Source organism: Pseudomonas kermanshahensis, assembly GCF_014269205.2.
GTDB classification, from domain to species: domain Bacteria; phylum Pseudomonadota; class Gammaproteobacteria; order Pseudomonadales; family Pseudomonadaceae; genus Aquipseudomonas; species Aquipseudomonas kermanshahensis.
The window spans coordinates 1-112,918 of sequence record NZ_JABWRY020000003.1; the positions used below are offsets into that span (position 1 = coordinate 1).

Genomic DNA, 112,918 nt, shown 5'->3' on the forward strand with positions numbered 1-112,918 from the left:
TGCTCAAGGCGAAGACGTGTACGTCGATGCCGGCTCACTGACCGTCAGCATCACCGGCACCAGCGTGCCGGACGGCCGCCAGTTCGAAAACCTGGTCGTCAGCAAGCCTTCGGCCTCGGTGGACATCAAGGACACCTCGAACGAAGTCATCGCCAAGCTGACCGCCACGCCTTCGGTCACCGAAGGCGGTGTGATCACCTACACCGTTACTCTGACCAGCAAAGATGGCCTGCCGATCAACAACCACGGCGCCCTGACCTTCACCTTGAGCGACGGCAAAACCGTCATCAACGTGCCGGCCAACAGTGCAACAGGCTTCGTCAACGTGGCTGCGCCGGATGATGTGTATATCGGCCAGACCTCTGTCGGCCTGGCGCTGCAGTCGGTAGGCGGCGCGGGTGCCAGCAAGTTCGAGCAGCTGACGCTGGACAAAACCACAGCCACCACCGTGGTCAACGACGAGCCAGGTGTCGGCACCCCAGGCACTGGCAACCAGGGCGATGTGACCACCATCGGTATCACCGGCACCACCTCGTTGACCGAAGGTGAAACCGGCAAATACACCCTGACCCTGAGCAGCCCGGCTAAAACGGAAGTCACCGTTACCCTGACCTACAGCGGCACCGCTAACGGCCAGGACTACACCGCGGTCACCACCGTGAAGATCCCGGCCAACAGCAGCAGCGTCACGTTCGATATCAAGACCATCGACGACAAGCTGGTTGAAGGTACCGAGAACTTCACCGTGACCATCGGCGCTGCCACCGGTGGCAACTTCGAAAACCTGCAGGTCGATAGCACCAAGGCGAGTGTCACCACCAACATCCTCGACAACGACCACCTGCCGGTTTCGACTGGCGGCGCGGTCAATGGCGTGGAAGACACCGACTACCTGTTCACCTGGAACGACTTCAAGGTCACCGATGCCGATGGCAACACCGGCCTGTTCGTGACCATCACCTCGCTGCCGGTCGACGGTAGCCTGAAGTTCTACAACGGCACCGCATGGGTCGATGTGAAAGCGGGCCAGGTCGTCAGCCAGGCCGACATCACCAGCAACTACCTGAAGTTCGTGCCGAAGGCGAACGAGTCGGGCACCGACGGCTATGGCGGCTCGGGCGTCGGCAACAAACAGGCTGACTACGCGCAGTTCAAGTACAAGCCGAACGACGGCACCAACTTGGGCAGCGAAGTGACCATGAAGGTCGACATCAGTCCGGTGGCCGACAAACCGACCCTGACGATTGGCAGTACCGATGTCGTGTCCAAAGGCCTGACCAAGGAAGTCTGGACCACCCTCAAAGGGCTGGGTACCGACGGCAACGGCATCACTGGCGACGCGCTGAAAACGGTCTTCGCCAACTCCGGCAGTGCTACCTCCAGTGCGACCACCACCAACGTGCAGTCCGATGGCAGCGTCACCGCTGGCACCGGTTCGAAAACGTCGGGCCTGCTCTTCCTGGAAGCCGGCAAGACCTACACCTTCAGCGGCATCGCCGATGACAGCCTGGTGGTCACCATTGGTGGCAAGACCGTGGTAACTGCGACCTGGGGCGCGGGTGGCCAGATTTCTGGCACCTTCACCCCAACGTCCAGCGGCTACTACCCGATCGAGGTTTACCACGCCAACCAATCAGGCCCTGGTAGCTATGACCTGAACATTCAGGCGGGCTCCGGTGCCGTCACCGACCTGAGCAGCAGTAACATCCCGATGTACCAGAACGTGACCGAGATGGCCAACGCTGGCCTGGGCGTGTCCGATCTGCACACCGTCAATGGCCAGAGCTACTACGACGGCTACAAGCTCAACGAAGGGCCGGAAGGTGGCTCGGTCAAGCTGGTCAGCATCAGCACCGGCCTGACCGACACCGATGGTTCCGAGACCTTGAGCGTGACCCTCAGCGGCATTCCGAAAGGGACTGTGCTGAGCGATGGCGCGGGCCACACCGTGACTGTCGGCGGTACGCCGGTGGACGTGACAGGCTGGAAACTCAGCGGCCTGACCCTGACCCCGCCGGCGTACTACAAAGGCACGTTCGACATCACAGTCACCTCCACGGCCACCGAAAGCCTCGGCGGTTCAGACAGCATCACCGGCAAGATCCCGGTCACTGTCTACGGCGCCACCTACAAGGCGACGGTGGGTACCTCGGGCGATGACACCATCAATGGCAGCGAAGGCAACGACATCATCGTCGCCGACGTGGCTGGCCTGAACGTGGTGGCGGGCAAGAACTACAACATCGCCTTCATGGTCGACAGCTCGGGCAGTATGAGCAACCAGTCCGTCGCCGCGGCCAAGGCGCAGTTGGCATCGGTGTTCCAGACGCTGAAAGCCAGCCTGGGCGCTGATACCTCGGGGACGGTGAATATCTTCATCGCCGACTTCGATACCCAGGTAAACAAGAACGTGGCGGTCAACCTTGCCGATACCGACGCACTGGCCAAGCTTCAGGCGGTGTTGGACTCGATGGTGGGTGGTTCAAGCTACGGCGGTGGTACCAACTATGAGGATGTGTTCAAAACCACGGCCAACTTCTTCAAGAGCACCATGGCTACCGGTAACAGCGGTGCAGAGAACCTGACCTACTTCATCACCGACGGTAAGCCGACTTATTACCAGACCAATGAAACGACCAATTACCGCCTGTGGAGCGGCGGCAAGTACCTGGATGACGTAGTCAACGTCAACAACTACAAGGTGGGTGACACCTTCAGTGTCTGGGCCGACGCAACGCACAAAGTTGAAATCAATAGCGAAGGCAGCCTCAAAGTGCTGACCTACACAGAAAACCGTTGGGGCAACCTGGTGCTTGATTCCACCCGCACGATCGGGACGATTCATGCTCAAGGGGATGGCACCTACGAGTTCTCCGGCCTGGGCGGTACCGGTTATGCCGATTCCTATAACTACTGGGATTCGGCGAACAACACGTCTGCCAGCTTCGCCCTCTTGGGTGGGACTAACGGTGTAAGCAAGGTGCAGGCAATTGGTTTGAACAGCGATGTCAGCCTGACTGACCTGAAGCCATACGACAGCGCCGGCAAGCCGCAGGCCAATATCGACCCATCCAACCTGGCCAGCGCGATCCTCGGGCATTCCGAGGCGACCCTGCCAGGCGCCGACAAGGTCGATGGCGGCAACGGCAACGACATCATCTTCGGTGACCTGATCACCCTCAACGGTGTCGTCAGCGAGGGCTACCAAGCCCTGCAGGCGTACGTTGCGCAGAAGAGCGGTGTCGAGGCCAGTGCCATCACCACCAACAATGTCCACCAGTACATCACCGAGCACTACACCGAGTTCGATATCTCCGGTGCCAACGACGGCAAGGATTTCCTGTCGGGCGGCAATGGCAACGACATCCTCTTCGGCCAAGGTGGCGATGACACGCTCGATGGTGGCAAAGGTAACGACATCCTGTTGGGCGGTACCGGCAAGGACATCCTGATCGGTGGCCAAGGCGATGACATCCTGATCGGCGGTAGCGGTGCGGACACCTTCGTGTGGAAGTCGGGCGATGTCGGCAACGACGTGATCAAGGACTTCAAGGTGGCCGAGGGTGACCGTATCGATCTGAAGGATCTGCTTCAGTTCGAGAAGGGCAGCACCATCGACAACTACCTGAAGATCACCACGGTGGACGGCACCTCGACGCTGCAGGTCAGCAGCGAGGGCAAGCTCAACGCCACTGGTGGCCTGGCCAACGCCGATGTGACGATCAAGCTGGAAGGGGTCAACTGGTCCAATACCTCGATCAACTCGTTGATCAGCGGTGGCGACCCGACCATCCGTATCGATAACAAAGACAGCTGATGCTCAGCCCACCCGGGCGGTCGAAACGACCGCCCGGGTGGGTGCCGGCTCTTTCCTGCCTTCCCCTGACAGCGCATACTCGTGCGCCGGGCCTGCGTGCCCGGGAATCTTTGCCTATGCTGCTGTCTACCTACAAGGAACCAACGTGACGAGGGACACCGCCATGTTCTACGTGCAACGCAACGCTAGCGGCCAGTTGCTGCGGGTAGAAGCAGCCTCTTTTGACGAATTCACCGAAATACTCCCTGCTGACCATGCCGACGTTCAGGAATGGTTTGCCGACGACGAAGTGGAAAACAGCCTCAAAGAGCTCAAGCAAAGTGACCTGGACATGATCCGCGTGCTTGAAGACTTGATCGATGTGCTGACCGCCAAGGGTGTGTTCAGCATCACCGACCTGCCGGCTGGGGCGCAGGCCAAGCTGCTTAACCGTTCCAAGGCGCGCAAGGCGCTGGGCAGCCTGAACAACCTGATCGATGAAGAAGAGCAGGGCGGGTTGATCTGACCGCGGATCAGCCCCGATCTACAGTGATATGGTTATTCATTAAAGATATTTAAAATATCTTTCTTATGACTTTATAGTTGCTCCCACTGCGTACCCGTCGACCAATCGATGCGCCGCACGACTTGAACCCACACGGGAAATCCCCGTGCGTTTCTGATCGTTGCGCGCCTTTGACGTCGCGCACTGCGTGGGAGTGAACCATGTCCGCCGCCTCGAACGCCTTGTCGTCCATCGACAGCGCCCAGCCGCAAAGCTTTGAAATCCGCCCGTTCTCCGGTGCCGTCGGTGCCGAGATCATCGGCCTGGACCTGACCCGACCGGTCAACGCCGAGGATTTCACCCAAATTCATCGCGCCCACCTCGATCACCATGTACTGGTGTTCCGCGACCAGCGCATCACCCCAGAGCAACAGATCAGCTTCAGCCGCCGTTTCGGCGAGCTGCAGATTCATGTGCTCAAGCAGTTCCTGCTGACCGGGCACCCCGAAATCCTGATCGTTTCCAACATCGTCGAAGACGGTCGCAACGTCGGCCTGGGCGATGCTGGCAAGTTCTGGCATTCGGACCTGTCGTATAAAGAGCTCCCCAGCCTGGGTTCGATGCTGCATGCCCAGGAGTTGCCCAGCGAGGGCGGCGATACGCTGTTCGCCGATATGCACAAAGCCTGGGACGCCGTGCCCGAAGCCCTGCGCAAGGTAATCGCCGGCCGCGACGCGGCTCATTCCTACACGGCCCGGTATGCCGAGACCAAGTTCGAAGGCAACTGGCGCCCGGCCCTCAGCGCCGAGCAATTGGCCCAAGTACAGGAAGTGATCCACCCGGTGGTACGCACCCACCCGGAAAACGGCCGCAAGGCGCTGTTCGTCAGCGAAGGCTTCACCACCCGCATCGTCGGCCTGCCAGACGACGAAAGCCGCGACGTGCTGCAGCAGCTGTATGCCCTGAGCGTGCTTGAGCAGAACATCTACCGCCATCAGTGGCAGCCCCACGACTTGGTGTTCTGGGACAACCGTTCGCTGATCCACCTCGCCACTGGCTGCCCGGCGCACCTGCGGCGCAAGCTCTATCGCACCACCATCCAGGGCGATGCCCCGTTCTGACGACTGAGGAAACACACCATGCGTAAATCCATCAGCCGCCTGGCGGCAAGCATTGGCCTGGGCGCGAGCCTGGTCGTCGGCAGCCTGGCGGCCCCCGCCGTGGCCCAGGCCGAAGGCAAAATCCGCATCGCGGAACAATTCGGCATCGTCTACTTGTTGTTGAACGTGGTGCGTGACCAGCACCTGATCGAAAAACACGGTAAAGAACAGGGCGTCGACATTGAAGTCGACTGGGCCCAGCTCTCGGGCGGCGCGGCCATCAACGATGCGCTGTTGTCCGGCTCGGTGGATATCGCCGGTGCTGGCGTTGGCCCGCTGCTGACCGTCTGGGACCGCACCAAAGGCCGGCAGAACGTGAAGGCGGTCGCCTCGCTTGGCAACTTCCCGTATTACCTGGTCAGCAGCAACCCGAATGTGAAGACCATCGCTGACATCTCCGAGAAAGACCGCATCGCCGTGCCAGCCGTGGGCGTCTCCGTGCAGTCGCGCTTCCTGCAGTACGCCGCCGCCCAGCAGTGGGGCGACAAGGAATACAACCGCCTCGACAAGTACACCCTGGCCGTACCGCACCCCGATGCCACGGCCGCGCTGATCGCCGGTGGCACCGAACTGAACGGGCACTTCTCCAACCCGCCGTTCCAGGACCAGGCGTTGGCCAACAAGGATGTGCACGTTGTGCTCAACAGCTACGACCTGCTTGGCCCCAACTCGCCGACCCTGTTGTTCGCCACTGAAAAATTCCGTAAGGACAACCCCAAGACCTACAAAGCCTTCGTCGACGCGCTGGCCGAGGCCGCAGACTTTGCCCAGAAGGACAAGGCCGCCGCTGCTGACACGTACATCCGCGTGACCAAGGCCAAGATCGACCGCGATGTGCTGATCAAGCTGATCGACAACCCGCAGTACGAGTTCACGGTAACGCCGAAGAACACCTACAAACTGGCGGATTTCCTGTATCGGGTTGGCGCCATCAAGCACAAGCCGGAGTCGTGGAAGGATTACTTCTTCCAGGATGAACGCCCGCTACAAGGGAGCTGATCGATCATGACCGCCCCATTGCCAGGCCACGCGGCCAGCAACCTGAGCCGTGTCGCCACGCCACCGCTGCTCTCGGTGGATAACCTCAGCCTCGAATACCGCACCGCGCAACGCGTGGTGCGGGCCACCCACCAGGTCAGCTTCGAAGTCGACCGCGCCGACCGTTTCGTCTTGCTGGGGCCTTCGGGCTGCGGCAAGTCCACCTTGCTCAAGGCCGTGGCCGGGTTCATCGAGCCCCAGGAAGGGCAGATTCTGCTGCAGGGTCAGCCCGTCAAAGGCCCCGGCCCTGACCGCATCGTGGTGTTTCAAGAGTTCGACCAGTTGCCACCCTGGAAGACGGTAAAGCAGAACGTCATGTTCCCTTTGCTGGTATCGGGCCAGCTCAAGCGTGCCGAGGCCGAGGACCGGGCGCTGCACTACCTGGACAAAGTCGGCCTGGCCGCCTTTGCCGATGCCTACCCACACACCCTTTCTGGCGGCATGAAGGCGCGCGTGGCGATTGCCCGGGCCTTGGCCACCCAGCCGAAGATCCTGCTGATGGACGAGCCGTTCGCCGCGCTGGACGCGCTGACCCGGCGCAAGATGCAGGAAGAGCTGCTGCTGCTGTGGGAAGAGGTGCGCTTTACCCTGCTGTTCGTGACCCACTCCATCGAAGAAGCGCTGGTGGTCGGCAACCGCATCTTGCTGCTGTCGCCGCACCCAGGCCGGGTACGGGCCGAGGTACACAGCCATCAATACGACCTTGGCAGCCTGGGCGCCGCCGATTTCCAGGCCAGTGCCCGGCGTATCCATCGCCTGTTGTTCGATGAAGCGGACACGCCCGAGCAGGCCGACGACCTTGGCTTCAACGATATCCGTATCGCCTACTGACAGGAGCTTCAGCCATGACCACTACACCTGTACGTCAGGAATACGAGGTGCAGCTGGAGCCGCTGCTCAGTGTGCCTCTGGAACGCCAACTGCCCTTAGCCCAGCGCTTGTGGCAGCAAGGCTGGCTGCGCAAGGCTGTCATCCTGGTGGTGATCGCCGCGCTGTGGGAGGCCGTGGCCCGCTATCAAGGCAACGACCTGCTGCTGCCAAGCTTTCTGCAAACCTCTGCTGCGCTGTGGGACGGCCTGCTCAGTGGCGAGTTGCCCGCCAAGGTCGGCGTGTCGCTGGTGATCCTGCTCAAGGGCTATGTGCTGGGTATTGTGCTGGCGTTCGGCTTGACCAGCCTGGCGGTGTCGACCCAGCTTGGCCGTGACCTGCTGGGCACCTTGACCTCCATGTTCAACCCCTTGCCGGCAATCGCCTTGCTGCCGCTGGCGCTGTTGTGGTTCGGCCTGGGCGACAACAGCTTGATCTTCGTGCTGGTGCACTCGGTGCTATGGGCGCTGGCGCTGAATACGTATGCGGGCTTTCTCGGGGTGTCCGAGACGTTGCGCATGGCCGGTCGCAACTATGGCCTCAAGGGCCTGCGCTTGGTGCTGCACATCCTGGTGCCGGCGGCCTTGCCGTCGATTCTGTCGGGCTTGAAGATCGGCTGGGCGTTTGCCTGGCGCACCTTGATTGCCGCCGAACTGGTGTTTGGCGCCAGCAGCGGCAAGGGCGGGCTGGGTTGGTACATCTTCCAGAACCGCAACGAGCTGTACACCGACAAGGTGTTTGCCGGGTTGGCGGTGGTGATCTTGATTGGTTTGCTGGTCGAGGGGTTGGTGTTCAACACCCTGGAGCGGCTGACCGTGCGGCGGTGGGGGATGCAGCGCTAGCCAGTAAGCCTGTATCGGCCTCTTCGCGGGCTTGCCCGCGAAGAGGCCGATACAGGCTATGGATTCTGGTACTGAGCCGCCGCATTGCTCAGCATCTTGCCGATCTCTTCGCGCAACCCCTCTGGTTGCTCAACCACCACCCCATCCCCCTGGCTCAGCAGCCACCAACGCAGCGGCCAGCCATCGCTTACCGTGGCCCGCAACCGATGCCCATGCTCCAGCGCCGTCAGCTGCATGTCGCTGCTCAACGGCGCCTCGCGCAACTGCCGCGCCAAGGCATCACTGACCCGCGCCACCAGCTCTACCCCCTCGCCTTGGGCCGGCTGCAGCGCATCACCGCGCAAGTACGTCAGCAAGTCGAAATTGCCGCGCAGCTCGCCCACGGCACTCGACGACCAGTGCCAGCCGAACGGTATGCTCTTGTCATTGCGCTCCAGCGGAAAAATCAGCGACAACTCGTTGAGGTCGCGCTCAACCGTGCGTTTGCTGACATTGAACCCCACATCACGCAGGCGCCACACCAGCTCGGCGCTGGTGATGCCTGGGGAGCGGCTGGGCAGTTGGCGCAGCAACGCCCACTGACGACTGAGGGTGGCGCGAGTGGTGGCGAACGGCAAAAGATAACGTCCTTGTCTAGGCTTGCCGCAATAGGATGGCGGCACGAGCGGGGCATGGCAATTGGCCACAGCCTGCTCAGATCAAGGAAGTCGCATTTGGTTGCCTCGTGCCGAATCGTTCGCGACAGGTTTTGTCGTGACGTCACGCAGAATCACGCCTCATCACAGCCGAGGTCGAGGTTGTGTGTCGTTCAATGAGGATGAACATGTCTGCTGCCAGCAATATCCATTCGCTGCTTGCCCGTCTTCTGCCAGAGCGGGTCATCGCCCCGCCAGCCCCTGCCGGGAGGCGTCATCGGCTGTTTGCCGGGGTCGGGCTGCCCAGCCAGCGGTCGTTGCTGGTCAGCCGCCTGGACGAGGCCAGCGATTTGCAGGGTGTGTACGCCGACCTGCGCCGCCAAGCGCTGCAAGGCAGCGTGGCCGCACTGAATGACCTCGGCTGGATCTGGCTCAATGGCAAGTACTGGCGTGCCGACACCGTGCTGGCCGGCCACCTGTTGCGCATGGCGGCCTTGCAGGGTAACGCCGCGGCCTGGTTCAACCTGGGCCAGCAGCATTACTTCGGCAAAGGCATCGACACGTCTTACGTGCAGGCGGCCGAGTGTTATCGGCAGGCGTTTGACCGCGGCATGTTGCATGCTGCCGCCGCACTCGGTGACTTGTATGAAGAAGAAGTGTGCGATGGCGACCTGGACTGGCAGGTCGACCTGGTGCAGGCCTACCAATGGTTTTTGCGCGGTGCCCAGCGGGGCGAAGCGCGGTGCCGGTTCGAGGTGGGGTACCGGCTGATGCATGGCCTGTATGTGGAGGCTGATATCAAAGGCGCGCTGTATTGGCTTGAGCTGGCGGCTGCGGCCGGGGTGATGCAGGCGGCCGAGGAGCTGGCGGTGCACTTCAGCAGCCGCGACCGCGCGCGGTACCTGGACTGGCGCGACCGGGCCGTGCAGATGGGTAGTACGCTGGCGCTGACGATGAAGCTGGAAGACCAGGTCCAGCCCTGATTGTTAAAGCAAATTCGGCCCGCAACGCACTCCCATGTAGGAGCGGCCTTGCGTCGCGAAAGGGCTGCGAAGCAGCCCCAGATTCTATCGTCTATGCAGATATTGCTGGGGCTGCTTCGCAGCCCTTTCGCGACGCAAGGCCGCTCCTACACACAGAGCGCGCACGGGCTAAAGACCACGCATGAACAGAATTTCACCCACGCTACCCGTCGCCCACTGTTGACGGCAGGGGGAGGGCCAGGCGTATATTGATAGTTAGCAAACTATGAATATCCTTGGTTCCTTTCATGACCCTTGATCTCCTGCGCCTGCAAGTCAGCAGCGGCATGGTGGTTGCCGCTCGCCATTGGCGGCGCATCTGCCACGCGGCTCTGACGGCCTACGGCATTTCTGAAGCCTGCGCCGCGCCGCTGTTGATGATCGTGCGCCTGGGCGACGGCGTGCACCAGGTGGCGGTGGCTCAGGCCGCTGGCCTCGAAAGCCCGTCGCTGGTACGCCTGCTCGACCAGCTGTGCAAAGCCGGGCTGGTGTGCCGCAGCGAGGACCCTCTCGACCGCCGCGCCAAGGCCCTGAGCCTGACCGCCGAAGGCCGCGCCTTGGCCGAATCCATCGAAGCCGAGTTGGTGCGCTTGCGCCGTGAGGTGCTGCAGGGCATCGACCAGGCTGACCTCGAGGCCGCCTTGCGCGTGCTGCGCGCGTTCGAAGCCGCTGGCCTCGGCACACCCGGCGGGGCAGCATGAACGGATTCTTCAGCTCAGTACCCCCAGCCCGCGATTGGTTCTACGGCGTGCGCACCTTCGCCGCGTCGATGATCGCCCTGTACATTGCCCTGCTCATGCAGCTGCCGCGCCCGTACTGGGCGATGGCGACCGTCTACATCGTCTCCAGCCCGTTCGTCGGCCCGACCAGTTCCAAGGCCCTGTACCGCGCCCTGGGCACCTTGCTCGGGGCCGGCGGGGCGATATTCCTGGTGCCACCCTTGGTGCAGTCGCCGCTGTTGCTGAGCGTCGCCATCGCCTTGTGGACCGGCACCTTGCTGTTCCTCTCGCTGAACCTGCGCACCGCCAACAACTACGTGCTGATGCTGGCGGGCTACACGCTACCGATGATTGCCCTGGCCGTGGTCGACAACCCCACCGCGGTGTTCGATGTGGCCTCGTCGCGGGCTCAGGAAATTTGCCTGGGCATCGTCTGCGCGGCCGTGGTCGGTGCAATCTTCTGGCCGCGCCGCCTGGCCCCGGTGGTGGTCGGCTCGACCGGCAACTGGTTTGCCGAGGCGATCCGCTACAGTGATACCTACCTGGCCCGTGACGTCGCCGCCGACAAGGTGGGCGGCATGCGTGCTTCGATGGTGGCCACGTTCAACACCCTGGAAATGATGATCGGCCAGCTCGGCCACGAGGGTGCCGGCCCCCACACCCTGAAGAACGCCAGCGAGCTGCGTGGGCGGATGATCCACCTGCTGCCGGTGATCGACGCCCTGGACGACGCCCTGGTCGCCCTCGAAGGCCGTGCGCCTTTGCAGTTCGCCCAGTTGCAACCGTTGCTGGCCGAGGCCCGCGAGTGGCTCAAAGGCACTGCCGACGATGCCTCCCTGGCGCCCTGGGCCGCCTTGCACGAGCAGATCACCCGCCTGCAACCCAGCGCCGCCGCACTGGACCAGCGCGCCGGCCTGTTGCTGTCCAACGCCTTGTATCGCCTGACCGAGTGGGTCGACCTCTGGCAAGACTGCTGCACCCTCCAGCACGCCCTGCGCAAGGACGACGCCACGCCCTGGCGCGCTGCTTACCGCCACTGGCGCTTGAGCCGCCTGACGCCCTTCTTCGACCGGGGCCTGATGCTGTACTCGGTGTTCTCCACCGTCACCGCGATCATCGTCGCCAGCGGCTTGTGGATTCTGCTCGGCTGGAACGACGGCGGCAGTGCGGTCATCCTCGCGGCCGTGGCCTGCAGCTTCTTTGCCGCGATGGACGACCCGGCGCCGCAGATCTACCGGTTCTTCTTCTGGACGCTGATGTCGGTGATCTTCTCCAGCGTCTACCTGTTCCTGGTGCTGCCCAACCTGCACGACTTCCCGATGCTGGTGCTGGCATTCGCCGTGCCGTTCATCTGCGTCGGCACGCTGACCGTGCAGCCGCGCTTCTACCTCGGCACCTTGCTGACCATCGTCAACACCGCCACCTTCATCAGCATCCAGGGCGCGTACGACGCAGACTTCCTGACCTTTATCAACGCCAACCTGGCCGGCCCGGTGGGGCTGCTGTTCGCGTTCATCTGGACCTTGCTGCTGCGCCCGTTCGGCGTCGAGTTGGCAGCCAAGCGCATGACCCGCTTCGCCTGGCGCGACATCGTCGAGATGACCCAGCCCGCCACCCTGGCCGAACACCGCCAGGTCGGGGTACAGATGCTCGACCGCCTGATGCAGCACCTGCCGCGCTTGTCGCAGACCGGCCAGGACAGCGGCGTGGCACTGCGTGACCTGCGCGTGGGCCTGAACCTGCTCGACTTGCTGGCCTACATGCCCCGCGCCAACCCGCAGGCCCGTGAGCGCCTGGCCACGGTCATCGAGGAAGTCGGCGCCCACTACGCCGCCTGCCTGCGCGCCAACCAACGCCTGCACGCCCCGGCCACGTTGCTGCGCAACATGGAGCGCGCGCGGCAAGGGTTGGCGCTGGATGACCACAACGACCGCGGCGATGCCCGCGTGCACCTGCTGCATGCCCTGAGTGGCCTGCGCTTGGCCTTGCTGCCTGGGGTCGAGGTGATGCTCGAGCCGACCGAACAACCGCAACTGCCCCCCGGCATCGATGGAGCCCCACTGTGATCGGTGATCTGGATATCAGCGGGGTGTTTCTGCCCACGCTGCTGGTGATGATGGTGTTCACCTACCTGCTGTTTCTGGGCGTGCACGCTTTGCTTGTGCGCCTGCATTTCTACCGCCTGGTCTGGCACCGGGCTTTGTTCAACGTTGCCCTCTACGCCGTGATGCTGGGCGCGGTCGACCACTTTTGCCGAAACCTGATGCTGCCATGAAAAAACCTTTGCTGACCCTGGGCCGTGTGGTCCTGACCTTGCTGGTCGTGAGTTTCGCCGCCGTGCTCGTGTGGCAGATGGTGGGCTACTACCTGTTCGCCCCCTGGACCCGCGACGGCCACATCCGCGCCGACGTGATCCAGATCGCCCCGGATGTGTCCGGGCTAATCCAGAAGGTCGAGGTGCGTGACAACCAGGTGGTCAAGCGCGGCGACGTGCTGTTCACCATCGACCAGGACCGCTTCAGCCTGGCCCTGCGCCAGGCCAAGGCGACCCTCGCCGAGCGCGAGGAAACCCTGGCCCAAGCTGCTCGCGAGACGCGCCGTAACCGCAAGCTGGGCAACCTGGTCGCGGCCGAGCAACTGGAAGAGAGCCAGTCCCGCGAAGCCCGCGCCCGCTCGGCGGTCAACGAGGCACAGGTGGCTGTCGATACTGCACAGCTCAACCTCGATCGCTCGGTGGTACGCAGCCCGGTGGACGGCTACCTCAACGACCGCGCCCCGCGTAACCACGAATTCGTCACCGCCGGCCGCCCTGTACTGTCGGTGGTCGACAGCGCCTCGTACCACGTCGATGGCTACTTCGAAGAAACCAAGCTCGGTGGCATCCACATCGGCGATGCCGTGGACATCCGCGTGATGGGCGACAACACCCGCCTGCGCGGCCACGTACAAAGCTTTGCCGCCGGCATCGAAGACCGCGACCGCAGCAGCGGCGCCAACCTGCTGCCCAACGTCAACCCGGCGTTCAGCTGGGTGCGCCTGGCCCAGCGGATCCCGGTGCGTATCGCCTTCGACGAAGTGCCGGAAGACTTCCGCATGATCGCCGGGCGCACGGCCACGGTGTCGATCATCGAGGACAAGCGCCCATGAAACACCTGATGCTGGTGGGCATGGCCCTGTCCCTCGGTGCCTGTGCCCTGGTTGGCCCGGATTACGAAGTGCCGAAAGACGCGGCCGTGCAGCGCAGCGACCTCAACGGCCCGCTACGCCAGGACGCCGACAGTGTGGTGTCGGCGCCGGTGCCCGAAGACTGGTGGCAGCTGTACCAGGATCAGCGCCTCAACCAACTGGTGCGCCAGGCATTGAGCGCCAATACCGAGCTGCGGGTGGCTGCGGCCAACATCGCCAAGGCCCGCGCCCAGGTCGAAGTGGCCGAATCGCAGGGCGGTTTCAGTGGTGGCATAAAGGCTGGCGCCCAGCGCTTGCAGGAGTCTGGCGAGGCCTTTTTGCTGCCCGAGAAGGTACCCGTGGCCAATATCGGTGAAGCCATCATCAGCGCCTCCTACCAGTTCGACCTGTGGGGCACGTTCAAGCGCGGCACCGAGGCGGCCAAGGCCAACGCCGACGCGGTGCAGGCCGCAGCGGACACCGCGCGCATCACCCTGGTGGCGGATGTGGTCAAGGCCTACACCCAGGTGTGCTCGGCCAACGAGGAATACCACATTGCCCGCGAGTCGCTGGACCTGCAGGAGCAAGGCGTAAAGCTGAACCAGCGCCTGCGCGATGCCGGCCGTGGCGACGAAACCCAGGTCACCCGCTCGCAGACCCAATTCAAATCCCTGCGCGCCGAACTGCCACGCTTCAAGGCCGAGCGCGAGACGGGCTTGTATACCCTCGCTGCACTGCTGGCCAAACCGGTCGAGCAGTTGCCCGCCGGCACCGCCGATTGCGCCGAACTGCCGCACCTGGCCCAACTGATCCCGGTAGGCGACGGTGCCGCGCTGCTCAAGCGCCGCCCCGACGTGCGCCAGGCCGAGCGCCAACTGGCGGCCGCCACCGCTTACATCGGCGTGGCCACGGGCGCGCTGTACCCGGATATCAGCATCGGCGCCCAGGTGGGCACCATCGGTATCCTCGAGAACCTTGGCGAGCCCTCCACCAACCGCTGGGGCTTTGGCCCACAGATCAGCTGGACCATCCCCACCAACGGCACCCGTGCCCGTATCCGCATGGCCGAAGCCTCGACCCAAGCGGCGCTGGCGCATTTCGACGGCGTGGTGCTGAACGCCATCCGCGAGACCCAGACCCGGCTGGCGCAGTACAGCGCCTTGCTCGACCGGCGTGATGCATTGGCCGAGGCAGAGAAGTCGGCCAAGGAAGCGGCGGACCAGACGCACCGGTATTACCAGGCTGGCCGTGAGTCGTTCCTGGCGGATTTGCAGGCGACGCGGACGTATACCGATATGCGCGCGCAGTTGGCGGCGGCGAATAGCCAGGTGGCGGTGGGGCAGATTGGGGTGTTTTTGGCGCTGGGTGGGGGATGGAAGGGGGCTGCTGGCAAGCCTTGATCATTGTGTGGTGGCGAGAAGGTGTTTGGCGACAGGATTGCGGCGCCTATGAGATCGAGCGCCGCCCGCGCGGCGCTTCGCGGGGCAAGTCGGACCGCCGCACCGCCGCTCCCACATTTGTTTCGGGCCAGTTTCGCCTGTGATGGCGGCGCGCGACCGCCTTGTTTGTATGACGCGATATTGAGGCGGGCGCCAAGGGGGCGCGTGCCAATGCCTCAGGAAAATTGGCCCGAAACAAATGTGGGAGCGGCGGTGCGGCGGTCCGACTTGCCCCGCGAAGCGCCGCGCGGGCGGCGCTCGGTCTTGAGGGCGCCGAACCTCTAACGTCGAACACCCCGAATATGTCAGACATTTCCGAATCTGAAACCAAATGCTTCAGCTCTCGCTATCAGGCGAACTATCCTACGCGCCTGTCGGAAGGTGCTGTCTAGGCGGGGAGATGCCCCAGGAATAATGTCCTCGGGTCGCCTCGCAAGGCGATCGGGCGTGAGACACCCGGTTCTATAGCACATCGCTTAATGGCGGTCGTACGCGGGCAGGCTTCGGTCTGGCCGGGTATGCCTATGGACCCGGGTCTCACCCCGCGTATGACTGCCACCCAGCTCCGTGAGACGAAAAGGAAGGCAGTTACCTATCCGCATGCCATAGGTGCCCCACCATGAAAAAAATCGTCCCCGACCCACCGCCCGCAACCCTCCTTCTGCTCGACCCACCCCTCATCACGCTCCAAGACCCTCCCTGCGCCGAAACGTGCGACCTGCTGATCCGCGCCCTGACCCTGACGGTGGAGCAGACCACCTCCGCCCTGCTAGACAGCAGCCCTGGTCTGATGCGTGATGCGATGGGCATGAACATCCGCCTGTTGTGCCGGATGATCAACGCCTTGTGCGACCACACCCGCGCCAGCGCCTGAGCCGAGCACGCCTTCTACAAGAGTCAACACGCCTCCTGGGTTGAAGCTTATTTGTCACAAGATTTTTCATGAAATCCGCCCGCTACCCTTGAGAGAAATAGAGTGGAAGTGAACAATGTTCTCTTTCGCATTCCCTCCGAGACTGGCCATGAAAACCCGTTCCCGTCTGCTTGCCTGGCTGCCTGCTTTCCTGCTTGGCCCAGTGCTGGCGCTGTGCAGCACCGCGGTGCTGGCCGAAGCCCCCGCCGAGGCCGCCAAGGCCTTGCACCTGCTCGACTACATCGGTGCCGACTACCCGCCGACCGTGCGCGACGGCAAGGTGATCGACGAGGGTGAATACCGCGAGCAACAGGAATTCACTGCGTTACTGGCCGAGCTGGTCAAAGGTTTGCCGGCGCATGCTGAGCAAACGGCATTGGAGCAGGGCGTAGAGGGTTTGCGCCAGGCCATTGAGCAGCGTCATGAAGGCGCCGCCGTTGCCCGTCAGGCCCGCCAGTTAGGCGCGCGCCTGGCGGTGGCCTACGAGGTTAGCCAGGCCCCGGTGATTACCCCGGACCCGGCCCGCGGGGCCTCGCTGTATGCGCAGAACTGCTCGATCTGCCATGGCGATACCGGCACCGGCGATGGCCCGGCCGGTGTCGGCCTGGAGCCGCCGCCCGCTAACCTGCGCAGCGTCGAGCGGCTTGACCAGTTGAGCCTGTTCGACCTGTACAACACCCTTGGCCTGGGCATCGAAGGCACCGAGATGCCATCGTTCGCCGATCAGCTCGATGAGCGTCAGCGCTGGGACGTCGCCGCCTATGTGGCAAGCTTCACTGCCCAGCCTGAAGCCGCAAAAGGTGACAAGGTCTGGAACCTGGCCGACCTTGCCCGCCAAACCCCGGCTGAAGTCGCGGCCAACGAAGGCGCCAGTGCGCTGGACGCTTTCCGTGCCCAACGTGCCCAGCCGCCGCAAGTCAAACGCGGCCCGGCGCAGTTGCTCGAGTACACCGCCAGCACCCTGGATAAAAGCCTGGCCGCCTACCGCGAAGGCGATCACGACCAGGCGTATGACTTGTCTGTGGCCGCGTACCTGGAAGGGTTCGAGCTGGTGGAAAGCTCGCTGGACAACATCGATACCCAAGCGCGCAAAGACACTGAAAAATCCCTTATGGCTTACCGCCAGTCACTGCAGGACGGTTTGCCAGTGGCCCAGGCTGAGCAGCGCTTAACTGAAGCCAAGGCCAAGCTCGGCCAGGCCGCCAAGCTGCTGGGCAGCGACGGCCTGAGCTGGTCGCTGAGCTTCATTTCCGGGCTGTTGATTCTGCTGCGCGAAGGCCTTGAAGCGATTCTGGTGCTGGCGGCGATCCTGGCCTTCCTGCGCAACACCGGCCAGCAGTCGGCTGTGCGCAGCGTGAATATCGGCTGGGGGCTGGCGCTGGTAGCCGGCTTTGCCACCTGGGCCCTGGCGGCTTATGTGATCAACGTGGGCGGTGCCCAGCGCGAGCTGCTGGAAGGCTGCACGGCGCTGTTTGCTGCGGTCATGGTGCTGTGGCTGGGGGTATGGATGCACGACCGCCGCCACGCTGCGGCCTGGCAGGACTACATCAAGAGCAGCCTGGTCAGTGGCGGCGGGCGCTTCGGCTTTGCCATGCTGGCGTTCTTCTCGGTGTACCGCGAGCTGTTCGAGGTGATCCTGTTCTACGAAACCCTGTGGCTGCAGGCGGGGCCTGCCGGGCATCAGGCGGTGCTGGCAGGGGGCGCGACGGCGCTGGTGCTGCTGGTGGGGTTGGCGTGGGTGATTTTGCGCGGCTCGGCCAAGCTGCCGCTGTCGCTGTTCTTCAGCATCAACGCGGCGCTGTTGTGCGCGCTGTCGGTGGTGTTTGCCGGGCACGGCGTCAAGGCACTGCAAGAGGCCGGGGTGCTGGGCACGCGGCCGGTGGCGTTCTTCGAGTTCGACTGGCTGGGCATTCATGCCGATGCCTACTCGCTGGCTGCCCAGGCGGTGGCATTGCTGGCCATCGTGTTCCTGTACGGGCGCTCGCGGTTGGCCGAGAAGCGCAGGGCGGCGGCCAGCTAAGGCCGCCCTCCTGGTATACCTGTTCGATCAGGCCGGTTGTGGCGCCTTGAGAATGTTCTGCAGCAGTTGAACACTGTCGACGGCGTCATGACCCAGGCTGGTCAGGTAGCCACCATCGGGTTGATCGGTCAGCCCTTTCTCGAACAGGCGCTGAGCGGCCGCGATCAGGGCAGGGGAGGCGTGGCTGTTTATCTTGATGCCTTCCTGGCTGCTGTCGTGTTTGAACAGCGCGAGGACTTCCAGTTCGGCGATCAGATCGGGGGTAAAGGACATGGCGACTCCTGACTTCCAGACGAGGATGGCGGCACCGTCATCGGTGCCTGACCTTCGAGTGTAGTCGGGTTATTCGTCGTCGCCTTGATCCATCTCAGGTGGCAGCTCGGGCAGGGCGCGCAGGGCATTTTCATACCACTCGCTATTGAAGGCGCGGTCTTCCACCAGCATGTTGTCGATCTCGAAGGCCAACACATGGGCCATCAGGTTGAGGATGTCCTCGCGCGCGTAGCCGACCAGGGTGAGCTTGTTGAAGGTGGCTTTGGCGGCCGGCGGCTCGCCGCTTTCGATCTGGTTCTCGATGGCCTGGGTCAGCGTTGCTTCGGCGAAGGCTTCGTCGTCATTGTCGATGTCGGTGGGCTCGCTCATGGCGGTACTCCTGTGATGGGGCATACAGTTTGCCACGCCTGTGCTGGCAATGTCCGGTCATCGACCGGGTGCATGACGCTGGTCAGGCGCTGGCGCAGGGGCTATAAAAGCCGGGCCATCCCCATACGGCCTGGAGGCTGTTACCCCATGCTCAAGCTTCACGGATTCTCGGTCAGCAATTACTACAACATGGTCAAGCTGGCGCTGCTGGAAAAAGGCCTGCCTTTCGAGGAGGTCACCTTCTACGGCGGCCAGGCGCCCAAGGCACTGGAAGTCAGCCCGCGGGGCAAGGTACCGGTATTGGAAACCGAGCACGGCTTTATCAGCGAAACCAGTGTGATCCTCGACTACATCGAGCAGACCCAAGGCGGCAAGGCACTACTGCCAACCGAGCCGTTCGAGCAGGCCAAGGTGCGTGAGCTGCTGAAGGAAATCGAGTTGTACATCGAGCTGCCGGCGCGTACCTGCTATGCCGAGTCCTTCTTTGGCATGGCGGTGGAGCCGTTGATCAAGGAACGCGCCCGTGCCGACCTGCTGGCGGGCTTTGCCACGCTCAAGCGCAATGGGCGCTTCGCACCCTATGTGGCGGGTGAGCAGCTGACCATTGCCGACCTGATGTTCTGCTTCTCGGTCGACTTGGCCTACGCGGTGGGCAAGAAGGTGCTGAACCTCGACTTCCTCGCGGACTTCCCCGAGGCCAAGGCATTGCTGGAGAAAATGCGCGAGCACCCGCACATGGCGCGGATCCTGGCAGACAAGGAGGCGGCGATGCCGGCCTTCATGGAGATGATTCGTAGCGGCAAGCGCTAACTGTAGCTAGCGCTGAACCTGTAGGAGCAGCCTTGTGCTGCGAAGAGGCCGGTGCAAACACCTTAGATCCAGGGTGTTTGCACCGGCCTCTTCGCAGCACAAGGCTGCTCCTACAACAAGCAGTTAGCGCGAAGCCAGCAAGGCTTGGCCACGCACCACGGCCGCACGCACCTGCGCCGGTGCGGTACCACCAATGTGGTCACGGGCATTGACCGACCCTTCCAGGGTCAGCACAGCGAACACATCCTGCTCGATCTGATCGCTGAACTGGCGCAGTTCGTCCAGGCTCATCTCGGCCAGGTCCTTGCCAGTGTCCACGCCATACTTCACCGCGTGGCCGACGATTTCGTGGCAATCACGGAACGGCAGGCCACGGCGTACCAGGTAGTCAGCCAGGTCAGTGGCGGTGGAGAACCCGCGCAGTGCCGCTTCACGCATGATCGCGTGCTTGGGCTTGATGGCCGGGATCATGTCGGCAAAGGCACGCAGCGAGTCGCGCAGAGTATCGGCGGCGTCGAACAGCGGTTCCTTGTCTTCCTGGTTGTCCTTGTTGTAGGCCAGCGGTTGGCCTTTCATCAGGGTCAGCAGGCCCATCAGGGCGCCGAACACGCGGCCGCTCTTGCCACGTACCAGCTCCGGCACGTCTGGGTTCTTTTTCTGCGGCATGATCGAGCTGCCGGTGCAGAAGCGATCAGGCAGGTCGATGAACTGGAACTGGGCGCTGGTCCACAGCACCAGCTCTTCGGAGAAGCGCGACAGGTGCATCATCGCCAGGCTCGCGGCAGCGCAGAACTCGATGGCGAAGTCACGGTCCGAGACGCCGTCCAGCGAGTTGCCCGATACGTCCTCGAAGCCCAGCAGCTTGCAGGTGAGCTCGCGGTCGATCGGGTAGGTGGTGCCGGCCAGCGCGGCGCTGCCCAGGGGCATGCGGTTGGTGCGCTTGCGGCAGTCGACCAGGCGCTCGTAGTCGCGGCTGAGCATTTCGAACCAGGCCAGCAAGTGGTGGCCGAAAGTGACCGGCTGGGCGGTTTGCAGGTGGGTGAAGCCGGGCATGATGGTCTCGGCTTCACGCTCTGCCTGCTCCAGCAGGCCCTGTTGCAGGCGGGTGATTTCGGCCAGGATCAGGTCGATCTCGTCGCGCAGCCACAGGCGGATGTCGGTGGCGACCTGGTCGTTGCGGCTGCGGCCGGTGTGCAGCTTTTTACCGGTGATGCCGATGCGATCGGTCAGGCGTGCCTCGATGTTCATGTGCACGTCTTCAAGGTCGACGCGCCAGTCGAAGTTGCCGGCCTCGATCTCGCCCTGGATGGTCTTCAGGCCATCGATGATGGTGTCGCGCTCGGCATCGCTGAGCACGCCGACCTGCGCCAACATGGTGGCGTGGGCGATCGAACCCATGATGTCGTGGCGGTACAGGCGCTTGTCGAAATCGACCGAAGCGGTGAAACGGGCGACGAAGGCGTCGACGGGCTCACTGAAGCGGCCGCCCCAGGACTGATTGGTCTTGTCGGTGCTCATGGATTCACTCATTGCAGGCGTGAACGAAAAAGTGGCGCCGATAATAGCAGGGTTGGGCTGGCTGCCGCAGGACGCCGGTCGAGAGAAATGACGGCAAATGGGCAGGCAAACGAGCAAGCAAGGATTTGCAGGATTGAACGGCAGTGTTCCACGGACCGTCTACAGTTGGACAGAGGACTGGCAGTGAATCTGCCGGCCGAGTGAATCTTTGGCCATTGCACCGGTCTAGAGCGTGACACGCAGTGTCGCTCGAACCACACTTGTCTACGCTACACCTGTGCGAGACTCATTCAGGAATCCAGCGCAATTATGAATGTCCTGATCGTTGATGACGAACCCCAAGGCCGTGAACGCCTCAGTAGGCTACTCGGCGAACTAGAGGGTTATACCGTGCTGGAGCCAAGCGCCACCAACGGCGAGGAGGCCCTGGCGCTGATCGAAAGCCTAAAGCCCGATGTGGTCTTGCTGGACATCGGCATGCCTGGCCTGGATGGCCTTCAGGTCGCTGCTCGCCTGTGCGAGCGCGAAGCGCCGCCCTCGGTGGTGTTTTGCACCGGCGACGATGAATACGGCACAGAGGCTTTCAAGGACAGCACCCTCAGCCATGTGACCAAACCCTTCCAGCCTCAGGCGTTGCGCGATGCGCTGCGCAAGGCCGAGAAGCCCAACCGCGCCCAGTTGGCGGCGCTCACCCGGCCGGCCAATGAAGGCGGCGGCCCGCGCAGCCATATCAGTGCGCGAACGCGAAAGGGCATCGAGCTGATTCCCTTGCCCCAGGTTATCTATTTCATCGCTGACCACAAATACGTGACCTTGCGCCACGAGGGCGGTGAGGTGTTGCTCGATGAGCCCCTCAAGGCCCTGGAAGACGAATTTGGCGAACGCTTCGTGCGTATCCACCGCAACGCGCTGGTGGCCCGCGAGCGTATCGAACGCCTGCAGCGCACCCCGCTTGGGCATTTTCAGCTGTTTCTCAAAGGCCTGGACGGCGATGCCCTGACCGTCAGCCGGCGCCATGTGGCTGGCGTGCGCAAGATGATGCAGACGCTCTGACCACGTCTTTGCGCGGCCGCTGCCCACGGCCGCGCACGGGACGTACATAGCCATTGACCCGCATCTGCTGGTGATGCCGCCGGAGCTGTTATCATCGGCAGCATTTCTCTGCATCGGGGCGTTCCATGTCCACTCGCGAAATCCGCATTGCCACCCGTAAAAGTGCCTTGGCCCTGTGGCAGGCCGAATACGTCAAAGCCCGCCTCGAGCAGGCGCACCCTGGGCTGATCGTGACCCTGGTGCCCATGGTCAGCCGCGGTGACAAGCTGTTGGATGCGCCGCTGGCGAAAATCGGCGGCAAGGGCCTGTTCGTCAAGGAACTGGAAACCGCCCTGCTGGACAACGAAGCCGACATCGCCGTGCACTCGATGAAAGACGTGCCCATGGACTTCCCTGAAGGCCTGGGCCTGTACTGCATCTGCGAGCGGGAAGACCCGCGCGACGCCTTCGTTTCCAACCGTTTTGAAAGCCTCGAAGCCTTGCCCGCCGGCAGCATCGTCGGCACCTCCAGCCTGCGCCGCCAGGCCCAGTTGCTGGCGCGTCGGCCAGACCTCGAAATCCGCTTCCTCCGTGGCAACGTCAATACCCGCCTGGCCAAGCTCGACGCTGGCGAGTATGACGCGATCATCCTCGCCGCCGCCGGTTTGATCCGCCTCGGTTTCGAAGACCGCATCACCGCCAGCATCAGCGTCGATGACAGCCTGCCGGCGGGCGGCCAAGGTGCGGTGGGTATCGAATGCCGCAGTGCCGACAGCGAAATCCATGCACTGCTGGCCCCGCTGCACCATCTCGACACCGCCGACCGGGTGGTGGCCGAACGGGCCCTGAACAAGCGCCTTAATGGCGGCTGCCAGGTGCCGATTGCCTGCTACGCAGTGCTTGAAGGCGACCAATTGTGGCTGCGCGGCCTGGTTGGCCAGCCGAGCGGTGGCACCTTGCTGGTGGCCGATGCCCGCGCGCCGCGCGCGTCGGCTGAAGCCTTGGGCGTGCAGGTTGCCGAAGACCTGCTCAGCCAAGGCGCCGAGGCCATCCTCAAGGAAGTCTATGGCGAGGCCGGGCACCCGTGAGCCCTTGGCGCCTGTTGCTGACCCGGCCTGAAGAGGACTGCGCGGCGCTGGCGCAGAGCCTGGCAGCCGCCGGCGTGGCCAGCAACTGCCTGCCTTTGTTGGCGATCGAGCCTGTGCGATTGGGCGACGTGGCGCGTCAGCGGCTTGCCGGGCTGGGGCACTACCAGGCCATGATCGTGGTCAGCAAACCGGCCGCCAAGTTGCTGCTTGAGCAACTTGCGCACGCCGGCCTGCAGCCTCCGGCAACCGGCTGGTTTACCGTCGGTGAAGCAACGGCTGCAGTGCTGCAATCCGCCGGTCTTCAGGTGACTTTCCCTACGCAAGGTGACGACAGCGAGGCCTTGCTCGCACTGCCGGTCCTGCGCGACGCTATCGCGCTTCCTACACCACGCGTCCTTATCGTCCGTGGCGTGGGAGGTCGCGAACTGCTGGCAGAGCGTCTTGCAGAGCAAGGTGCTAGTGTCGATTATCTGGAACTGTATCGTCGCTGCCTGCCGGAATACCCGGCGGGCACGCTGATGCGTCGCATCGAAGCGGAACGCCTCAATGGCCTGGTGGTCAGCAGTGGGCAGGGTTTTGAACATTTGCAGCAGATGGCCGGCGCCGATTGGCCGCAGGTGGCGCGTCTGCCGCTGTTCGTGCCGAGCCCGCGGGTTGCCGAGCAGGCCAGGGCCGCCGGGGCCCAACAGGTTGTGGATTGCCGTGGCGCCAGTGCCACGGCCTTGCTGGCAGCTGTGCAGCGCAGCGCTGCACCTGCCTCTTAAGGCGCTAAGCTGAACGCCTAGCGCCCCCATGCAAAGGATGGATACGTGAGCGAAACTGTCTTGTCCAATAACGATCAGCCGTCGGCCCAGACGCCGGCGGATCCCGTCACCGCCACACCCGCCAAGCGCTCCGGCACCGGTCTGGCAGCGCTGGCGCTGCTGCTGGGTGCGGCCGGGGTCGCAATAGGTGGCTGGGGTGTCTGGCAGGTGCGGCAACTGCAAGGCAGCGAATTCAACCAAGGGCAGCACCTTGAAGCCCTGAACCAGCGCGCCGAAGCGCTGCAGCAGCGTGAACAGCAGATCAGCGCGCAGCTGGCCAGCCTGCCGGCTGCCAGCGAGCTGGAAGACCGCCGTCGCCTGGTTTCGCAGCTGCAAGGCGATCAGCAACGCCTCAGCCAGCGTCTGGAAACCGTGCTGGGCGAGAGCCGCAAGGAATGGCGCCTGGCAGAGGCCGAACACTTGCTGCGCCTGGCTACCCTGCGCCTCTCGGCGCTGCAGGACATCACCAGCGCCAAGGCCCTGGTCGAAGGCGCCGACGAAATCCTTCGCGAGCAGAGCGACCCCGGTGCCTTCGCCGCTCGCGAGCAGTTGGCGCGCAGCCTAGCAACCCTCAACAGCACGCAGCAGCCAGACCGCACGGGCCTGTTCCTCAAACTGGCTGCACAGCGCGAACTGGTGCAACAACTCAGCGCCCAGTCGCCTGAGTTCGAGAGCAATGCCGATGCGCTCGGTGCGCTGACATCCGACGGCGATGGCGCCAGTCGCTGGTCGCAGTGGTGGGCGGAAATCTCGAAGTATTTCCAGATCGACTTCAACGCCGATGACAACGTGCGGCCGCTGCTGGCCGGGCAGTCGCTGAACCAGCTGCGCCTGGCCTTGAGCCTGACCATCGAGCAAGCCCAGTGGGCCGCGCTCAATGGCGAGGCCAAGGTCTACACCCAGGCACTGGATGATGCGCGCAGCGTACTGCTGGCCAACTTCAATGCCGACAACCCACAAAGCAAGGCCATGCTCGACAGCCTCAACGCCTTGGCCGAGCAACCGGTGTCTGTGGTCACCCCTGACCTGAGCGAGAGCCTGGCCTCGGTGCAAGCCTACATCCAGCGCCGCCACCTGCCGGCCGAGGGTGAAGGGGGCAAGCCATGAAGCGGGTCTACCTGCTGGCCGTACTGGCGATCGTGATCGCCGCGGCGCTGGGCATTGCGGTGGCCAAGCACAGTGGCTACGTCTTGATCGCCTATGGCAGCTTCCGCTACCAGTCGGGGCTTTGGGCGGCGCTGGCGGGGCTTGTGGCCGTGATCGCCCTGCTTGGGTTGTTGCGCTACCTGGTTGGCCTGGTGCTGACCTCCAGCGGCGTGGTCAACCCGTGGTCGCGTCGTAACCGCAGCCGCCGCATCCGTCTTTCCATCGAGCAAGGCCAGTTGGACCTCGCCGAGGGCCGCTGGGCCAGTGCCCAGCGCCATCTGCACCGCGCCGCCGAAGCTGAGCGCCAGCCCTTGCTGTACTACCTCGGCGCCGCCCGCGCCGCCAACGAGCAAGGCCGCAAGGAAGACAGCGACAACCTGCTGGAGCGCGCCCTGGAGCGTCAGCCGCAGGCGGAACTGGCCATTGCCCTGACCCATGCCCAGTTGCAGATGGACCGTGGCGACACGGATGGTGCGCTGGAAACCCTGTTGGCGATGCAGGCGCGGCACCCGCATAACACCCAGGTGCTGCGCCTGCTGCAGCGCTTGTACCTGGAACGTGGCGATTGGTCGGCGCTGATTCGCCTGCTGCCTGACCTGCGCAAGGGCAAGGTGCTGCCAGCGGCTGAGCTTGCCGAGCTTGAAAAGCGTGCGTGGGGCCAGAACCTGAGCCTGGCGACAACCCGCGGCGAGGATGCGCAAAGTGCGCGTCAGGCCCTGGAACGTGCCTGGCAGCAACTGACTGCCGCCCAGCGTCAGGAGCCGCAGCTGGTGCTGGCCTACGCCGAGCAGCTGCGCCAGGTCGGCGCCCAGGGCGAAGCCGAGCAAGTGCTGCGCACGGCCCTCAAGCGTGAGTACGAAAGCCACCTGGCTCGCTTGTATGGCCTGGTACGCGGTGATGACCCGGCGCGCCAGTTGCAAACAGCCGAAGGCTGGCTGAAGGCGCATCCACAGGACCCAAGCCTGCTGCTGACCCTCGGCCGCCTGAGCTTGCAGAACCGCCTGTGGGGCAAGGCGCGGGACTATCTGGAAAGCAGCTTGCAGATGGAGCGCAACCCGGAAACCTGTGCCGAACTGGCCCGCTTGCTCGCCGGCCTTGGCGAGACCGAGCGCAGCAACCAGCTGTTCCAGGAAGGCCTCGGCCTGCTGGATGAGCGCTTGCTGGCGCTGCCGTTGCCAGAAGCAGTGCGCGCTTGAGTTACCCCTAAGCGTTTTACCTGGGTTACCCCTTAGTTCGCGCCAGCGTGCGGGCTAAGGGAGCGGGTAACTTGTCCGGCGATATAAGTTAGTTCTGCAGTCCATTTCTTAAGACGTTTCCTACTGCTTGGCAGGAAACTTCCTTTGCTATTCAGCGACTTGTCGTCCCTGTAGCGCCTTGAAACACAGCGGTTATTTCCTCTACCGTTTCAAGCCACTTCATTCCCCGGGACCTCCATCGCCCATGCTGCCGGCCCGTTTACGCACTTTTTTCTTTCCTGCCTGCCTTGCCGCGTTGGCTGTGCTGGCCGGTTCATTTCACCTGGAAAGTGCCCTGGGGCTGGTGCCGTGCCCGTTGTGCTTCAGCCAACGTTTGTTACTGGGCCTGTATGGGCTGCTTTGCCTGGTCGCAGTGCTGCAGGCACCGGGCAGGTCGGGTATTCGTCGTTACGCGCAAGCACTGTTGGCCTGCTCGGCGGCGGGGGCGTTGCTGGCGGCACGGCATGTCTGGCTGCAAGGGGCGGGTGGGGCAGTTCACGTGTGCCCGGCTCCGATCTGGGATGTGTTCGAGCAATCCTGGCGTGAAGCTGCGCGGCAATTGTTGCTGGGTGGCCCGGATTGCAACGCGCTGACCTGGAGCTTTGTTGACCTGACACTGCCTGAATGGAGCCTGCTGGCATTCCTGTTGCTGGGCGCGCTGCCCTTGAGCCGCCTGCTGGCGTATCGTTTCCGCACCCTGGCGGGCGATTGACCTGGCGCAAGCCTGGGACGCTATCGCGACCAATGGTGTTGTAACGGGGTATTAAACACTTGTATGAACTTTGTCTGCTGCGTACCTTGATGGTCAGCACGCGCGGGAATAATCTCCCAGCACGCATACCGAAAATACAACTGCTCGATGCCGTCCTGCTGATGTCACCTTTCTGCTGCGCGGTCGTGGTGCGAGGTGCAGCGGCATCTACCCAGAAGGGAAGAGATCGCCATGCTCGATAGTTGTCAGAACGCCCAGGAACGCTGGGGTGGGGTTCACAAGCTGATCGACCGTTGGCTGGAGGAGCGCCATGAACTGGTGCAGGCTTTCCGCGCGTTGCGCGACGCCAAGCCAGCCTTCGCCGACAAGGACAAGAACCGCGATTTTTGCGCGGTGCTGGTCGACTATGTCTCGGCTTGGCATTTCGAAGTCAGCGAACAGCTGGTCAGTGAAGCCAAGGCCTTCGGCGACACTCGCGGCCTAGAACTGGCCACGCAGATCAACCCGCGCATCGATGACAGCACCCAGATCGCGCTGGCATTCAATGACCATTGCGAGAAGGGCGAGTGCACAGACCCCGAGCGCTTCGCCGAAAAACTGGCCAAGCTGGGCGGCCTGCTGCACGAGCGCTTCGAGCTGGAGGATTGCCTGATCGAGGTGCTGCACAACGCGCACAAGGAAGAGGGCACGGTCGAAGCCTGAGGCGTGGCGTCAGTCGCCAACCGCCAGCAGTTCGATCTCGAATACCAAGGGGGTATAGGGCGCGATCAGGTCACCCGCGCCCTCGGCACCGTAGGCTTGCGCCGACGGAATCACCAGGCGCCATTTCGCGCCTGCATGCATTCGAGGCAACGCCACCCGCCACCCTTCGATCACCGAATCCAGGCTGAACCACTGCGGCTGCTGGTTTTGGTCGAACACCGAGCCATCCGGCAACCTGCCCACGTAGCGTACCTGTATCTTGCCACCCGCTTTCGGCTGCGCGCCGGCGCCGCTTTGCAGTTCGCTGTAAAGCACGCCTTCGGGCAGTTCATGCACACCGGCACGCGCCCGCTCGTTGGCTATGAAGCGTGTTTCCACTGCTTTGAGTTTTTCTGCCTGAGCCTGCTCGGCGGTGTTGTCGGCCTGCGCTTCATGCTGCTGCAACACAGCCTGCATACGTGCCTTGTCGAGCTTCAGTGGTTGCCCTTGATAGGACTGGCGCAGGCCTTCGACCAGGGCGTCCAGTTGCAGCCCCGGCATCTCTTCGCGCAGCCGCTCGCCCAGGCTGGCACCCAGGCTGTAGGCCAGGTCGTGGTCGTCTGCATTGGCCAGGGCAAAAGGCGCCACCAGGCACAAACCTAAAACAAGAAAACGCGGCATGGACAGTTCCTGCGCAATGAGCGGGCCGGGGCAGCCAACATCGGGGTTGGCCTGTATCTGCCAAATATGAGCAACGCTTAATTCAGCAACTACACTTTCACGGAGCTGCAAGATAACAACTTTGCCCAGGCATGCAACGCGGCGTAAATATTACTGTCAACATGCCCTAGCGGCGGTAGCAGCAGAAGCATAGTATGAGCCGCAATCTCGTCAGCCAGGAGGTAAACCATGTCGGCCAAAAAGAAGCCAGTAAGTACGCCGTTGCACCTGCTCCAGCAACTTTCGGGCAGCCTGCTCGAACATTTGGAAGATGCCTGCTCGCAAGCGCTGGCTGATGCGGAAAAACTGCTGGCCAAGTTGGAAAAGCAACGTGGCAAGGCACAAGAGAAACTGCACAACGGTCGCCTGAAACTGCAGGACGCGGCCAAGGCAGGTAAAGCCAAGGCGCAGACCAAGGCACAAAAAGCGATCGGTGAACTTGAAGGGTTGCTCGACTCGCTCAAGGACCGCCAGACCCAGACCCGTACCTACATCCAACAGCTCAAGCGTGATGCCCAGGACAGCCTGAAGCTGGCCCAAGGTGTGGGCAAGGTGCGTGAAGCCGCCAGCAAGGCACTGGACCAGCGCGCCGTCGCTGCCAAGGCTGCAAAACCAGCTGCTGCTAAAGCACCGGCCAAGGCTGCCAGCAAGCCGGCAGCACGCGCCACGGCCGCCAAACCTGCCGCCAAAGCACCTGCAGCCAAGGCGCCGGCCAGAGCTGCTGCCGCCAAGCCAGCCGCCAAAGCCGCTGCCACCAAAGCGCCAGCAAAAGCCGCTGCCGCCAAGGCACCCGCCAAAACCGCCGCCGCCAAACCTGCGGCCAAGCCAGCCGCTAAAGCCGTCGCTGCCAAAGCACCGGCCAAGGCTGCAGCTGCAAAACCCGCAGCCAAGCCAGCTGCTGCCAAGGCGCCAGCCAAGGCCGCCGCTGCTAAACCGGCAGCCAAACCTGCAGCGGCCAAAGCCCCGGCCAAACCTGCAGCTGCAAAACCTGCGGCCAAGCCTGCTGCCAAGCCCGCGGCTGCCGCTAAAGCACCCGCGCGTGCTGCCGCCAAACCGGCTGCAAAACCGGCTGCTGCCAAACCAGCCGCGAGCAAGCCAGCCGAAACCAAGCCCGCCACGGCTGCCACCAGCGCGCCTGCCGCCGCGACCAACTCGGCCAGCCCGGCCGCAGCACCGTCGGCACCCGCCAGCACCCCGGCTCAGGCGCCGTCTTCGGCATCCTGAAGCGCTGCCGCCGCGACGCGCAATTGATGCAGCGCGCGGTGATCTTGGGCCTGGTCCGGCGCTAGCCGGGCCAGCCAGTCGTCCGTGGGCTCGTGCGAGTCCGCGGGCCACTGTTGCGAGCACGCCTGCAGGCGTTCCAGCAAGGCCTTCTCGGCCTGCAATTCCAACCCCTTTACTTGCTCACGCAACGCTGCCAACTGCGCATCGTTGTGCGCTGCCGTGCGCCATTGCTGGCGCAGGTTACGCAATGGCGTCACCACCTCACGCTGCCAAGGTTCGGCAATGTCGCGCAGGGCTTGTGCGCGCTCACCTGTCGCGGCCACGCCGCGTGCTTGCAGCCAGGTGCCGCAGAGCAACAGGCAAACGTCACCGCCCAACGCTTGCACGTCAAGGCAGGCCTCTTCCACGCCGGCCCTGGCATACAAGGCCAGGGCGTGATTCCACAGGTCGGTGTACATGATTCCACTCACGCTACGGGCCGAGGAAGCTGGTAGACTCCGCGACCATCATGATCAGACTATCCAACCTCACTTTACAGCGTGGTCCGCAGCGCTTGCTAGAAGGCGCCGAGATGACCTTGCACGCCGGCCACAAGGCCGGTTTGATCGGTGCCAACGGCGCCGGAAAATCCAGCCTGTTCGCCTTGCTGCGCGGTGAGCTTTCGCCCGATTCCGGCGATTGCCAGCTGCCCGGCGACTGGCGCATCGCCCACATGCGCCAGGAGGTCGACACCCTCGATCGCCTCGCGGTGGACTATGTGCTCGATGGCGACGTGCGCCTGCGCAAGGTGCAGGCCGAGCTTGCCATCGCCGAAACGGCGCACGACGGCACGGCCCTGGCGCGCCTGCACAGCGAGCTGGAAAGTGCCGATGGCTATACCGCCGATGCCCGAGCACGCAAATTGCTGGCCGGCCTTGGCTTCACCAACGAACAGATGGACCGCCGCGTCGGTGACTTCTCCGGTGGCTGGCGGATGCGCCTGAACCTGGCACAGGCACTGATGTGCCCGTCCGACCTGCTGCTGCTCGACGAGCCCACCAACCACCTGGACCTGGATGCCATCCTTTGGCTGGAAGACTGGCTCAAGGGCTACCCCGGCACCCTGTTGCTGATTTCCCACGACCGCGATTTCCTCGATGCCGTGGTCGACCACGTGGTGCACGTCGAGCAGCGCAAGCTGAACCTGTACAAGGGCGGCTACACCGCGTTCGAGCGCACCCGTGCCGAGCGCCTGGCGCAACAGCAGCAAGCCTACGAGAAGCAGCAGGCCCAGCGTGCGCACATGGAAAAGTACATCGCCCGCTTCAAGGCACAGGCCACCAAGGCCCGCCAGGCCCAGAGCCGGATCAAGGCCCTGGAGCGCATGGAAGAGTTGTCGGCGGCGCATGTCGATTCGCCGTTCGACTTCGTCTTCCGTGAGTCGCAGAAAATCTCCAGCCCACTGCTGGACATGTCCGAAGGCCGCCTGGGTTATGGCGACAAGGGCATCCTGGAGAAGGTCAAGCTGCAGCTGGTGCCGGGTGCGCGTATCGGCCTGCTCGGCCCCAACGGCGCGGGCAAGTCGACCCTGATCAAGAACCTTGCCGGCGAGCTGGAGCCGCTGTCCGGGCGCCTGGTACGTGGCGAGAACCTGGCGGTGGGCTACTTCGCCCAGCACCAGCTCGACTCCCTCGACGACAAGGCCAGCCCGCTGTTGCACCTGCAGCGGATTGCCCCGACCGAGCGTGAGCAGACGCTGCGCGACTTCCTCGGCGGCTTCGATTTCCACGGTGACCGAGTCGACGAGCCGGTGGTGAATTTCTCCGGTGGTGAAAAGGCCCGCCTTGCCCTGGCGCTGATCGCCTGGGAACGGCCGAACCTGTTGCTGCTCGACGAACCGACCAACCACCTGGACCTGGAAATGCGCCTGGCGCTGACCATGGCCTTGCAGGAGTTCGCCGGTGCCGTGGTGGTGGTTTCCCACGACCGTCACCTGCTCAAAAGCACCACCGACGATTTCCTGCTGGTGGCTGACGGCAAGGTCGATACGTTCGATGGCGACCTGGAAGACTACAGCCGCTGGCTGGTCGAGTACCGTCAGCGCAACGCGCCGGTCAGCAACACCCCGGCCAACCCGGACAAGACCGACAAGAAAGCTCAGCGCCAAGCTGCAGCGGCCTTGCGTCAGCAACTGGCACCGCACAAGAAGGCGGCCGACAAGCTGGAAGCCGAGCTTAACCAGGTGCATGCGCAACTGGCTGAGATCGAAACAGCGTTGGGCGACAGTGGCCTGTACGAGGCCGCGCGCAAGGATGAACTGCGCGATGTACTGGCCCGCCAGAGCAAGTTCAAGCAGCGCGAAGGCGAGCTTGAAGAAGCCTGGATGGAAGCGCTGGAAACGTTGGAAAGCATGCAGGCCGAGCTTGAGGCGCTGTCCTGAGGCTGAGGTCTTTGGGGCGTAGGGCGGGAGCCTTTTAACGCTTGTGAGATCGAGCGCCGCCCATGCGGCGCTTCGCAGCACAAGGCTGCTCCTACATCTGTTCGTGTCAGGCGCAAAGGGGGCTCGCGCCCATGCCACAGGAATAACTGGCCCGTGTAGGAGCAGCCTTGTGCTGCGAAGCGCCGCGCGGGCGGCGCTCAATCTCAACAGCACCCAACAACCCAAACCCTAAACAAATCTGCAAAATTCGCTGGTTATTTTTTCGCCAACATCTTAGCTTAACGTTTTGCAACATATGTTTGAGCGAGGTGTGTGATGTCGATGGAAGTGTGGTTGGGCTTCTTTGCCGCGTGTTGGGTGATCAGCCTTTCACCGGGGGCCGGGGCGATTGCCTCGATGTCCAGCGGCCTGCAGTACGGTTTCTGGCGCGGTTACTGGAACGCGCTAGGCCTGCAGATTGGCCTGATCGTACAGATCGCCATCATCGCCGCCGGCGTCGGCGCCATCCTCGCCGCTTCCGCCACCGCCTTTACGGTGATCAAGTGGTTTGGCGTTGCCTACCTGGTCTACCTGGCCTACAAGCAATGGCGCGCGCTGCCGATGGACATGAGCGAAGAGTCTGCCGTACGCCCGATCGGCAAACCGCTGAGCCTGGTGTTCCGTGGTTTTCTGGTCAACGTCAGCAACCCTAAGGCACTGGTTTTCATGCTGGCGGTGCTGCCGCAGTTCATCAACCCACATGAGGCCCTGCTGCCGCAGTACGTGGCCATTACCGTCACCATGATCACCGTCGACATGCTGGTGATGGCGGGCTATACCGGCCTGGCTTCGCGGGTGCTGCGCCTGCTGCGTACACCCAAACAGCAGAAGCGGCTGAACCGCACCTTTGCCGGGTTGTTCATCGGCGCGGCAACCTTCCTCGCGACCCTGCGTCGCGCGCCTGTCTGACAGGCCATCGGGGGTGCACAAGCACCCCCGGTTATTTCGGCTTTTCCACAAAGCCCTTGAGCAAATCCAGCGGCAGTGGAAAGACGATGGTCGAGCTTTTGTCCCCGGCAATCGCCCCCAGCGTCTGCATGTAGCGCAACTGCATCGCCCCTGGCTCCTTGCTGAGCATCTGCGCCGCCTGCATCAGTTTTTCGGACGCCTGCAACTCCCCTTCGGCATGGATCACCTTGGCCCGTCGCTCACGTTCGGCCTCGGCCTGGCGCGCGATGGCACGCACCATCGATTCGTTGAGGTCGACGTGCTTGATCTCGACATTGGCCACTTTGATGCCCCAGGCATCGGTTTGCGCGTCCAGCACCTGGCGGATATCGGCATTCAGTTGCTCGCGCTCGGCCAGCAGCTCGTCCAGCTCATGCTTGCCAAGCACGGCGCGTAAGGTGGTCTGGGCCAGCTGGCTGGTAGCGACGAGAAAGTCTTCGACCTGAATGATCGCTTTTTGTGGGTCGAGCACGCGAAAGTACAGCACGGCATTGACCTTGACCGAGACGTTGTCGCGGGTGATCACGTCCTGCGGCGGTACATCCAGCACGACCGTGCGCAGATCGACCCGAACCATCTGCTGGATGACCGGGATCAGCAGGATCAACCCCGGCCCTTTCACCTGCCAGAACCGTCCCAGCTGGAACACCACGCCGCGCTCGTACTCGCGCAAGATCCGGAACGCCGACAGCAACAACACGCCCAGCAGCATCAGCAGGGCGCCGAAACCCAATTGCATGAACATCGTCATTCTCCTTGGGCCGCAGGTGCAGCAGCGCTGACCTCCAGCATCACGCCACGGCGCGCCGTGACTCGCACGTGTTGGCCAGGCTGCAGTGGCGTCGCGCACTGAACCTGCCACTGTTCGCCCTGCGCCTGCACCGAACCGCAGAACGGGTTGTCTGCCAGCACCTGAGTGACCGTGACCAGGCTCCCGACCAAGCCGGCATCGCCGCTCACCAGGGCGCGCTTGCGCGCTTTCAGGGCCATGCCCAGCACGCCACCGATGAGCAGCGCCGACAGCACTGCCAGGCTGGCGATCAAGGGCAAGGGGATGCCGAACCCAGGCACGTCGGTGTCCATCAAAATCACTGCGCCGACCACGAAGGCCACGATGCCGCCAAAGCCGACCACGCCAAAGCTGGGCAAGAACGCCTCGGCAATCATGAACGCCAGCCCGAGCAGGATCAGCGCCACCCCGGCGTAGCTCACCGGCAGCAATTGCAGGGCATACAGCGCCAGTAATAGGCAGATACCGCCGATCACGCCGCCTACGGTGGAGCCGGGGCTCATGAACTCGAACAGCAGGCCGTACACGCCGACCATGATCAGGATCAGCGCCACGCTGGGGTTGGTGATGACCGCCAGCAGGCGTGTGCGCCAGTCCGGCAGATGTTCGACCAGGCTGGCTGCGCGGGTGTGCATCTGCTGCGGCTGGCCGGCAGCGTCCAGTGTTTTGCCGTCGAGTTGGCGCAGCAGGTCGGGCAGGTCAGTCGCCACGAGGTCGACCACCTTCAGCCGCAACGCCTCGCTGGCCGACAAACTGACGGCTTCGCGCACGGCCTGCTCTGCCCAATCGGCATTGCGCCCGCGCAGCTGCGCCAGGCCGCGTATGTAGGCAGCAGCGTCATTGACCTGCTTGCGGGCGAGGGTTTGTTCATCACCACTGGGCTTGGCCTTGTCGTCCTTGGGCATGCCCGGGGGGCCGCCGATCTGCACCGGGGTGGCCGCGCCCAGGTTGGTCCCGGGGGCCATGGCTGCGACATGGCTGGCATAAAGGATGTAAGTGCCAGCGCTAGCGGCCCGTGCACCGCTGGGCGCGACGAAGCTGGCAACCGGCACGGGGCTGGCGAGGATGGCCTTGATCATCTGGCGCATGGCGCTGTCCAGGCCACCAGGGGTATCCATGCGGATGACCACCAGTTGCGCGCCTTGTGCATGGGCCTGGTCCAGGCTGCGCACCAGGTAGTCGGCACTGGCCGGGCCGATGGCATCGTCGATGCTCAACACCCAGACGGCACCGGGCGCTGCCTGGCTGCCCGGTGCCAGCCCAAGCAGCATCAACAGCAACAGCCAGCGCCACCAGCGAGCGGCCACCTGTCGTCACCTCGTTCGTCTCTATTACACAAGTTTAGTCATGCCTGCCGGGCCAAGGCCTAAAATTGAAGATTGGGGGCGCAATACCGGAGGTGCATCATGCGTATGGCAAAGACCCTGCAGGCTCGCCTGGACAAGGCCAACTGCGACTACGACATCATTCCCCATCCACATTCGGCCACCAGCCTGGAGTCGGCACGCACGGCCGGTGTACCCGCTGAGCGGGTCGCCAAGTCGGTGGTGCTCGATGACCGGCATGGCAACTACATCCTGGCCGTGCTACCGGCCAACCGGCATCTGGACATGAGCAAGGTGCGCATGTCGGGCGCCTGGCAACTGACCCGCGAAAGCGGCCTGCCGACGCTGTTCGGCGATTGCGAACGCGGCGCAGTGCCGGCACTTGGCGATGCCTACGATATGAAAATGCTGCTCGACCCGACCCTTACCCGGCAAGGTGATGTCTACCTGGAGGCGGGTGACCACGATCACCTGATCCACATGAGCATGGAGCAGTTCATGAAACTGGTACCGCACGCCGAAGTGCGTGAGCTGTGCTGATGTTCTCAAGCCAACGCCGGGCGGGCGTCGTGGACGGCCTGACCGGCTTTTAGGAGGAATCATGGAAGCACCGACCCATCCATTCGCCGAGCTGTTCAAACAGCTGGGCTTGCCTGACGATGCTTTGAGTATCGATCAATTCATCACCAGCCACTCGCCGCTGCAAAACGAGATCAAGCTGGTCGATGCCCCGTTCTGGACCGATGCCCAGCGCAACTTCCTCAAGGACAGCATCAACGAAGATGCTGATTGGGCAGTCCCTTTCGACCAACTCAACGAGGCGTTGCGCCGCCCCCGAAAATAAAGCGCCGAGCGGCACCTGACGAGTGATTGGCCGTTGCTATGCTCAGGAAAACAATAAGGGGATAGCGCGATGAAAGATCCCTACGCACCAGGGTTCTGGTGCTCCGTGACGATCCTGGGCACGCTGACGGCCAGTTACTTCTATGGCATCAGGCAGACGCAACAGATGAACCAGGCGGTGCAGTTTCTCTACGCCGCCGCCGCGGTCACCGTGGCGGTTGCGCTGGTGGCGCTGACCTGGATCGCCTGGCAACAGTTGCGCCTGAACAAGCGTGAGGTGATCCAGGGGCGAACGTTGCTGACCATCTGGAACACCAAGGTTGCCCTGCGCCGGGTCGAAACGGTATTCGACCGCTATTTCTGGGGCAGCTACTGGCACTCAGGGCGCACCTTCGAAGAAGTCATGGGTGAGCTCAAGGGCACCCCGCTGGAGCAAAGCCTGGACGCCTTAAAGCGCCAGTGCCGGGCGCTCGACCGCGAGATCCACGATCACCACCACCACTGGCTGGCCAACGCACGGGACCTCTCCAGTGTGGCGGCGGCCATGGCCCGCGAACGCTACCAGCTCGACCTGGGCGAGCCGACGAGCACGGGCAATGGCACCACTGCCGTGCTCAACCGCGACCTTGAAGTGCTGGTGTACACTTGGTCGGCGCGCCTGCGCAGCTTCGACCACCAACTGGACGAACTGGAGCGCGCCTACCACTGAGGCGGTTTACTCGCCGCGGATGTACTGCTCCAACTGCAGGATCAGGTTGGCCTGTTCGGCGATGGTTTCCTTCACCAGGTCGCCAATCGACAACAGGCCCAGCAGTTCGCCATTACTGACCACCGGCAGGTGACGCAGGTGCAGGTTGGTCATCTGGTTCATGCAATATTCCAGATTGTGCTTGGGTTCCACGGTAATCACCGGGGCGCTCATGATCTCGCGTACCGGCGTTGCCGCTGACGAACGGCCTTTGAGCACCAGCTTGCGGGCATAATCACGCTCACTGACGATGCCGATCACCTGGTTGTTCTCCACCACGGGCAGCGCACCGATATTTTTCTCCGCCAGCAGTTTAAGGGCGTCCAGTACCGAGTCGTCCGGGCCGATGGTGTAAACGGTCTGGTGCTTCGACTTGGTCTTGAGGATTTGTTCGACGTTTTTCATACGGGCCTCTGCGGGTGGAAAAAGCGCTGTCTCAATGTAAATAAAGCATCCGGCACGGCGCTCTGCACGGCAATGCAGGAAACGGCATGGAGGCGATTGAAAAACGTCATGGTTGAATCGATTGTGTACCAAGCACCCCGGCAAGCCGTGTATCCGGCGCTGGAGATGCTTACCTGGGTGGGGCAAAATCCCCGGTAATCTGTGACAATGCATGTCAAGTTGCCATCATCCAGACCTGTTTCGGCAAGGAGCCGCAATGCAAAGCATGTTTCGCCTCACAGCGCTCAGTTGCGCCTTCATCACCGCTGCCGGTTGCAGCAGCCAACAAATCGACAATATCTCCAAGAGCGTTAAAGACATTGGCAGGGACTACGGCATGCCCGTGCTCTGTGGTGTCGGGGTTGTCGCCGGGGGCGCTGCCGGTTATGCCCTTAAAGGCAAGGACGGCATCTTGCCGGGCGTTGCAGTCGGCGGCACGTTGGGGTGCATCGCCGGTTATGTCTGGCAGTCGCGCTTGCAGGAGCTTGACCGCATCGCCAAGGAAGAGAACCTGAAGATCACCACCGAGAAGTTGACCGTTGCCTCGGCTGCGGTGGTGACCGCCGTCCCTGAACAGGCGGGCCTGGTGACCCAGATCGAAGACACCGGGATGTTCGCCACTGGCTCCGACCAACTGACCCCCAACGGCCAGCGCGCCGTGGCCAAGCTGGCGCAGATGTATGCCAAGCCGGCCGCCACCGACAAGCAGGCCGCCGCCAAGGAGGCGCAGGCACGTCGCTTGTTGATCGTTGGCCACAGCGATGCCGTGGGCAATGCCGATTTCAACCAGAAGCTGTCCGAGCGCCGCGCCAAGACCGTGGGCAAGGTCATGCTGCAGGCCGGCATCCCGGCCAGTGCCATCTATTACCAAGGCGCCGGGGCATCGCGCCCGATTGCCGATAACAGCGACCCGTTGCTGCGTGGCCAGAACCGCCGTGTGGAAATCGTCGAGCTGGCCAACGAACAGGCCCTGGTAATGCGCGCCCAGGCAGAAGCGGGTAACACCCGCTACCTGCACTACGGCACCTCGACCGCTGCCAAGCCTCGGCAGGCGACCACTACCGCACACGCGAGCAGCAAGCCTGCCGCAAGCAAGCCGACCACGGCACAGCGCACGCCGGCCACGGCCAGCAGTACCGCCAGCGCAACCACCAGTACCACCAGCACCAGCACCGCGAAGGCTGTTGCAGCTGTGCGTCCGCAGGTCGATTTCGCCGGTACCCCCGTGGCCAACTACAGCTGGACCATGGCGCAGAATATCAAGCCGAAACAGAGTGGCTTCACGCTGATCAGCAGCGCCTACGCCGCGCAGATGCCGATGTCCAGCTGCGAGGCCGACCGCCCACGCAATGCCGGCGAAGTGCTGAGCATGGTCAACGACCAACCTTTGCAGCGCCGCGCCACCAAGGACTACCTGCCGGGTTACAACAACCGGGTCTGGGCCAACCTGGTCAACGGGCACCTGGTGACCGTGTCGCCGGTATCGATCTTGCGTGAGAACGCCATGGTCGACCGCCAGCCGATTCTGCAGTTGGTCGAAGACTACAAACAGCCTACGCAGCACAAACCACGCACCATGAAGGCCGTGGCCAACACCTATGAAGGCGAAAGCGAAGTGCTCTACCGGGTCTTCGCCAGCGATGCCCAGGCATCGATTTCGTGCATGGACATCGTGTTCAGCAAAGGCAACGCCGAGGTCAGCCAAGGTGCCTTGTTCTATGCCGCCGGCAGTGACGCGTTCGTCGCTTCCTACAAGCCGATCCCGGCTACCAAATAACCCCAGTCAAGGACGTCCTGAATGGAAGACTTTTCGCTCGCGGCACTTAAATCACTGATTCTCGCCAATCAGTTGCTCTCTGCCGGCCTGCTTTCGTTGCTGATCACTGCGGTGATCGTGCGTAACTATTGGGAAGAGGTTTCCTACTTCCTGACCCGTGTCTGGCACAGCTTCCCCTTGATCGGTACGGTCGCGCGCCTGTCGCGCAAGCCGGCTTCGGTCGACGCTGAAGGCTGGATCAACCACGAAGTCACCCTGTCGAACGTGTACAACAAGAAGTTCAAGCTCTACGCCAAGGACGCGAACGCCTACAGTGCCTACCTGGACTACCTGTCCAAGGCCGGTGAGGCCGGGCGTTCTGCGCGGCCGTGGTGGGTGTTGGCGGTTGTCCTGTTGCTGGTGGTGATCGAGGCCATGGGGTTTGCCTATGTGGTCGCCGGCTGGGTGAACATGGACGCGTCGACGAATGACCGTCATTGGTTGACAGCATTCGTGGCGATTCTGCTGGCCGTTGCGTCGGCGTTTCTGGCCGAGGCTGCCGGGCACGCGGTGCACCACAACAGCCTGGTCGCCCGCGCCCGCCATTGGTGGCAGGGTGAAGAGCCTTCCAAGCGCTCGCGCTCGCTGAAAGCCAACAAAGCCATCAACCTGGAAGACTCCTTCAGCGACTCGGACAAGCCTGACTACGAGCAGTTGCTGGCCCGTGTGAAGGACGTGAACGCCAACGTCACGCGCAAGTTCTTCTGGTTGATCACCTGCGGTGCGTTCGTGGTGGCCATGGCCATTGGTGCCTTCCTCATCCGTTCGGCCACCCTGGACAGCATCGAGACCGAGATGGTCAACGGCATGCGTGCCGAAGCGTCCACGCAAAGCAGCACCGCGGGCTCGCCGTTCGACCTGCCAGCAGAATCCCAGGCCATCAACGATGAAGCGGATAACGCCACCATCGACGACAAGATGCAGGCGATCCGCAAGGCCAGCCTGACGACCTACGTGATGCTGTCGCTGATCTACGTGGCGATCCAAGGCATCAGCCTGTGGTTGGCCAGCCGCTACTTCTTCGCCGGTACGCACTCGCACACCGCCTGGCAGCGTACGCACAAGTACGCCACCTCCGAAGAAATGCTCGATGCGATGGACCAGAAGCGTTCGGCCATCGCCAGCCATGCCGATGACAAGCTGCGCCGCTTGCAGACCTTGTTGTCCAGCCGTGATCACACCGATGCCAATGTGCTGACGGCACTGGACGGGGAAAACACCGCCCGCCGCAATTTCTTGAGCTTCGTCGAACACAAGGCTGACAAGGTATCGGAGCAGCCAGAGAAGCCAGCGCGGCCGATTGAAACCGTTACACCAGCAACCGCGGCTGTAGCCGTCGCTGTCGCCGCGACGCCGGTCGAGCCCCAGCCTGCCGTAGCCCCTGTTGCCCCTGCTGCTGCAGTGGCCGAGCCGGTCGCTATCAAGGCCTCCGAGTTCCACGATGTGACTGGCCTGCCGGAAGAAAGCCTGGCCGCCGCCAGCCGTGCGCTGAATGTCAGCGAGGCGCAACTGCGCGACATCCGCGAGCAACAGCAAGCACTCAAGGCGCTTGGCCTGTTCCCGGCGAAGAAGGAGGGCATGCTGTCATGAGGCTTGCCAAGGCCCTGATCCTGGCGCTGGCGCTGCCGTGTGCAGCGCTGGCCGCGGAACGCAACGACCTGCAGAGCTGCTACACGCGCAATGGCCTGGCAGACATCAAGCCTGCAGGTTCCGGCCGCGAGCTGGTGGTGATCATCGATCAGACCATCCCGATGCCAGAAGACCTGCAGCGCAGCGCCTGGGGCCAGATCGACCGGTTCGTGCAGCCGGGCGATCGCGTCAGGCTCTATACCTTCTCGGCGTTCCTGCCGGGTGAATATCAGCGCCTGGTGTATGCCGGCGAGCTGGACACGCCGTTGCAGGGCGAGGTTCGCGACGATGTGAACATGCGCAAGCTGCGTGGCCTGGACCAGTGCCTGGCGACCCAGAAAAAGGCGTTTCAGACCGGTTTCGGCGGGCTGTTCGTGAAGGGCCTGCGCGGGGCGCGTCAGGACATCCCCAAGAGCGAAATCATGAACACCCTGCGCCGTGTCGGTGAAGACATGGGCAAAGAGCAGGGTATCCAGGAGCGGGTGGTGTACCTGATTTCGGACATGCTCGAGCATTCCGACTACACCAGCTTCTACGCGGCCAACCAGATCAAGCAACTGAACGTTGGCAACGAACTGAAGCTTGCGCAGAGCAAGGGGCTGTACGCCGACCTGCAAGGCGCCCGGGTGTATGTGTCTGGCGCTGGGCTGGTCACCGACGCGGTGAAGCATGCCTACCGCTCTGGCAAGACCATGGATGCGCTGAACGACTTCTGGGCGCAATACCTGAATGCCTCCAACGCAACGTTGGAAGGCTTTGGCACGCCTAGCCTGAGTACCGACCTTCGGTAACCCGGCCTTCCGGGTAATACGCACCCTTGTAGGAGCAGCCTTGTGCTGCGAAGAGGCCGGTGACAACACAGTAGATCTGCGCTGTTGTCACCGGCCTCTTCGCAGCACAAGGCTGCGCCTACAGGTGACTGCGCTACAGCTTCGGCATCTGCCCGATGCGCGCGACCATCTCGCTCACCACCTGCAGATCCAGCATGAACTGCTCCACGGTCTTGAACTCGTTGTCGTTGTGCCCGGTGTATTTCACGTCAGGCATGGCCAGGCCGAACTGCACGCCGTTGGGCAAGTCATGCACCGAGGTAGCCCCCGCCGAGGTGCCAAACTCGTGCTTCATGCCCAGGTTCTCGCTGGCCACGGCAAGCAGGGCCTTGACCCACTCGCCCTCCGGGTTGCGGTACATCGGCGCGTCGAGGCTGTAGTCGAAGGCCACCGGGACGTGGCTGGTGCTCTTCCATTTATCCAGCTTGGTCGCCAGGTCATCCTTGATCACGGCAATTTCCTTGCCCTTCGGGATACGCAGGTTGACCGCCAGTTTCAGCCCCTTGTCGTCCACGCCGACAAAGGTCGGAGAGGCGGTCAGGGGCCCCATGAACGCGTCTTCAAAGCCCACGCCGAGCTTTTTGCCCAGGTAGTCCAGGCCCCAGTTGTCGTTGGCATAACGGGCGGCGTCGGTGAACTGGTTGTGCTTGAGTGGCACCTGCTTGCCCAGGCCATCGATGAACACCAGCATGCGCGCCACCGGGTTGACCCCAGACTCTGGCTCCGAGGAGTGGGCCGAGACGCCTTTCACGGTGAGCTGCACGTCCTTGCCAACCACCTTGGCATCGATGCTGAAATCACCGCCGTTGCCCTTCACATACGCGGCACCGGCCTTGTTCAGGCTGGCTGCCAGCTCGGCAGGCTTGTCGCTGGCCAGGGTGGCGACCGACGTCGTCGGGATCTGGTTGGTGGCCAGGCCGCCGGTGAGGTGGGTGATTTCGGCGCCCTTGCCGGTGGCGGCGCGCTTGGCGAAGGTGGCCATGACCGTGCCGTAGCCTTTCTCGGCGATGACCACCGGGTAGCCGCCATCCAGCGCCAGGTTGTAGTCGGGCGTCGGGTTGCGCTCGAAGTAGTAAGGGATCGCGTCACCGCTGGTTTCTTCGGTGGTGTCCACCAGCAGTTTGAGTTGCCGGGCCAGCGGCAGCTTCTCGTCCTTGGCCACTTTCAGCGCATACAGCGCCACGACGATGCCGTTCTTGTCGTCTTCGGTGCCGCGGCCATACATGCGGTCACCCACCAGCGTGACCTTGAAAGGGTCGAGGCGAGTGCCATCGTCCAGCTTCCAGTTGTCCGGGTTGACCGGCACCACATCGGCGTGGGCATGGATGCCGACCACTTCTTTGCCTTCGCCCAGGGTGATCTCGTAGACCCGGTTGTCGATATTGCGGAACGTCAGGCCAAAGCCTTCGGCCAGGGCTTTGATCTTGTCCGCGATCTTCAGGAACTCGGGGTTCTCGTGCTGCGGTACGCCATCGACGCTGAAGGTGGGGATGGCCACCAGTTCGCGCAGGGTCTCGGTGGCGGCCTTGCCGTACTTGATGCGGGTATACAGGCCCAGCAGGCGGTTGATTTCGTTCTGCTGCTCGTCGGCCAGCGGCTTGTTGGCCAGGTACGCGCTCAGCGTCTCCCCGAGGTTGTCGGCCTTGGCCAGGTCGCTGCCGTTGAGCTTGCCGATGAACTGTTTGAAGTCCGCCAGTTCTGTGCCGTCGTAGGCCTTGATGATGGCCGCGGATTGTTGCTGGGAGAGGTTGGCCTGGGCCGGTACGCTGAACAGGCCGATGCTGGCCAGCAGCAATGAAGTAGCAGTGAGTTTTTTCAGGTACATGGGCGCGCGCATTCCTTCGCGAGTCATTGTTGGGGGTACCCGTTCGAAAAACGGGAAGGTGCCCACGCTAACACCAATGCTCTGCAGTACGGGAGTACCAGAAACGCGACATGTCGCACAAACGAAAAAGCCCCGGGAATAATCCCAGGGCTTTCGAAGATGGCGCACTCGGCGGGATTCGAACCCACGACCCCTGCCTTCGGAGGGCAGTACTCTATCCAGCTGAGCTACGAGTGCAACGCGCACGCATGATACCCATCTGTTTCGGTTGCGTCCATCGCCTTGATCTGTAGCTGTTTTTACCCGCGCTTTGGGCATAACGCCTGTAGGAGCAGCCTTGTGCTGCGAAGAGGCCAGTGGCAGCAACGCAGACGTGTGCTGTTATCGCCGGCCTCTTCGCAGCACAAGGCTGCTCCTACCGGCCATCAGAGTGCGATCAGCTCGGGCCGCAGCCCTTCTACCCGGCGAACCACGGGTGGCAGGTAACTGCCGGCACCGGTGATCTGGTGCAGCACCTTCTCGCGCAGCCCATGCAGCGCCACGCCTGTGCGCAGGCGCGGGTGTGGCAGGTCGATTTCGACCACCGACTTGATCCGCCCCGGGCGCGGTTCCAGCACGACCACCCGGTCGGCCAGGTAGGTGGCCTCTTCGGCGTCGTGGGTCACCAGCAGGGTGGTGATGCCGGCTCGTTCCCGAATGGCTAGCAGCTCATCCTGCAGTTGCTGGCGGGTCAGCGCATCGAGCGCGCCGAAGGGCTCGTCAAGCAACAGGATCCGTGGGCTGGCCACCAGCCCGCGGGCGATTGCCACGCGCTGGGCCATGCCGCCGGAAAGCTGGTGCGGGTAAGCCGACTCGAACCCGCTAAGGCCGACCAGCAGCACAAATTCATGCACGCGCCGGGCGCGCTCACCCTGGGTCAGCTGTTCGTTGACCAGCCCTAGGGCGATGTTCTGCTCCACCGTCAGCCAGGGGAACAGGCGGTGTTCCTGAAACACGATGCCGCGTTCGCCACCGATGCCACTGACCGCGCGCCCGTCGACGCGGATGCTGCCGCTGTAGTCGGTGTCGAGCCCCACCAGCAGGCGCAGCAGGGTGGATTTGCCACAGCCGGACGCACCGACGATGGCGATGAATTCGCCTTCGTTGATCGACAGGTTGAAATCGTGAATGGCCTCCAACGGTTGGCCATCGACGCGGAATACCTTACCGACCCCCTCGAAGCTGACCAATGGCGGGGTAACGTCGGGTTGATTGGCCGCAGGCAGGTGCGAGGTGTTGAAGGCGTTCATGCGGTTCTCCAGCGCGTGGCGCGCGATTCGAGGCGTTGTCCGAGGGTGCCGAGCAGGGCGCCGACCAGGCCGATCAGGACCATGGCGGCCATCACCTGGTCCATGCGGAACAGCTGTTGGGCGCCGATCATCAGGCTGGCGATGCCGCCGTCAGAAGGCATGAAGTATTCGGCGCCGATGGTGCCCAGCCAGGCATAGATCAGCGACAGGCGCAGGCCAGCGAAAATCGCCGGGGCAGCGCCGGGCAGCACCAACCGGCGCAAGCGTTGTCACAGGCTCAGGCGCAAGGTGCGGGCGGCCTCGCCCAGTTGAGGCGACAGCCCGGCGATACCGCGCTGGGTGGCGATCAGCAACGGGAAGAACGCCGCCAGGGCCACGAACACAGTCTTGGCGCCTTCGCCCAGGCCGAACCAGGCCGTAAGCAGTGGCACCCAGGCAAACAGCGCCACTTGGCGCACGGCCGTCAGGCTCGGGCCGAACACGCGCTCGGCGCGGTGCGAAAGCCCCAGCAGCAGGCCAACCAGCAAACCCGCGCCACCGCCCAGCACCAGGCCGGTCAAGGTGCGTTGCAGGCTCAGCAGCAACGCCTGTGGCAGCGTGCCGTCCGCCAGCCCGCTGAACAGGGTGTGCAGCACGCCCAGCGGTGACGTGAGGATGTTCTGGTCAACCCAGCCCACGGTGCTGGTGGCCTGCCACAGCGCCAGCAGTGCAATCGGCAGCAGTAGGCTTTGCCAACCTTTTGGGATCGGGCCGCGCTGCTGCTCGCCGGTTGCGGGTTGCGGCCAGAACAGCAGGCGTTTCTCCAGGCGCGAGAAGCCTTGCTCCATGAGCGCCCCAACCAGGCCGATCACCAGGATGCAGAGCAGCACCAGGTCGAGCATGAACAACTGCCGGCCCCACACCATCAGGTAGCCGATGCCCTCGCTGGAGGCCAGCAGCTCCACGGCCAGCAACGACGTCCAGCCGGTAGCCAGGGCCAGGCGTACGCCCGTGAGGAAGGCGGGCAGGGCGGCGGGCAACAGCAGCCGCAGGAACAACAGGTGACGTGGCAAACGCAACGCCGCTGCAGCTTCACGCAGCTTGGGTTGGGCATCGCGCACGCCGACCAGGGTGTGCAGGGTGACCGGCACCACCACGGCTTTGACCAGCACCACCAGCTTCAGCAACTCGCCGATGCCGAAAAACAGCATGAACAGCGGAATCCAGGCCAGGGTGGGAATTTGCGCCAGCGCGACGAAGGTGGGCAGCACCAGCGTCTGTGCCCGCCGCGACGACCCCAGCCAGGTGCCCAGCAGCAACCCGCTGACAATCCCGACCGCCAAGCCCCAGAACAGCCGCTGCACACTTATCCACAGGTGCCCCCAAAGCTCCCCGGAGCCAAACTCCAGCGCGCTCTCCCATACCCGCGAAGGTGCCGGCAGAATCTGCTCGCTCATCCAGTGTTGCCGGCTGGCGACCACCCACAACACCGCGATCAACAGCGGCAATACCCAAGAAAGGTACGCAGCCCTCTGGTAGGAGCGGCCTTGCGTCGCGAAAGGGCCGCGAAGCGGCCCCCGAAGCCACCCCCAACTCCTGTTCAGAATTCCATTCATCGGCATCTCTCGAACGAAGCGTTGTTATCTTATGCACTAATGGAATTAAAAATTCATAAGTGCGCATTTCAAGAGATAAGAGCATGCAACCCTTGCATGCGCAAACCCCTTACCGTTGCGTTTTCCTCATATTTTCCATGCGTTCCCCGCAAGCCCCCCGCAGGCCCGCATAACGCCTGATTTATGCCTTCTGGTTACTAAAAAATGAAGTTTTGATCTTTGGAGGTTCTAACCAGACCTGCCTAGCTTCTGGCCAAAGCGCCGGCCTTCGTCGGTGGCAGCCTGCCAAGGAGCCTTGCCATGAAAACCCCACTACGCCACCTGATCACCGCCCTTGGGCTGGTCTTCACCCTCAACGCCCACGCTGCCGAGTCAGCCAAGCCAGAGAGCATCCGCATCGCCGTGCCGGACTTGAGCGCTGGCAGCAAACACAGCGCCGGGGGCGTGGTCGATGTGCTGCGCGACCAGCAATTGCTGGAGAAAGAATTTGCCAAGGACGGCATCCGCATCGATTGGCACTTCTTCAAGGGCGCAGGGCCGGTGGTGAACGAGGCCCTGGCCAATGGAAAAGCCGACTTTGCCTACCTGGGGGACCTGGCTGCGATCGTCGGCAAGGCCAATGGCTTGGATACCCGCGTGCTGTCGGCCGGCGTGCGGGGGGTGAAAAGCTACCTGGGGGTGGTGCCGGGGTCCGGCATCAAGACCCTGCACGACCTCAAGGGCAAGCGTGTGGCGGTGTTCCGCGGCACTGCCAACCAGCTGTCGTTCGCCAGCGCGCTGGCCAGCCAGGGGCTGTCCGAGCGTGACCTGAAGGTGATCAACCTCGACTTCAACGCTGCCAACGCCGCAATCGCCGCCAAGCAGATCGATGCCACCTGGGGCCTGTCGAACCTGCTGTCGCTGCGTGAACGCGGGCTGGTCGAACTGCCCGTCAACTCCCGCGACCTGCAAGGCGCCGGCAGCACCCAAGCGGTCTTGCTGGGCACCGGCGAATTCATCCGCCAGCACCCAGACCTGGTGCAGCGCCTGGTCAATGCCCAGGAGCAGGCTACCGCGTGGCTGCGTGACGAACACAACCGCGACGCCTATGTCGACCTGGTGGCAAACAACGCCAGCTGGCCGCGCAGCATCCTCAGCGATGACTTGGCGAAGGAAAACCTCGCGCATTACTTCGACCCACGCCTGGACGCTGATTTTCTGGCCCAACTGCAGCAGGGCGTCGACCTGGCCGCCAAAGAGCGCCTGATCCGCCGTGGCTTCCAAGTTGCCGACTGGGTTGAACCACGCTTTCTCGACGCCGCACTGCAACAGCAACAGGCCGTTCAGGCCGCCCGCTAACCCTTTGAACCGACAATAACCGTAAGGACCACGACCATGAGCAATGCCGCCCTGGCCACCGCGCCACTCGCCCTTGAACTCGACATCCATCCGGTTGCCGGCCGTATCGGCGCCGAGATCCGCGGGTTGAAACTTTCTGCCGACCTGGATGCCGCCACGATCGATGCCATACAGGCGGCCTTGGTCGAGCACAAAGTGATCTTCTTCCGTGGCCAGACCCACCTGGACGACCAGAGCCAGGAAGGCTTCGCCAAGTTGCTGGGCGAGCCGGTCGCCCACCCCACCGTGCCGGTGGTCGATGGCACCAGCTACCTGCTGCAGCTTGATGGTGCCGAAGGCCAGCGGGCCAACTCCTGGCACACCGACGTGACTTTCGTCGATGCCTACCCCAAGGCCTCCATCCTGCGCAGCGTGGTGGCGCCGGCGTCTGGTGGGGATACCGTGTGGGCCAATACCGCAGCGGCGTACCAGGAGCTGCCCGAGCCACTGCGCGAGCTGGCCGACAAGTTGTGGGCGGTGCACAGCAACGAATACGACTACGCGTCCCTCAAGCCTGACGTCGACCCGGCCAAGCTGGAGCGTTATCGCCAGGTGTTCACCTCGACGGTGTACGAGACCGAGCATCCGGTCGTGCGCGTGCACCCGGTCAGCGGTGAGCGGGCGCTGCAGTTGGGGCACTTCGTGAAGCGCATCAAGGGTTATTCGCTGGCCGATTCGCAGCACCTGTTCGCCGTGCTGCAGGGGCATGTCACGCGTTTGGAAAACACCGTGCGCTGGCGCTGGCAAGCGGGGGATGTGGCGATCTGGGATAACCGCGCGACGCAGCATTACGCGGTGGATGACTATGGCACCCAGCCGCGTGTGGTTCGGCGGGTGACGTTGGCGGGTGAGGTGCCGGTGGGGGTGGATGGGCAACTGAGCCGCACAACCCGTAAAGGCTAAGTACTGCCCAGCCTGTGGGAGCAGCCTTGTGCTGCGAAGAGGCCGGTGTTGCCATGCTCATTACGTTTGGCATGCGCCGGCCTCTTCGCAGCACAAGGCTGCTCCTACACACAGCGGGCGATAGGGTTGTTCATAGGTCGGTATCACAGGCAATCAACTGCCTGACCAACCCCTGCGCCAACGGCGACAACCCATACCCCACCCGGCTCACCACCCCATAGCGGGTATAAAACGCTTCTTCGTGCTCCGGCGCCAAGTCCGAAAGCTTCAGCGCCACCAGCCCCCCGTCACGTTGATACGGCCGTAGGTTGGCATTGCAGGCAATGCCGATGGTGTCCGAATGCATCACCACATTCAGCAACGCATAGCCATGTTCGCATTCCACCGTGGGCAGAAAATCCTGCCGCCCGCTGAGGTCGCTGAGGACCTTGCGGATGTTCGGCGGGCGAAAGGTGGTGGCCAGTGGGTACTCGAACAGGTCCCGCGCCTGCACTGCTTGCCGCGTGGTCAGCGGGTGCCCAGCGCGGCAGCAGAAGTGCCAGCGCTGTGGGGCCAGCTTGTGCACGCGGTAATCCGGGTCTGACTCGAACTGGCGCGTGTCAGCGACGAAAAACTCGATCTCTTCGGCGATCAGCTTGCGGTTCAACGCCTGCCAGTTATCCACCTGAAAACACGTGCGCGCCGCTGGGTATTCGGCGACGAAGCGCGCCACTGCCCGCGGCACCAAGCCCCCCGCTGGCGCAGGGCCGGAGCCGAAGCGCACCACGCCGGTGGTGGCGCCGTTGAACTGGTGAATTTCATTGACCAGGTTGTGCGCCCCGTGCACCAGCCGCCGTGAATGCTCCAACACCAGCAAACCCTGGCGGGTGGGGGCCAGCTCTTTGCTGGCGCGGTCCACCAGGCGGCAGCCGATGTTGTGCTCGAGGGTCTGGATGCTGCGGCTGAAGGCCGATTGCGACAGGTTCACCGCAGCGGCTGCGGCCACGAAACTGCGGTGCTCGACCAGGGCAATGTAATGGCGCAGCTGACGGAGATCGATATGCATTTTCTACATTAAAACCTTCGGTCAAATGCAATTGCTGATAAGGGTGAGTCCCCTTATAAAGGCTGTTACTTATTCCACTAAATATGAATTACAAATATTTATATCACTTAAAAGAATATAAGCCCGACTGACCGCGATTCGGTTCCGCCAACGGAAATGCTCGCTCAGGGCCCATGCCTCAAGGAGCATCAGCATGTCCCGAGTTTCCCGTTGGCCTGCGCGCGCATCGCGGTTCACCCTGCAACCCTTGGCCGCTGGCGTGTTGCTGGCGGCATCCACTGGCAGCTTTGCCGAAGCGCCTATCAGCACCGCACCTGCCGTGGAGCAGGAGGCCAAGCTTGGCACCGTTACCGTCAACGCCCGCCGTCGCGAAGAAACCGCACAGAGCGTGCCCACGCCGATCAGCGTGCTGAACAGCGAAACCCTGGAAACCCAGCGCATCTACCGCGTGCAGGACCTGCAACAACTGGTGCCCAGCACCAACGTCGCCTATGTGCATGCCCGTCAATCGAGCATCTCGATCCGTGGCCTGGGCAACAACCCGGCCAGTGATGGCCTGGAAGGCAGCGTCGGCATCTACCTGGACAACGTCTACCTCGGTCGCCCCGGCATGGCCGTGTTCGACCTGCTAGATGTCGAGCAACTGGAGGTGCTGCGCGGCCCGCAAGGCACGCTGTTCGGCAAGAACACCACCGCCGGTGTGCTCAACATCACCACGCGCAAGCCGACCTTCCACCGCGAGGGCAGCGTTCAGCAGTCGATTGGCGAAGATGGCTACCTGCAGACCCAGGGCAGCTTCTCCGGGCCGATCAGCGACACCCTGGCCGGGCGCATCAGTGCCTACCGCACCGAAGACGATGGCTACGTGAAGAACATCCACAACGGTGACGACCTCAACGGCGGCAAGCGCCAGGGCTTTCGTACCCAATTGCTGTTCAAGCCCAGCGAAACCTTCAACCTGCGCTGGATCGGCGAGTACAACGAAGAAGATTCCAACAACGGCATCCTCAGCTTGTACAGCACCGGCCCGACCATCAACGGCGTCAACCGCTACGAGAGCCTGGCAGCGCAGGCCGGCGCGACGCTGGTGTCGGGCAAGGACCGCAAGGTCAATTTCGATGCCGATCAGCAGGTGACGGTGTTCCAGGGTGGCACTTCGGTCGAGGCCAACTGGACCTTGCCCAACGACTTCACCCTCACCTCGATCACCGCCTACCGTTGGTGGGACTTTACCCCGCGCAACGACGATGGCCTCAACGTGCCGGTGTTCTACAGCGCTGGTGTGTCGGTGCGCGACAAGCAGTATTCGCAGGAGATTCGCCTGGCTTCGCCGACCGGTGGCGCCTTCGACTACGTGCTGGGCGCGTACTACTTCAAGCAGGACCTGGACAATAAGTCCTTCACCTATTACGGCCCTCAGGCAGACATCTGGAACATCACCCCGGCGGGCGCCCTGAACAACGTCAACACCCTCGGTGATGGCCACATCGACACCGACAGCTATGCGCTGTTCGCCCAGGGCACCTGGCACCTTACCGACCGCCTGGACTTCACCGCCGGTGTGCGCGGCACTTACGAGGAGAAAAGCGCCTGGGTGACCCGTGATGCGCCCACGGGTGGCGCGGCGGTCACCGGCGCCGCAGCGGCGGCGCGCCAGGGCCGGGTGGGGGCCTACGACTCGGGGGATCTCAACCAGTACAGCTTCAGCCCCTCTGGCCTGCTGGGCCTGAGTTACCGCTTCAACGACCAGGTACTGGGTTACGCCACCCTGACCCATGGCGAGAAATCCGGGGGTATCAACCTTACCGTCGGCGCCGCGCCGCGCTTGGGCACGGACTCGCTGCTGGTCGGCACCGAGCGGGTCAACAACGCCGAAATAGGGGTCAAGAGCACGCTGCTGGATGATCGCCTGCAGCTCAACGCCAACCTGTTCTGGGCCGAAGTGCATGGCTACCAGGCCAACGTGTATGACGAGGCCAACCGCGTGCAGTACCTGGCCAACGCGGGGCGTGTGCGTTCGCGTGGCCTGGAGTTCGAGGCCACGGCATTGCCGGTGCGCGGCCTCACGGTCAACTTCAACGGCTCGTGGAACGACGTGCGCTACACCGAGTACGACGATGCGCCATGCCCGCCCGAAGTCAGCCTGGCCAATGCCACCGCCACCTGCGACCTGTCGGGCCATCAGGTGGTCGGCGCCTCCAAGTACATCGCCAACCTCAACGCCCAGTACAAGTGGCAGCTGGCCGAGCGCGTCGAGCCCTACGTCACCGCCAGCTACGCCTTCCGTTCCAAGGCGGTGGGCACCATCGACGACTCTGATTTCGGCCAGATCCCCAGCTATGCGCTGGTCAACCTCTCCACCGGCGTACGCCTGGACCAGGGCGACGGCGTGCTCGACCTGTCGCTGTGGGTGAAAAACGCCGGCGACAAAACCTACTTCACCAGCCTGTGGAACTCCGCCAACGGTGGCTATGCCGGGGTACTCGGCACCCCTCGCACCTTCGGCGCTACCGCCCGTTACGACTTCTGAGCACAAGGAGCTTTGCCATGAATGCTAAAACCGAAACCCCTGCATTGCCTGAAGGCGCCTGCCTCACAGCCAAGGTCCCCGGGCCTGATGAGGCGCTGTTGGGTGACGTGGTGGTCAACCCGTACCGCCTGGCACCGCTGACGGCCATCATCCGCGATGGCGGGCGTACGCTGAGTGCGGCCCATGTGCGCGTGCTGGGCCGCGGCGAGCGGGGCGTAGACATCGCCTACGAGGTGTCGGACCGCTCGCTGTGGACCTATGGCGGCATCCCGGTGTTCGGGTTGTACCCCGACTACGTCAACCAGGTTGAAGTGACCTACAAACTCGATGGCGAGCGCATCCGCGAGCGTTATCAGGTCTATGCGCCGGCAGTGCGCCTGCCGGTGGTGGCGAAGCAGACTGCGGCGTTGCCAGAGGTCGAACCCATCAAGGTAGCGCCCGGCTTCGAAAACCGTCTTTACCTGTTCAACCACCTGCAGGGGGATATCCCGGGCGGCCGCGCCTTCAAGTGGAATGCCCTAGGCGGTGCAGCCGAGTGGGACCAAGTGGGCAACAACTGGATCGCCGACAGTAATGGCGACGTGCGCTGGTACCTGGATATCGAGCAGATTCACGATTCCAACCGCCGGGACGGCCTGGGCGGCACCATGGGCTTCCAGCAGACCCGTGACGGCAAGCTGATCTGGGGCCAGGGCCAGACTTACTCCAAATACGACCTGCTTGGCCGGCGCATCTGGCAACGCAGCCTGCCGGACAAGTTTGCCGACTTCTCCCACGAAATCCGTGAGACCGCCAACGGCACTTACCTGTTGCGGGTCGGTACCAGCGACTATCGCCGGCCAGACGGCAAGCGCGTGCGCTCGATCCGTGACCACATCATCGAGGTGAGCGAAGCGGGTGATGTGTTGGACTTCTGGGACCTGAACCAGATCCTCGACCCGTACCGCGGCGACCTGCTGGAAACCCTTGGCAAGGCGGCGATCCAGTTGCCCGACGGCGTGCAAAAGCACGAAGACCGGCTGGCCAACGAACTGGCCGAAGGCGACCTGCCGTTCGGTGACACCCCAGGCGTTGGCACCGGGCGCAACTGGGCGCACGTCAATGCCATCGACTACGACGCAGATGACGACAGCATCATCGTTTCAGCACGCCATCAAGGCGTGGTGAAGATCGGCCGTGACAAAGCCGTGAAGTGGATTCTCGCCTCGCCGCAGGGGTGGCCGCAGCGCTTGCAGGACAAGGTGCTGACGCCGGTGCAGAGCGAAGGCTTCGATTGGTCCTGGACCCAGCACACCGCCTGGCTCACGGGCAAAGGCACGTTGACCGTGTTCGACAACGGCTGGGGGCGCGATTTTGCCCCAACCAAGCTGGCCGGTAACTACAGCCGCGCGGTGGAGTACAAGATCGACGAGGCCAAAGGCACGGTCGAGCAGGTGTGGGAGTACGGCAAAGCGCGCGGTGACGAATGGTACAGCCCGGTGACCTCGGTGGTGGCCTACCGGCCCGAGACCGATACCCAGTTCATCTATTCGGCCTCGGTGAATTTCCTCACCCCAGAGAAGCTGACTACCACCGTGCTCAATGAGGTGCGCCGCGGGACGCAGGAGGTGCTGGTGGAACTGAAGGTGCACAGCAGGCAGCCGGGCAGTGTCGGGTATCGGGCGCTGGTGATAGACCTGGGCAAGGCGTTCTGATCCATCCCGTCTGGGAGGGCCGTCGGTCCTCCCTTCACATTTCTTCCCGCTCGATCGTCTAACCTGTATCGGCCTCTTCGCGGGCAAGCCCGCTCCCACAGGATTCCACAATCTCCTAGGGATGTGCACTCTGTGGGAGCGGGCTTGCCCGCGAAGAGGCCGGCTGCGGTGTAAAAAATCATGAAATTTCCCCAGGCTGTTTAACCATTCGTTCTTTTTTTCGAACAGCCTATTGTCCTACACCCCAGCAGCCGCTTAGCATTCGTTTGAGATTTCAAACGCTCGATGCCCTGCTTTGGGCGCTTTTCAACAATCAACAATTCGGGAAGCCGACATGCAGCTCAAAGACGCTCAGTTGTTCCGCCAGCAAGCCTATATCAATGGTGAGTGGCTGGATGCGGACAATGGCCAGACCATCAAGGTGACCAACCCGGCCACCGGCGAAGTCATCGGTACCGTGCCTAAGATGGGCACCGCGGAAACCCGCCGCGCCATCGAAGCCGCCGACAAGGCCCTGCCGGCCTGGCGCGCCCTGACCGCCAAAGAGCGTTCGGCCAAGCTGCGTCGCTGGTTCGAACTGATGATCGAGAACCAGGACGACCTGGCTCGCCTGATGACCACCGAGCAAGGCAAGCCACTGGCCGAAGCCAAAGGCGAAATCGCCTACGCCGCCTCGTTCATCGAGTGGTTCGCCGAAGAAGCCAAGCGCGTCTACGGTGACACCATCCCAGGCCACCAGCCTGACAAGCGCCTGATCGTCATCAAGCAGCCAATCGGCGTTACCGCGGCCATCACCCCGTGGAACTTCCCGGCGGCCATGATCACCCGTAAAGCCGGCCCGGCCCTGGCCGCTGGCTGCACCATGGTGCTCAAGCCTGCTTCGCAGACCCCGTACTCCGCTCTGGCCCTGGTCGAGCTGGCTCACCGTGCCGGCATCCCGGCTGGTGTGCTGAGCGTCGTCACCGGCAGCGCTGGCGAAGTCGGCGGCGAGCTGACTGGCAACTCCCTGGTTCGCAAACTGTCCTTCACCGGCTCGACCGAAATCGGTCGCCAGCTGATGCAAGAATGCGCCAAGGACATCAAGAAGGTTTCCCTGGAGCTGGGCGGCAACGCGCCGTTCATCGTGTTCGACGACGCTGACCTGGACAAGGCAGTCGAAGGCGCGATCATCTCCAAGTACCGCAACAACGGCCAGACCTGCGTCTGCGCCAACCGTATCTACGTGCAGGACGGCGTCTACGACGCGTTCGCCGAGAAGCTGGCTGCTGCAGTGGCCAAGCTGAAGATCGGTAACGGTCTGGAAGACGGCACCACCACTGGCCCGCTGATCGACGGCAAGGCTGTCGCCAAGGTTCAGGAACACATCGAAGACGCGGTCGCCAAAGGCGCTAAGGTGCTGGCCGGTGGCAAGCTGATCGAAGGCAACTTCTTCGAGCCGACCATTCTGGTCAACGTGCCGAAGACCGCTGCTGTCGCCAAGGAAGAGACCTTCGGCCCACTGGCGCCGCTGTTCCGCTTCCAGGACGAAGCCGAAGTCATCGCCATGTCCAACGACACCGAGTTCGGCCTGGCTTCGTACTTCTATGCCCGTGACATGAGCCGTGTGTTCCGTGTTGCCGAAGCGCTGGAATACGGCATGGTTGGCATCAACACCGGCCTGATTTCCAACGAAGTCGCACCGTTTGGCGGTATCAAGGCTTCGGGCCTGGGCCGCGAAGGTTCCAAATACGGTATCGAGGACTACCTCGAAATCAAATACCTGTGCATCAGCGTCTGATCACCGGTTAAAAGGCTTTACCTCTGCCAGCGGGGCGCGAGAGCGACGTCTCGCTGGCCTTTTTTACATGCAGTACCTGGTGGCCAGGGCGTTCACGGCAGTCGATCAACGAATACTGTGCGCGAGCACTCCCAGCCACCCCCGAATAAAAGCGCCATTCTGATCGGCGCAATGAGGGCATTATGAGCAAGACCAACGAATCCTTGATGCAACGCCGTGTAGCCGCCGTCCCACGTGGCGTCGGCCAAATCCACCCGATCTTCGTAGACACCGCGAAGAACTCGACGGTGATCGACGTTGAAGGCCGCGAACTGATCGACTTCGCGGGCGGCATCGCAGTACTGAACACCGGCCACCTGCACCCGAAAGTGGTCGCAGCCGTTCAAGAGCAGCTGACCAAAGTCAGCCACACCTGCTTCCAGGTGCTGGCCTACGAACCCTACGTAGAGCTGTGCGAAAAGATCAACAAGCTGGTCCCAGGCGACTTCGACAAGAAGACCCTGCTGGTCACCACCGGCTCCGAAGCCGTTGAAAACGCCGTCAAGATTGCCCGTGCCGCCACTGGCCGCGCTGGCGTGATCGCCTTCACCGGCGCCTACCACGGCCGTACCATGATGACCCTGGGCCTGACCGGCAAGGTCGTGCCGTACTCCGCTGGCATGGGCCTGATGCCAGGCGGCATCTTCCGCGCACTGTTCCCGAACGAACTGCACGGTGTGAGCGTCGACGACGCCATCGCCTCGGTCGAGCGCATCTTCAAGAACGATGCCGAGCCTAAGGACATCGCCGCGATCATCCTCGAGCCCGTACAAGGCGAAGGCGGCTTCCTGCCAGCGCCGAAAGAGCTGATGCAGCGCCTGCGCGCCCTGTGCGACCAGCACGGCATCCTGCTGATCGCCGACGAAGTACAGACTGGCGCTGGCCGTACTGGCACCTTCTTCGCCATGGAACAGATGGGCGTTGCGCCTGACCTGACCACCTTCGCCAAATCCATCGCTGGCGGCTTCCCGCTGGCCGGTGTGTGCGGCAAGGCCGAGTACATGGACGCCATCGCACCAGGCGGCCTGGGTGGCACCTACGCCGGTTCGCCGATCGCTTGCGCCGCGGCCCTGGCCGTGATCGAAGTGTTCGAAGAAGAAAAACTGCTGGACCGCAGCAAGGCTGTTGGTGAGCACCTGGTGACTGGCCTGCGCAAGATCCAGGAAAAGAACCCAATCATCGGTGACATCCGTGGTCTGGGCTCGATGATTGCCGTCGAAGTCTTCGAGAAAGGCACTCACACCCCGAATGCTGCTGCCGTTGGCCAAGTGGTTGCCAAGGCACGTGACAAGGGTCTGATCCTGCTGTCCTGCGGCACCTACGGCAACGTCCTGCGTATTCTGGTCCCGCTGACCGCCGAAGACGCACTGCTGGACAAAGGCCTGGCGATCATCGAAGAGTGCTTCGCCGAACTCGCCTAATGTGACACGCTTCAGAAAAAACCCGCCTCGGCGGGTTTTTTTTGTGCCCAGAAAACGTGATGGACGCTATCGTTGACGCAGGACTTGCCTTGGAAGCTGCGACGGATTGCGTGTCAGGGATATTCAGGAGTTGGCCATGAGCGCTGTAGACCCCACCCCACCTTGCGTACTGATTGTCGAGGGCGACCCGTGGGTGCGTGACATGCTCAAGGATATGCTGCTCAGCGTGCGTTGCGACGCCCGTCTGCAGGTCTGCGCCGACGGCTCGCAGGCGCTGAGCGCGCTGTCGAGCAAGCCCGACCTGATCATCGCTGCGCGTGAGCTGGCCGGCGTCGATGGCCTCGACCTGCTGCGCAAGGTTCGCGCTAAGGGCCCGGGGTTGCCGTTCATTCTCATGAGCAACCGCAGCGACAGTGCCAGCGTGCGCGAAGCGTTGCCCCTGCACCCCACCGCTTACCTGAGTAAGCCACTGAACCTGGACAACCTGCGCAAGCGCCTGGAAGAACTCCTGCTGGCCGTTGGCGAAGAAATCGCCTGCCCGGTGCCACCTTTGCAGCCGGGTGCCAGCCTGGCCGGTTACCTCGAGCAGCGCCGCGCAACGGCCGATGGCGGGCCGCTGCTGGCCGATGTGCAGGTGGCGATCAAGCGCGCGCTGAACCCTCAGGGCCTGAATCTCAAGGTGCTTGAAGAGGAAGTGCGCAACGACCCGCAGGTTACCGCAGTGCTCATCGCCGCCGCCAACAGCGCCGCCCTGCACCGCGACGCGCCCGTGCAAACGTTGCTGCAGGCGTTGAACAAGCTTGGCAGCACCCAGAGCATGAACCTCATCCTGGGCATGACCCTCAAACGCAGCGCACGGCTGAGCGATCCCTTGCTGGCGCAGCACGCGGCGCACTTCTGGAACCTCTCGCTACACTGCGCTGAGTACGGCCGCAGCCTCGCGCGTATGTTGGAGCTGGATGAAGGGCGTTGTTACTGCGCCGGGCTGTTGCATTGCCTGGGCGACCTGGCAGTGCTGCGCTGCCTGCAAGAGTGGCGCCTGGCCGGTGGTGAGTTGGACGAGGGCACGGTCCGCAAGTCGCTCGATGAATACGGCGCGGCATTCGGTTCGGCGCTGCGCACGCGCTGGCGCTTGCCACTGGCACTGCGTGAACTGATCGCGGCCATCTACCAACTGGGCGGTGGCGTGTATTCGCGGGAGATCCTCGCGATGAACCTGGCCGGGCAATTGTCACGGCTGCCGGCTGAGCATGGGTTGGAGCAGGTTGCCAGTAACAAGACTGCGCGGCTGCTCAAGCTCGGCTTGGCGGAGCTGGGCCGGTTGCGCAAAGTGGAGAAGCCGCAGGACGAAGCCTCCATCTGACATCACGTGCGATTCTTGTAGGAGCGGCCTTGCGTCGCGAAAGGGCTGCGAAGCAGCCCCGGCAATATCGGCGGCGAAGCTGAAAGCCTGGGGCCGCTACGCGCCCCTTTCGCGACGCAAGGCCGCTCCTACAAATCGTGCATGGCCTGTGTTGAGTTCAGCCCCGCACAATCTGATTCTTCCCCTGCCGCTTGGCCCGATACATCGCCGCATCGGCGCGGGCGAACAGGCTGTCCAGCGACTCATCCTCATCCGTCAACGCCGTCAGCCCCTGGCTCACGGTCACCCCGTAGATGTGCTCGTCGTGGCTGAAGCTCAGCCGTTGGATCTCTCGCTGCAAACGCTCGGCGATCTGCTCGGCCACTTGTGCATTACAGCCTGGGAACACGGCCGCAAACTCCTCGCCACCAATACGTCCAAACTGGTCCCCTCGGCGTAGCACGGCTTTACCGCTGTCGGCGATGCGCTGCAGCACCTGGTCGCCTTCCTGGTGCCCGTAGCTGTCATTGATCTGCTTGAAATCGTCGATGTCCAGCAGCAGGAAGGCCAGTGGCGTGCCGTCCTCGCGGGCGCTGTCGAAGGCCTGCTGGGCACATTCGAAGAAGTGCCGGCGGTTGCTGCTCTGGGTCAGCACGTCGGTGGTGGCCAGGCGATGCAGTTCGCCTTCGAGTTGCTTCTTTTCGGTGATGTCTTCGGCGATACCGACAACGATGACCCGCTGTTCGCCCTCGCGGTGCTGGTTGATGTAGCACTTGTCACTCAGCCAGCGCACCTGGCCTTCGGCATTGAGTATGCGGTATTCGCGGTCTTCCACCGAGCCTTTGAGCAGTACTTGGGCCAGGCTGCGCTCGGCGTACTCCAGGTCGTCGGGGTAGATGCTGTCGCGCCACTCGTTGTAGTCGGCCAGCACCAGGCTGATCGGGCGGCCAAAGATACGTTCGTACGCTGGGCTGACGTAGAGCACCTGGCGGGCTTCCCAGTCAAAGGCCCAGAGCACGGCATTGACGCTGTCCAGCAATGAACTGAAGAGTTGTTCGCGTTCACTCAGGCGGGCGACTTCCCCTTGGGCGTGCAGCAGGGCCAGCAAGGTCTTGGCGGCTTCTGGAGGTGTGGGGCCGGGCAGGGAAGTAGGAATGTTCTTGGCCATGTGCACGAGCGAGTCTCGACAAGTGAGCGTGCGGGCAGCATCAGGCCCGCCACGCGGGCGATGTGCCGAGTTGGAGTGGTGGGCAGGGGGGGAAGTTCCAGGCGGCACGCCCTGCCAGCAGGGCGTGCCGATCAACGGCGGTCAGGCGCCGGTTGGGCGCAGGGAGTAGGTTTTCAGTTGTGCGGCGAAGTCGTGCAGGGCATGGATGCCGCTGGCTTCGGCCTCGTGCACCCAGTCCTTCATGGCCGCGAGCATGTCGTGGCCATTGGCGCTGGTGCGTGCCCAGATTTGCTGCAGGGCCAGGCGTTTTTCGTAAATGACCTTGAGGGCCTGGCTATGCGCGAGCAGCGTCTCGATGCGCACGTGGTGGCGGTCTTCCAACAGGCTGGTCTCCCGCGACAGCAGGCGCTTGGCGCGGCGGAAACGGTGGCGCATCGACGCGTCGACCTTGGCCAACTCTTGCTGCACCAGCGGGCCGATCACCAGCTTGCGGTACTGGGCCATGATCTGGAAGCGGTTGTTAAGGATCGCCATGGCAGTGTCCATGTCCAGGTTGGCCTTGCCTTCGACCCTGTGGGCGATCGGCGCCACACGCTGCACCTTGGCCAGGCGCAGGAAGCAGAACAGGCGTATCCAGGCCCAGCCCATGTCGAATTCCCAGCGTTTTACCGACAGCTTGGCCGAGTTGGGGTAGGTGTGGTGGTTGTTGTGCAGCTCTTCGCCACCGATGACGATGCCCCACGGCACCAGGTTGGTGGCGGCGTCCCGGCATTCGAAATTGCGGTAGCCGACGGCATGGCCCAGGCCATTGACCACGCCAGCGGCCCAGAACGGAATCCACATCATCTGCACCGCCCAGATGGTGATGCCAATAGTGCCGAACAGCAGCAAGTCGATCACCGCCAGCAGGGCAATGCCGCCCAGCTTGTACCGCGAGTAGAGGTTGCGCTCGATCCAGTCGTCCGGGCAGTTCTTGCCATAGATGCGCAGGGTTTCGGGGTTGCGTGCCTCTTCGCGGTAGAGCTCGGCGCCTTTGCGCAGGACCGTGCTCAAACCCTTGTGCACCGGGCTGTGCGGGTCGTCCGGGGTTTCGCACTTGGCGTGGTGCTTGCGGTGGACGGCGGTCCACTCGCGGGTGTTCTGCGCCGTGGTCAGCCACAGCCAGAAACGGAAGAAGTGCTTGAGCGCGCCGTTGAGCTCCAAAGCCCGGTGCGCGGAGTAGCGATGCAGGTAAACCGTGACGCTGACGATGGTCACATGGGTCATCAACAAAGTGATGCCGACCAGTTGCCAGGCCGACAAGTCGAGCAGGCCGTTGTACCACATAGGTGTTAAAACCCTCGAGAACACAGGGGAAGGGTCTGATTATCCCTTGGCAGGGAAATAAAACCAGTCACCCTTTCAGATAGGACGTCACGACATGTTTCACCCTTTATAATGCGCGCTCTTCGTTCATGGGCTATTCCACCCGACATGTCTGTTTCCGTTCGCGACGCCTTGCGCATGGCTGCGCTCTATGTGGTGCTGTCGATCCTCTGGCTGGTGCTGGCGGAGATGCTCCTGCATGGTATGACTGACGACCCGCTGGCACTGACGGTGGGGCGGCAGATCAATGTGGTGATTTGGGTCTTGTTCAGCGCGGTGCTGATTTTCGTGTCGCGGGCACGGCTGCTCAATTTCATCGGCATTGGCGCGCGCCTGCGCTGCGAAGACCGCGAGCGGCTGCGCATGGCGGCGGCGGTGTTCGACAGTACCCTCGAAGGGGTGCTGGTGACTGACCGCCAAGGCCTGATCGTGCACGTCAACCGCGCCTTCATGCGTATCACCGGCTACCAGCAGGACGAGGTCATTGGCCAGCGCCCGAACAAATTCAAGTCGGGCCGCCATGGCGCGTCGTTCTATCAGCAGATCTTTGCCACCCTGGCCAAAAAGGGCGAATGGAGCGGCGAGATCTGGAACCGCCGCAAAAGCGGCGAGATCTACCCGCAATGGCAGACGATCTGCGCCATACGCGATGACGCTGGCGAGCTGAGCCATTACGTGGCGGTTTTCAGCGACATCAGTGCGATCAAGCATACCGAGCAGGAACTGGCCTACCTGGCCCATCACGACCCGCTGACCGGCCTGCCCAACCGCCTGCTGTTCACCGACCGCGTCGAGCAGGCGCTGGTGACGGCGCAAGCCAACAAACGCGGTTGCGGTTTGCTGCTGCTCGACCTGGACCATTTCCAGAGCATCAACGACGGCCTTGGCCACACCATCGGCGATCAGTTGCTCAAGCTGGTGGGCGAGCGCCTGGGCGAGGTGGTGGGCAATGGGGTGACCCTGGCGCGGCTGGGGGGGGACGAGTTCGGTGTACTGGCCGAGAACTGCCAGCAAGTCGGCCAGGCGGGCAAGCTGGCGCAACGCATCATCGAGCGTATGCGCGAGCCGTTCGTGTTTGATGGCCATCGCCTGTTCATCAGTGTCAGCGTCGGCATCAGCCTGTTCCCCAGCGATGCGCTGGGTACCGAGCAGCTGCTGCGCAATGCCGACGCGGCACTGTTCAAGGCCAAGAGCAGCGGGCGCGCCTGTTATGCGCTGTACACCGAAGAGCTGACCGCGCACGCCCAGCACCGGGTAGAAACCGCGGGCGAGCTGCGCCGTGCCTTGGAGCAGGATGAACTGCGGGTGTACTTCCAGCCGGTGCATGACCTGGCCACGGCCGAGCGGGTAGGGGTCGAGGCCCTGGTGCGCTGGGCGCACCCCCAGCGCGGCCTGGTGCCGCCGAGCGAGTTCATACCGATCGCCGAGCGCACCGGGTTGATTGCCGAAATCGACACTTGGGTGCTGCGTCAGGCTTGCCTGCAGATGGTGCAGTGGCAGCGCGAAGGCCGGCAGCTGGCGTTCGTCGCGGTGAATATCTCAAGCCGTCTGTTTGGCCAGCACGCGTTGTATCGGCAGGTGGCCGAAGTGCTGCACGAAACCGGCCTGGCCCCGGCGATGTTGGAGCTGGAAGTCACCGAGAGTGCGGTGATGGAAGACCCCGAAGTGGCGCTGGAGCAGCTGCATCGCCTGCGTGAACTGGGTGTGACGCTGGCGATCGACGACTTTGGCACGGGGTATTCGTCGTTGCTGCGGCTCAAGCGTTTGCCGGTGCAGAAGCTGAAGATCGATCAGGGCTTTGTCGCGGGCCTGCCTCATGACGATGACGACATCGCGATCGTGCGGGTGATCATTGCCCTGGCCCGCAGCATGGGCATGCAAGTGCATGCCGAGGGCATCGAGCAGCAAGAGCAGGCCAGCTTCCTGCTGCAGGAGCAGTGCCAGCTGGGCCAGGGTTACTGGTTCGGCCGGCCGGTGCCGGCTCAAGACCTAGATTGGGCGTGATGGGGGCGCCTGTGAGATCCTGGGGCTGCTTCGCATCCCATTCGCGACGCTAGGCCGCTCCTACAAGAACCGCGCCGCCTATTGAAGCAGCCTTGCCGGGGCGCCGCACCGGCAGGAAAAGGGCCCCTAACAACTCACCGCTTGTTCAACCCCTTCGCCAGCCGATCCCCACCCAGTTGAATCAACGCCACCAACGCCACCAGCATGGCGATTACGGTCAGCATGATCTGGCTGTCGAAGCGCTGGTACCCATACCGGTAGGCAATGTCGCCCAGCCCACCGGCGCCAATCGCCCCGGCCATGGCTGACGAGTTGATCAAGGTCACCAGGGTAATGGTGAACCCCCCGACGATGCCGGGGAGCGCCTCGGGCAGCAGCACATGCCAGACGATGTGCCAGCGACGGCAGCCCATGGCTTGCGCCGCTTCCACCAGGCCGTGGTCCACTTCGCGCAAGCTCACCTCGGCAATCCGGGCAAAGAAGGGGGTGGCGGCGATGGTCAGCGGCACCACGGCCGCCCACACACCATAGGTGGTGCCTACCACCAGGCGGGTGAAGGGGATCAGCGCGACCATCAGGATCAGAAACGGGATCGAGCGGAACAGGTTGACGAACGCGCCCAGCACCCGGTTCAGCAGCGGTGCCTCGAAGATGCCGCCCTTGTCGCTGGTGACCAGCAGCACCGCCATCGGTACACCGACCAACAGCGCGATCAGCGACGACACGCCGACCATCAGCAGGGTGTCGAGCAAGCCTTCAAGCAGGCGATCAAACCACATGGCCCAGTACCTCCACGTCTTCGGCCCAACGGCGGGCACGCTCCAGCAATTGGTGGGTGTCGTGTGGCGAATGCTGCACCGACAGGATCAACTGCCCAAGGGCATGCTCACCGATGGTTTCAACGCCACCTTGCAGCAGGCGCACGCGGCCGCCGAGGTCGGTGAACAGGGCAGAAAGCTCCGGCTCGCCGAGCAAGGTCAGCTTGAGCACCACGGCGCTGTCGCGGCTCTGCGGGCTGGCCTTGAGGCTGGCCTGCAAAGTCGCGGGCAGCTTGGCCTGCAAGGGTGCGAGCAAGGTCCGCGTGACTTCATGGCGCGGTGTGCCGAATACCCGCCAGACTTCCCCTTGCTCGACCACTTCGCCGCGCTCCAGCACCACCACGCGGTGGCAGATATCGCGGATTACCGCCATTTCATGGGTGATCAGCACGATGGTCAGGCCCAGGCGCTGGTTGATGTCACGTAGCAGTTCAAGGATCGAGGCCGTGGTTTCAGGGTCGAGTGCCGAGGTGGCCTCGTCGCACAAGAGGATCTCGGGGTCGTGCACCAGCGCCCGGGCGATGCCGACGCGTTGCTTTTGCCCGCCCGACAACTGCGCGGGGTAGACGTGGTGCTTTTCCTGCAGGCCGACCAGCTCCAGCAGTGCGCGCACCTTGCGCTGGCGCTCGGCCTTGGGCACGCCGGCCACTTTCAGCGGCAGTTCGACGTTTTGCCACACGGTCTTGGCCGACATCAGGTTGAAGTGCTGGAAGATCATGCCGATGCGCCGGCGCAGCGCAACCAAGCGGTCCTCGTCGAAGGGCGCGATGTCCACCTGGTCGATCAGCACGCGGCCCTGGCTGGGTTGTTCCAGGCGGTTGATGGTACGCAGCAGCGACGACTTGCCGGCGCCGCTGCGGCCGATGATGCCGAAGATCTCGCCATGGCGGATGTTCAGGTCGATGCCTTGCAAGGCAGGCTGAGCCTGGCCAGGGTAGGTCTTGCCGAGGCCGATGAAGCGCACGTGGGCTTCGTTGACCTCTGGGCGCAGGGCCTGTTCCTTGGCCGTTGGCGGCAATGGTTGGGGTGTCGGCGCCCTGAGCGCGCTGGCCTGGCTCATGTCAGCCCTCCCAACCGGCCTGGTAGAGGTTGCCGTGGGCTTTGTTCAAGGCCGCGCGCACCGCGGGCGAGTGTTGGTAGATATCGACGAACTTAGCCAGGCGCGGGTCGTCCTTGCTTTGCGGGCGAATGACGAACTGGATCACGTACTCTTTGTTTTCCAGGCCATCGAACAGCAGCGCGGAGGTGGCGTCGAAGCTGTTGGCCAGGCGGATGTAGGCCGGGTAGCCCTGGACCAGGTCAGCGTCATCATAGGCGCGCACCAGTTGCACCGCCTCGACCTGAAGGATTTTAAGGTGCTTGGGGTTGGCGATGATGTCGTCTTCCGTGGCCTTGTAGCCGACCCCAGGTTTAAGCGTGATCAGCCCCGCCTTGGCCAGTAACTGCAGGCCACGGCCGCTGTTGATCGGGTCGTTGGCGATGGCCACGCTGGCGCCTTCGGGCAGCTCGGCGAAGCTTTTGTACTTTTTCGAGTACAGGCCGACGTTGTTGATGATGCCTGGCGCGTAGGGCACCAGGTTGAAGCCCGCAGCGGCCTTGGCGTTTTCCAGGAACGGGATGTGCTGGAAGTAGTTCACGTCGATGTCGCCGCTGTTGAGGCTGACATTGGGGGCTATCCAATCGCTGAACTCGATCAGCTTCACGTCCAGGCCTTGCTTGTGGGCTTCTTCCACGGCGGTTTCCAGGGGAATCGCAAAGGCGGAGGTGGTACCGATTTTCAACGGCTCGGCGGCGAAGGCGCTGGCGGACAGGCCAAGGGTGACCGCAATGGCCGCGACGGGCCGGAACAGTTTCTCAAGCATGGTGCAGGGCTCCAGTCGGGGCAGGGGTTGGGGTAAAGCGGTAGCGCGAGCCGGGATGGCTGGCGGGCAGGTGCGGGTGGTCGGTATCGAACAACTTCTCGCGCAGGGTGCCCTCGGCGTAAGCGGTCTTGTAGCGGCCACGCTGTTGTAGCTGCGGGATGACCAGGTCGATGAAATCCTCAAAGCTTTCTGGTGTAACGGTGCGGGTCAGGTTGAAGCCGTCCAGCCCGGTTTCGTCGAGCCAGGCGATCAGGGCATCGGCGACCTGTTCAGGGCTGCCGACCAGGGTCACGTAGCGCCCGCCCAGGGCGTGCTGATCAAGCAAGCGGCGGCGGGTCCAGGCGTTTTCCTGCAGCTGGCGCGTGGCCGACTGAATGGCGTTGCCCTTGCTGAAGCCGATCGGCTCGTCCAGCCCATAGGCCGCAAAGTCGATGCCGGTGGAGGCGGCAAAGTGCGCCACGCCGGCCTCGGGGCTGGCATGGCGCAGGTACTCGGCATGCTTGGCTTGGGCCTGTTGCTCAGTGGGGGCGACGATCACCGTGATGCCCATGAACACCTTGACCGCCTGCGGATCGCGGCCCGCCGCCTTGGCGGCCGCGCGCACCTTGTCGACCTGGGCGCGGGTGGCGGTTTTGTCCTGGCCGCTGATGAACACGCACTCGGCATGGTTGCCGGCAAAGGCGAGGCCGCGCGGGGAGCTGCCCGCCTGGAACAACACCGGTGTGCGTTGCGCTGAGGGCTCGCACAGGTGGTAGCCCTCGACGTTGTAGAACTCGCCGTGGTGGCTGACCTTGCGCACCTTGTCGGGCTGGGCGTAGACGCGCTGCTCGCGGTCGGCGACCACGGCATCGTCAGCCCAGCTGCCTTCTAGCAGTTTGTACAGCACCTGCAGGTACTCGTCGGCCTGGTCGTAGCGCCGATCATGCTCGGGTTGCTGCGCCAGGCCCATGGCGCGGGCCGCGCTGTCGAGGTAGCCGGTGACGATGTTCCAGCCGACCCGGCCATTGGTGAGGTGGTCGAGCGTGGAGAGGCGCCGGGCGAACAGGTAAGGCGCCTCGTAGGTGAGGTTGGCGGTAAGGCCGAAGCCCAGGTTGCGGGTGACGGCAGCCATGGCCGAGACCAACAGCAGGGGGTCGTTGACGGGTAGCTGGATCGACTCCTTGAGCGTTACCTCCAGCGACTGGCCATAGATGTCGTAGGTGCCGACGATGTCGGCGATGAACACGCCGTCGAACAAGCCCCGTTCCAGCAGGCGTGCCAGGTCGGTCCAGTATTCAAGCGTCTTGTACTGGGTCGAGGTGTCCCGCGGGTGGGTCCACAGGCCATGGTTGATGTGCCCGATGCAGTTCATGTTGAAGGCATTGAGCAGAATCTGCTTGGCCATCAGATCGTCCCCCGGCGCGGCGGGTTTTCGTTGTTCAGGTAGTAGTTGCCGATGGCGTGGTACTTCCAGCGCACTGGGTCGTGCAGGGTGTGCACGCGAGCGTTGCGCCAGTGGCGGTCGAGGTTGTGCTCGGCGAGGGTGGCCTGGCTACCGGCCAGTTCGAACAGCGTGGTGCCGGCGGCGAGGGAAATCTCGGTGCTGATGGCGCGTGCTTCGGCCACGGCAATGGAGGCGGCGGCGACGTTGTCGGCGCTGCTGTCTTGCTGGGCGCGGTCAAGGTATTCACCGGCGCGTTCGAGCAGGGCTTCGGTGGCGTGCAGGCGGATCGCCAGTTGGCCGAAGCTTTTCAGGGTCAAGGGGTCTTCGCTGGCCTTGTCCAGGCCCGAGTCGACCCAGGGGCGGCTGCGGGTGCGCACGAAGTGCAGGGCATCTTCGTAGGCGGCGCGGGCGATGCCGGTGTCGATGGCAGCGTGGAGAATCTGTGCCAGTGGGCCGACCGGGGTCGGGCGTTCGAAGGCGCTCTGGAAGGGGACTACGTCTTGGGCGCTGACCCACACGTTGTCGAATACCACCGAACCACTGCCGGTGGTGCGCTGGCCGAAGCCGCTCCAGTCGTCGATCACCTGCAGGCCTTGGCTGTCGGCGGGGACGAAGGCCAATTGTTGCACGCCATCGTCATCGATCACCGAGGTCGGGATGCGCTGGGCGTAAAGGGCACCGGTTGAATAGAACTTGCGGCCATTGATACGGAACCCATCACCGTCGCGGCTCAGGCGGGTGGTGCGGTCGTTGGCGGTCTTGGTGCCCAGTTCGGCCAAGGCATTGCCAAAGCGCCGGCCGGCCAGCACTTCGGCGTACAGGCGTTGCTGTTGTTCAGGGCTACCGTTTACCCGCAGCACTTCCAGGGCATAGAAGTGGTTTTGCGGGATCTGCCCCAAGGAGCCATCGGCCTGGGCGATGCGGGCGATGACTTTGGCCAGGGTGACGTTGGACACACCGGCGCCGCCGAAGGCCTTGGGCACGCTGATGGCCCACAGGCCGGAGCGGGTGAACAGGTCGAGTTCGGCATGGGGCAGGCGACGCTCGCGGTCGCGCAGGGCGCTGTCGCGGCGCAGTTGCTGGGCGATGTCTTCGGCGATGGTCAGGGCTTGGGTGTCGCTGGTGATGATGTTTGTGGTCATGGTGTTTCTCCGGGGGCCGCTGTGCGGCCCATTCGCGGGGCAAGCCCGCTCCCACAGACACACTGCATTGATCTCAGGTGTGGGAGCGGGCTTGCCCCGCGAATGGGCTGCGCAGCAGCCCCAAAGGCTGCAAATCAGATCCAGGAATGCCGCGCAGGCTGGCTGCCGTTCAGGTGGTAAGCGCCCACCGCGTGGTACTTCCAGCGCACCGGGTCATGCAGGGTGTGCACGCGGGCGTTGCGCCAGTGGCGGTCGAGGTTGAACTCGGCCAGGGTGGCGCGGCTGCCGGCCAGCTCGAACAGCTTTTCGCTGGCCTGCAACGAGACCTCGGTGGTCAGCACCTTGGCCTCGGCCACGGCGATCGAAGCGCGGGCAGCAGAAGCGGCGTCGATGGGTGCGTCATTGACCTCATCGAGCACCCGCGCCGCTTTGCGCAGCAGCGCCTCGGCAGCGTGCAGCTCGAGCTTGAGGCGGCCGATGTCGGCGATCACGTACGGGTCGTCGCTGGCGCGCTCGACCTTGGCGTCGATCCAGGGCCGCGATTTGTCGCGCACAAAGCTGATGGCATCATCGATGGCCGCTTCGGCGATGCCGGCGTCGATGGCTGCCTGGATCAACTGCGAAGCCGCGCCCTGGATATTCGGCGTGTCACGCTGGCGCCAGTTGTCGATCACCAGTTCCGCATCGACCGGTACCTGGTCGAGCAGCACGGTGCCGCTGGCGGTGGTGCGTTGGCCGAACCCAGACCAGTCATCGACGATGCGCAGCCCAGGGCTGCCGCGGCGGACGAAGGCCAGGCGCTGGCGGCCTTCGTCGTCCAGTGCCTTGACCGCCACCCAGTGGGCGTACAGGGCGCCCGTGGAGTAGAACTTTTCACCACTGATGCGATAACCGTCGCCTACGCGGGTGATCTTTGCCTTCAGGGTCAGGGTGTCTTTGGTGCCGCGCTCGGGGCCGGCATTGCCGATGCGCCAGCCGTCCAGCACGCTGCGGAAGATCACCGCCTGCTGTGCCTCGGTGGCGGTCAGGCGCAGCAACTGCAGCATGCCGAACTGGTTCTGCGGGATCTGCCCCAGGGCCGGGTCGGCGGCACTGATCAGGCGGAAGACTTCCGCCACGGTTTCGAACGAGACATCGGGGCCGCCATAGGCCTTGGGTACGCTGATGCTGCCCAGGCCGCTGCGGGTGAACTGCTCGATCTCTGCCCACGGCAGTTTGCGTTGCTGGTCGCGGCGTGCGGCCTGCTCACGGGCCACGTCGGCCAGTTCGCGTGCGGCTTGCAGGGCCTCGGCGTCGTTGCGCAGCACCTTGGCTGGCAGCAGCAGGGGCGAGCTGTCGACGTCGCTGTGGAAAAGGGTATTTGGCTGGCTGGACATCAGTACCGCTCCTTGGCTGCACTCAATGCCCTGGCGATACGCACTGGGGTGATTGTGATCCTGACCATTCCTAACCTCACAAAAGTAGATGCGTCGCTTCAGCTGATGGCGACAGACGTTTGCTGGTCCGGTGGTCCGGTGTATATACCCTAAAGGCTTATTAAAAGATTATGAACTAATCTTTTGGAATATATATAGAAGTTGAGATTTGCGCAGGAGGTGCCGGCTTCTTCGCGGGCTTGCCCGCGAAGAGGCCAGTACAGGTTTATTCCGAAGCTGCGGTACCGAGAAACTTGCGCAAGAACTGCCGGGTACGCTCTTCCTTGGGCGCCGCAAACAGCGCCTTGGCTTCACCCTGTTCGACGATCACCCCCTTGTCGAAGAAGATCACCCGGTTCGCCACATCACGGGCAAAACTCATCTCGTGGGTAACGATGATCATGGTGCGCTTCTCTTCGGCCAGGCCGCGGATGGTGGCGAGCACTTCGCCAACCAGCTCCGGGTCGAGCGCCGAGGTCGGTTCGTCAAACAGAATCACCTCAGGCTCCATCGCCAGGGCACGGGCAATCGCTACCCGCTGCTGCTGGCCACCGGAAAGGCGCCGGGGGTAGGCGTCTTCCTTGCCCGCCAGGCCTACCTTGGCCATCAGCTTGCGGCCCAGGGCGATGGCCTGGTCGCGGGGCGTCTTCTTGACGATCACCGGGCCCTCGATGACGTTTTCCAGGGCGGTGCGGTGGGGGAACAGGTTGAAGTTCTGGAACACGAAACCGGCCTGCTGACGCAACCGGCGAATCGCACTCTGCTGCCCACCCAGCGGGCGATTGGCATCGATGCTGATGGCGCCGATCTGGATCTGCCCAGCGTCGGGGGTTTCCAGCAGGTTGAGGCAGCGCAGGAAGGTGGTCTTGCCCGAGCCGCTGGGGCCGATGATGGCGACCACTTCGCCTGGCTGCACGGTCAGGTCGATGCCATTGAGCACGGTCTGGCCCTTGAACTGCTTGGACAGGCCTTTAACTACGATCATGCTCAATGCTCCTGGTCATGCTGGTTGACCCGCGCTTCCATGCGGTTCTGGAAGTGCGCGAGGATACTGCAGAGGATCCAGTAGATAACCGCCACAGCCAGGTACATGGTGAAGACTTCGAAGGTGCGTGCGGTAATCAGCTGGGCCTGGCGGAACAGCTCGGGCACCTGGATGGTCGCCGCCAGGGCGGTGTCCTTGACCAGCGAGATGAAGCTGTTGCCCAGCGGTGGCAAGGCCGTACGCAGGGCTTGCGGCAGGATGGCCCGGCGCATGGCCTGGGTGCGGGTCATGCCAATGCTGGCAGCGGCTTCCCACTGGCCACGGTCGATCGAGGAAATCGCCGCACGCAGGATTTCGCAGATGTAAGCTGCCATGTTCAGCGACAGGCCGATCAGCGAGGCCGGGATGGGGTCGAGTTCGATACCGATCTGCGGCATGCCGAAATAGATCACGAACAGCTGCACCAGCAGCGGCGTGCCCCGGAAGAACGACACGTAGATGCGTGCCAGCCAGTCCAGCGGCAACATCTTCGACAGCCGCATCAGCGCCAGGGCAAACCCCAGCACCAGGCCGAAGAACATGCCACCGACACTGAGCAGCACCGTATAACCCGCGCCCTTCAGCAGGAAGGGCGTGGAATCGACAACGAGTTGCAGGCTTTCAGGGATCATTTAGTGACATCGGCACCGAAGTATTTTTCCGACAGCTTGGCCAGCGTGCCGTCGGCCTTGAGCTTGTCGATGGCCTTGTTGAGGGCCGCCAGCAACTCAGGTTCGCCTTTGCGCAGGGCCACGCCGCTTTCCAGGCGCGAGAAGGCGTCGCCGGCAAGCTCGGTGTCCTTGGCTTTTTGCGCGTATTCCAGTGCGGCCAGGCGGTCGATCAGGATCGCGTCGATGCGGCCGTTGCGCAGGTCGGCGAATTTGCTCGGGTCGTCTTCATAGGTGCGCACGTCTGCTTGCGGAACATCTTGCTTGACCCATTGCTCGTAGTTGGTGCCCAGGCCTACGCCGACTTTCTTGCCAGCCAGGTCAGCCGCTTTGTGGATGTTCAGCTGCTCGGCCTTCTTCTTCAGGATCAGCGCCTGGATGCCGGAAATGGTGTAGGGCTCGGAGAAGTCGTACTTCTTCTTGCGCTCTTCGGAAATGGTCACCTGGTTGATCACCACGTCCAGACGCTTGGATTCCAGCGCGGCGAGGATCCCATCCCATTTGGTCGGTTGAACCTTGGCTTTGACCCCGAGCTCCTTGGCCAACAGCTCGGAGAGTTCAACCTCGAAGCCGGTCAGGTTTCCGTCTGCGTTGACGAAGCTGAACGGTGGGTAGGTGCCTTCCAGGCCGACGTTGATCACGCCCTTTTCCTGAATGGTCTTCAATTGCTCGCCGGCGAAGGCCTGGCTGAGCAGGCCGGCACCCAGCAGGATGGCCAGGCTGGCGTTGAGTAGCGGTTTGGCGAATTTCGACATGTCAGGCCCCGCGCTTGGTGTGGAAGTAGTGGGTGGCGACTATAAAGTTGGCCGCTTAGGCCAGGAAATAATAAAAAATTATCTTATTATTCCGTTTTGTTTTTCTGCCGAGTGAAGTCAGCTTTGAGGGTAGGCCAGGATACTGGCGCCGTCATCGCGGCTTATGCCCGACTTAGCGCAGGATGGAATAAAGCGTTGTTTTTTCCAAGGGATGGATTTGCCGTAGAGTGGATCGCATAACGACAGATTGGCCCCAGGCAGGAGAACACCGTGAGCGAACAACCAACATCCGCGCATTGGCAGCTGCACAGCATCGTCAGTGGTTTGCGCAGCGCCCGTGAGCAATGGCGCAGCCGCAATGGCCGCAGCATTGGCGAGCAGGGCGGGCGCGAACTGCCCTCTCGCGAGGCCATGCGGCAGATTCTCGAGCAGTTGTGCGGGGCGCTGTTCCCGATGCGCCTTGGGCCGGTCGACCTGCGCGAAGAGAGTGAAGATTTTTACGTAGGGCACACCCTGGATGCCGCCCTGACCGCATTGCTGGCCCAGGCCCGCCTGGAGCTGCGCTACGCCGCCCGGCAGAGCCAGGGTGACTTGGTGTCCGTCGATGCCCAGGCACTGCGGCTGATCCAGGATTTTGCCGCGGCGCTGCCCAACCTGCGGGTATTGCTGGACACCGACGTGCTGGCCGCCTACCACGGTGACCCGGCGGCGCGCAGTGTCGATGAGGTGCTGCTGTGCTACCCAGGCATCCTCGCCATCATCCATCACCGCCTGGCGCATCACTTGTACCAGGCTGGTTTGCCGCTGCTGGCGCGTATCAGTTCGGAGCTGGCGCATTCGGCGACCGGTATCGACATCCACCCCGGCGCGCAGATCGGCCCGAGCTTCTTCATCGACCACGGCACCGGCGTGGTGATTGGCGAGACCGCGATCATCGGCGAGCGGGTACGTATCTACCAGGCGGTGACACTGGGCGCCAAGCGCTTCCCAAGCGATGAGTCGGGTACCCTGCACAAAGGCCTGCCGCGCCACCCGATCGTCGAGGACGACGTGGTGATCTATGCGGGGGCGACGATCCTGGGGCGCATTACCATCGGCAAGGGCTCGACCATTGGCGGTAATGTGTGGCTCACCCGTAGCGTGCCGGCTGAGAGCAACATTACCCAGGCCAACCTGCAACTGGATTGCCAGGACAAGAACTGACCTGAGGTCTTTACTGGCTGTACCGGCCCTTTCGCGGGGCGAGCCCGCTCCCACAGAATCATCAGCCTATTGGGGCTAGTGATGTACCTGGGGGAGTGGGCTTGCCCCGCAAAAGGGCCGGTTCAGGCATGCACCGATCAGCACCCCGGTTCGCATCAAATCCCGATCCATGGTTAACTTGAACGCTTGTTCAATGAAAAAACGCTGGTCCGCTGCCGGTGTTCAACAGGAGGATTCCTTTGCTGAACCCGTTCATTTCGAACCTTACGTCACGTGACGAGGTGCATGCCCGATGAGTGCACCGACCCCCACCCTTGCCAACGGCAAGATGCGCATGAACCCTCCGGTGTTCTATTTCGCGGCAAGTTTCATCCTCATCTTCGGCCTCATCGTCATCACCAACCCGCAAGCTGCAGGCGACTGGTTGCTGGCGGCACAGAACTGGGCGGCCAACACGGTCGGCTGGTACTACATGCTGGCGATGACGCTGTACCTGGTCTTCGTGGTGGTCACCGCCTTGTCTGGCTACGGCAAGATCAAGCTCGGTGCCGACCACGACGAACCCGAGTTCAGCTACTTGTCCTGGGCCGGCATGCTGTTTGCCGCCGGCATCAGCATCACGCTGTTCTTCTTCTGCGTGTCCGAACCGCTGACCCACATGCTGCAGCCGCCCCAGGGCGAAGCAGGCACGGCAGAGGCCGGGCGCCAGGCCATGCAGATCCTGTTCCTGCACTGGGGCCTGCATGGCTGGGGCGTGTTTGCCTTCGTCGGCATGGCGCTGGCCTACTTCGCCTACCGGCATAACCTACCGCTGGCCTTGCGCTCGGCGCTGTACCCCTTGATCGGCAAGCGCATCAACGGGCCGATTGGTTACGCGGTGGATGGCTTCGGCATCATTGCCACGGTGTTCGGCCTGGGCGCTGACATGGGCTTTGGCGTGTTGCACTTGAATGCCGGCCTGGATTACCTGTTCGGGATCAGCCACAGCCAGTGGGTGCAGGTCGCGTTGATCACCCTGATGATGGGCGCGGCGGTGGCCGTGGCGGTCGCCGGGGTGGAGAAAGGCGTGCGGGTGATGAGCGACATCAACCTGTTCCTGGCCTGCGCGCTGTTGCTGTTCGTGCTGTTTGCCGGCCCTACCCAGCACCTGTTCAACACGCTTATCCAGAACCTGGGGGACTACCTCGGCGCCTTGCCCCGCAAGAGCTTCGACGTCTATGCCTATGGCGAAAACCGCGACTGGCTGGGCGGCTGGACGGTGTTCTACTGGGCCTGGTGGATTGCCTGGGCGCCGTTCGTGGGCTTGTTCATTGCGCGTATTTCGCGTGGGCGCACCATCCGCGAATTCGTCTTCGGCGTGTTGCTGATTCCCCTGGGCTTCACCCTGGCGTGGATGTCGATCTTCGGCAACAGCGCGTTGGACCAGGTCATCAACCATGGCATGACCGCGCTTGGTCAATCGGCGCTGGATAACCCGTCGATGAGCCTGTACCTGCTGCTGGAGACCTACCCCTGGAGCAAGGTGGTCATCGCGACCACGGTGTTTATCAGCTTCGTGTTCTTCGTCACCTCGGCCGACTCGGGCACTGTGGTGCTGTCGACTTTGTCGGCCAAGGGTGGTGACCCGGATGAAGATGGGCCTAACTGGCTGCGGATTTTCTGGGGCGCGATGACCGCGCTGATCACCAGTGCATTGCTGTTCGCCGGCAGCATCGATTCGCTGAAGTCGGCGGTGGTGCTGACCTCGCTGCCGTTCTCGCTGATCTTGCTGTGCATGATGTGGGGGCTGCACAAGGCGTTTTACCTGGAGTCCCAGCGGCAGATTGCGCAGATGCATTCGCTGGCGCCGTTCGCTCAGTCGCGTCGCGGTCGTGGCGGCTGGCGCCAGCGCCTGAGCCAGGCCGTGCACTTCCCGTCACGCGATGAGGTGTACCGCTTCATGGACGACGTGGTGCGCCCGGCGATTGCCGATGTGCGTGAGGTGTTCGAGCAGAAGGGCCTGGTGCTGATTACCCAGGACGACCCGAGCCACGACAACGTCAGCTTGAAAGTGGGCCATGGCGAGGAGCAACCCTTCATCTACCAGGTGCAGATGCGCGGCTATTTCACGCCGTCGTTTGCGCTGGGTGGGCTGGGTGCTCAGGAGTTGAAGAACCGCCGTTATTACCGGGCGGAGGTGCACCTGAGCGAGGGCAGCCAGAACTACGACCTGGTGGGCTACAGCAAGGAGCAGATCATCAACGACATCCTCGACCAGTACGAGCGGCATATGCAGTACTTGCACCTGGTCCGCTAGACCGCTGGGGCCGCTTTGCGGCCCTTTCGCAGCACAAGGCTGCTCCTACAGGATGTGCGATCCCCTGTAGGAGCAGCCTTGTGCTGCGAATGGAGGCCAACGGCCTCCCGCGGTTCAAAACGGCGCATCCCCCAGAATCGTCGCCCGGTGCATCACCCGCCGATTCGGCCGGTAATCATCCACCGCAAAATGCTGGGTCACGCGGTTGTCCCAGAACGCCACATCATTTTCCTGCCAACGCCAGCGAATGCTGAACTCAGGCCTGGTCGCATGGGTGAACAGCAGCTTGAGCAACGCGTCGCTCTCATACTCGTTCAACTCATTGATGCGCGTGGTGAACCCTTCGTTGACGAACAGCGCCTTGCGCCCGCTGACCGGGTGCGTGCGGATCACTGGGTGTGACAGCGGCGGGTTGTTGCGCCGGGTCGCTTCCCAGCGCGCCAGGTCTTCTGGCGTGGTGCCAAAACGCTCGAGCGGGAACGACTTGGTGAAGTCATGGGTGGCCGTCAGCCCATCAAGCATCTCGCGCAGGGGCGCCGACAAGGCTTCAAGGGCGGCAATGCCACTGGCCCACAGGGTGTCGCCGCCATAGGCCGGCAGTTGCTTGGCGCTGAGCACCGCACCCAACGCCGGGGTCGGCAGGAAGGTCACGTCGGTGTGCCAGACGGCGTTGTCGCGCACGTCGGTGACCGCCGTGTCGAGCACCAGCACCTGCGGAGTTTCCGGCACGTTGGGGTAGATCGGGTGGATGTGCAGGTCACCAAAGCGGGCCGCAAAGCGGGCTTGCTGGTCTGGGTTGATCGGTTGATCGCGGAAGAACAGCACCTGGTGCTTGAGCAGCGCTTGCTCGATGGCGTCGCGCTGCTCGGTGGTGATGTCGCGGCTGATGTCCACGCCGCTGATCTGGGCGCCGAGCGCCGGGCTGAGAGGGGTGATGGTCAGGCTCATGTCGGTCTCGATCTGTTTTTACTAGGCGCCGAAATGCCGGCGTGGTCAGTGGCTTTGCCCGTGCCAGGGCACCAGCTTGCGTTGCAGCGCGCGCAGGCTCATTTCCAACGCGAAGGCGATCAGGGCGATCAGCAGAATGCCCAGCACCACCACGTCAGTGACCAGGAACTGCGCCGCCGACTGCACCATGAAGCCCAGGCCGCTGGTGGCGGCGATCAGTTCTGCGGCGACCAGGGTCGACCAGCCGACCCCAAGGCCGATGCGGATGCCGGTGAGGATGTCGGGCAAGGCGCTGGGCAGGATCACGTGGCGGATCAGTTGCGCCTTGGTCGCCCCCAGCGATTGCGCGGCGCGCAGTTTGGCCGGGTCGACGGTGCGTACGCCGGTGGCGGTGGCGATGGCAATCGGGGCGAAGATCGCCAGGTAAATCAGCAACACTTTCGACAGCTCGCCGATGCCGCACCAGATGACGATGAGCGGCAGATAGGCCAGTGGCGGAATAGGGCGGTAGAACTCGATCAGCGGGTCGAGAATGCCCCGCGCCACGCGGTTGTAACCGATGGCGATGCCGACCGGGATGGCGGTCAGGGTGGCGGCGACCAGTGCCAGGCCGATACGGCCCAGGCTTGCCCCCAGGTGCTGCCACAGGCTGGCATCCATGTAGCCCTGGGTCAGTAGGGTCCAGGCCCTGGCCAGGATATCGCCGGGCGCCGGCAGGAACAGCGGCTCGATCCAGCCGGCGGCCGTCACCAGCCACCAGGCCAGCAGCAGGCTGGCCAGGGTCAGGGTGCTGATCCAGCGGGTAGCAAGCGGGCGGCGTGCCTTTTCAGCAGGCCGGGTGTGGGCGTCGCGTTTGCCGGTAACCGGCAGATCCAGGCTGCTCATGCGCGCTCCTGCAGGCTTTGGCGTTGGGAGAAGACCCGCGCCAGCACGTGCTCGCGGGTTTCGATGAAGCGTGGGTCGGACTTGATCGCCCGGGCCGGCTCGCCCGCCGCGTAGCGTTGGCCGAAGTCCAACTGCAGGCGCTCGACTACACGCCCCGGGTTGGGCGCCAGCAGCACCAGCTCGCTGGCGAGGAACACCGCTTCTTCAATGTCGTGGGTAATCAGGAACACAGGCTTTGCGGTGCGCTGCCAGACCTGCAGCAGCAGCTCTTGCATCTGCTCGCGGGTGAACGCGTCGAGCGCGCCGAACGGCTCGTCCATCAGCAGTACCCGTGGGTCGGCCGCCAGCGCGCGGGCCAGGCCGACACGCTGCTTCTGGCCACCGGACAATTGCCATATGCGCCGCTCGGCAAACCCTTCCAGGTCGACCAAGGCCAGCATCTCGCGGGCCTTGGCCTCACGCTGGGCGCGCGGTACGCCGGCCAGCTCAAGGCCAAAGGCGACGTTGCCCAGCACGTTCTGCCAGGGCAGCAAGGCATCGTCTTGGAACACCACACCGCGTTCGGCGCTGGGGCCGTTGACCGGTGCACCGTCAAGGGTGATGCGGCCGCCGCTGGGGGCGACGAAGCCGGCGATCAGGTTGAGCAGCGACGTCTTGCCGCTGCCGGATGGCCCGAGGGCCACCAGCAGCTGGCGTGGCCCCAGGCTCAGGTTGATATCGGCCAGCACCGGGGTGCTGGCGCCAGGGTACTGTGCGCTGATGCGCTCCAGTTCAAGCAAGGCCATGACGGGCTCCGGATCAGTTTGGAAGGAACTTGGCGCTGACGTACGGCGAGTAGTCCGGCAGCACCGCGTCGACCTTGCCTTGTTGCTTGAGGAAGGTGGCGGTGTCAGTCAGCGCTTGGGTGGTCGGTGCACCCAGGGCGTTGGCCTGGTCGGCGGCCAATGGGTAGACGTTGCCTTCCAGCAGCACCGGGATATCGCTGGCCTTGGCGCCGGACAGCTTGACCAGCTTGGCCACGTTGTCCTTGTTGGCCAGCCACGCTTGTGGGTCTTTGCGGTAGTCGGCGTAGGCGTCGAGGGTGACCTTGGCGAACGCCTTGACCACGTCAGGGTGCTTGTCGGCGAAGTCCTTGCGCACGATCCAGGCGTCGAAGGTCGGTGCGCCTTTTTCGGCCAGTTCACCGGAGGTGATCAGCACCTTGCCGTTTTCCTTGGCCACGCCCAGGGCGGGGTCCCAGACGTAGGTCGCGTCGATGTCACCGCGTTTCCAGGCGGCAATGATCGCCGGTGGCGCGAGGTTGAGGATCTGTACCTTGGACGGGTCGATGTTCCAGGCCTTGAGCGCCGCCAGCAGGCTGTAGTGGCCGGTGGAAACGAAAGGCACGGCCACTTTCTTGCCGATCAGGTCTTGCGGCGTCTTGATGCTGTCGCGCGCCACCAGTGCTTCGCCCGCGCCGATCTGGGTGGCGATCAAGAAGGTTTCGACCGGCAGTTTGCGCGTTGCCGCAGCGGCCAGCGGGCTGGAACCGAGGTAGCCGATCTGCACGTCACCGCTGGCCACAGCCGTGATCACATCGGCGCCGTTGTCGAATTTGCGCCAGTCGATACTGGCCTTGCTGGCTTTTTCGTAGTCGCCATCGACCTGGGCAACTTTGGCCGGGTCAACGGTGGTCTGGTAGGCCACGGTCAAGTCGGCGGCCTGGGCCAACCAGCTGGTGCCGGCGAGGGTCAGGGCGGCGAACAGGCGCAGCGGAGCGTGCGGGATCATGGTTGAACCTCTCGTCAGGCAATCGATGTGATGGATGGCGAGAAGACTAAATGATCTAAGAAATCTAAAATAAATAACTTTTTAGAATTAGCTTAGGAGCCAAATGCTTTAAGCCGCGTGCCGTTGATGTCGCGCAATGGCGAAATCCGACAGGGCTGCTAGGCTTTTTCGTCCCTTAGAACAGTATGGAATTAGGTTATGAGCAAACGTTTGCAAATAACCCAAAGTTATGAACGAATGTGCCGTTTACAACAAAAGGCAGTAAAGGTTCCTAACATATTCCGGAAAAATCTTACAAATTCATAAAACGGTCATTTTGGATTTATAGGATTGTCATTATCCTGTAGCGCAGGTGGCGTCTTAGACCAAAGTCGCGAAACGTTTAGAAACGATTGACTTCATGGTCACGCTTTGGGACTAAATCGCCAATCCACGGTGAGCGGGGCAGCAGACCCCGCCTCCAGAGATACACAAGAATTAGAACGTAGAGGAGCAAAACATGTACAAGTCCAGCCTGGCTCTGGCCGTGGCACTGGGGGTTCTCGCCCAACAAGCAGGCGCTGCCGGTTTCGTTGAAGACAGCAAACTGTCGCTCAGCTCGCGCACCATGTACTTCAACAACGACAACCGTGACGGCGGTGCTGACAACCGCGAGTCTGGCCAGGGCTTCAAGCTCGACTACCTGTCCGGTTTCACCGAGGGTACCGTTGGCTTCGGCGTCGATGTTCAGGCCCTGTGGGGTATTCACCTGGATGGCGGCCGCGGCAAGCACCCTGACAACAGCAGCTTCTTCCCGAGCGATACCGACGGGTCTGCTGTAAGCCAGTGGGCGCGTGTAGGCGGTAATGCCAAGGCTCGCTTCTCCAAGACCGAAGCCCACTTCGGTAGCGCCTTGGCGCCGAACCTGCCGATCCTGGTGGCCAACGATGGCCGTCTGCTGCCGCAGACCTTCGAGGGTGGCACCATCCAGTCGAAGGAAATCGACAACCTGACCGTCAACGCCGGTCAGCTGACCCATGCCATGGGCCGTGCTTCGAGCAACCGTACCGGCCTGTCCGTGGCGGGCGCTACCCAGGACAGCAACAAGTTCCGCTACGGCGGCCTGGACTACAAGCTCACTCCAGACCTGACCCTGCAGTACTACTACTCGAACCTGGAAGACTTCTACAAGCAGCACTTCCTGGGCGCGACCCACGTGTTCAAGATTGCTGACGACCAGTCGTTCAAGACCGACCTGCGCTACTTCGACAGCAGCAGCGACGGCAAGAACGGTGAAGCCGGCTACCGCTTCAACAACAACGGCGGTTATGCCAAGAACGCTGGCGAGGTCGACAACAAGACCTGGACCGCCATGTTCACCTACACCCTGGGCGGCCATGCGCTGATGCTCGGTCACCAGCGTGTCAACGATGACGGTGGTTTCGTCTGGCTCAACCAAGGCAGCGTCGTTGATGGCAATGGCCGCAACGAAGGCGCCGGTGGTTCCAGCTTCTACCTGTTCACCGACAGCATGATCAACCAGTTCGCCAAGGCCGGTGAAAACACCACCTTCGGTCAGTACTCGTATGACTTCGCGCGTCTGGGCGTCCCTGGCCTGAAAGCTTCGGTCTCCTACCTGAAAGGTGAAGACGGCAAGAACGCCAACGGCAACGGTACCTTCAGCGAATGGGAACGTGACGCTCGCGTCGACTACGTCATCCAGGAAGGCACCTTCAAAGGCCTGGGCGCCAGCCTGCGTCACGGTGTCTACCGTGGCACTGGCACCAGCTCGCTGGCTGACCAGGATCAGACCCGTCTGATCTTCAACTACACTTACAACTTCCTGTAAGCCGTAGCTGAACCAGAAGCCTCGCCTAGTGCGAGGCTTTTTTGTGTCTGCAATTCGGTATGCTCTGTGGTTATAAATAAATCAGTATTTATTCTTTTTATTTTTAATTGAATGCAGGCACATTGAACTCCACAAGGCCAGAACACAGCACAGGAGCCGCACCCATGAGCCTCAAACTCGGCGACATCGCCCCCGATTTCGAACAGGATTCCAGTGAAGGCAAGATCCGCTTCCACGAGTGGCTCGGCAACAGTTGGGGTGTGCTGTTTTCCCACCCGGCCGACTTTACCCCGGTGTGCACCACCGAACTGGGCCTGACCGCCAAGCTCAAAGACGACTTCGCCCAGCGCGGCGTCAAGGCCATCGCACTGTCGGTGGACCCGGTCGACTCGCACCACAAGTGGATCGATGACATCAACGAGACCCAGAACACCGTGGTCAACTTCCCGATCATCGCCGACGCCGACCGCAAGGTGTCCGACCTGTACGACCTGATTCACCCGAACGCGAACGACACCCTGACCGTGCGCTCGCTGTTCGTCATCGACCCGAACAAGAAGGTGCGCCTGACCATTACCTATCCGGCCAGTACCGGGCGCAACTTCAACGAGATTTTGCGGGTAATCGACTCGCTGCAGCTGACCGACAACTACAAGGTCGCCACGCCAGGTAACTGGCAGGACGGTGACGACGTAGTGATCGTGCCTTCGCTCAAAGACGAGGAAGAGATCAAACAGCGTTTCCCCAAAGGGTATCGGGCGGTGAAGCCTTATCTGCGCCTGACGCCGCAACCTAATCGTTAAAGGATCCACGTTGCATTGCTCTTAGCCATAGCAGGGATTTCGGGCCGTTTCGACGGCCCTTTTTTATGCCTCCGGTTTTTTGGGGCCGCTTTGCGGCCCTATCGCGACGCAAGGCCGCTCCTACAATGGAATGCGATCCCTGTGTAGGAGCGGCCTTGCGTCGCGAAAGGGCTGCAAAGCAGCCCCCCAAATCTCAAAACCATTAAAGAACCAGAAGGAATAAACAAATGAAAAAATATGATTTCTAGATATATAAACAGGCTGTTAATGTCACTTCCAACAGAACACAAGGAAGCGCTCCAATGTTGGTCGTCTCAATCGGTGGTAGCCCTGGTACCCGTTCACGCTCCGGCGTGTTGCTCGAGCGCTCGCGCCAGTGGCTGCAGCACCGTGGCGTCGAAGTAGTGACCTTCCAGGTACGTGACTTCCCCGCCGAGGACCTGCTCCATGCGCGCTTCGACAGCCCGCAGGTGCAGCACTTCCAGCAACTGGTGGCCCAGGCCGATGGCCTGATCGTCGCCACCCCGGTGTACAAGGCATCGTTCGCCGGCGCGCTGAAAACATTGCTCGACCTGCTGCCCGAACGCGCCCTGGAGCACAAGGTCGTGTTGCCCATCGCTACCGGCGGCAGCATCGCCCACATGCTGGCGGTGGATTACGCGTTAAAACCGGTGCTGTCGGCACTTAAGGCGCAAGAGACCCTGCAAGGGATCTTCGCCGACGACAGCCAGGTCGCCTACGCAGAAGGCGCCAAGGCGGCACAGCTGGCACCTGCTCTGGATGAGCGCCTGCAGGACTCGCTGGAAACCTTCCACGTTGCCCTGGCCCGTCGGCCGCGCCCCGTGGCCCCCGGCGTACTCAATGAACGCCTGATCAGTGCCCGCTGGAGCATCTGACCCGGTTCAACGGCTTTATCGCGTCATCCACCTTACTCGCCCGTCAACGAGGCAAGCAGGTGCAACCCGAACCCCATTCGCACAGGAGAGCGCCATGCGCACAGTCTTCTTGCGTCGTGGTCTGGTCGCCCTGTTTGCGGCGGCTGTGTCCTTCGGCGCCATCACCCAAGCCCAGGCCGAGAGCCTGCGCATCGGTTATCAGAAATACGGCACCCTGGTGCTGCTCAAGGCCAAAGGCACGCTGGAGAAGCGCCTGGCCGAGCAGGGCGTGCAGGTGCAGTGGACCGAATTCCCCGGTGGCCCGCAGTTGCTCGAAGGCCTGAACGTCGGCTCCATCGACTTCGGCGTCACCGGCGAAACGCCGCCGGTATTCGCTCAGGCTGCCGGCGCCGACCTGCTTTACGTGGCCTACGAGCCACCGGCGCCGCACAGCGAAGCGATCCTGGTGCCGAAGGGCTCGTCGATCCAGTCGGTGAAAGACCTCAAAGGCAAGAAAGTCGTCCTCAACAAGGGCTCCAACGTCCACTACCTGCTGGTGCGTGCCCTGGAAGATGCAGGCCTCAAATACAGCGACATTCAACCGGTCTACCTGCCGCCAGCCGATGCCCGCGCGGCATTCGAGCGTGGCAGCGTCGATGCCTGGGTGATCTGGGACCCGTACCAGGCCGCCGCCGAGAAACAGCTGCAGGCACGTACCCTGCGTGACGGCAAGGGTCTGGTCGACAACCATCAGTTCTATCTCGCCACCCGTGGCTATGCCACCCAGCACCCTGCCGTGATCAGCACCTTGATCGACGAAGTGCGTGCCGTGGGCGAGTGGTCCCAGGCCAACCCGCAGGAGGTCACCGATCAGGTCGCGCCCCTGCTTGGGCTGCCTGCCGACATCACCCTGACCTCGGTCAAGCGCCAAGGCTACGGCGCTGCGCCGCTCACCCCTGAGGTGGTGGCCGCGCAACAGAAGATCGCCGACACGTTCCAGGCGCTGAAGCTTATTCCCAAGCCGCTGAGCATCAAGGACGTGATCTGGACACCCCCGGCCAAGGTCGCCAGTGCGCCTTGATTGAATTGCCTGCGCCGGGGCGTTGCTCCGGCTTGAGCCACCCTTGAGGAGACAACTCCAATGAGCCTTAACATTTTCTGGTTTCTTCCCACACACGGTGACGGCAAGTACCTGGGCACCTCCGATGGCGCCCGTGCAGTCGATCACGGCTACCTGCAGCAAATTGCCCAGGCTGCCGACCGCCTTGGTTTTGGTGGGGTGCTGATCCCTACCGGGCGTTCCTGCGAGGATTCCTGGCTGGTGGCTGCGTCGTTGATCCCTGTCACCCAGCGCCTGAAGTTTCTGGTTGCCCTGCGCCCCGGCATCATTTCGCCGACCGTGGCGGCGCGCCAGGCCGCGACCCTGGACCGCCTGTCCAACGGCCGTGCGCTGTTCAACCTGGTCACCGGTGGCGACCCGGACGAACTGGCCGGTGACGGCCTGCACCTGAGCCACGAAGAGCGCTACGAAGCCTCGGTCGAGTTCACCCGTATCTGGCGCAAGGTGCTGGAAGGCGAAAACGTCGACTGCGACGGCAAGCACATCCAGGTGAAGGGCGCCAAACTGCTCTATCCGCCGATTCAGCAACCGCGTCCGCCGCTGTACTTCGGCGGGTCGTCCGAAGCCGCGCAAGACCTGGCGGCCGAGCAGGTCGAGCTGTACCTCACCTGGGGCGAGCCACCGGCCGCCGTCGCCGAAAAAATCGCCCAGGTGCGCGAAAAGGCTGCCGCCCAAGGTCGCGAAGTGCGCTTCGGTATCCGCCTGCACGTGATCGTGCGTGAAACCAATGAAGAAGCCTGGGCCGCCGCTGACCGCCTGATCTCGCACCTGGACGACGAAACCATCGCCCGTGCCCAGGCCTCGCTGGCGCGTTTCGACTCGGTCGGCCAGCAGCGCATGGCTGCCCTGCACGGCGGCAACCGCGACAACCTGGAGGTCAGCCCCAACCTGTGGGCGGGCGTCGGCCTGGTACGCGGCGGCGCCGGTACCGCGCTGGTCGGCGATGGCCCTACCGTGGCTGCACGGGTCAAGGAATACGCCGAGCTGGGCATCGATACCTTCATCTTCTCGGGTTATCCACACCTTGAAGAGTCCTACCGCGTTGCCGAGCTGCTGTTCCCGCACCTCGACGTACAGCGCCCGGAGCAACCGAAAAGTACCGGTTACGTGAGCCCGTTCGGCGAGATGGTGGCCAACGACATCCTGCCCAAGTCCGTGTCGCAGAGCTGAGGGCCGGGCCATGAGTCGTGCAACTTCTTCTACCTTGGCTCAGCGCCTGGCCCCATGGGCACTGCCGGTACTGCTGCTAGCGGCCTGGCAGCTGGCGGTCAGCGCGGGCTGGCTGTCGACCCGCATCCTGCCAGCGCCGAGCGCGGTGGTCAGCGCGGGTGTCGAGCTGGTGCGCAGCGGCGAGATCTGGACCCACCTGGCCATCAGTGGCTGGCGTGCCGGGCTGGGCTTCGTCATCGGCGGCAGCATCGGCCTGGCGCTTGGTTTTATCACTGGCCTGTCGAACTGGGGCGAACGCCTGCTCGACAGCTCGGTGCAGATGATCCGCAACGTGCCTCACCTGGCGCTGATCCCACTGGTGATCCTGTGGTTCGGTATCGATGAGTCGGCAAAGATTTTTTTGGTCGCCCTGGGCACGTTGTTCCCGATCTACCTCAACACCTACCACGGTATCCGCAACGTTGACCCGGCCCTGGTGGAGATGGCGCGCAGCTATGGCCTGTCCGGTTTCGGCTTGTTCCGTCAGGTGATCCTGCCAGGTGCATTGCCCTCGATTCTGGTGGGCGTGCGCTTCGCCCTGGGCTTCATGTGGCTGACCCTGATCGTGGCAGAAACCATCTCGGCGAATGCCGGTATCGGTTACCTGGCGATGAACGCCCGTGAGTTCCTGCAGACCGACGTGGTGGTCTTGGCCATCGTCCTGTACGCCGTGCTTGGCAAGCTCGCTGACCTCGCCGCCCGCGGCCTGGAACGTGTCTGGCTGCGCTGGCACCCGGCCTATCAAGTGGCCAAGAAGGAGGGCGCATGACCGTGCTCAAGGAACAGCCGCCACGCCTGCTGCGTGGCATCCCTCTGGCATCCAATGGCCTGCGTAAAACCTTTGGCCAGCGTGAAGTGCTCAAAGGCATCGACCTGCACATCCCGGCTGGCCAGTTCGTCGCCATCGTTGGCCGCAGCGGCTGCGGCAAGAGCACTTTGCTGCGTTTGTTGGCCGGCCTCGACCAGCCCAGCGCCGGTGAATTGCTGGCCGGTGCCGCACCCTTGGCCGAAGCCCGCGAAGAAACCCGGCTGATGTTCCAGGACGCGCGCCTGTTGCCGTGGAAGAAGGTGATCGACAACGTCGGCCTGGGCTTGTCTGGCAACTGGCGGCCACGTGCGCTGGATGCGCTGGAAGCAGTCGGCCTGGCCGACCGCGCCAACGAGTGGCCGGCAGCACTCTCCGGTGGCCAGAAGCAACGGGTGGCCCTGGCGCGGGCACTGATTCACCAGCCGCGTCTGCTGTTGCTGGACGAGCCGCTGGGTGCCTTGGATGCATTGACCCGTATCGAGATGCAGCAATTGATCGAACGCCTCTGGCGTCAGCACGGGTTCACCGTGTTGCTGGTCACCCACGATGTCAGCGAGGCGGTTGCCGTGGCGGACCGGGTGATCTTGATCGAAGACGGCGAGGTCGGGCTCGACCTCACTGTCGATCTGGCACGGCCAAGGTCGCGTGGTTCGCACCGTTTGGCGGCGCTGGAAAGCGAAGTGCTCAACCGTGTTCTGTCGGCTCCGGGCACTGCGCCTGAACCGGATCCTGTAGCCCCTTTGCCCACGCAACTGCGTTGGGCGCACTGAATCACTCACTTACCCGACTGAAGCCAAAGAGAAGGAATCAAGCCATGACTATCAAAGCCATCAACGTTCGCAACCAGTTCAAAGGCACCGTGAAAGAAATCCTCGAAGGGCCGGTACTGTCGGAAATCGACGTGCAGACCGCCTCCGGCGTTGTCACCTCGGTGATCACCACCCGCTCCGTGCGTGAGCTGGAGCTGCAGGTGGGCAGTGAAGTGATTGCCTTTGTGAAGTCGACAGAAGTGTCCATCGCCAAGCTGTGATTCTGGTGTTGAAGGGGGCTGCTCTGCAGCCCTTCGCGGGCAAGCCCGCTCCTACAAGAGATCGAATGCCCTCAGGAGATCGAATCCCATGTGGGAGCGGGCTTGTCCCGCGAAGGGCCGCACAGCGGCCCCAACGATTTCAACCCAAACGCTTAGCCAGAAACGGCGGCAAATAAAGCCCCAGATACGCCTCGAACACCCGCTTGCCTTCCTCAGCCATACGCGCCGTGATCTGTTCATGCAACTGCACCGACCGCGCATACACCCGGTCGCTCAGCTCCATGGCCAGGGCAAACACATCCACATCCGCAGGCATCACCGGCAAGTGAAAATGCTGGTCGAACAGCTTGTACATCAGGTCGCCCAGCTCCATGTCGTGCTGCCGGTCGGCTTGCACCACTTCGCTCAGGCCATGCTGCGCCAGGATCAACTGACGCGCCGCGGCATCTTCGTTGTAGATGTCCAGCATGCGTTGCTCGATCAACCGTGACAGTTCATGCCAGGTCGTCAGCGTACTGCTGTCGATCGGTGCACTCAGCGCCTCGCGAAACGCCCGGTGCACGTCGGCGGTCAACGCCTCCAGCAGGGCTGGGACGCTGGCGAAGAAGTGGTACACCGACGAAGGGGGTATCTGCGCCCGCTCGGCCACGCTGTAGATCGACAACCCCGCCACCCCCAGCTCGGCAAGCAGCTCGCGCGCGGCCGCCAGGATCGTCTCGATCCTGGCCTGGCTGCTGGCGCGCGGCTTGCGCGGGGAGGCGGTGCGGCTCATCAGTTGCTGATCGCCAGGATGCTGGCCTGGTAGGCGCCGACGAACAGGTCGAAGTCGCCGACTTCGGTCTGCTCAAGCTCGGCCTGTTTGGCCAGCGACTCGCGGGCGAGCGTTTCGAAGGCCTGCTGGCGTTCGCTGCTGAGCGGTTGCTCGCGGAAGCGCTCGGCGTGAACGCGGCTCTGGCGCAGCGAGAACTGGACAAAACTTTCGTCATGTTCGGTCATGCGTGCCAGGACTTGGGCCGATGGAGTCAGCGAGGCGTCGTCGACCTTGGCCTGTTGCTCCTGCAGGGCGTTGGCATGTGCGTCGCCGCCGTGGGCGCGGTCGAGCAGCTCGGCCAGTTGGCCAATGCGAGTTATCAACTCGGTAGCCCAGGTTTTCAGCGCGATGGCCTGACCATCACGGTGCAGTTCCAAGCCTGGGCGACGGCCTTCCTTGACCACGGTCAGGAAGTTGCTGGTGCACTGGCCACACTCGCCGTTGTCCAGTTGCGGGCTTTCTTCAAGCGCGCAGAACAGCAGGAAGGCATCGAGGAAACGCGCTTCGGTCAGGTCGATCCCGACCGGCAGGAACGGGTTGATGTCCAGGCAGCGCACTTCGACGTACTGCACGCCACGGGACGTCAGCGCCTGGATCGGCCGCTCGCCGGTGTAGGTGACACGCTTGGGGCGGATGTTCGAGTAGTACTCGTTCTCGATTTGCAGGATGTTGGTGTTCAACTGCACCCACTCGCCATCCACGTGCGTACCGACTTCAACGTAGGGCGGGTAGGGCGTGCCCACCGCCTTGCGCAGGCTGTCGGTGTAGCTGGCCAGGTTGTTGTAGCAAGGCGTGAGGCCGGCCTGGGCGTTGCTCTGGTAGCCCAGGTCGCTCATGCGCAGGCTGGTGGCGTAGGGCAGGAACAACGTTTCGGCATCCAGTTCTTCGAGCTGGTGCGGGCGGCCACGCAGGAAGCCTTTGTCCAGGGTCGGCGAAGCGCCGAACAGGTACATCAAAAGCCAGCTGTAGCGGCGGAAGTTGCGGATCAGCGCGATGTAGGCCGACGACTGATAATCGCGCGCCTCTTCTGCACTGCCTTCGCTTGCGCGTAGCAAGGGCCACAACGCTTCAGGCAGCGAGAAGTTGTAATGGATACCGGCGATGCACTGCATGGTGCGGCCATAGCGCAGGGCCAGGCCTTTGCGGTACACGTGCTTGAGCTTGCCGATGTTCGAGCTGCCGTATTCGGCAATCGGGATGTCTTCCTCGGCCGGCAACGCGCAGGGCATCGACGGGCTCCACAGGTATTCGCTACCCAGCTTGGTGTAGACGAAGCGGTGGATCTCGTCGAGGTTCTCGAGCACCTGGGCCGGGTCCGCCAGGGCCGGGGTGATGAACTCCAGCAGCGACTCGGAATAATCGGTGGTGATCTGCTCGTTGGTCAGCGCCGAACCCAAGGCCTCAGGGTGCGGGGTCTGGGCCAGGCGACCTTCATCGGTCACGCGCAGGCATTCTCGCTCAATACCGTGCAGGCACTGCTTGAGCAGGGGGAGATTTGCGCCGAGCAGGCTCAGGCGGCGGTTGAGGAGTTCGCTCAAGATGTATTCCTTCACGCGTCAGTCGCCCCAATATGGGGGTAGAGATAACGGTCTACAAGGGTAGGAAGAAAGGAACTGGCGTTGTCGCCTGGTTTACGCGGTTCCGGCACCGAATTGTGGGGCCGCTTTGCGCCCCATCGCCGGCAAGCCGGCTCCCACAGAAGGTCAGCGGGGACCTTGTGGGAGCCGGCTTGCCGGCGATGCGGCACGAAGTGGCACCAAGTTGCTGCTGAAAATACCGCAGATACAGCTTGGTGAGCTAGAGAACCGCGAAGGTTCCTTGCGCTTTGGCCACCAGTTTGTCGCCTTGAACTACGTCGGCGTCGACCACCAGCGTGCGCCGCCCGGCGTGCAGCACACGGGCCGTGCACAGCACCTCGCCATCACTGACCGCGCGAATGTAGTTGATCTTGCATTCAATGGTCACGCTCTGCTGGTCGAAACCATGGCTGGCCGAGCAGGCCAGGCCCATGGCGATGTCCACCAGGCTGAAGATCGCCCCACCGTGCAGTTTCTGGCCACGGTTGCGCAGTTGCGGCTCAAGCGCCAGGGCCACTTCGGCAACGCCTGTGTCCAGGCGTTGCAGGCGGCAGCCAAGCAGTTGGCTGAAGGCGCTTTCGACGTATTCGCGCGGGACGTCCATCACTTCTTCTTCAGCTGCTTGGCGTTGGCGAACAACGACGCCATGGCATTGTTGGCCGGGGCGGCAGTGGCAGTTTCACGCTGGCGCGGGGCCTGCTGCTGGCGATTGCCGCCGTTGCCACGGCCGCCGCCACGGTTGCCTTCGACCTTCTCGCCCGGGGTATCGCCCATGCGCATGGACAGCCCGACACGTTTGCGCGGGATGTCCACTTCCATGACCTTGACCTTGACCACGTCGCCGGCCTTGACCGCTTCACGCGGGTCTTTGATGAACTTCTCGGACAATGCCGAGATGTGCACCAGGCCGTCCTGGTGCACGCCGATGTCGACGAAAGCACCGAAGTTGGTGACGTTGGTGACCACGCCTTCGAGGATCATGCCAGGCTCCAGGTCCTTGAGGTCTTCGACGCCGTCCTGGAAGGTGGCGGTCTTGAACTCAGGGCGTGGGTCGCGGCCGGGTTTGTCCAGCTCTTGCAGGATGTCGGTAACGGTCGGCAGGCCGAAGGACTCGTCGGTGAACTGCTTCGGGTCCAGGCGCTTGAGGAAGCTGCTGTCGCCGATCAGCGAGCGGATGTCGCGGTCGGTGCCAGCGGCGATGCGTTGCACCAGCGGGTAGGCCTCAGGGTGCACGGCGGAGGCGTCCAGCGGGTTGTCGCCGTTCATCACACGCAGGAAGCCGGCGGCTTGTTCGAAGGTTTTTTCACCGAGGCGGCTGACCTTTTTCAGCGCTGCGCGGGTCGCGAACGGGCCGTTGGCATCGCGGTGGGCGACGATGTTCTGTGCCAGCGTGGCGTTAAGGCCGGAGATACGGGTCAGCAGCGCCACCGAGGCCGTGTTCACGTCCACGCCCACGGCGTTCACGCAGTCCTCGACCACGGCGTCCAGGCCACGCGCCAGCTTCAGCTGGGACACGTCGTGCTGGTACTGGCCGACACCGATGGATTTCGGGTCGATCTTCACCAGCTCTGCCAGTGGGTCCTGCAGGCGACGGGCAATCGACACAGCGCCGCGGATCGATACGTCCAGGTCCGGGAACTCGCGGGCGGCCAGTTCCGATGCCGAGTACACCGACGCACCGGCCTCGGAGACCATGATCTTGGTGATTTTCAGGGCTGGGTATTTTTTGACCAGCTCGGCCACCAGCTTGTCGCTTTCGCGGCTGGCGGTGCCGTTGCCGATGGCGATCAGTTCCACCGCGTGCTTGGCGCACAGTGCGGCCATGATGGAAATGGTGCGGTCCCAGTCGTTTTTCGGCGCGTGCGGGTAGACCGTCGTGTAGTCCAGCAGTTTGCCGGTGGCGTCGACCACGGCGATCTTGCAACCGGTGCGCAGGCCTGGGTCGAAGCCCAAGGTGGCGCGCGGGCCGGCCGGGGCGGCCAGCAGCAGGTCGTGCAGGTTGTGGGCGAACACGTTGATCGCCTCGCTTTCTGCGTTGTCGCGCAGTTCGCCGAACAGGTCGGTTTCCAGGTGGGTGTACAGCTTGACCTTCCAGGTCCAGCGCACCACCTCGCCCAGCCACTTGTCGGCCGGCCGGCTGCGGTTTTCAACGCCGACGTGGTTGCCGATCATCACTTCGCACGGGTGCAGGGTGCCTGGCAGTTCTTCACCGACTTTGAGCGAGGCGCTCAGGATGCCTTCGTTGCGCCCGCGGAAAATCGCCAGGGCACGGTGCGACGGGGCGTTGCGCAGCAGTTCGTCATGGGCGAAGTAGTCGCGGAATTTGGCGCCTTCTTCTTCCTTGCCAGCCACCACGCGGGCGCTGAGCACCGACTCCTGCTTGAGGAAGTTGCGCAGCTTGTCGAGCAGGGCGGCGTCTTCGGCGAAGCGCTCCATGAGGATGTATTTCGCGCCTTCCAGCGCCGCCTTGACATCGGCCACGCCCTTTTCGGCGTCGACGAAGCGGGCCGCTTCGGTTTCCGGGGTCAGCTGCGGGTCGTTGAACAAACCGTCGGCCAGCTCGCCGAGGCCGGCTTCCAGGGCGATCTGGCCCTTGGTGCGGCGCTTTTGCTTGTACGGCAGGTAAAGGTCTTCGAGGCGGGTCTTGGTGTCGGCCAGCTTGATCTCGCGGGCCAGTTCCGGGGTCAGCTTGCCCTGTTCCTCAATGCTGGACAGGATGCTGGCGCGGCGCTCGTCAAGTTCGCGCAGGTAGCGCAGGCGCTCTTCCAGGTGGCGCAGTTGGGTGTCGTCCAGGCTGCCGGTCACTTCCTTGCGGTAACGGGCGATGAAGGGCACGGTCGAGCCTTCGTCCAACAGGCCCACGGCCGCTTCGACCTGTTGTGGGCGTACGCCCAGTTCCTCGGCGATACGGCTGTTGATGCTGTCCATGTAAACCACCTGACAATTGTGAATACGGGGGCCGCGCGCGGGTTTGCAGCCCGACGGCACTGGATGAAAGCCGCGCATTATACCCATCGTGACCGGCTTGCGGTGATGGCGCCAAGCCAGCCTGAACGGCCCGGAACTGGCGCCGGGGGAAAAATCTGCTAACAATGCTCACGGCACGCGTTGCAACGGCTACGCCATAATGCGCGGCGATACCAGAGGAGTAATTCATGACCGGCACTGCAAACACCGCTGAAGGTGACAAGATTCTCATCGTCGACGACGATCCGGGGCTGAGCAGCCTGCTGGAGCGTTTCTTCACCAGCAAGGGCTACCGTGCCCGCGCGGTGCCCAACACCGAACAGATGGACCGCCTGCTCTCGCGGGAGGTGTTCAACCTGGTGGTGCTCGACCTGATGCTGCCGGGCGAAGATGGCCTGTCCGCCTGCAAGCGCCTGCGCCAGTCGAACAACCAGATCCCGATCATCATGCTCACCGCCAAAGGCGACGAGCTCAGCCGCATCAAAGGGCTGGAGCTGGGCGCTGACGACTACCTGGGCAAACCCTTCAACCCGGACGAACTGATGGCCCGGGTCAAGGCCGTGCTGCGCCGCCAGGCGCCGAGCGTCCCGGGTGCCCCGGGCAGCGAGGACGAATCGGTCACCTTCGGTGATTACGAGCTGTCGCTGGCCACCCGCGAGCTTAAACGCGGCGACGAAGTGCACATGCTCACCACCGGTGAGTTCGCCGTGCTCAAGGCGCTGGTCATGCATGCGCGTGAACCGCTGACCCGCGACAAACTGATGAACCTGGCCCGTGGCCGCGAGTGGGATGCCCTGGAGCGTTCCATCGACGTGCAGATCTCGCGCCTGCGCCGCATGATCGAGCCCGACCCGTCCAAGCCACGGTATATCCAGACGGTCTGGGGCGTAGGGTACGTCTTCGTGCCGGACGGAAACGCCGGCAAATGATGCCGCGTCGTCCATGAGAACGCCGTTGTGGTTCCCGCAAAGTTTCTTCGCCCGCACGCTGTGGCTGGTGCTGATCGTCGTCCTGTTTTCCAAGGCGCTGACCCTCGTTTACCTGTTGATGAACGAGGATGTGCTGGTCGACCGTCAGTACAGCCACGGTGTTGCATTGACCTTGCGCGCCTATTGGGCTGCCGATGAAGAGAACCGTGACAAGATCGCCGAAGCCGCAGGCCTGATCCGGGTGACCGGCTCGGGTGTGCCGGAAGGCGAGCAGCACTGGCCTTATAGCGAGATCTACCAGCGCCAGATGCAGGCCGAACTGGGCGAAGACACCGAAGTACGCCTGCGCATCCATGCGCCACCGGCGTTGTGGGTCAATGCGCCGAGCCTCGGCCCTGGCTGGCTCAAAGTGCCGCTGTACCCGCACCCGCTGCGGGGGCAGAAGATCTGGAACGTGCTTGGCTGGTTCCTGGCCATCGGCCTGTTGTCCACCGCCTCTGCCTGGATTTTCGTGCGCCAGCTGAACCAGCCGCTCAAGCGCCTGGTGTTTGCCGCCCGGCAACTGGGCCAGGGGCGCAGCGTGCGCTTGCCAATCAGCGATACGCCCAGTGAGATGACCGAGGTGTACCGCGCGTTCAACCAGATGGCTGAGGATGTCGAGCAGGCCGGGCGTGAACGCGAGTTGATGCTGGCAGGGGTTTCCCACGACTTGCGTACACCGCTGACGCGGCTGCGCCTGTCGCTTTCGCTGCTGGACAGTGACAACGAGCTTAGCGATGACATGGTCCGCGATATCGAGGACATGGACGCGATTCTGGACCAGTTCCTGGCGTTCATTCGCGATGGCCGTGACGAGCCGGTGGAAGAGGTCGACCTGGCCGACCTGGTGCGCGAAGTGGTGGCCCCGTACAACCAGCCCGAAGAACGTGTACGGCTGTGCCTGGAGCCGATTCCGCCGTTCCCGCTGCGTCGGGTTTCGCTCAAGCGCATGCTGGGCAACTTGATCGGCAACGCCCTGCACCATGCCGGCAAGGGCGTGGAAGTGGCGGCCTATGTGTCCGGCGACGAGAGCGCGCCTTACGTGGTGCTCAGCGTGCTGGACCGGGGGACGGGGATCGACGAGTCGGAGCTGGAGACGATCTTCAACCCGTTCATTCGCGGTGACCGTGCCCGTGGTGGCAAGGGCACCGGGTTGGGCCTGGCGATCGTCAAGCGCATCGCGGCCCAGCATGGCGGGAATGTCGAGTTGCGCAACCGGTCGGGTGGCGGGATCGAGGCGCGGGTCAGGTTGCCGTTGGGGCTTTTGCTGCCGCGTAATGCGGTGTGATTGTCGGGGCCGCTTTGCGGCCCATTCGCAGCACAAGGCTGCTCCTACAAGGAAACGCGTAACCCCTGTAGGAGCAGCCTTGTGCTGCGAATGGGCTGCAAAGCAGCCCCAACATTTCAGCCCTTACCCTTGGTCCGAGTCTGATTCGGCCCGCCATTCTTCTCCAGGTGCTCGATGATCATCCCGGCCACGTTCTTCCCGGTGGTGACTTCAATCCCTTCCAACCCCGGCGACGAATTCACCTCCATCACCAACGGCCCATGGTTGGAGCGCAGGATATCCACGCCCGCCACGCTCAGCCCCATCACCTTGGCCGCACGAATGGCGGTAATCCGCTCTTCTGGCGTGATCTTGATCAGGCTGGCCACCCCACCCCGATGCAAGTTGGAGCGAAACTCGCCGGGCTTGGCCTGACGCTTCATCGAGGCAATCACCTTGTCACCCACCACAAAGCAGCGAATGTCGGCCCCGCCGGCCTCCTTGATGTATTCCTGCACCATGATGTTCTGCTTCAGGCCCATGAACGCTTCGATCACCGACTCTGCAGCTTGAGTTGTTTCGCACAGCACCACGCCAATGCCCTGAGTACCTTCCAGCACCTTGATCACCAGGGGCGCGCCGTTGACCATCTGGATCAGGTCCGGGATGTCGTCAGGTGAGTGGGCGAAACCGGTGATCGGCAGGCCGATGCCACGGCGCGACAGCAACTGCAACGAGCGCAGCTTGTCACGCGAGCGGGCGATGGCCACCGACTCGTTGAGCGGGTAGACGCCCATCATCTCGAACTGGCGCAGCACCGCGCAGCCATAGAACGTCACCGAGGCCCCGATGCGCGGGATCACCGCATCGAAGCCTTCCAGCGGTTTGCCGCGGTAGTGGATCTGCGGCTTGTGGCTGGCGATGTTCATGTAGGCCCGCAGGGTATCGATCACCACCATTTCGTGGCCACGCTGGGTACCGGCTTCGACCAGGCGGCGGGTGGAATACAGACGCGGATTGCGCGACAGCACAGCGATCTTCATGCAGCACCTGTGACAGGGGAAAGGGTGGCCGGAAAGGCCGGTTTGTCTTGTACGTACTTCAGGCCAGGGTTGACCACCAAGTGGCCGTGAATAAGTGCCTTGGAACCCAGCAGCAGGCGGTAGCGCATCTCTTTGCGACAGGCCAGGGTGAACTCGACTTCCCACACGCTATCGCCCAGTGCCAGCGATGTGCGAATCACATAGCGGGTCTGGGCGTGGCCATTGGAGCTCTTGATGGTCTTCATGGTCACCAGTGGCGCTTCGCAACGGCGGTGGCGCAACTGCACCACCGAACCCAGGTGCGCAGTAAATCGGACCCACGGTTGGCCGTCACGTTCGAACTGTTCCACCTCGGTGGCGTGCAGGCTGGACGTACTGGCGCCGGTATCGATCTTGGCGCGCAGCCCGGCGACGCCAAGGTCGGGCAGGGCTACCCACTCGCGCAGGCCGATCACAGTCAAATGGTCAAATGTCTTCACGAAGCGCACCCAGGGGATAAGGTGGTGAACTGTAAGCACGGCGTGGACTTTTTGCATCCGCAAGATACGGTAGTACAGTTCGATTAAAGACAGAATTCGAGGTAACGGGATGGCACACAAGGCGGAAGAAGACGACAAGGTTCGCCTGGACAAATGGCTATGGGCGGCGCGGTTCTACAAGACTCGGGCGCTGGCCAAGGCGGCCATCGAAAGTGGCAAGGTGCATTGCCGGGGTGAACGCTGCAAGCCGGGCAAGGAACCGAGGGTAGGGGATGAGTTTGTCCTGCGCACCGGTTTTGACGAGCGCACAGTGGTGGTCAAGGCGCTGTCGGTGGTCAGGCGCGGGGCGCCCGAAGCGCAGGCGCTGTATGCAGAAACCGAAGAGAGTGTGCGCCGCCGCGAACAGGCTGCCGAAATGCGCAAAGCCGGGGCGATGGGTGTGACCACCGATGGCCGGCCAAACAAGAAGCAGCGGCGACAGATTCACCAACTGCACGGTAGCTTTGAATAGCTAGGCCCCTAAGGCTGCGCGATCGAGGTAGGAGCTGGCTTGCCTGCGAATGGGCCGCAAAGCGGCCCCCCGCTGTTAGCGAACCACCGCCAATCTACCGACCAACGGTAACCTGGCTGCCAGAGCAAACAACGGCGCGGTCCAGCGCATCAACGCCGCACTGCCTTTGGCCGCCAGAGGCGTATAGCAACTCCACCCCAACGCCAGCACCGCCATCAGCAACCCGCCGATGTAGTCGTCCTGGCCCCAATGGGCGCCCGCCACCAAGCGTGGCAGCATGAACACCAGCGCCAGCCCCCAGACCACCAGGTAGTGCACCAGGCGACGGCTGAACACGCTCATGAACAACGCCCAGACCAGCAGCACCGAGGCGTGATCGCCTGGGAAACTCTTGCTGGAGCGGTCCTTGAGTTCCCAGGCCGCTTCCAGGTTCGGGTAATAGTCACTGAGGTGCACGACGTCATCGAAGATCATCGACGGGCTCTTGTGTTGCCACCCCGCAGCATCCACCCACTTGGAAAACAGCGCGCGAATCACCACTAATAGGATCAGGGTCACCAGAAAGCCGAAAAACGCCTCACGCACCTGGCAGGCTTTGAACACCCAGTTGCCACGGATCAGCACCGCCAGAAGGATCAGCCCGACCACGATGTCGAACGGGCGCAGGCTGCCCAGGGTCCAGATGTAGCGCCATGTGGTGTTGTCGGCCAGCGGCGCATTGAGGCTGTGGAACAGCCACTCGTCGAAAGTCAGGCACAGGATCTGGCCAAAAGGCCATAACCAGAAACACAGTAGAGCGATGGGCAGCAGCGTGCAGGCTGCCAAGGGCCCGAAGGACCACCTTGCTTGGAACAGTGGTCGATTGTCCATAAGATACCTCTATTGCCAACAGGAATCGGAGCGCCTTGTGAGCGCTCTGCCACGGGCTTCGCAGTATTTCGAAACCTCGTGTAACCATTTTGTCATCATTTTCAGATAGCCAGAACCTATGAGCGAATTGCCGGATACCGATTTCACCCAACGTTTCCTCTTCGACGACCGCGATATCCGCGGTGAGTGGGTAGGGCTCGACCGCAGCTATGCCGAAGTGCTGGCGCGTCACCCGTACCCCCAACCCGTGGCCGCGCTGCTCGGCGAATTGATGGCCGCCACCGCATTGCTGGTGGGTGCCCTGAAGTTCGACGGCCTGCTTATCCTGCAGGCGCGCTCTCAGGGGCCGATCCCGCTGCTGATGGTGGAGTGCTCGGGCGAGCGCGAAATCCGCGGCGTGGCCCGTTACGAAGCCGATCAGATTCCTGCCGACGCGACCTTGGCGCAGCTGATGCCCGACGGCCATCTGACGCTGACCATCGACCCAGTCAACGGCCAGCGCTACCAGGGGACCGTTGACCTGGACGGTGCCAACCTGTCGGAGTGCTTCACCAATTACTTCGTTCAGTCGCAACAGCTCAACACCCGTTTCTGGCTCGATGCAAAAGATGGCAAGGCCCGCGGCCTGCTGTTGCAGCAATTGCCACGTGATCGCCAGCCGGACGACGAAGAGCGCGAGGACAGCTGGCAGCACGTTGTAGCCCTGGCCAAGACACTCAAGCCTGAAGAGTGGCAAGAAGACAACGAAACCTTGCTGCACCGTCTGTACCACGAAGACGCCGTGCGCCTGTTTGACATCGAACCCCTGCGCTTCCACTGCAGCTGCTCGCGCGAGCGCTCCGGCAATGCGCTGGTCAGCCTCGGCGAGCACGACGCCAAGCAGTTGGTCGAGGAGTGTGGCGGCAAGGTGGAGATCGATTGCCAGTTCTGCAACGAGCGCTATTTCTTCGATGCAAGCGATGTGGCGCAACTGTTTGCGGGTGGCGGCACGGACACGGCCTCAGAAACTCGCCACTGAAACGATTAATTGCAGGGAAATCTCCTGTCTAATTGCGCAAAAGCGCGGTTACGACAGGAGGGGCCTACTTTTTTTGGGCTTTTCTGGCATAATCCGGCCACTTTTTTCGCTGTAGTAGTTTTTTAAAGACAACTACAAAACGTTTGGAGCACTCGGCCTCGGGCCGGATGGGGTATCTCATGACGCAAGCCAACAACACCGTGTACACCGACCTGAGCGTCGATGAGCTGGTAAAAGAAGCGCTGCAACGCGGTGAAGGCGTACTAGCCGATACCGGCGCACTGGTCGTTGAGACTGGGCACCGTACTGGCCGTTCGCCGGCTGACCGTTTCATCGTCGAAGAACCTTCCACCCAGGATGCCATTTCCTGGGGCCCGATCAACCGCAAGTTCCCGGCCGACAAGTTCGATGCCCTGTGGGACCGCGTCGAGGCGTTCAACAACGCCCAGGATCACTTCGTTTCCTACGTTCACGTAGGCGCCGCTGCCGAGCACTACCTGCCGGTGAAGATGACCACCCAGACTGCCTGGCAGAACCTGTTCGGCCGTTGCCTGTTCATCAACCCTGAACAGTACAACCCGGCTGGCCGTGACCAGTGGCAAGTGCTCAACGTTGCCAACTTCGTGTGCGAGCCTGAGCGTGATGGCACCAACTCCGACGGCTGCGTGATCATCAACTTCGCCGCGAAGAAGGTGCTGATTGCTGGCATGCGTTACGCCGGTGAAATGAAGAAAGCCATGTTCTCGGTGCAGAACTTCCTGCTGCCGGCCGCTGACGTGCTGCCAATGCACTGCGCTGCCAACATCGGCGAAGAAGGCGATGTGACCCTGTTCTTCGGCCTGTCCGGCACCGGCAAGACCACCCTGTCGGCCGACGAAAGCCGTTACCTGATCGGTGACGACGAGCACGGTTGGGGCGAAGGCGTTGTCTTCAACATGGAAGGCGGCTGCTACGCCAAGTGCATCGACCTGTCCGAGAAGAACGAGCCGGTCATCTGGAAAGCCATCAAGCATGGCGCAGTGCTGGAAAACGTCGTACTCGACGCCAACAAGCACGCCGACTACACCGATGTCAGCCTGACCCAGAACAGCCGTGCGGCCTACCCGCTGGAGCACGTTGCCAAGCGTTCCGAAGCGAACCTGGGTGGCGAGCCTAACGCGGTCATCTTCCTGACTTGCGACCTGACTGGCGTTCTGCCTCCGGTTTCGATCCTGAACAACGAACAGGCTGCTTACCACTTCCTGTCCGGTTACACCGCGCTGGTTGGTTCCACCGAAATGGGTTCGGGCGGCGGCATCAAGTCGACCTTCTCCACCTGCTTCGGCGCGCCGTTCTTCCCGCGCCCGGCTGGCGAGTACGCCGAGCTGCTGATCAAGCGCATCAACGGCTTCAACTCCAAGGTCTACCTGGTCAACACCGGCTGGACCGGCGGTGGCTACGGCGTTGGCAAGCGTTTCAGCATCCCGACCACCCGTGCTGTGATCGCTGCGATCCAGAGCGGTGCACTGGTAGGCGCCGAAACCGAGCACCTGGACATCATCAACCTGGACGTGCCAAAAGCCGTTCCGGGCGTTGACACCGAGCTGCTCAACCCGCGCACCAACTGGGCTGACAAAGCCGCTTACGATGAAGCGGCCAAAGGCCTGGCCAAGCTGTTCATCGAAAACTTCAAGAAATTCGAAGTTTCCGACGCGATCAAGGCTGCTGGCCCACAGCTGTAAGCTGCCGCCAGTTGCAACGAGGAAGCCGCCCTTAGGGGCGGCTTTTTTTTTAGTTTGTTTTGATCATGCGTCTTGGCTCGGAGGTGTTCGCCACAGCATCTTTTAGCGCCCATGAGAACGAGCACCGCCCGCGCGGCGCTTCGCAGCACAAGGCTGCTCCTACATCTGTTTCGGGCCAGTAACGCCTGTACCAACGCGCGCGACCGCCTTGTTTGTTCCACACGATATCGAGGTGGGCGCCAAAAGGGCTGCGCGCCTCTGCCTCACAATGCATTGGCCCGAAACAAATGTAGGAGCAGCCTTGTGCTGCGAAGCGCCGCGCGGGCGGCGCTCGATTTGCGCACCACCTCAGAACTCAAGACAAGCACCTGGCAGCCTTCACCCCATCTCTCGGCCAGCAAATACACACCACGTCCGTAATTTCTGTTTCACTGATAGCATTCATTGCGACCTCGCGAGACAGACAAATGACTGAAGCCCCACAGCGCAGCGCATTCACCCACTTCCACCCCATCCTCACCCGCCCGCAAGACAACGACCACAACGGCCATATCGCCGGTACCACCGTGCATGGCTTCTTCGAAACCGCCATTCAGGCGTTTCTGGTGGAGCAGGCCGAATTCGACCTGCGCGAAGGTGCGCTGGCGGCGTTCGTGGTCAGTTCGGCGGCAGACTTCTTCGCCCTGCCGGGCTTTCCGGATGTGCTTGAGGTGGGGCTGGGCGTGACGCGCCTGGCGGGCAGTACCGTGGAGTACCGGTTGGCCCTGTATCGCCCGGGTGAAGTAGACGCCTGTGCGGCGGGGACGGTGGTGCAGGTGTTCATCGAGCGGGCAAGCGGCCGGCCTGTGCCGTTGCCAGAGGCGCTGCAGGCAGTGCTCGTTGGCCTTCAGCTCGGGCAACAGGCATAAAAAAGCCCCGCCGGTGCGGGCGGGGCTTTTGTTGCCAGGGCTGGGCCCTCAGGCATTAGTCGCGCCAGTGGCGCTTGTGCTTGCGGTGGCCGTAATGGTGGCCACGGTCGTAGTGACGGCGGTCGTCATAGCTGCGACGGTAGCGACGATCGTCATGGCGCTCGTCGTCGTCGGCCTTGTTACCCATGTAGTTACCCAGCGCGCCACCGGCACCACCGCCGGCTGCTGCACCAATGTAGCTACCGGTGGTGCCGCCCACGGAGCGACCGACCACGTTACCGCCTGCAGCGCCCAGTGCGCCACCGATGGCGGCTTCGCCACGCTGACGTTTGTCGGCACCCAGTGCGCCGCCGGCGGCGCCGCCCAGGCCGGCACCAATCGCGCCGCCTGTGCTACCACCGATGGAGTTGCCCACGACGGAGCCGAGTACCCCACCCAATGCGCCGCCAATGCCGGCCTCGGTATTGCCACCGGCCATGGCAACGCCGCTGAGCAAGCTGAAAGACAACAACAGAATCGAGGAGTACTTCTTCATCAAGAGAGCCTCATAGGGATGACGAGGCGAATTTGAGGCTATGGAGCGCGGCTGGCAATTGAAATCCGACGAGTAGCACGAGTTGTACACAATTCTCTAAGTTGCTGTATTTGCTGTGAAACTTTATCGATTTTTGGCTGTCAGAGGTATTTATGACAAAGCCCTGAACCGTTGCGGAACAGGGCTTTTTTCGTTTTTGGCGGTTACGCTCCGCGCAGTCATACGCTGGCTTTGTAGGAGCGGCCTTGCGTCGCGAAAGGGCTGCGCAGCAGCCCCCAATTTCGGCGTCGCCGCAAATATTGCTGAGGCCGCTTTGCGGCCCTTTCGCGACGCAAGGCCGCTCCTACAAAGATTGTGCAGCGAATGTCAGATAATCCGATTGTTATCCCGCGCCCGCTCAAGCTTGATGGCAATGAACTTCGACGTCGGCGTATGGCTGCCATCGCCAATGCTCTCAAGCGGCACCAGCGGGTTCACTTCGGGATAGTAAGCCGCCGCTTGCCCCGCCGGGATATCGAAGGCCAGCAATGTGAAACCGTGCACGCGGCGCACATGCTCGTCCCCCCATAACGAAACGATGTCGACCTTCTGCCCCGGCTGGAAGCCCAGGCGGACGATGTCGGCCTCGTTGGCGAACAGCACTTCACGCTGGCCACGCACGCCGCGGTAGCGGTCATCCAGGCCATAGATGGTGGTGTTGTACTGATCGTGCGAGCGCATCGACTGCATGATCAGGTCGGGCAACTGGCCGCTGGCCCGCACCCTTTCATCAAGCAAGGTGTCCGGCAACAGGTTGGCCTTGAAGTTGGCGCGGCCGGTAGCGGTCTTCCATTCGCGGCTGGCGGCGCTGTTGCCCAGGTAAAAGCCCCCCGGTTCACGCAGGCGTTCGTTGAAGCCGCTGAAGCCGGGGATGGTGTCGCCGATCAGGTCGCGGATGCGGTCGTAATCGGCCACCAGCCAGTGCCAGTCGACCGGTTGTTTGCCCAGGGTGGCGGCGGCGATACCGGCAACCACCGCAGGCTCCGAGCGCATCTGCGTCGACAGCGGTTTCAACTGGCCGTTGGAGGCATGGACCATGCTGAACGAGTCTTCCACAGTCACCGCTTGTGGGCCATCGGCCTGCAGGTCGATGTCGGTACGGCCCAGGCACGGCAGGATCAGCGCCTGCTTGCCGTGGACCAGGTGGCTGCGGTTGAGTTTGGTGCTGATGTGCACGGTCAGTTCGCAGTTGCGCAGCGCCTGCGCGGTGCGCTCGGTGTCTGGCGTGGCTTGGGCAAAGTTGCCGCCCAGCCCGATGAACACCTTGGCGCGGCCGTCGAGCATGGCGTGTATGGCTTCGACGGTGTTGTGGCCGTTGTGCCGCGGCACGGGGAAGTTGAAGCGCTTTTCGATGGCGTCGAGCAAGGCCACCGGCGGGCGCTCGTTGATGCCCATGGTGCGGTCGCCCTGGACGTTGCTGTGGCCACGCACCGGGCACAGGCCGGCGCCTGGCGCACCGATGTTGCCGCGCAGCATCTGCAGGTTGACGATTTCCTGGATGGTCGGCACCGAGTGGCGGTGCTGGGTGATGCCCATCGCCCAGCACATGATCACCCGCTTGCCACGGCAGTACATGCGCGCGGCCAGCTCGATGTCGGCCAGGGTCAGGCCGGATTGCGCCTGAATGTGTTCCCACGAAGTGGCGTCGACCACGGCCAGGTAGTCATCGACGCCGTGGCCATGCTCGGCAATGAAGGCGTGGTCGAAGACCGCAGGCTCGCCGCTGGCCTGGGCTTCGCGTTCCCACTGCAGGACGAACTTGGCCATGCCACGCAGCAGCGCCATGTCGCCCCCCAGGGCCGGGCGGAAGAACGCGGTGTTAGTCGGCCGGTCGCTGTTGGTCAACATCTCCAGCGGGTTCTGCGGGTGCTGGAAGCGCTCCAGGCCGCGCTCTTTCAGCGGGTTGACGCACACCACCTGGGCACCGCGTTTAACCGCATCGCGCAGCGGGTCGAGCATGCGTGGGTGGTTGGTGCCCGGGTTCTGGCCCCAGACGAAGATCGCATCGGCATGCTCGAAATCGTCGTAGGTGACCGTGCCCTTGCCGACGCCGACGCTCTGCCCCAGGGCCACGCCGCTGGCTTCGTGGCACATGTTCGAGCAATCCGGGAAGTTGTTGGTGCCGTAGGCGCGCACGAACAATTGGTAGAGGTACGCGGCTTCGTTGCTGGCACGGCCCGAGGTGTAGAACTCGGCCTGGTCAGGGGTTGCCAGGTTGTTCAGTTCGCGGGCGATCAGGGCAAAGGCCGCCTCCCAACTGATGGGCTGGTAATGGTCGCGTTGCGCGTCGTACACCATTGGTTCGGTCAGGCGGCCCTGGTACTCCAGCCAGTAATCGCTTTGCTCGCGCAGCGCGCTGACGCTGTAGCGGGCGAAGAAGGCGGCATCGACGCGGCGCTTGGTGGCTTCCCAGTTGACCGCCTTGGCGCCGTTCTCGCAGAACTTGACCATGCCGCTTTCCGGCGAATCGCCCCAGGCGCAGCCAGGGCAGTCAAAGCCGCCATTCTGGTTGGTCTTGAGCAGGGCGCGAATGTTCTTCAGTGCATTGTCGCTGCCGACCCAGGCCTTGGCCACGCTGCGCAACGCCCCCCAGCCACCGGCGGGGCCGTGGTAGGGCTTGTAGCGAGGGGAGGAGGCTGGGGCGTTGTCCGGGAGGTGCTGGTACGAGGTCACGGCTGTTACGACTCCGCCGCTGGGCTGTAGACCCGCGGTGCGCTGTGCTTGGGCAAGTGGATGAGGTTGAGGTTGTGCTTGCGTGCCCATTGCAGGGCAAGGCCGGTGGGCGCCGACAGGCTGACCAGGGTCTGGATGCCGGCACGCAGGACCTTCTGGATCAGCTCCAGGCTGCAGCGGCTGGTGACGATGGCCAGGCCGCCTTCACTGTCGATGCCTTGGCGCAGCAGGGCGCCGATCAGTTTGTCGAGGGCGTTGTGCCGGCCAATGTCCTCGCGGCCGAGCAACAGCTCGCCGTTACGGTCCATGAACAGTGCGGCATGCACCGCGCCGCAATGCTGGCCTAGCGGCTGGAAGGCGTCGATGCGCTGGCGCAGGCCAGCCAGCCAGTGCGCGGGCGGCAGTGGCGCGCCGGGCAGTTCGGCAAGCTCTGGCAGTGCCTGCTCCAGGGCTTCGACCCCGCACAGGCCGCAGCCGCTGGTGCCGGCCAGTTGGCGGCGCTGGTTTTTCAGGTTCCAGAAGGCGCGGCTGGAGATTTCCAGGTCGGCGTACATCGCCGAACCGCTGCCAGAAAGCTTGAGGTCATAGATTTCCTGGGTGCCTTCGACAATCCCGCTGCCGACGCTGAAACCGACCGCAAAGTCTTCCAGGTCGGTCGGGCTCACCAGCATTACGGCCTGATTGAGGCCGTTGAAGGCGATGGCCAGGGCCACTTCTTCGGCCAGTGGCGTGCTGGCGCGCTCGGCGTCGCTGAGCTGGACGTATTCGTAGGTGTTGCTGGCGGCGGGCAAGGCCAAAGGCGATGAGGCCGCGCAGACCGGAGGTTTGCTGTTCATCGGGGCTGACTACCGGCGGCTTTTTGATAGCACAAGCCTAGGCCTGTGGGCCGGTCACGTCTAATCGCTAGGGTCTATGCCGTGATAGACCGCGTCGATTGGTCGCAGTGGGGCAGGCCGAGCAATCCTGGCCTAGACTCCTGGCTCCGAGGTTTTATCAACAAGGAGAGCGCAATGAGCCTGTTCAGTTTTGTGAAGGAAGCCGGCGAGAAGTTGATCGACCTGCTGACCCCCGGCAATGCCAATGCCGAGGAGCAGCTCAAGGAGCATGTGCAAAAGGTTGGCCTGGGTAATCCGAACATCACCGCCACTGTAGAAGGCGACAAGATCATCCTCAAGGGTGAGGTGGCCAGCCAGGAGGAGAAGGAGAAGATCATTCTGGCGGCGGGCAACATCAGTGGTGTGGCCAGCGTTGACGATCAGATCAAGGTAACAGGGCCAGTCGTTCAGGCTGCGCGGTTCGTTACCGTTAAAAAGGGTGACACCCTTTCAGCCATTGCTCTAGTTGTGTATGGCAATGGCAACCAGTACAACAAGATCTTCGAGGCGAACAAGCCGATGCTCACGCACCCGGACAAGATCTACCCGGGGCAGGTGTTGCGTATTCCGGACTGATAGATCTCTGTAGGCTGTGCCGGCCCTTTCGCGGGGCAAGCCCACAGGTATCCCGCAACACTGTAATTTTGCGGGATACCTGTGGGCTTGCCCCGCGAAAGGGCCCTCACAGGCCTGCCAGCAAATCCCGGTAATCCTCGACCGCTGCAAACTCCTGGGTGTCGCGAGGTGCCGCCTGGCTATCGGGCTGGCGCACCGCCAGCAAATGCCCCACGCCAAACCGCTGGGCACTGCGCAAAATCGCCAATGTGTCATCGATGAACAGGCTGCGCGCAGGCTCAAAGCCGATATCCGCCTGCAAGGCATCCCAAAACTGTGGGCTCTCTTTCGGGTAGCCATAATCATGCGAACTGATCAGGCGCTCGAAATACGGCGCCAGTTCCACCCGCTCCAGCTTCAGTGACAGCGAGTCACGGTGGGCATTGGTGATCATCACCACGCGTTTGCCTGCCTGACGGATGGCTGCCAGGAAGGTGTCGGCGTCGGGGCGCAGGGCGATCAGGTCGGCGATCTCGCGTTTCAGTTCGCGGATCGGCAGCTTCAGTTCACGGCTCCAGAAGTCCAGGCAGTACCAGTTGAGCGTGCCAGCATTGCGCTCGAACAAAGGCTGCAGCTCCATTTCCGCCATGGCTCGGCTCACGCCATGCAGCTCGGCATAGCGCTGGGGCAGGTGCTCCAGCCAGAAGCGGTTGTCGTAGTGCAGGTCGAGCAGCGTGCCGTCCATGTCCAGCAGGACAGTATCGATGGCAGACCAGGGAAGAACAGGCATGGGAAACTCTCGTTCAGTCGGCTAGCCACGGTATAGTAACCCGTTCACGCCAAGGAGCTGCCCCATGCGCCAGAAACCCACCGTCCTTAACCGCGAAATCGTCGCCAGCAGCCGCCTGTTCCGCGTCGAGGCCGTGCAATTGCGCTTCAGTAACGGTGCCGAGCGCACGTATGAACGCTTGGTCGGCCGGGGCAATGGTTACGGGGCGGTGATGATCGTGGCCATGCTCGATGCCGAGCATGCCGTGCTGGTCGAGGAGTACTGCGGCGGCACGGACGAATACGAGCTGTCGCTGCCCAAGGGCTTGATCGAGCCAGGCGAAGACGTGCTGGCAGCGGCGGACCGCGAACTCAAGGAAGAAGCCGGCTTTGGTGCGCGGCAGCTGGAACACCTGACCGAGTTGTCGCTGTCGCCGGGCTACATGAGCCAGAAGATCCAGGTGGTGCTGGCCACCGACCTGTATGAAGAACGCCTTGAGGGCGACGAACCAGAGCCCATGGGCGTCGACAAGGTCAACCTGCGCGAGCTGTCGGCGCTGGCCATGCACCCGCAATTTACCGAGGGCCGTGCCTTGGCGGCGCTGTACCTGGCGCGCGATCTGCTGATGCAGCGGGGGCTGCTGGAGCTATGAACGACCTGCAACTGATGCACGAAGTGGTCAAGCTGGCCCATCTAGCGGGCGAGGCGATTCTGCCGTTCTGGCGGGCCGACGTGGCGGTGACAAACAAGGCCGACGATTCCCCGGTGACCGCCGCCGACCTGGCCGCCCACCGGATCATCGCTGATGGGCTGTTGGCGCTGGCCCCACAGATCCCCGTGCTGTCCGAGGAGGACTGCAACATTTCGCTGGTCGAGCGCCAGGGCTGGAGCCGCTGGTGGCTGGTCGACCCGCTGGACGGCACCAAGGAATTCATTGCGGGCAGTGAAGAGTTCACGGTCAACATCGCCCTGATCGAAAACGGCGTGGTGGTGTTTGGTGTGGTCTCGATGCCGACCAACGGGCGTTGCTACTTGGGTGGGCGCCAGTTGGGTGCGTGGCGTGCCGAGGCGGGGGAAGCTGCCCAGCCAATCCAGGTGCGTAACGCACCGCCTGCCGAAGGCCGTTTCACGGTGGTGGCCAGCCGTCGCCATTCCAGCCCCGAGCAAGAGGCGCTGTTGGCAGGGTTAGGGGCGGCGGTGGGTGAGCTGGACCTGGCCAATATCGGCAGCTCGTTGAAGTTCTGCCTGCTGGCCGAAGGCAGCGCCGATTGCTACCCGCGCCTGGCGCCGACGTCGCAGTGGGATACCGCCGCTGCACAGGGCGTATTGGAGGGGGCCGGTGGCGAAGTGATCGGGCTGGATGGCCAGCCGTTCACCTACCCGGCGCGTGAATCCCTGCTCAATCCATTCTTCCTGGCCTTGCCCCGCACAGCCGCCTGGCGCCAAGCCTTGATAGATCTGGCGTGTAAAGAACAAAACGCTTAACCCCGCGCCTCATGATCCTGTGGGAGCGGGTTTACCCGCGAAGAAGCCAAACCGGTTTCTGGCACCGGCTTCGCCGGTGTTCGCGGGTAAACCCGCTCCCACAGAGCCCCTGCTAGGTCAGCAGGCGCTGTTTCGGTCTATGCGTGTGCGTCAGCGGTGCAGCACGTACTGGCCGCTGAATTTCACGGCAGGCTCGTCACTGCCGGCATTGCTGACGGTGGTTTCCAGCGTCAAACGCGCCCGGCCGCGGCGCTGGTACATCGCCACGAAGCGTTCCCAAGCCTTCTCGTCCGGCGCCGCACAACGGGCCACCGCCGCGCCGGTGACCGGCAGCGGATAGCTGATCTGCCCTTCCTGAATGACGATATGCCCGTCATCAATGCCCAGCTCGCGCAAGCGCAGGTGCAGCCACCCCCAACCCACCAGCACCGCGGCGCAGTACAGGCTGCCGCCGAACATGGTGCTCTTGTGGTTGACGTTGGCTGCCAGCGGCAGTTGCAGGCGCAGGGTGTGCTGTTGCCAATCGATGACCTCCAGGCCCATTTCGCGGGTCAGAGGGATGTCGCTGTGCAGTACGGATTGCAGGTACTGGCTGTCGCTGCTCATGGACGGTTGTCCTCCTGGTCGTCGTGCCCGCCACTGCCACCGTCAAAATTGAGGCTGTGTTTGCGTAATTTGTCATGCAGGGTCTTGCGGGGGATGCCCAGCGCTTCGGCCAGGCTGCGCATCGAGCTGTGCGGCTGGGAAAGCTCGGCGGCGATCAGCGAGCGCTCGAACTGTTCGACCTGTTCGCTGAGGTTGCCGGTCAATACCGCCGCCGTGGGCGTTGCCGCAGCGGGCGCCTGGCCGTCGAGGGCAAGCTCCAGGCCAAGGGCGAAGCGCTCGGCGACGTTCTGTAGCTCACGCACGTTGCCCGGCCAGTCGTGGCGCAGCAATAAGGCGCGCTGGGCCGGCTGCAGGGTGTGCGGCGGCAAGCCGTGGCGCTGGCTGGCGGCGTCGGCAAAGTGCTGGAACAACACCAAAATGTCATCGCCACGCTCGCGCAGCGGGGGGATGCGCAGCGGCGCCACGTTCAGGCGGTAATACAGGTCGGCCCGGAAGCGCCCTTGGTCAGCGGACTGACGCAGGTCTTCCTTGGTGGCGGCGATGATGCGGATATCCAACGGGATCAACTGGTTGCCGCCCAGGCGTTCGACCACCCGCTCCTGCAGCATGCGCAGCAGCTTCACCTGAACATCCAGGCTCATGCTCTCGATTTCATCGAGGAACAGCGTGCCGCCATTGGCGAATTCGAACTTGCCGATACGCCGCTTCTGCGCGCCGGTGAAGGCGCCGGGTTCGTGGCCAAACAGCTCGCTCTCGACCACCGATTCGGCCAATGCCCCGGCGTTGATGGCCACGAAGGGCCCGTCGCGGCGGCTAGAAAGGTCGTGCAGGGCGCGGGCCACCACCTCTTTGCCGGCGCCAGTCTCACCCAGAATCAGCACATCGGCACGGGTGCCGGCCAAAGCGCCGATCTGCTCACGCAGGCGTAGCATCGTCGGTGACTGGCCCACCAGGCGGGTGGCCAGTTGCTGACGGTCGCTCAAGGCCAGGCGCAGGCTGCGGTTGTCCAGCACCAGGCGGCGCAGGGCCAGGGCGCGGCGCACGCTGTCGAGCAGGGCGTCGCTGGCGAACGGCTTTTCGAGGAAGTCATAGGCGCCGGCACGCATGGCCTGTACCGCCAGCGGCACATCGCCGTGGCCAGTAATCAGCAGCACAGGCAGTTCGCTGTCGCGGCCGTGCAGTTGCTCCAGCAGTTGCAGGCCATCGATGCCCGGCATGCGGATGTCGCTGACCACCACACCGGGCCAGTCGGCTTCGATGCGCTCGGCCAGGCCTTGGGCATCGGCCAGCGCCACCACCTTGAGCCCGGCAAGGTCCAGGGTCTGGCTCAGGGCTTGGCGCAGGTGCGGGTCGTCGTCGACCAGAATGACCTGGGCTTGGCTGTCGATCAGTGTCTCGGGGCTCATGCCGAGGGGTCCTCCGAATTGGGCAGGGTAGCGCCGGGTGCCGCCACGCGCAGTTGCAGGGTAAGCAGGGCACCGCCTTCTGGGTGGTTGGCCAGCAGCAGTTCGCCGCCCAGGGCGCGCATCAGGCTTTCGCAGATGGCCAGCCCCAGGCCAAGGCCCTGGGTACGGGTCTTGGTGGTGAAGAACGGCTCTTTGGCATGCTCCAGTGCCTGGCGGCTGAAGCCCGGGCCGTTGTCGCGGATGTACAGGTAGACGTAGCCATCGCGCTGTTCGGCACTCAGCCAGAGGCGGCGCGGGTTGGCCTTTTCGGTCAGGGCATCGAGGGCGTTGGCCAGCAGGTTGCCCAGCACTTGGCGCAGGCGGGTTTCGCCGGCTTGCACCCACAACGTGGCCTCTGGCAGGTCGCGGATCAGCTCGACGGCCATCGCCCGGCGGCGCTTGGCCAGCAGCGCCAGGGCGTCGTCCAGTGCCGGCTGCAGGGCCACGCTTTCCGGGGCGTGGCGGTCGCGGCGGGCGAAGGCGCGCAGGTGGGCGATGATCGAGGCCATGCGCCCGGTCAGCTCACCGATCAGCTTGAGGTTGCCGCGAGCGTCTTCGGTGCGCTGGTGATCGAGCAGGATCTCGGCATTTTCGGCGTAGCTGCGGATGGCCGCCAGCGGCTGGTTGAGCTCGTGGCTGATGCTCGCCGACATGGTGCCCAGCACCGACAGCTTGCCGGCCTGGACCAATTCGTCCTGGGCCCGCACGGCCTCCTGCTGGGCGTTTTCACGTTCGAGCACGGCGCTCTTGAGGCGGGTGTTGAGGCCTTCAAGGTCGGCGGTACGTTCGGCCACGCGCTTTTCCAGCTCTTGACGGCCACGGGCCTCGAAGTCGATGCGGTCGATGTAATGCCGGCGCCGCTGCATCACCAGGCCGGCCAGCAGCACCAGCACCAGCAACGTGCCGGCACCGATGGCCATCACCGTCTGCACCGAGCGGTCGACCAGGATGCGCGGGGCGAGGATGCTGACCTGCCAGCCGGTTTCCTTGATGTCGCGGGTCTGGGTGATCCACGCGTCCTGGTTCAGCACCAAGGGTTGCGGGGCCTGGGTCGGGTACGGCTGGATGGCGATGATCGCCTGGCGCTCGGCCTCGGTCAGCGCGCGGGTGGCGCGGAAGCGCCAGTCCGGCCGAGAGGTGAGGATGACCACGCCGTTATGGTCGGTCAGCAACAGTTGCTCGGGGGTACGGCCCCAGAGGGTTTCGGTGTGGTCGAGGTCGACCTTGACCACCAGCACGCCCACGATCCGCTCGCGGTCGCGCACGGCGGCGGCGAAGAAGTAGCCACGCTTGGCCGAGGTGGTGCCCTGGCCAAAGAAGCGCCCCAGGTGGCCGGCCATGGCTTCGTTGAAGTAGGGGCGGAAGGCGAAGTTGCGACCGACGAAACTGTCGTGCTTGTCCCAGTTGGAGGCGGCCAGGGTATTGCCGCTGACGTCCATCAGGTACATGACCTCGGCACCGGTCTGCTGGACGATGTCCTTGAGCAGGCGGTTGGCGTTGGTCACCGCTTCCAGGCGGAACGGGTCGGCCAGCACGCCGCGCAGCGCCGGCAGGTCGCCGAGGATTTGCGGCAGGGTTTCGTAGCGGTGCAGGGTGCCCAGCAGGTTGGCGACGTACAGGTCGAGGGTCTGGCGATTCTGCGAGGCCAGCTCTTCCTGGTAATAGCGCTCGGCCAGATGATGCAGCGGCCACAGCAGTGGGATCAGGCACACGGCCAGCAGGGCCAGGCTGCGCCAGCGGGGACGGCGTGGGGGCGTGGGTTTCGCGATCATCAGGTCAATGCGCCAGAAAAGTCTGACGCAATTATGCGCTACTTGAGGCAGTCGATCAGCGCCTGCTGCCAGTGCGGCAGGCTGATGTGCCATTGCTGGGCCAAGCGTGAGCAGTCCAAGCGTGAATTGAGTGGCCTGCGGGCGGGTGTGGGGTATTCGCTGGACGGGATCGGCTGCAGTTCGGCACAGGGTAACCCTTGCGCCCGCAACTGCTCGGCGATCGCCTGGGCGAAACCGAACCAGGAGGTCTCACCTTGCGCAGTGAGGTGGTAGGTGCCCCAGTCGCCAGCCTGCCCAGCGTGCCAGCGCTCGATCAGCGTGCGGGTGCTGGCAGCAAGGGTAGCGGCAGACGTCGGCGCGCCAATCTGGTCGTTCACCACGCGCAGTTGGGGTTTTTCCTGCAGCAGGCGCTGCATTGTCAGCAGGAAGTTGCGCCCATACAGCGAGTAGACCCAGCTGGTGCGCAGGATCAGGTGCTGGCCGGCCACCGCAGTAATCGCCTGCTCGCCGGCCAGTTTGCTGTGGCCATAAACCCCCAGGGGGTTGGGCGTGTCTTGTTCGGTATAGGGCGTGGCCTTGCTGCCGTCGAAGACGTAGTCGGTGGAGTAGTGGATGAGCGGCGCACCCAGCTGTGCTGCTTCTTCGGCGAGCACGCGGGGGCCATGGGCATTGATTGCAAAGGCCAGCTCGGGCTCTTGTTCGGCCTGGTCCACCGCCGTGTAGGCAGCAGCGTTTATGATCAGGTCGGGAGCGAGCCGGCGCAGCGGCTCGCGCAGGGCCTCGGGCTGTGCCAGGTCGAGGTGCTCGCGGCCAAGCACGTGTAGCTCGCCAAGCCCGGCCAACTGCGCCTGCAGCGCTTGGGCAACCTGGCCATTACGGCCGCAGACGACGATTTTCATGGCAGCAGTTGCGCCTCGCTCAGCGGTACGCCGACCTTGTCTTTGTCCGACAGCACCGGCGGCCCCGCGAGTTGCCAGTCGATGGCCAGCTCAGCGTCGTCCCAGCGGATGCAACGGTCTGCGCCAGGGTTGTAGTAGTCCGTGGTCTTGTAGAGAAACTCGGCCGATTCGCTGACCACCGAGAAGCCGTGGGCGAACCCCGGTGGAATCCACAGTTGCCGATGATTATCGGCCGACAGGTGCACCGCGACCCATTTGCCGAACGTGGGCGAGCTCCTGCGCACGTCCACGGCAATGTCGCGTATC

The 112,918-nt window shown here is 63.2% G+C and carries 101 protein-coding genes, 1 tRNA gene and 1 pseudogene (1 of these 103 cut by a window edge); 58 read left to right on the top strand and 45 right to left on the bottom strand.

Translation table 11 applies throughout. The features are described 5' to 3' along the window. From HU764_RS26320 to HU764_RS26345, 6 genes are all read left to right on the top strand, one after another. On the top strand, positions 1-3,817 hold a 3,817-nt coding region (locus tag HU764_RS26320; RefSeq protein ID WP_217835019.1), incomplete at its 5' end, for an immunoglobulin-like domain-containing protein. A gap of 163 nt (positions 3,818-3,980) precedes the next feature. Further along, complete coding sequence (locus HU764_RS26325; protein ID WP_027595105.1) at positions 3,981-4,322, top strand: hypothetical protein; 342 nt, start codon at positions 3,981-3,983, stop codon at positions 4,320-4,322. A gap of 200 nt (positions 4,323-4,522) precedes the next feature. Then, complete coding sequence (locus tag HU764_RS26330; RefSeq protein ID WP_085273907.1) at positions 4,523-5,422, top strand: TauD/TfdA dioxygenase family protein; 900 nt, start codon at positions 4,523-4,525, stop codon at positions 5,420-5,422. Between the two features lie 18 nt (positions 5,423-5,440). Further along, positions 5,441-6,460, top strand: coding sequence for an ABC transporter substrate-binding protein (locus HU764_RS26335; protein ID WP_099452582.1), 1,020 nt, complete (start codon positions 5,441-5,443; stop codon positions 6,458-6,460). Positions 6,461-6,466: 6 nt separating this feature from the next. Next, positions 6,467-7,330: an ABC transporter ATP-binding protein gene (locus HU764_RS26340; RefSeq protein WP_027595108.1), complete on the top strand. Its 864-nt coding sequence runs from the start codon at positions 6,467-6,469 to the stop codon at positions 7,328-7,330. A gap of 14 nt (positions 7,331-7,344) precedes the next feature. Further along, the gene (locus tag HU764_RS26345) at positions 7,345-8,208 is read left to right on the top strand and encodes an ABC transporter permease (protein WP_027595109.1); all 864 of its coding nucleotides are present in this window, start codon (positions 7,345-7,347) and stop codon (positions 8,206-8,208) included. A gap of 56 nt (positions 8,209-8,264) precedes the next feature. Here HU764_RS26345 and HU764_RS26350 read toward each other — a convergent pair whose 3' ends face one another. Next, on the bottom strand, positions 8,265-8,825 hold the full coding sequence (locus HU764_RS26350; RefSeq protein ID WP_027595110.1) for a WYL domain-containing protein: 561 nt from the start codon (positions 8,823-8,825) through the stop codon (positions 8,265-8,267). Positions 8,826-9,031: 206 nt separating this feature from the next. Here HU764_RS26350 and HU764_RS26355 point away from each other — a divergent pair, with 206 nt between their 5' ends. From HU764_RS26355 to HU764_RS26390, 8 genes are all read left to right on the top strand, one after another. Beyond that, complete coding sequence (locus HU764_RS26355) at positions 9,032-9,826, top strand: tetratricopeptide repeat protein (protein WP_099452585.1); 795 nt, start codon at positions 9,032-9,034, stop codon at positions 9,824-9,826. 287 nt (positions 9,827-10,113) lie between these two features. Then, positions 10,114-10,566 (top strand): MarR family winged helix-turn-helix transcriptional regulator, encoded by a 453-nt coding sequence (locus HU764_RS26360; protein WP_186703104.1) that lies wholly within the window; start codon positions 10,114-10,116, stop codon positions 10,564-10,566. Continuing rightward, the gene (locus HU764_RS26365) at positions 10,563-12,650 is read left to right on the top strand and encodes an FUSC family protein (protein WP_186703105.1); all 2,088 of its coding nucleotides are present in this window, start codon (positions 10,563-10,565) and stop codon (positions 12,648-12,650) included. The genes HU764_RS26360 and HU764_RS26365 overlap by 4 nt, the downstream gene beginning before the upstream one ends. Then, the gene (locus HU764_RS26370) at positions 12,647-12,859 is read left to right on the top strand and encodes a DUF1656 domain-containing protein (protein WP_027595114.1); all 213 of its coding nucleotides are present in this window, start codon (positions 12,647-12,649) and stop codon (positions 12,857-12,859) included. Before HU764_RS26365 ends, HU764_RS26370 begins: the two co-directional genes overlap by 4 nt. After that, a complete protein-coding gene (locus HU764_RS26375; RefSeq protein WP_099428035.1) occupies positions 12,856-13,731 on the top strand; it encodes an efflux RND transporter periplasmic adaptor subunit in 876 nt (291 codons plus the stop codon). Before HU764_RS26370 ends, HU764_RS26375 begins: the two co-directional genes overlap by 4 nt. Next, positions 13,728-15,149, top strand: coding sequence for an efflux transporter outer membrane subunit (locus tag HU764_RS26380; RefSeq protein ID WP_186703106.1), 1,422 nt, complete (start codon positions 13,728-13,730; stop codon positions 15,147-15,149). The genes HU764_RS26375 and HU764_RS26380 overlap by 4 nt, the downstream gene beginning before the upstream one ends. 658 nt (positions 15,150-15,807) lie before the next feature. Then, complete coding sequence (locus tag HU764_RS26385; RefSeq protein WP_027595117.1) at positions 15,808-16,062, top strand: hypothetical protein; 255 nt, start codon at positions 15,808-15,810, stop codon at positions 16,060-16,062. Positions 16,063-16,177: 115 nt separating this feature from the next. Next, the gene (locus tag HU764_RS26390; RefSeq protein ID WP_186703107.1) at positions 16,178-18,121 is read left to right on the top strand and encodes a cytochrome c/FTR1 family iron permease; all 1,944 of its coding nucleotides are present in this window, start codon (positions 16,178-16,180) and stop codon (positions 18,119-18,121) included. A 27-nt stretch (positions 18,122-18,148) separates the two neighbouring features. On the opposite strand, the gene HU764_RS26395 is transcribed toward HU764_RS26390, so the two are convergent. Continuing rightward, positions 18,149-18,394, bottom strand: a complete 246-nt coding sequence (locus HU764_RS26395; protein ID WP_027595121.1) for a TIGR02647 family protein — start codon at positions 18,392-18,394, stop codon at positions 18,149-18,151. A 69-nt stretch (positions 18,395-18,463) separates the two neighbouring features. Further along, entirely contained in the window at positions 18,464-18,763 is a 300-nt protein-coding gene (locus tag HU764_RS26400) for a hypothetical protein (protein ID WP_027595122.1), read from the bottom strand. A 147-nt stretch (positions 18,764-18,910) separates the two neighbouring features. Between HU764_RS26400 and HU764_RS26405 the strand changes: the two genes are divergently transcribed. After that, complete coding sequence (locus tag HU764_RS26405; protein WP_186681806.1) at positions 18,911-19,573, top strand: glutathione S-transferase; 663 nt, start codon at positions 18,911-18,913, stop codon at positions 19,571-19,573. 123 nt (positions 19,574-19,696) lie between these two features. Here the strand turns inward: HU764_RS26405 and argH are convergent, their stop codons facing one another. After that, a complete protein-coding gene (argH, locus tag HU764_RS26410; protein WP_027595124.1) occupies positions 19,697-21,091 on the bottom strand; it encodes an argininosuccinate lyase in 1,395 nt (464 codons plus the stop codon). A gap of 309 nt (positions 21,092-21,400) precedes the next feature. Between argH and HU764_RS26415 the strand changes: the two genes are divergently transcribed. The 7 genes from HU764_RS26415 to HU764_RS26445 all read left to right on the top strand — a co-directional run bounded on the left by HU764_RS26415 (position 21,401) and on the right by HU764_RS26445 (position 27,809). Continuing rightward, positions 21,401-22,144 (top strand): LytR/AlgR family response regulator transcription factor, encoded by a 744-nt coding sequence (locus HU764_RS26415; RefSeq protein WP_027595125.1) that lies wholly within the window; start codon positions 21,401-21,403, stop codon positions 22,142-22,144. 125 nt (positions 22,145-22,269) lie between these two features. After that, positions 22,270-23,211: a hydroxymethylbilane synthase gene (gene hemC, locus HU764_RS26420; protein ID WP_085273896.1), complete on the top strand. Its 942-nt coding sequence runs from the start codon at positions 22,270-22,272 to the stop codon at positions 23,209-23,211. Then, the gene (locus HU764_RS26425; protein WP_186703108.1) at positions 23,208-23,975 is read left to right on the top strand and encodes a uroporphyrinogen-III synthase; all 768 of its coding nucleotides are present in this window, start codon (positions 23,208-23,210) and stop codon (positions 23,973-23,975) included. The genes hemC and HU764_RS26425 overlap by 4 nt, the downstream gene beginning before the upstream one ends. Positions 23,976-24,020: 45 nt before the next feature. Next, entirely contained in the window at positions 24,021-25,121 is a 1,101-nt protein-coding gene (locus HU764_RS26430) for a uroporphyrinogen-III C-methyltransferase (protein WP_097151363.1), read from the top strand. Continuing rightward, on the top strand, positions 25,118-26,356 hold the full coding sequence (locus tag HU764_RS26435; protein ID WP_186703109.1) for a heme biosynthesis protein HemY: 1,239 nt from the start codon (positions 25,118-25,120) through the stop codon (positions 26,354-26,356). The genes HU764_RS26430 and HU764_RS26435 overlap by 4 nt, the downstream gene beginning before the upstream one ends. Positions 26,357-26,600: 244 nt before the next feature. After that, complete coding sequence (locus tag HU764_RS26440; RefSeq protein ID WP_186703110.1) at positions 26,601-27,107, top strand: disulfide bond formation protein B; 507 nt, start codon at positions 26,601-26,603, stop codon at positions 27,105-27,107. 231 nt (positions 27,108-27,338) lie between these two features. Next, entirely contained in the window at positions 27,339-27,809 is a 471-nt protein-coding gene (locus HU764_RS26445; protein ID WP_027595131.1) for an Rsd/AlgQ family anti-sigma factor, read from the top strand. Between the two features lie 9 nt (positions 27,810-27,818). Here HU764_RS26445 and HU764_RS26450 read toward each other — a convergent pair whose 3' ends face one another. Then, entirely contained in the window at positions 27,819-28,469 is a 651-nt protein-coding gene (locus tag HU764_RS26450) for an FKBP-type peptidyl-prolyl cis-trans isomerase (RefSeq protein WP_186703111.1), read from the bottom strand. Between the two features lie 228 nt (positions 28,470-28,697). Between HU764_RS26450 and HU764_RS26455 the strand changes: the two genes are divergently transcribed. Continuing rightward, the gene (locus HU764_RS26455) at positions 28,698-29,732 is read left to right on the top strand and encodes an AlgP family protein (RefSeq protein WP_186681814.1); all 1,035 of its coding nucleotides are present in this window, start codon (positions 28,698-28,700) and stop codon (positions 29,730-29,732) included. Here HU764_RS26455 and HU764_RS26460 read toward each other — a convergent pair. Next, positions 29,708-30,190 (bottom strand): TIGR02444 family protein, encoded by a 483-nt coding sequence (locus HU764_RS26460; RefSeq protein WP_085273893.1) that lies wholly within the window; start codon positions 30,188-30,190, stop codon positions 29,708-29,710. The two genes, HU764_RS26455 and HU764_RS26460, sit on opposite strands and share 25 nt — an antisense overlap. Positions 30,191-30,240: 50 nt before the next feature. Here HU764_RS26460 and HU764_RS26465 point away from each other — a divergent pair, with 50 nt between their 5' ends. Together HU764_RS26465 and HU764_RS26470 are read left to right on the top strand one after the other, a co-directional pair. Next, positions 30,241-32,151: an ATP-binding cassette domain-containing protein gene (locus HU764_RS26465; RefSeq protein WP_186703112.1), complete on the top strand. Its 1,911-nt coding sequence runs from the start codon at positions 30,241-30,243 to the stop codon at positions 32,149-32,151. Positions 32,152-32,466: 315 nt separating this feature from the next. Beyond that, entirely contained in the window at positions 32,467-33,099 is a 633-nt protein-coding gene (locus tag HU764_RS26470; RefSeq protein ID WP_186681816.1) for a LysE family transporter, read from the top strand. 31 nt (positions 33,100-33,130) lie between these two features. Here HU764_RS26470 and HU764_RS26475 read toward each other — a convergent pair whose 3' ends face one another. Continuing rightward, positions 33,131-33,883, bottom strand: coding sequence for a slipin family protein (locus tag HU764_RS26475; protein WP_027595137.1), 753 nt, complete (start codon positions 33,881-33,883; stop codon positions 33,131-33,133). Between the two features lie 2 nt (positions 33,884-33,885). After that, positions 33,886-35,235 carry an NfeD family protein gene (locus tag HU764_RS26480; RefSeq protein WP_027595138.1) on the bottom strand — a complete coding sequence of 450 codons (1,350 nt, stop codon included), beginning with the start codon at positions 35,233-35,235 and terminating at the stop codon, positions 33,886-33,888. Positions 35,236-35,334: 99 nt separating this feature from the next. Between HU764_RS26480 and HU764_RS26485 the strand changes: the two genes are divergently transcribed. The 3 genes from HU764_RS26485 to HU764_RS26495 all read left to right on the top strand — a co-directional run bounded on the left by HU764_RS26485 (position 35,335) and on the right by HU764_RS26495 (position 36,805). After that, positions 35,335-35,793, top strand: coding sequence for an aminoacyl-tRNA deacylase (locus HU764_RS26485; protein ID WP_186703113.1), 459 nt, complete (start codon positions 35,335-35,337; stop codon positions 35,791-35,793). A 61-nt stretch (positions 35,794-35,854) separates the two neighbouring features. Then, on the top strand, positions 35,855-36,097 hold the full coding sequence (locus HU764_RS26490; protein WP_027595140.1) for a DUF2789 domain-containing protein: 243 nt from the start codon (positions 35,855-35,857) through the stop codon (positions 36,095-36,097). 69 nt (positions 36,098-36,166) lie between these two features. Beyond that, entirely contained in the window at positions 36,167-36,805 is a 639-nt protein-coding gene (locus HU764_RS26495) for a hypothetical protein (protein WP_027595141.1), read from the top strand. 6 nt (positions 36,806-36,811) lie between these two features. On the opposite strand, the gene HU764_RS26500 is transcribed toward HU764_RS26495, so the two are convergent. Then, positions 36,812-37,249 carry a CBS domain-containing protein gene (locus HU764_RS26500; protein ID WP_085273889.1) on the bottom strand — a complete coding sequence of 146 codons (438 nt, stop codon included), beginning with the start codon at positions 37,247-37,249 and terminating at the stop codon, positions 36,812-36,814. Positions 37,250-37,505: 256 nt separating this feature from the next. Between HU764_RS26500 and HU764_RS26505 the strand changes: the two genes are divergently transcribed. From HU764_RS26505 to HU764_RS26515, 3 genes are read left to right on the top strand one after another with little or no spacing between them, the layout of a single operon-like run. Further along, complete coding sequence (locus HU764_RS26505) at positions 37,506-39,065, top strand: OmpA family protein (RefSeq protein WP_186703114.1); 1,560 nt, start codon at positions 37,506-37,508, stop codon at positions 39,063-39,065. Between the two features lie 21 nt (positions 39,066-39,086). Next, positions 39,087-40,694: a hypothetical protein gene (locus HU764_RS26510; RefSeq protein ID WP_186703115.1), complete on the top strand. Its 1,608-nt coding sequence runs from the start codon at positions 39,087-39,089 to the stop codon at positions 40,692-40,694. Continuing rightward, complete coding sequence (locus HU764_RS26515) at positions 40,691-41,524, top strand: hypothetical protein (protein ID WP_186703116.1); 834 nt, start codon at positions 40,691-40,693, stop codon at positions 41,522-41,524. Before HU764_RS26510 ends, HU764_RS26515 begins: the two co-directional genes overlap by 4 nt. 133 nt (positions 41,525-41,657) lie before the next feature. On the opposite strand, the gene HU764_RS26520 is transcribed toward HU764_RS26515, so the two are convergent. The 4 genes and pseudogenes from HU764_RS26520 to HU764_RS26535 all read right to left on the bottom strand — a co-directional run. Continuing rightward, positions 41,658-43,388 (bottom strand): dipeptidase, encoded by a 1,731-nt coding sequence (locus HU764_RS26520; protein ID WP_186703117.1) that lies wholly within the window; start codon positions 43,386-43,388, stop codon positions 41,658-41,660. 160 nt (positions 43,389-43,548) lie between these two features. Next, a tRNA-Arg gene (locus tag HU764_RS26525) sits at positions 43,549-43,625 on the bottom strand. 188 nt (positions 43,626-43,813) lie between these two features. After that, entirely contained in the window at positions 43,814-44,677 is an 864-nt protein-coding gene (locus HU764_RS26530) for an ABC transporter ATP-binding protein (RefSeq protein ID WP_186703118.1), read from the bottom strand. Next, positions 44,674-46,176 (bottom strand): annotated as a pseudogene (locus HU764_RS26535) (ABC transporter permease); the annotation flags it as partial. The gene HU764_RS26530 and the pseudogene HU764_RS26535, both read right to left, overlap by 4 nt. A gap of 396 nt (positions 46,177-46,572) precedes the next feature. Here HU764_RS26535 and HU764_RS26540 point away from each other — a divergent pair. Continuing rightward, positions 46,573-47,610 (top strand): ABC transporter substrate-binding protein, encoded by a 1,038-nt coding sequence (locus HU764_RS26540; RefSeq protein ID WP_186703119.1) that lies wholly within the window; start codon positions 46,573-46,575, stop codon positions 47,608-47,610. A 36-nt stretch (positions 47,611-47,646) separates the two neighbouring features. Beyond that, the gene (locus HU764_RS26545) at positions 47,647-48,552 is read left to right on the top strand and encodes a TauD/TfdA dioxygenase family protein (RefSeq protein ID WP_186681832.1); all 906 of its coding nucleotides are present in this window, start codon (positions 47,647-47,649) and stop codon (positions 48,550-48,552) included. A 130-nt stretch (positions 48,553-48,682) separates the two neighbouring features. Here HU764_RS26545 and HU764_RS26550 read toward each other — a convergent pair whose 3' ends face one another. Next, a complete protein-coding gene (locus HU764_RS26550; protein WP_027595151.1) occupies positions 48,683-49,597 on the bottom strand; it encodes a LysR family transcriptional regulator in 915 nt (304 codons plus the stop codon). Between the two features lie 193 nt (positions 49,598-49,790). On the opposite strand from HU764_RS26550, the gene HU764_RS26555 reads away from it, so the two are divergent. The 5 genes from HU764_RS26555 to HU764_RS26575 all read left to right on the top strand — a co-directional run bounded on the left by HU764_RS26555 (position 49,791) and on the right by HU764_RS26575 (position 58,421). Further along, positions 49,791-52,127: a TonB-dependent receptor gene (locus tag HU764_RS26555; protein WP_186703120.1), complete on the top strand. Its 2,337-nt coding sequence runs from the start codon at positions 49,791-49,793 to the stop codon at positions 52,125-52,127. Between the two features lie 17 nt (positions 52,128-52,144). Beyond that, entirely contained in the window at positions 52,145-53,821 is a 1,677-nt protein-coding gene (locus HU764_RS26560) for an aryl-sulfate sulfotransferase (RefSeq protein ID WP_085273884.1), read from the top strand. A gap of 334 nt (positions 53,822-54,155) precedes the next feature. Then, the gene (gabD, locus tag HU764_RS26565; protein WP_027595154.1) at positions 54,156-55,598 is read left to right on the top strand and encodes an NADP-dependent succinate-semialdehyde dehydrogenase; all 1,443 of its coding nucleotides are present in this window, start codon (positions 54,156-54,158) and stop codon (positions 55,596-55,598) included. 182 nt (positions 55,599-55,780) lie between these two features. After that, a complete protein-coding gene (gene gabT, locus HU764_RS26570; RefSeq protein ID WP_027595155.1) occupies positions 55,781-57,058 on the top strand; it encodes a 4-aminobutyrate--2-oxoglutarate transaminase in 1,278 nt (425 codons plus the stop codon). 136 nt (positions 57,059-57,194) lie between these two features. After that, positions 57,195-58,421: a response regulator gene (locus tag HU764_RS26575; protein WP_186703121.1), complete on the top strand. Its 1,227-nt coding sequence runs from the start codon at positions 57,195-57,197 to the stop codon at positions 58,419-58,421. Positions 58,422-58,578: 157 nt separating this feature from the next. Here the strand turns inward: HU764_RS26575 and HU764_RS26580 are convergent, their stop codons facing one another. Then, positions 58,579-59,568 carry a GGDEF domain-containing protein gene (locus HU764_RS26580; RefSeq protein WP_186703122.1) on the bottom strand — a complete coding sequence of 330 codons (990 nt, stop codon included), beginning with the start codon at positions 59,566-59,568 and terminating at the stop codon, positions 58,579-58,581. A 141-nt stretch (positions 59,569-59,709) separates the two neighbouring features. Further along, positions 59,710-60,894 carry a delta-9 fatty acid desaturase DesA gene (desA, locus tag HU764_RS26585; protein ID WP_085273883.1) on the bottom strand — a complete coding sequence of 395 codons (1,185 nt, stop codon included), beginning with the start codon at positions 60,892-60,894 and terminating at the stop codon, positions 59,710-59,712. A 147-nt stretch (positions 60,895-61,041) separates the two neighbouring features. Between desA and dibA the strand changes: the two genes are divergently transcribed. After that, on the top strand, positions 61,042-62,937 hold the full coding sequence (gene dibA / locus HU764_RS26590; RefSeq protein ID WP_186681841.1) for a phosphodiesterase DibA: 1,896 nt from the start codon (positions 61,042-61,044) through the stop codon (positions 62,935-62,937). 134 nt (positions 62,938-63,071) lie between these two features. Here the strand turns inward: dibA and HU764_RS26595 are convergent, their stop codons facing one another. The 9 genes from HU764_RS26595 to tcyJ all read right to left on the bottom strand — a co-directional run bounded on the left by HU764_RS26595 (position 63,072) and on the right by tcyJ (position 72,044). Further along, positions 63,072-63,716 carry a methionine ABC transporter permease gene (locus tag HU764_RS26595; protein WP_008096606.1) on the bottom strand — a complete coding sequence of 215 codons (645 nt, stop codon included), beginning with the start codon at positions 63,714-63,716 and terminating at the stop codon, positions 63,072-63,074. Beyond that, entirely contained in the window at positions 63,706-64,815 is a 1,110-nt protein-coding gene (locus HU764_RS26600) for a methionine ABC transporter ATP-binding protein (protein WP_085273880.1), read from the bottom strand. Before HU764_RS26600 ends, HU764_RS26595 begins: the two co-directional genes overlap by 11 nt. Before the next feature lies 1 nt (position 64,816). Further along, positions 64,817-65,617, bottom strand: coding sequence for a MetQ/NlpA family ABC transporter substrate-binding protein (locus tag HU764_RS26605; protein ID WP_085273879.1), 801 nt, complete (start codon positions 65,615-65,617; stop codon positions 64,817-64,819). Beyond that, the gene (locus HU764_RS26610) at positions 65,610-67,001 is read right to left on the bottom strand and encodes an LLM class flavin-dependent oxidoreductase (RefSeq protein ID WP_186703123.1); all 1,392 of its coding nucleotides are present in this window, start codon (positions 66,999-67,001) and stop codon (positions 65,610-65,612) included. The genes HU764_RS26605 and HU764_RS26610 overlap by 8 nt, the downstream gene beginning before the upstream one ends. Then, entirely contained in the window at positions 67,001-68,182 is a 1,182-nt protein-coding gene (locus HU764_RS26615; protein ID WP_186703124.1) for an SfnB family sulfur acquisition oxidoreductase, read from the bottom strand. The genes HU764_RS26610 and HU764_RS26615 overlap by 1 nt, the downstream gene beginning before the upstream one ends. A gap of 134 nt (positions 68,183-68,316) precedes the next feature. Beyond that, positions 68,317-69,558 carry an SfnB family sulfur acquisition oxidoreductase gene (locus HU764_RS26620; RefSeq protein WP_186681847.1) on the bottom strand — a complete coding sequence of 414 codons (1,242 nt, stop codon included), beginning with the start codon at positions 69,556-69,558 and terminating at the stop codon, positions 68,317-68,319. A 265-nt stretch (positions 69,559-69,823) separates the two neighbouring features. Then, positions 69,824-70,582 carry an L-cystine ABC transporter ATP-binding protein TcyN gene (gene tcyN / locus HU764_RS26625; RefSeq protein WP_085273875.1) on the bottom strand — a complete coding sequence of 253 codons (759 nt, stop codon included), beginning with the start codon at positions 70,580-70,582 and terminating at the stop codon, positions 69,824-69,826. A gap of 2 nt (positions 70,583-70,584) precedes the next feature. Then, positions 70,585-71,253 (bottom strand): cystine ABC transporter permease, encoded by a 669-nt coding sequence (gene tcyL / locus HU764_RS26630; protein WP_085273874.1) that lies wholly within the window; start codon positions 71,251-71,253, stop codon positions 70,585-70,587. Then, positions 71,250-72,044, bottom strand: coding sequence for a cystine ABC transporter substrate-binding protein (tcyJ, locus tag HU764_RS26635; RefSeq protein WP_027595169.1), 795 nt, complete (start codon positions 72,042-72,044; stop codon positions 71,250-71,252). The genes tcyL and tcyJ overlap by 4 nt, the downstream gene beginning before the upstream one ends. Positions 72,045-72,314: 270 nt before the next feature. Between tcyJ and epsC the strand changes: the two genes are divergently transcribed. After that, positions 72,315-73,247, top strand: a complete 933-nt coding sequence (gene epsC / locus HU764_RS26640) for a serine O-acetyltransferase EpsC (protein ID WP_186681849.1) — start codon at positions 72,315-72,317, stop codon at positions 73,245-73,247. Positions 73,248-73,581: 334 nt separating this feature from the next. Further along, positions 73,582-75,543, top strand: coding sequence for a choline transporter BetT (gene betT / locus HU764_RS26645; protein ID WP_172960398.1), 1,962 nt, complete (start codon positions 73,582-73,584; stop codon positions 75,541-75,543). Positions 75,544-75,657: 114 nt separating this feature from the next. On the opposite strand, the gene tauD is transcribed toward betT, so the two are convergent. The 4 genes from tauD to tauA are packed head-to-tail and all read right to left on the bottom strand — an operon-like array spanning position 75,658 to position 79,146. Beyond that, positions 75,658-76,491, bottom strand: a complete 834-nt coding sequence (tauD, locus tag HU764_RS26650; protein ID WP_186681851.1) for a taurine dioxygenase — start codon at positions 76,489-76,491, stop codon at positions 75,658-75,660. Between the two features lie 45 nt (positions 76,492-76,536). Continuing rightward, positions 76,537-77,376, bottom strand: coding sequence for a taurine ABC transporter permease TauC (gene tauC, locus HU764_RS26655; RefSeq protein WP_099428066.1), 840 nt, complete (start codon positions 77,374-77,376; stop codon positions 76,537-76,539). Further along, positions 77,373-78,161 carry a taurine ABC transporter ATP-binding subunit gene (gene tauB, locus HU764_RS26660; protein ID WP_027595174.1) on the bottom strand — a complete coding sequence of 263 codons (789 nt, stop codon included), beginning with the start codon at positions 78,159-78,161 and terminating at the stop codon, positions 77,373-77,375. Before tauB ends, tauC begins: the two co-directional genes overlap by 4 nt. 13 nt (positions 78,162-78,174) lie before the next feature. Next, positions 78,175-79,146 carry a taurine ABC transporter substrate-binding protein gene (gene tauA, locus HU764_RS26665; RefSeq protein WP_085273871.1) on the bottom strand — a complete coding sequence of 324 codons (972 nt, stop codon included), beginning with the start codon at positions 79,144-79,146 and terminating at the stop codon, positions 78,175-78,177. Positions 79,147-79,645: 499 nt separating this feature from the next. Between tauA and HU764_RS26670 the strand changes: the two genes are divergently transcribed. The 8 genes from HU764_RS26670 to HU764_RS26705 all read left to right on the top strand — a co-directional run bounded on the left by HU764_RS26670 (position 79,646) and on the right by HU764_RS26705 (position 86,819). Continuing rightward, positions 79,646-80,974: an OprD family porin gene (locus HU764_RS26670; protein ID WP_085273870.1), complete on the top strand. Its 1,329-nt coding sequence runs from the start codon at positions 79,646-79,648 to the stop codon at positions 80,972-80,974. A 164-nt stretch (positions 80,975-81,138) separates the two neighbouring features. Further along, positions 81,139-81,777, top strand: coding sequence for a peroxiredoxin (locus HU764_RS26675; protein ID WP_027595177.1), 639 nt, complete (start codon positions 81,139-81,141; stop codon positions 81,775-81,777). Positions 81,778-82,079: 302 nt separating this feature from the next. After that, on the top strand, positions 82,080-82,673 hold the full coding sequence (gene ssuE, locus HU764_RS26680; protein ID WP_027595178.1) for an NADPH-dependent FMN reductase: 594 nt from the start codon (positions 82,080-82,082) through the stop codon (positions 82,671-82,673). A 94-nt stretch (positions 82,674-82,767) separates the two neighbouring features. Beyond that, positions 82,768-83,733, top strand: a complete 966-nt coding sequence (locus HU764_RS26685) for a sulfonate ABC transporter substrate-binding protein (protein ID WP_186703125.1) — start codon at positions 82,768-82,770, stop codon at positions 83,731-83,733. 60 nt (positions 83,734-83,793) lie between these two features. Then, positions 83,794-84,942: an FMNH2-dependent alkanesulfonate monooxygenase gene (gene ssuD / locus HU764_RS26690; RefSeq protein WP_186703126.1), complete on the top strand. Its 1,149-nt coding sequence runs from the start codon at positions 83,794-83,796 to the stop codon at positions 84,940-84,942. A gap of 10 nt (positions 84,943-84,952) precedes the next feature. Continuing rightward, positions 84,953-85,750 carry an aliphatic sulfonate ABC transporter permease SsuC gene (ssuC, locus tag HU764_RS26695; protein WP_027595181.1) on the top strand — a complete coding sequence of 266 codons (798 nt, stop codon included), beginning with the start codon at positions 84,953-84,955 and terminating at the stop codon, positions 85,748-85,750. Next, on the top strand, positions 85,747-86,559 hold the full coding sequence (gene ssuB, locus HU764_RS26700) for an aliphatic sulfonates ABC transporter ATP-binding protein (RefSeq protein ID WP_027595182.1): 813 nt from the start codon (positions 85,747-85,749) through the stop codon (positions 86,557-86,559). Before ssuC ends, ssuB begins: the two co-directional genes overlap by 4 nt. A gap of 44 nt (positions 86,560-86,603) precedes the next feature. Next, a complete protein-coding gene (locus HU764_RS26705) occupies positions 86,604-86,819 on the top strand; it encodes a TOBE domain-containing protein (protein WP_027595183.1) in 216 nt (71 codons plus the stop codon). A 139-nt stretch (positions 86,820-86,958) separates the two neighbouring features. Here HU764_RS26705 and HU764_RS26710 read toward each other — a convergent pair whose 3' ends face one another. The 4 genes from HU764_RS26710 to HU764_RS26725 form a co-directional block, all read right to left on the bottom strand. Beyond that, entirely contained in the window at positions 86,959-87,591 is a 633-nt protein-coding gene (locus HU764_RS26710; protein WP_186681857.1) for a TetR/AcrR family transcriptional regulator, read from the bottom strand. Then, positions 87,591-89,168 carry a glutamate--cysteine ligase gene (gene gshA, locus HU764_RS26715; protein ID WP_189662628.1) on the bottom strand — a complete coding sequence of 526 codons (1,578 nt, stop codon included), beginning with the start codon at positions 89,166-89,168 and terminating at the stop codon, positions 87,591-87,593. The genes HU764_RS26710 and gshA overlap by 1 nt, the downstream gene beginning before the upstream one ends. Before the next feature lie 259 nt (positions 89,169-89,427). Then, the gene (locus HU764_RS26720) at positions 89,428-89,811 is read right to left on the bottom strand and encodes a PaaI family thioesterase (RefSeq protein WP_186703127.1); all 384 of its coding nucleotides are present in this window, start codon (positions 89,809-89,811) and stop codon (positions 89,428-89,430) included. Continuing rightward, complete coding sequence (locus tag HU764_RS26725) at positions 89,811-92,135, bottom strand: Tex family protein (RefSeq protein ID WP_186681861.1); 2,325 nt, start codon at positions 92,133-92,135, stop codon at positions 89,811-89,813. The genes HU764_RS26720 and HU764_RS26725 overlap by 1 nt, the downstream gene beginning before the upstream one ends. Before the next feature lie 227 nt (positions 92,136-92,362). Here HU764_RS26725 and ompR point away from each other — a divergent pair, with 227 nt between their 5' ends. Next, the gene (gene ompR, locus HU764_RS26730) at positions 92,363-93,103 is read left to right on the top strand and encodes an osmolarity response regulator transcription factor OmpR (protein ID WP_027595187.1); all 741 of its coding nucleotides are present in this window, start codon (positions 92,363-92,365) and stop codon (positions 93,101-93,103) included. Between the two features lie 13 nt (positions 93,104-93,116). Next, complete coding sequence (locus HU764_RS26735) at positions 93,117-94,430, top strand: ATP-binding protein (RefSeq protein ID WP_027595188.1); 1,314 nt, start codon at positions 93,117-93,119, stop codon at positions 94,428-94,430. 116 nt (positions 94,431-94,546) lie between these two features. Here the strand turns inward: HU764_RS26735 and rimK are convergent, their stop codons facing one another. After that, the gene (rimK, locus tag HU764_RS26740) at positions 94,547-95,452 is read right to left on the bottom strand and encodes a 30S ribosomal protein S6--L-glutamate ligase (protein WP_012316721.1); all 906 of its coding nucleotides are present in this window, start codon (positions 95,450-95,452) and stop codon (positions 94,547-94,549) included. Next, positions 95,449-95,931, bottom strand: coding sequence for a retropepsin-like aspartic endopeptidase RimB (gene rimB / locus HU764_RS26745; RefSeq protein ID WP_027595189.1), 483 nt, complete (start codon positions 95,929-95,931; stop codon positions 95,449-95,451). Before rimB ends, rimK begins: the two co-directional genes overlap by 4 nt. Before the next feature lie 109 nt (positions 95,932-96,040). On the opposite strand from rimB, the gene HU764_RS26750 reads away from it, so the two are divergent. Continuing rightward, a complete protein-coding gene (locus HU764_RS26750; RefSeq protein WP_099428071.1) occupies positions 96,041-96,442 on the top strand; it encodes an RNA-binding S4 domain-containing protein in 402 nt (133 codons plus the stop codon). Positions 96,443-96,517: 75 nt separating this feature from the next. Here HU764_RS26750 and HU764_RS26755 read toward each other — a convergent pair whose 3' ends face one another. Further along, positions 96,518-97,312, bottom strand: coding sequence for a phosphatase PAP2 family protein (locus HU764_RS26755; protein ID WP_186703128.1), 795 nt, complete (start codon positions 97,310-97,312; stop codon positions 96,518-96,520). Between the two features lie 118 nt (positions 97,313-97,430). Between HU764_RS26755 and hslO the strand changes: the two genes are divergently transcribed. The 3 genes from hslO to HU764_RS26770 all read left to right on the top strand — a co-directional run bounded on the left by hslO (position 97,431) and on the right by HU764_RS26770 (position 100,959). Further along, entirely contained in the window at positions 97,431-98,330 is a 900-nt protein-coding gene (gene hslO / locus HU764_RS26760) for an Hsp33 family molecular chaperone HslO (protein WP_027595192.1), read from the top strand. A 179-nt stretch (positions 98,331-98,509) separates the two neighbouring features. After that, a complete protein-coding gene (locus HU764_RS26765) occupies positions 98,510-100,051 on the top strand; it encodes a phosphoenolpyruvate carboxykinase (RefSeq protein WP_085273865.1) in 1,542 nt (513 codons plus the stop codon). Positions 100,052-100,518: 467 nt separating this feature from the next. Continuing rightward, positions 100,519-100,959: an acyl-CoA thioesterase gene (locus HU764_RS26770; protein WP_186703129.1), complete on the top strand. Its 441-nt coding sequence runs from the start codon at positions 100,519-100,521 to the stop codon at positions 100,957-100,959. Between the two features lie 55 nt (positions 100,960-101,014). Here HU764_RS26770 and HU764_RS26775 read toward each other — a convergent pair whose 3' ends face one another. The 3 genes from HU764_RS26775 to fdhD form a co-directional block, all read right to left on the bottom strand. Beyond that, complete coding sequence (locus tag HU764_RS26775) at positions 101,015-101,494, bottom strand: glycine zipper domain-containing protein (RefSeq protein WP_099428074.1); 480 nt, start codon at positions 101,492-101,494, stop codon at positions 101,015-101,017. Positions 101,495-101,860: 366 nt separating this feature from the next. Continuing rightward, the gene (locus HU764_RS26780) at positions 101,861-104,206 is read right to left on the bottom strand and encodes an FdhF/YdeP family oxidoreductase (protein ID WP_186703130.1); all 2,346 of its coding nucleotides are present in this window, start codon (positions 104,204-104,206) and stop codon (positions 101,861-101,863) included. 5 nt (positions 104,207-104,211) lie between these two features. Beyond that, the gene (fdhD, locus tag HU764_RS26785; protein ID WP_099452628.1) at positions 104,212-105,042 is read right to left on the bottom strand and encodes a formate dehydrogenase accessory sulfurtransferase FdhD; all 831 of its coding nucleotides are present in this window, start codon (positions 105,040-105,042) and stop codon (positions 104,212-104,214) included. 174 nt (positions 105,043-105,216) lie between these two features. Between fdhD and lysM the strand changes: the two genes are divergently transcribed. Continuing rightward, positions 105,217-105,657: a peptidoglycan-binding protein LysM gene (gene lysM / locus HU764_RS26790; protein WP_186681870.1), complete on the top strand. Its 441-nt coding sequence runs from the start codon at positions 105,217-105,219 to the stop codon at positions 105,655-105,657. Positions 105,658-105,763: 106 nt separating this feature from the next. Here the strand turns inward: lysM and yrfG are convergent, their stop codons facing one another. Further along, complete coding sequence (gene yrfG, locus HU764_RS26795) at positions 105,764-106,426, bottom strand: GMP/IMP nucleotidase (RefSeq protein WP_027595199.1); 663 nt, start codon at positions 106,424-106,426, stop codon at positions 105,764-105,766. Between the two features lie 64 nt (positions 106,427-106,490). On the opposite strand from yrfG, the gene nudE reads away from it, so the two are divergent. Further along, positions 106,491-107,057: an ADP compounds hydrolase NudE gene (nudE, locus tag HU764_RS26800; protein WP_186681872.1), complete on the top strand. Its 567-nt coding sequence runs from the start codon at positions 106,491-106,493 to the stop codon at positions 107,055-107,057. Next, positions 107,054-107,890, top strand: a complete 837-nt coding sequence (gene cysQ, locus HU764_RS26805) for a 3'(2'),5'-bisphosphate nucleotidase CysQ (RefSeq protein WP_186703131.1) — start codon at positions 107,054-107,056, stop codon at positions 107,888-107,890. The genes nudE and cysQ overlap by 4 nt, the downstream gene beginning before the upstream one ends. Positions 107,891-108,040: 150 nt before the next feature. Here the strand turns inward: cysQ and HU764_RS26810 are convergent, their stop codons facing one another. The 5 genes in view from HU764_RS26810 to rfbC are tightly spaced (at most 38 nt apart) and all read right to left on the bottom strand, a layout consistent with a single transcriptional unit that may run on beyond the window. Then, positions 108,041-108,496, bottom strand: a complete 456-nt coding sequence (locus HU764_RS26810) for a thioesterase domain-containing protein (RefSeq protein ID WP_027595202.1) — start codon at positions 108,494-108,496, stop codon at positions 108,041-108,043. Continuing rightward, positions 108,493-109,902 (bottom strand): sigma-54-dependent transcriptional regulator, encoded by a 1,410-nt coding sequence (locus tag HU764_RS26815; RefSeq protein ID WP_186681876.1) that lies wholly within the window; start codon positions 109,900-109,902, stop codon positions 108,493-108,495. The genes HU764_RS26810 and HU764_RS26815 overlap by 4 nt, the downstream gene beginning before the upstream one ends. Beyond that, positions 109,899-111,713 (bottom strand): sensor histidine kinase, encoded by a 1,815-nt coding sequence (locus tag HU764_RS26820; protein ID WP_027595204.1) that lies wholly within the window; start codon positions 111,711-111,713, stop codon positions 109,899-109,901. The genes HU764_RS26815 and HU764_RS26820 overlap by 4 nt, the downstream gene beginning before the upstream one ends. 38 nt (positions 111,714-111,751) lie before the next feature. Further along, complete coding sequence (rfbD, locus tag HU764_RS26825) at positions 111,752-112,690, bottom strand: dTDP-4-dehydrorhamnose reductase (protein WP_186703180.1); 939 nt, start codon at positions 112,688-112,690, stop codon at positions 111,752-111,754. Continuing rightward, positions 112,609-112,918, bottom strand: the 3' portion of a protein-coding gene (rfbC, locus tag HU764_RS26830) for a dTDP-4-dehydrorhamnose 3,5-epimerase (protein WP_186681878.1). The gene runs 236 nt beyond the window's last position; only the last 310 of its 546 coding nucleotides appear in the window; the start codon falls outside the window, past its right edge; its stop codon occupies positions 112,609-112,611. Before rfbC ends, rfbD begins: the two co-directional genes overlap by 82 nt.

What these genes read in the sequence shown, in the direction of transcription:
- HU764_RS26400 (WP_027595122.1), bottom strand. Translation starts at nt 18,763, where the DNA reads ATGAGCGAGCCCACCGACATCGACAATGACGACGAAGCCTTCGCCGAA.
- HU764_RS26520 (WP_186703117.1), bottom strand. Translation starts at nt 43,388, where the DNA reads ATGTACCTGAAAAAACTCACTGCTACTTCATTGCTGCTGGCCAGCATC.
- HU764_RS26620 (WP_186681847.1), bottom strand. Translation starts at nt 69,558, where the DNA reads ATGTCCAGCCAGCCAAATACCCTTTTCCACAGCGACGTCGACAGCTCG.
- HU764_RS26545 (WP_186681832.1), top strand. Translation starts at nt 47,647, where the DNA reads ATGAGCAATGCCGCCCTGGCCACCGCGCCACTCGCCCTTGAACTCGAC.
- HU764_RS26325 (WP_027595105.1), top strand. Translation starts at nt 3,981, where the DNA reads ATGTTCTACGTGCAACGCAACGCTAGCGGCCAGTTGCTGCGGGTAGAA.
- HU764_RS26505 (WP_186703114.1), top strand. Translation starts at nt 37,506, where the DNA reads ATGCAAAGCATGTTTCGCCTCACAGCGCTCAGTTGCGCCTTCATCACC.
- HU764_RS26485 (WP_186703113.1), top strand. Translation starts at nt 35,335, where the DNA reads ATGCGTATGGCAAAGACCCTGCAGGCTCGCCTGGACAAGGCCAACTGC.
- HU764_RS26615 (WP_186703124.1), bottom strand. Translation starts at nt 68,182, where the DNA reads ATGACCACAAACATCATCACCAGCGACACCCAAGCCCTGACCATCGCC.
- HU764_RS26710 (WP_186681857.1), bottom strand. Translation starts at nt 87,591, where the DNA reads ATGAGCCGCACCGCCTCCCCGCGCAAGCCGCGCGCCAGCAGCCAGGCC.
- HU764_RS26390 (WP_186703107.1), top strand. Translation starts at nt 16,178, where the DNA reads ATGTTCTCTTTCGCATTCCCTCCGAGACTGGCCATGAAAACCCGTTCC.
- hemC (WP_085273896.1), top strand. Translation starts at nt 22,270, where the DNA reads ATGTCCACTCGCGAAATCCGCATTGCCACCCGTAAAAGTGCCTTGGCC.
- tcyL (WP_085273874.1), bottom strand. Translation starts at nt 71,253, where the DNA reads ATGATCCCTGAAAGCCTGCAACTCGTTGTCGATTCCACGCCCTTCCTG.
- rimK (WP_012316721.1), bottom strand. Translation starts at nt 95,452, where the DNA reads ATGAAGATCGCTGTGCTGTCGCGCAATCCGCGTCTGTATTCCACCCGC.
- yrfG (WP_027595199.1), bottom strand. Translation starts at nt 106,426, where the DNA reads ATGCCTGTTCTTCCCTGGTCTGCCATCGATACTGTCCTGCTGGACATG.
- HU764_RS26395 (WP_027595121.1), bottom strand. Translation starts at nt 18,394, where the DNA reads ATGTCCTTTACCCCCGATCTGATCGCCGAACTGGAAGTCCTCGCGCTG.
- ompR (WP_027595187.1), top strand. Translation starts at nt 92,363, where the DNA reads ATGACCGGCACTGCAAACACCGCTGAAGGTGACAAGATTCTCATCGTC.
- HU764_RS26355 (WP_099452585.1), top strand. Translation starts at nt 9,032, where the DNA reads ATGTCTGCTGCCAGCAATATCCATTCGCTGCTTGCCCGTCTTCTGCCA.
- cysQ (WP_186703131.1), top strand. Translation starts at nt 107,054, where the DNA reads ATGAACGACCTGCAACTGATGCACGAAGTGGTCAAGCTGGCCCATCTA.
- HU764_RS26460 (WP_085273893.1), bottom strand. Translation starts at nt 30,190, where the DNA reads ATGTACACCGACCTGTGGAATCACGCCCTGGCCTTGTATGCCAGGGCC.
- HU764_RS26380 (WP_186703106.1), top strand. Translation starts at nt 13,728, where the DNA reads ATGAAACACCTGATGCTGGTGGGCATGGCCCTGTCCCTCGGTGCCTGT.
- HU764_RS26515 (WP_186703116.1), top strand. Translation starts at nt 40,691, where the DNA reads ATGAGGCTTGCCAAGGCCCTGATCCTGGCGCTGGCGCTGCCGTGTGCA.
- dibA (WP_186681841.1), top strand. Translation starts at nt 61,042, where the DNA reads ATGTCTGTTTCCGTTCGCGACGCCTTGCGCATGGCTGCGCTCTATGTG.
- HU764_RS26685 (WP_186703125.1), top strand. Translation starts at nt 82,768, where the DNA reads ATGCGCACAGTCTTCTTGCGTCGTGGTCTGGTCGCCCTGTTTGCGGCG.
- HU764_RS26555 (WP_186703120.1), top strand. Translation starts at nt 49,791, where the DNA reads ATGTCCCGAGTTTCCCGTTGGCCTGCGCGCGCATCGCGGTTCACCCTG.
- HU764_RS26510 (WP_186703115.1), top strand. Translation starts at nt 39,087, where the DNA reads ATGGAAGACTTTTCGCTCGCGGCACTTAAATCACTGATTCTCGCCAAT.
- HU764_RS26755 (WP_186703128.1), bottom strand. Translation starts at nt 97,312, where the DNA reads ATGGACAATCGACCACTGTTCCAAGCAAGGTGGTCCTTCGGGCCCTTG.
- HU764_RS26360 (WP_186703104.1), top strand. Translation starts at nt 10,114, where the DNA reads ATGACCCTTGATCTCCTGCGCCTGCAAGTCAGCAGCGGCATGGTGGTT.
- HU764_RS26495 (WP_027595141.1), top strand. Translation starts at nt 36,167, where the DNA reads ATGAAAGATCCCTACGCACCAGGGTTCTGGTGCTCCGTGACGATCCTG.
- HU764_RS26415 (WP_027595125.1), top strand. Translation starts at nt 21,401, where the DNA reads ATGAATGTCCTGATCGTTGATGACGAACCCCAAGGCCGTGAACGCCTC.
- HU764_RS26770 (WP_186703129.1), top strand. Translation starts at nt 100,519, where the DNA reads ATGACTGAAGCCCCACAGCGCAGCGCATTCACCCACTTCCACCCCATC.
- HU764_RS26470 (WP_186681816.1), top strand. Translation starts at nt 32,467, where the DNA reads ATGTCGATGGAAGTGTGGTTGGGCTTCTTTGCCGCGTGTTGGGTGATC.
- tauC (WP_099428066.1), bottom strand. Translation starts at nt 77,376, where the DNA reads ATGAGCAGCCTGGATCTGCCGGTTACCGGCAAACGCGACGCCCACACC.
- HU764_RS26345 (WP_027595109.1), top strand. Translation starts at nt 7,345, where the DNA reads ATGACCACTACACCTGTACGTCAGGAATACGAGGTGCAGCTGGAGCCG.
- ssuD (WP_186703126.1), top strand. Translation starts at nt 83,794, where the DNA reads ATGAGCCTTAACATTTTCTGGTTTCTTCCCACACACGGTGACGGCAAG.
- HU764_RS26405 (WP_186681806.1), top strand. Translation starts at nt 18,911, where the DNA reads ATGCTCAAGCTTCACGGATTCTCGGTCAGCAATTACTACAACATGGTC.
- gabD (WP_027595154.1), top strand. Translation starts at nt 54,156, where the DNA reads ATGCAGCTCAAAGACGCTCAGTTGTTCCGCCAGCAAGCCTATATCAAT.
- ssuC (WP_027595181.1), top strand. Translation starts at nt 84,953, where the DNA reads ATGAGTCGTGCAACTTCTTCTACCTTGGCTCAGCGCCTGGCCCCATGG.
- HU764_RS26750 (WP_099428071.1), top strand. Translation starts at nt 96,041, where the DNA reads ATGGCACACAAGGCGGAAGAAGACGACAAGGTTCGCCTGGACAAATGG.
- HU764_RS26550 (WP_027595151.1), bottom strand. Translation starts at nt 49,597, where the DNA reads ATGCATATCGATCTCCGTCAGCTGCGCCATTACATTGCCCTGGTCGAG.
- tcyJ (WP_027595169.1), bottom strand. Translation starts at nt 72,044, where the DNA reads ATGTCGAAATTCGCCAAACCGCTACTCAACGCCAGCCTGGCCATCCTG.
- lysM (WP_186681870.1), top strand. Translation starts at nt 105,217, where the DNA reads ATGAGCCTGTTCAGTTTTGTGAAGGAAGCCGGCGAGAAGTTGATCGAC.
- HU764_RS26530 (WP_186703118.1), bottom strand. Translation starts at nt 44,677, where the DNA reads ATGAACGCCTTCAACACCTCGCACCTGCCTGCGGCCAATCAACCCGAC.
- HU764_RS26810 (WP_027595202.1), bottom strand. Translation starts at nt 108,496, where the DNA reads ATGAGCAGCGACAGCCAGTACCTGCAATCCGTACTGCACAGCGACATC.
- argH (WP_027595124.1), bottom strand. Translation starts at nt 21,091, where the DNA reads ATGAGCACCGACAAGACCAATCAGTCCTGGGGCGGCCGCTTCAGTGAG.
- HU764_RS26775 (WP_099428074.1), bottom strand. Translation starts at nt 101,494, where the DNA reads ATGAAGAAGTACTCCTCGATTCTGTTGTTGTCTTTCAGCTTGCTCAGC.
- HU764_RS26605 (WP_085273879.1), bottom strand. Translation starts at nt 65,617, where the DNA reads ATGCTTGAGAAACTGTTCCGGCCCGTCGCGGCCATTGCGGTCACCCTT.
- ssuE (WP_027595178.1), top strand. Translation starts at nt 82,080, where the DNA reads ATGTTGGTCGTCTCAATCGGTGGTAGCCCTGGTACCCGTTCACGCTCC.
- HU764_RS26445 (WP_027595131.1), top strand. Translation starts at nt 27,339, where the DNA reads ATGCTCGATAGTTGTCAGAACGCCCAGGAACGCTGGGGTGGGGTTCAC.
- nudE (WP_186681872.1), top strand. Translation starts at nt 106,491, where the DNA reads ATGCGCCAGAAACCCACCGTCCTTAACCGCGAAATCGTCGCCAGCAGC.
- HU764_RS26815 (WP_186681876.1), bottom strand. Translation starts at nt 109,902, where the DNA reads ATGAGCCCCGAGACACTGATCGACAGCCAAGCCCAGGTCATTCTGGTC.
- HU764_RS26450 (WP_186703111.1), bottom strand. Translation starts at nt 28,469, where the DNA reads ATGCCGCGTTTTCTTGTTTTAGGTTTGTGCCTGGTGGCGCCTTTTGCC.
- HU764_RS26595 (WP_008096606.1), bottom strand. Translation starts at nt 63,716, where the DNA reads ATGTGGTTTGATCGCCTGCTTGAAGGCTTGCTCGACACCCTGCTGATG.
- HU764_RS26580 (WP_186703122.1), bottom strand. Translation starts at nt 59,568, where the DNA reads ATGGCCAAGAACATTCCTACTTCCCTGCCCGGCCCCACACCTCCAGAA.
- ssuB (WP_027595182.1), top strand. Translation starts at nt 85,747, where the DNA reads ATGACCGTGCTCAAGGAACAGCCGCCACGCCTGCTGCGTGGCATCCCT.
- HU764_RS26575 (WP_186703121.1), top strand. Translation starts at nt 57,195, where the DNA reads ATGAGCGCTGTAGACCCCACCCCACCTTGCGTACTGATTGTCGAGGGC.
- HU764_RS26365 (WP_186703105.1), top strand. Translation starts at nt 10,563, where the DNA reads ATGAACGGATTCTTCAGCTCAGTACCCCCAGCCCGCGATTGGTTCTAC.
- HU764_RS26670 (WP_085273870.1), top strand. Translation starts at nt 79,646, where the DNA reads ATGTACAAGTCCAGCCTGGCTCTGGCCGTGGCACTGGGGGTTCTCGCC.
- HU764_RS26335 (WP_099452582.1), top strand. Translation starts at nt 5,441, where the DNA reads ATGCGTAAATCCATCAGCCGCCTGGCGGCAAGCATTGGCCTGGGCGCG.
- HU764_RS26375 (WP_099428035.1), top strand. Translation starts at nt 12,856, where the DNA reads ATGAAAAAACCTTTGCTGACCCTGGGCCGTGTGGTCCTGACCTTGCTG.
- gabT (WP_027595155.1), top strand. Translation starts at nt 55,781, where the DNA reads ATGAGCAAGACCAACGAATCCTTGATGCAACGCCGTGTAGCCGCCGTC.
- HU764_RS26820 (WP_027595204.1), bottom strand. Translation starts at nt 111,713, where the DNA reads ATGATCGCGAAACCCACGCCCCCACGCCGTCCCCGCTGGCGCAGCCTG.
- HU764_RS26500 (WP_085273889.1), bottom strand. Translation starts at nt 37,249, where the DNA reads ATGAAAAACGTCGAACAAATCCTCAAGACCAAGTCGAAGCACCAGACC.
- tauA (WP_085273871.1), bottom strand. Translation starts at nt 79,146, where the DNA reads ATGATCCCGCACGCTCCGCTGCGCCTGTTCGCCGCCCTGACCCTCGCC.
- tauB (WP_027595174.1), bottom strand. Translation starts at nt 78,161, where the DNA reads ATGGCCTTGCTTGAACTGGAGCGCATCAGCGCACAGTACCCTGGCGCC.
- HU764_RS26720 (WP_186703127.1), bottom strand. Translation starts at nt 89,811, where the DNA reads ATGGACGTCCCGCGCGAATACGTCGAAAGCGCCTTCAGCCAACTGCTT.
- hslO (WP_027595192.1), top strand. Translation starts at nt 97,431, where the DNA reads ATGAGCGAATTGCCGGATACCGATTTCACCCAACGTTTCCTCTTCGAC.
- tauD (WP_186681851.1), bottom strand. Translation starts at nt 76,491, where the DNA reads ATGAGCCTGACCATCACCCCTCTCAGCCCGGCGCTCGGCGCCCAGATC.
- HU764_RS26675 (WP_027595177.1), top strand. Translation starts at nt 81,139, where the DNA reads ATGAGCCTCAAACTCGGCGACATCGCCCCCGATTTCGAACAGGATTCC.
- HU764_RS26600 (WP_085273880.1), bottom strand. Translation starts at nt 64,815, where the DNA reads ATGAGCCAGGCCAGCGCGCTCAGGGCGCCGACACCCCAACCATTGCCG.
- HU764_RS26540 (WP_186703119.1), top strand. Translation starts at nt 46,573, where the DNA reads ATGAAAACCCCACTACGCCACCTGATCACCGCCCTTGGGCTGGTCTTC.
- HU764_RS26455 (WP_186681814.1), top strand. Translation starts at nt 28,698, where the DNA reads ATGTCGGCCAAAAAGAAGCCAGTAAGTACGCCGTTGCACCTGCTCCAG.
- fdhD (WP_099452628.1), bottom strand. Translation starts at nt 105,042, where the DNA reads ATGAACAGCAAACCTCCGGTCTGCGCGGCCTCATCGCCTTTGGCCTTG.
- HU764_RS26440 (WP_186703110.1), top strand. Translation starts at nt 26,601, where the DNA reads ATGCTGCCGGCCCGTTTACGCACTTTTTTCTTTCCTGCCTGCCTTGCC.
- desA (WP_085273883.1), bottom strand. Translation starts at nt 60,894, where the DNA reads ATGTGGTACAACGGCCTGCTCGACTTGTCGGCCTGGCAACTGGTCGGC.
- HU764_RS26490 (WP_027595140.1), top strand. Translation starts at nt 35,855, where the DNA reads ATGGAAGCACCGACCCATCCATTCGCCGAGCTGTTCAAACAGCTGGGC.
- HU764_RS26385 (WP_027595117.1), top strand. Translation starts at nt 15,808, where the DNA reads ATGAAAAAAATCGTCCCCGACCCACCGCCCGCAACCCTCCTTCTGCTC.
- HU764_RS26330 (WP_085273907.1), top strand. Translation starts at nt 4,523, where the DNA reads ATGTCCGCCGCCTCGAACGCCTTGTCGTCCATCGACAGCGCCCAGCCG.
- HU764_RS26465 (WP_186703112.1), top strand. Translation starts at nt 30,241, where the DNA reads ATGATCAGACTATCCAACCTCACTTTACAGCGTGGTCCGCAGCGCTTG.
- HU764_RS26560 (WP_085273884.1), top strand. Translation starts at nt 52,145, where the DNA reads ATGAATGCTAAAACCGAAACCCCTGCATTGCCTGAAGGCGCCTGCCTC.
- HU764_RS26765 (WP_085273865.1), top strand. Translation starts at nt 98,510, where the DNA reads ATGACGCAAGCCAACAACACCGTGTACACCGACCTGAGCGTCGATGAG.
- HU764_RS26705 (WP_027595183.1), top strand. Translation starts at nt 86,604, where the DNA reads ATGACTATCAAAGCCATCAACGTTCGCAACCAGTTCAAAGGCACCGTG.
- HU764_RS26735 (WP_027595188.1), top strand. Translation starts at nt 93,117, where the DNA reads ATGAGAACGCCGTTGTGGTTCCCGCAAAGTTTCTTCGCCCGCACGCTG.
- HU764_RS26340 (WP_027595108.1), top strand. Translation starts at nt 6,467, where the DNA reads ATGACCGCCCCATTGCCAGGCCACGCGGCCAGCAACCTGAGCCGTGTC.
- HU764_RS26475 (WP_027595137.1), bottom strand. Translation starts at nt 33,883, where the DNA reads ATGTTCATGCAATTGGGTTTCGGCGCCCTGCTGATGCTGCTGGGCGTG.
- HU764_RS26610 (WP_186703123.1), bottom strand. Translation starts at nt 67,001, where the DNA reads ATGGCCAAGCAGATTCTGCTCAATGCCTTCAACATGAACTGCATCGGG.
- HU764_RS26725 (WP_186681861.1), bottom strand. Translation starts at nt 92,135, where the DNA reads ATGGACAGCATCAACAGCCGTATCGCCGAGGAACTGGGCGTACGCCCA.
- betT (WP_172960398.1), top strand. Translation starts at nt 73,582, where the DNA reads ATGAACCCTCCGGTGTTCTATTTCGCGGCAAGTTTCATCCTCATCTTC.
- tcyN (WP_085273875.1), bottom strand. Translation starts at nt 70,582, where the DNA reads ATGATCGTAGTTAAAGGCCTGTCCAAGCAGTTCAAGGGCCAGACCGTG.
- HU764_RS26435 (WP_186703109.1), top strand. Translation starts at nt 25,118, where the DNA reads ATGAAGCGGGTCTACCTGCTGGCCGTACTGGCGATCGTGATCGCCGCG.